The organism is Ruegeria sp. CDSC021, from assembly GCF_059610845.1.
In genome coordinates this window covers 1-113,722 of the sequence record NZ_JBXWOK010000012.1, presented here as the reverse complement: position 1 = coordinate 113,722, position 113,722 = coordinate 1, and the positions used below count along the sequence as shown (strand labels likewise).

The following is a 113,722-nucleotide window of genomic DNA, read 5'->3' as shown; positions in this document are numbered from 1 at the left end:
GGCGCAGCTTCTCGCCCGGTTGGTAACGATGTCGGATGCCGTCCAGCCAGACCACACCGCCGCGATCCTCTGCAAAACCACCCGCCTCGTCTGAGCCAAAAAGCTCAACAATCAGAGTTGCGCCACCGCGATTGATGATATCCTCAGCTTTCAGAACATGCGTGTGCATTGGCGACAGCTGGTCCCGCCTCGAAATCAACAGTTTCTCGGCGTAACACATGCCGCCACCCTTGGCTAAATCACTCTGCAACCCGTTGCGCAGGGTGAATAGGAACAGGCCCATCCTGTCATAATCACCGTCACCGTAATCAGTGATGTCCCAACCGCAACGTGCGTCAATCACATGACGCGCATCACTTTTGCGAGCCTTGAATTCCTCTGGACTCCAATAGGCGAAGGGCGGCAAAGCAAAGCCATGAGAGCAAATGAACTCATCTGCTTGGGCCATGATCTCATTGATGCGCGAACGCTTCATGCTGGCACTTTTTGGTTTTTGAGGATTTCGATCACCATGGCAGCGGTCCAGGTAAAATCTCCACCACCACAGGGCTCGCCGCTGTTTGGGTCATAGTATTCTGCAAAGCCACTTTTCTCGATGAGGCGCAAACTGTCAGCCAGGATACGCTGCGCCATGGCCCCCTGCTCTGACCGACCTAGGCCTTCGGCAATCAAATAATTCACGATTAACCATGTCGGTCCGCGCCAATAGCGCAGGCTGTCAAAAGCGCCATCTATTGGGTCGTGACTGGGCACCAGATAGCCGCATCGCTCAGCCAACAAAGCGATCCGCCGTGCGAGCGCATCAGCTCGCGCATGAGGGACATCGGCAATTGCCGCGAGCAACCCACCAATCGAAGGTGTGTCTTGCAGATGACCAGCAGCGCGGTTGTAACACGTGTATTGCCCAAGCGTCGGGTTCCATAGGCTTTCCAGTGCCGCACGACCCTTCGTGGCCATCGCGCGGGCCTCAGAGGCCATCGAGGGATCGCCTAAGAACTCGGCCAAATCCGCAACATCGTCGCAAGACCGTATCAGGATGCCGTTAAAGCCTGGATCAACGAGGCAAAATGGCGAGGCATCGTGGAGCTTCGCATTATCCCATCCAAGCCCTCGGAAGTACTCGACCAGCCAGATATAGCACTTGTATTGCTCGTCCGACGGGCGGTGATCTGGGTTGGCGTGGGTCGTATCCCGTCGCGTAAATGGCGCGATACCCTCGATCGGCACGGCGTCCAGCCCTTCATCCCAATCCACAGAGTTGTCTCGGCCAGACTCCCACGGGTGAATGATTGCGACCAGTCCCGTGCTTTTGGGATCGCGGTCGCGGTAGAACCATTTGTGCCAAGCATGGACCTTGGGCAGGAGCTTGGCCAGACGCTCGCGCGCGACTGCTTTGTCTTCAGTCCGATCATAAAGCTTGCGCAACGCAAAACCCGCAACCGCTGGCTGGGTGATTCCAGTCGTGGGCACATCTCGCCTTGTTTGCCAGACGTTAGGACCTGGGAAATATCCATCATCTGGTTCGTGGAAAATGATATGTGGCACCATACCATCGTCCCACTGATGGGCCATAAGAGTCTCGACCTCGACCCAAGCCCGATCCATGTCGAAATGCGAAAAGCCAAGCGCGGACAAAGCACTGTCCCAGTTCCATTGGAAAGGATAGAGGCCATGGGTAGGAACGGTGTAGGTGCCCCTATCATTTCCTTCCATGACGCCTCGGGCCTGATCGATCAGAGCTTGGCTCATCCTGTTTCTCCCTTAAGCGACGGCCAGAGTGGTTTCGGAGTCAAACCAACGCCCCCGTCCCTCTTGCGGTGCCAGCGTAAGTACGTCACCAGGTTTCACGCTGAGCTCACTGTCCAGAACTGCGCGGAACTGGTGTCCGTCCACGTCACAAGTCACAAGTAAATGTGCGCCCAAAGGCTCAACAACCTTGGCTCGCGCTCCAAACCCCTGATCTGCAATGCGCAAATCTTCCGGGCGAATGGCCCATTTCAGATCCTTGCCATTTGCAGGACCGTCAAGGTTCTGCCCGGCAACTGTCCAGCGACCAGAGCCCGCAGCTTCAGCGGGGAGGAAATTCATAGGCGGATTGCCGATGAAACTGGCCACAAACTCGGCCGCTGGATCCCGATACACCTCGATGGGCGAGGCTGCCTGCACAATCTTGCCCTGATGCATGACGCTGATCCGGTCAGCCATGGACATGGCTTCGACCTGATCGTGGGTCACATATATGGCAGTGGTCTTGCTTTCTGCCAGAACACCCTTCAGCTCAGCACGCATTTCCATCCGCAACAGCGCGTCGAGGTTCGACAGCGGTTCGTCCATCAGGATCACGTCCGGCTCCATTGCCAAGGCACGGGCAACTGCAACCCTCTGGCGCTGACCGCCCGACAACTCGCCCGAATAGCGCTTTAGGAGTTGCTCGATATGCATCAAACCTGCGGTGCGTTCGACCCGGCGCTTGACCTCATCATCCGGCAGTTTTTGCATCCGCAGCCCAAAGCCAATGTTCTCGAACACAGTTAGGTGCGGAAACACCGCATAGTTTTGGAATACCATCGAGATGCCGCGATCTTTGGGCGACAGGTGATCCACCCGGCGGCCACCGATCCAGACTTCGCCGGTTGTCGCTGTCTCAAGTCCGGCGATGATACGCAAAAGCGTAGATTTACCACAGCCCGAAGCCCCCAGAAGGACCATGAACTCCTGGTCTGCGATGGTAAGGTTGATGTCATGCAGAGCTTGGTAAGACCCAAAGTTCTTGGCGACGTTTTTGATCTGTATTTCAGCCATAACAGTTTCCTTTCAGCCACCGCTCAGCGGTTGGCGATGCCCCACATGGCAAAGAGATATTTGCGCACAGCGAAGATGAAAATCAGCGCAGGCACCACGAGGATGAAGCCGCCTGCAAATTTCAGGTGCAACGGGGCCTCGCCCAGTGTCTGCAACAGGAATGCGGGCAACGTGCGGTTTTCGATGGTCAGCACGGCGGCTGCAAACACTTCGTTCCACGAGATTACAAAGGCGAAAATCGCCGAGGCCGTGATCCCCGGAAGTACCAAGGGCAAGATCACCTTGGTAAAGGCAGTCAGCCGTGTGCAGCCCAATGTCCAAGCCGCCTCTTCCAGCTCAAGCGGTATGCCTGAAAAAAGCGAAAAGGTGATGAGCACCGCGAAGGGGATCGCCAACGTTGTGTGAACCAGCGCCAGACCAAAAGCCGTATCATCCAAGCCCGTACGGATGAAGAGAACTGCCAAGGGCAGTGCCAGAAGCGGCAAGGGAAAGGCCCGTGTCAGCAAGATCAGCAACCGGAACAGCTCTTTCCCACGGAAGTCGAACCGCGATAGGGCGTAGCCCGCGGGGGCTCCGATGGCGATGGACATCACCATCGTCATCAAAGCCACCACAACCGAGTTCCACAGCGCCCTCAGCATCCCCTGGAACCCCATGAAGAATTCCAGGGATCCCATATTGAACTCCGGGATGAAGCTCTTGGGGAAACTGTTCACCGTATCCGGTGAGGACATTGTGTTCACGAACAGCAGGTAGAGCGGTATAATCACCCAGGCACACAGCAAGATCACCCCTGCTCGGTAAAGCCCCCTTCCCGCCTTGCGGGTGTCAGGGGCTACGACGTCTGCTACAGCCATCATATCGTGGCTCCTTTCGGGACGCGCAGAGCGCGCATGATGATCAGAGTGAAGACGATAGAGATAATCAGAACGATGATCGCCAGCGCTGCTGCTGCCCCACTATTTTGCAGGTCAAACTGATAGGCGTAGATCTCGCCCATAAGCACCGGGAAGATCGTGCCCCCAAGAGCTGCAACCACGGCGAAGACCTCGAAGGCCAGGATGACGCGCAGGACCAGGGCCGTTTGCAGCGACGGGCGCAATAGCGGCAGGGTGATACGCGTGAACTGTTTCCAGCGCGAGGCGCCAAACACATCCGCAGCTTCGTAGTATTCCTTGGGGATCAGGCCGATGCCCGCCACAAGGATCACCAGCATGATCGCAGTTGCGCGCCAAATCTCAGCAAGCATAATCGCCAGGAACACTACCCACGGTGTTTGATAACTCAGCAAACTTACAGGTTGGTCAGTGACACCAAGCCCGACCATCATCGAGTTCAGGAAACCCGACTGCTCGAAGATCGCCAGCCAGATGATACCGGCGGCAAGATCAGAAATACCCAGCGGAATGGTCCAAATATACAGAACCAGATCACGGCCCTTTTCCATTTTCGTGACCATCGTGGCCATCAGAAGTGACAGCGCCAGCTGGATCGGTACCACGGCCGCGGCCAGAAGAAAGGTGTTCTTCATCGAGATCGGGAACTTCCAGTAGCTCACGACCTCGCGAAAGTTATCCAGTGAAAAGCCGTTCCCTGTTCCAAAAGCCTGCTGCGCAACCAGCGCAAACGGATAGAGGAAAAACAGGCAAAGAAATAGCGTCACCGGGAGGATCAGAAAATAGGGCAAAAGCCGCGCTTCCATCGGACCACTCCTTTAAATTGGGATTTTGCTGGGGGAGCCGGGCCACAGCTTCGGCGGCCCGGCAGTCAGGGAAGGTCTTATTCGACCGGGCAAGCACCTTCCGATGGTGCATCTGGTGCCCAGCAAGGCGCGCCAGTTTCAGTCATGATCTTTTCCAGCTGTTTCTTTTGATCTTCCAGAACCCGCTCGATGGGCTGACCAGCCAGAACAATGCGCTCGAACGCATCTACGTAAACACGATTGAAATCCCCACCCATGCTACCCAGACCTGCAGGCAGCAGGCCAGGATTAGCATCTGGTGAGCCGCTCATCGTGGCAACCGCTTCGCCGGCAGCTTTGACCGAAGGCGGCAGATCGTCTGGCAGTTCGACTTCAACCACAGGGAAGAAGTTTGTGGCCTTCAGGGTCGCAATCTGTGTTTCGGGCTGCATCAAATAGGTCACCAACGCTTTGGCACCTTCTGCATCTGGCGCGGTGCGTGGGATGGCAACACCTGCCAGAACAGGCATGAAGCCACGGCCGGTCGGACCAGCAGGCGCCGGGAAGGCAACAAAATCGTCAGGACGCTCATTAAACGCCTGTGCAAGGCGCGAGGTGTGGTCGAAGACGATCCAGGCATCGCCGTTCAACAGCTGTTCCTGCATGAACGAGAAGTTGGTCGATGCAGGGTTTGTATGGCTCCACAGCTCTTTGAACTTCTCCCATGCTGTCACAGCCTCGGGCGATGCAAATGTCCGCACGACACCATCAGTGTAGGACGGGTAGAGGTAGCCTTGGAAGAAGCGGTGTTTTAGACCTTTGGGTCCTGCAGGAAAGCCGAATTTCTTCTGGCCAGTTGCTTCTTCTACATTCGCCGCCCATGCGATCAACTGGTCATAGGTCAGCGCATTGATGTCCGCACCTTCAGGCAGGTATTGCAGCGCTTCCTTATTGGCGGCCATGATGTAGCTCGCTTGCATCCAAGGCATGTAGTGCAGGCCGTCAGTTCCCAGCTTGGCCAGATCATTGAAAGTGTCTGAGGCCGACATGACGCCAAGATCACTGAGATCCATTAGGTCATCAGGGTTCATCGCCGAGAAGTTGCCGTGCAAAGAACCCAGCAAGTCAATGCTACCCGAGCCCGCTTGTAGTTCAGCTTGCAAACGCGTCAGCCAAGGGCCGTCTTCGTTCGGCTGGTAATCCACTCCACCATCGAAGCCACCAAGAACCTCGGTCCGCATCGCCTGCGCTTCTTCGGCTGGCCGGGCCTGGGTCGACCAGAACAGAGTTTCAGCTTGCACGGTGACAGCGCCAACAAGCATGGCCACACCGGACACGGCTCCCGCCAGCTTCGAATGAATAGACATGTTTTCCTCCCTATGTCTGAGGTTGTCCAAAACCAGGCAACCTCCCTCCCTCGCCGACAACCTTGGATCAGTCCGAGGGAGAATGCAGTTACTATGATATATCGTTGTATCATGAGTCAAGCCTCTTGCGCCCAAGCGTTCGTCATAAACTGCTTGCCATTTGCAAAACCGCTTGCGACTTTAGGCAAACGTTATACCAAGACTGTGACCCATGACGAAAAAACCCACCTTATCCAGCGTTGCCAAAGAAGCGGGTGTGTCGGTTCCAACCGTCAGCCAGGTTATGCGTGACACTGGTCGAATTTCAGAGAAGACCCGCCAGAAAGTCCTGAGCGCAGCCAAGCGTCTGCGCTACGTCCCAAATCAAGCGGCGGCCGCAATGCGATCGGGCGACAATCGCGAAATCGGTTTCATCATTAACAAATTGGCCAATCCGTTTAACGCAGAGGTTGTCAGCGGCGCTGTCGACTTGCTCGAAACCGAAGGTTTCATGGTGTCGGTCCTCGATGCACAAGGAGACCTTCAGCGTCAGGACCGCCTCCTGGAAGCCTGCATCAGATTTGGTCGCCGTGGTTTGATTTGGGTGCCGGCGCTCGACACGAACGAGGACGCTATGGAGCTTCTGGAAACCCACGGTGTTCCCGCTGTTACTTTCATGCGCAAGGTATCACAGTCCCTTGATCACGTTGGTGTTCTAAACACAGAGGCTCTTGCTCAAGCCACACAGCATTTGATTGATTTGGGACACAGGTACATCGCCTATTTTGGCGGCACCGAGCAAACGTCGGTGCGCGAGGAGCGCATCGCCGGTTACCTTAGCGTTTGTGAAAAACTGGATGGCGTGCGCCCAATAATCTGGCCATGTGAGGAGACCAAGCGCGCCGGATTTGACGCTGTCGCAGCGCTCCGTCACAAACACCCCGAGGTGACAGGCATTGTTTGTAACGGAGATGTTGTAGCGCTTGGTGCCTGCTTCGGCTTGATCCAGTCAGGTTTGAAACCCGGACATGATTTTTCGGTAGTAGGCTTCGATGACATCGAGGATGCTGCCGTCTCGACGCCCGGCCTGACAACCATGGCGATCGACCCGAAAATGTTAGGCAAGCGATTGGCCGAGATCCTTCTGGACCGAATGCGAACACCCGAACTTCCAGTCCGTCATTTCGAGTATTCTGCGGTCCTGAAAGTGCGGGGAACATCCGGAGAAGCCCCAGAAATATAGAGACACGGCCTGAATTCCTACCGAAATCACTAGGCTCCAGACTCATTGATTTACAGCCAGTAGCTGCGATGGCGCTCTTGATGGGCACGATTACCCTGGCTCGTCTGACGGAATCCGAAGAAGAGGCAGACCGAGTGCTGGAAGCAGGGCGCACAGCCATAGGTTTGCTTCAGGATTATTGGCCGAAAGAAAGATCCTAACTGTGGCAGAGTATCCCGAGAATTTGACGGCTATGTTGTGGTTTGCCGTCACCCGCTGTTCGACAATGCTGCAAGGTGCACGAACGGCAGCAATGCGCGGGCTGCGCTGCAGCGTCGAGTGGTGAGGCAAACGGCTGGTTTGGGCCGTACAGGACAGGGTTTATCTTGGCTAGGCGAGTCATTCTGCGCCGCATCCGACGGTAGCAGTGAGTCCAATGTTTCGAATTCCGCGACTGGCATCGACGTCTGTTATGCGCAGTAATGCGGACTTGGCAACATCGAACGAATTACCCAGAGCGTAACTATAGCTAATCCACTGCGGTTGCAGTTCTGTTGCCGAATTGCTGCCCTTCACTTGAAGGAATGTACCAGTCGCTAATGAATGAGTACAATCTCTCATTTATTTACAAGGTCTTATTCTTCTAAGAGCTCGCGGATATTAACGTCCAACTGTGCCGCAAAGCCTTTGTCGTTACCAGGATTGGCGGCGCAATGACCCCATGGCGAGTCGTAAGGACGGAAGATGGCGTTAGGCATGTGGTGGGCCTCAATTTCATTGTCTTCAGGAGGGAAATAGAGGTCCTGAGTGCAGGGCATCAGGATGGCACGCGCCTTGATGGCACCCAGCGCCAGTTTGTAATCCCCATTGTAAAGTGGCCCGGCAGAGATGTCGCCAGCCTGCCAGGTGGCAAGCTTGGCCAGTAGATTGTTGGCATCCCAGCTCTGTACATGGTCCTGTTCCCAATCTTGCATCAGCTCTTCAATGGATTGGAATCCAAGCTGCTCATAAAGCCTCTCACGGTAAAAGGTCTGAGAGAAAGCCCAGCCTGCGTAAACCCGACCGAAGGCTTTGAGCCCGGCCTCGGGCGGGCTGTCATAATTGCCGCCGTTCCAATTCTGGTCCGCGCAAAGGGCGGCCTTGACCCCTTCGAGGAAGACAAAATTATGCGTTGAGGTTTTGGCCGAGGCGCAGAAAGGCAAGATCGCTTGTACCATATCCGGGTATTGCGCCGCCCATTGATAGGATTGACAGCCCGCCATTGACCAGCCGGCGACCAGCGCGATCTTTTCGATGCCGAGGTGATCTTGGATCAACCGATGCTGCGCCGCGATATTATCCCACATCTGCACCAACGGAAATCGCGGGCCGTCTTGAGGGGAGGGCGTATTCGAGGGCGAAGACGAACGGCCATTGCCGAACAAATTTGGACTGACGATGAAGTGGCGGCTTGGGTCAATAGCGCGACCGGGGCCGAAGAACCCTTCGTTCCGAGTATTTGTCCCCGTGTAGAAGGTCGGTAGGACGATGACATTGTCGCGGGTGGCCGACAACGTGCCGTAAGTTTGATAGGCAAGTTTGGCGTCGTGCAAAACCTGACCCGATAGAAGCGGGAAGTCTCCAAGGTCGAATGTCCTAAACTCATCCACGACCATCTTTCAGTACAGCCTCAGATACTCTTGCACTTCCCAATCAGTGACCGATTGGTGGTAGCGCTCCCATTCGTCGTTTTTGTACTCGATATAGGAGTTGCGCATCACGCGCCCCATCACATGTTCGGCCATCTCGTCATGACGCAGAGCCTCAATAGCGTTGAACAAAGTTCGCGGAAGCCTGCGTATACCGAGCTCGGCAAGCTCGGATTCAGTCTTTGAGTACAAATCAAAATCTGTTGGTTTGCCCGGATCGATCTTGTTTTTGATGCCTTTTATTCCGCAGCTCAAGTGCATCGCCATCGCGAGATAGACATTCATTGTCATGTCACAGGCGCGATTTTCGATGCAGTGGCGGCTTTGCGGAAGGCGGAACTGGGCGGATCGGTTGTTGAAGCCATAGGTGATATTTGTCGGGGCCCATGTGACCGTGCCGCCTTCAAAGCCGCCAACACGTGGCACCAGACCGTTATAGGAATTCACCGTCGGACAGGTGATCGCGGTGATTGCTTCTGCATGCTGCATCAGTCCGCCAACTGCCCAGCGGCTTTCGTCACTCCAATCGCCATCCGGCGTTTCGAAAATGTTCTCGCCCGGACGGCTTTCATGCTGCATCGACATGTTGATATGCGCGCCAGACCGCCAATCGCCCACTGTCGGTTTCGGCATGAAAGTGATGAACATCCCGTGCTTTTTTGCGACTTCTTTCAGGGTGATGCGCAGGAATGCCAGCCGATCAGACATTTCCAGCATGTTGGTGTAGTGGAAATCCAGCTCGAACTGCGAATACGCACCCTCGGCCACCACGTCATGCAGGTTCCAACCCAGACCCTCGATGATGTCGATCATGTCTTTCAGAAACGCCATCGAGTCGATCGAGTATTCAACGTCATAGCCAAACGCCTGACGGCGGGGCCGAAGGCCGCTTGCAGGGTCGTCGTCAAACGCCTTCACCGGCTGACCGGCGTCGTCGTATTTCATCACAATGAATTCGGGCTCGACCCCAGCATAACCTGTGTACCCTTCCTGCGCAGCCTCGTGCATGGCACGTTTCAGGGCCTGACGCGGGCAGACATTATAGGGCGCATCTTCCCAGTAGAGGTCCGAGAAGATGATCGCCATCGAAGTATCCCACGGGCAGACATAGACGGCATCGAGATCCGGCACCACGACCTGATCGCTGTCGGCAGGGCTGAGTTCGGGCACGTAAGAAATCGAATGCACCGCAAATTGCGGTCCTTTCCCGAGGCATAGCGGTTCAAAATCACTCATCGGTACGGGTTTGGTTTTTGGAATACCGTGCAGGTCAATCCAGGCGGCCATCACGTATTTGACGCCAGCCTCCTCCAGACGTTGCCGTACCTCTGCGATACGCGGGCGGTTACGCTCGACAGCGTCATGGATAGTCTCGTAGTAGATGCGGGTGCTGGCATTGTCCTTGGGCATTCGGCGTTCTCCCATCGAATGGCAATCAGATTTGGTTCACCGAGGGTGATCCCTCAGTGTTGGTGCTGGTTTCGGTTGTTCTGTCGCTCAGCGGTTAAGATGTTCAGCCGGGGACAAAATCGTCAGGGTCGATGCCCGGAACCTGCGTGATCCCGGCAAGCTGTTTCCAGTTGTGAGGGTAGGCGGCATAGAAGATCACGCATTTGCCGTCCGACTCGTAGGAGATGTGGTTGTCCTTCGGGACAAACAGCACATCACCACGATTGCAAACATAGCTTTTGCCGTCGCAAACCAGTCGGAACGTGCCCTCAAGGCAATAAATGATCTCGTCGCAGGTCAGATCCCACGGCACCTTGATGTTGTTCAGGACGTTGATACCGCCGCACATGGACTTGCTGAATTCGCTGGTCACCATCGGTTTGATGTAAGTGTCGCTGTCGCCCATCGAGTCGTAGCGATTTTGAACCAGATCGAATTTGAAAAGTTGAGGTGTGTCACCCATTTGGTCAGCCTTCCTGTGCCAGGTGTTTCAGTATGGATTCGTTCAATTCGACCTTGTAACCGTCAGGGTCCTCGCAAAAGGCGATGACCCTTGTGCCGTTTTTCATTGGCCCCGGTGGGCGGGTGATGTTTACGCCGGCCGCAGCCAGCTGTTCGCACGCGGCATAAACATCTGGCGTTTCGATGCAGATGTGACCCCAGCCGTCGCCTTTGTCATAAGGCGTGCCCTGATCCCAATTGGCGGTCAGCTCCAGCGTGGGAAACTCGGCCTCGGGCCCATAGCCGATAAAGGTATTGGTGAATTTGCCTTCGGGGTAGTCCGTGCGCCGCTGCACTTCCATACCCAGAATTCCGCAATAGAAATCCAGTGACTTCTCCATGTCGGTGACCCGCATCATCGTATGGGCCAGACGAAACCCTTTGGATATGGACTTGTTCATCGATATTGTTCCTTCTTGCTTAAGTACCGGCCACGTCGCGCTCGATCAGATCCTGAAAGGCGCGGACGCTGTCCTCCCAAGCGGGCGACAACAGGCCCCCATCCTCGGCGACCGGGGATTTGCGGCCCTCAAACATGCGTTCAACCATCTCGTGATCTTCCTTGTGGACATCCCACCAAAGGTTTCTGAGGGCTTGTACTTCCTCGGCGCTCAGTTCCTGGCCTTCTGTCGTGTAAAGTGCTCGGTACTGGCGCATCTTTCCGGGACCAATGGGCACGTTCAGATAGACGCCCAGCTGATCCGGAAAATAGCGGCCCAGAATGAAATTGGGGTACAGGGTCAGATAGCGAGAGCTGACCCCCAGACTGCCGGATGTGCCCAACTCTTCGTTCAGATCCACCGCGCTGCCGATGCAGGTGCCATCGGTGATTGTATAGTGGTTTTCCAATGGTTGATCAGTGGTTGAGGCATGGACAAACTGAACGTGGTAGGGCTCGATAAAGTTCTCCATGATCAGCTTCCAGTTGGTGCTAATCTCACCAAAGTCGAGCAGGCCAATTGGTTCCACTCTGGTGAAATCCATCCCCTCCAGCCGGCTGATCAAAGGCGCGGCATAGTCTTCGAAATCAGGCGCGTTCCCATCCAGATTGACGAAGATCCAGTCATGCCAGACATGGGTGCGTACAGGCTTGAGGCGATGATTTTTGATGTCAAAGCCGTCGAACTCCTGCTTGCCGGTTCCGGCAAAATGAGGTGCAGCCCGCAGGCGGCCATCCAGGTCATAAGCCCAGGCATGATAGGGGCAGCGGATCAGCTTGCCGACATTCTTGGGCTTGTCGACCAATGTCATACACCGGTGCAAGCAAACATTGTGAAACACCTGGATGTCGCCGTCACGACCGCGCACCGCCAGCAGTGGTAAGTCTGCGCAGGTAACCGGATGAGCATCACCGGGGTTAGCCATCTGATGGGCAAACCCGATGAACACCCAGTTCTTGGCCAGGACAGTCTGGCATTCCCGCTGCCAGAACTCTTCGCTGCGATACGCCCCGGCGGTCAGCCCGTGCTGAGGCCCTCCAATGGCCTGAGTTCTATCCTCGGCAATTGTCATTTGTCCTCCCTTCGACACTGCCACCTGTACCCGTCGGTCCAACGACAGGCGCATGGTTTTACCGTTTCTCGCGGTCTTCCTACTTGCGGACTCTGTCCCGCCGCGCCGGGAATTGAAGTTTCGACTGCGAATATCGCATTAGCCGCCTAACATTCTTTCGATTTTCGCGAATATTTTGGGATTTTGGGGCACGAATCAGAAATAATCTGGTCAAAAAACGGCATGGAAGTGCGAATTTCGAATAACCAGGTCGTGTGGATTGCGAGAGCCGCAATTTCAGCGGGATTTTACAGAAAATTTGGCAATAGGCCCGCGTCACGGTCCTTGGAAGCTGCGGTGTCGAGGGCAAAAGATGTCGTTTTCTGCACTTCCTGCCACAGAATTCTTAAGAGAGAATTGCGAATTTCGATGTCCTCACCTAGTCTCAGCTACGAATGCAGCAATCGAGCATCGGGTATATGGCAGTCAAAAAGCAATCAAACGTGCGCGCCTCCGCACAGAGCATTAGGTCCCCAAAGGATGACTTGAACCAGCAGATCATCCGGCTGTTGCAGCAAGATGGTCGGATGGCTTTTTCGGAAATTGCACAGCAGTTGAATGTGTCCGAAGGAACCATCCGCAACAGGGTGAGCGGTCTGCGAGACAACAACATGTTGCGGATCGTTGCGATGTCGGATCCGGTGGCCACAGAATACACAACCGACGCGATGATCGGGTTGAATGTGGCCGCTGGCGTGACCCCACGCCAGGTGGCGAAGCGCCTTGAAAAGAACCCAAGGGTTGTTTTCATCCTGTGGGTCGCGGGACGTTACGACCTGATCATTGAACTGGTCAGTGACGACGGTGACGCATTGAAGGAATTTCTAGAGCATGAAATCCATGCGAGTGACGATATCGCCAATGCCGATGTTATGCCGGGGCTGAAGAATTTCAAGAATCAGTTTCTGCTAAAGCAGGATGTGAAGGAGTGAAGAGGAAGAAGCCGATCGCTGACGTTTCTAATGCGAAAGGGTTTCAACAGGGTTTTTGGGGAGATGTTCAGCGCCGATCTTAATGCCGACCCCGACAGCCATCCGTCTTCCGAACTGCGCGAACGATGTTGTCTAATATTTCGCTTTGAATATCAGATCCTGCAGCGAGTTACCGCTTGGGCTTCGGGCGGACGGTTCAGAAATCATCATGGATGCTTTCTTCCTCGCCGGTTACATAACGAGCCCATTCGTTCATGATTAGTCGACGTTGCTCCAGATAATCCGTCCTGCGATACGCCCTTTCGACCTGACTTCCTGCAACATGGCCAAGGCTGGTTTCTGCGACTTCCCTTGGCGCATTGGTTCGGTCCGCCACCCAATCCCGAAAGCTGGATCTGAACCCATGAGGCCTATATGGCAAACCTGCCTTGCGCATATGTTGCCCCATCGTCATATCCGAAATCACTCCTTTGCGAAGGCCGGGGAAGAGAAAACCATCACGGTAGAAGGGTTTGGTGAGGTCAACCACGCGCTGGGCTTCGCCGGACAAAGGCACGCGAAAATCCGCCGTTTGGCCTAACCGGCCCTTCATCTGATGCGCAGGGATTGTCCAAATGTCATCTTCAATTTGATCGTATCTCTTAAAGCGGAGTGGACCTGAGCGGGCTGCCGTCAGGATCAGCATCTGCAGGGCCAGATTGGTTGTCGTGGGCACTTCTAGGGTTCTGTAGAATTCTGGAACGTCAATCCACGGCATGGCAGCAATGTGTTGTGGCGTATGCCTAGATTTACCAAGAAGCGCTTTGGCTTTTTCGGTGGCTTGCAAATCTACGTCCAACCCTAGCGCCGCAGCGTGCCTTAGAGCGATGCTGAGGCGATTAATGGCTTTCCGGGCAGTTTTCCCCCTTTGGAGTGCCAAATGGGCCTCAGAGCGTCTCTTATGTCGATCTGATCGATATCTGAGCCGGGGATCTACCCAGTTTGGGTAAGACATGTAGTTCTAGAGGAGAAAACCAGCGCCCAGCTTTACCGTCGCCTTTGAGTTCGGCCTTCCGACTTTCGAACGCGTCCAATGCGACATCCGCCAAACAATGTAAATTGCGTTCAGCCTCACGCCGTTGTTTTTCGCGTTCTTTGATTGGATCAAGACCCTTCCGGGCAAAGGCGCGCCACTGTTCCGCGTGTTCTCTTGGTTCTTTGAGCGATACATCTGCAATGGACCCAAGGCCCATTTCACGCCTGCGACCGTGTACCGTGATCCTGAGGAACCATTGCCCGCCGCCATCTTGGCGCTTGTGTAACCACAATCCGGCACCATCGTTGTGCTTACCGGGGCCTGCTGCCTTCACCGCTGCGGCCGAAAGTTTATGGATAGGCCGCGCCATCCGCCCACCCTTCTATCCACCTTATTGTCTGCGGTATCCTGCTATATCCTGACACATAACGGAATAGCTAAAGTCTTAGGGTGTTGGTTTTTATAAGAAAGTGGAATGTCGTGGGGTATGGTGGTGTAAGGTCTAAATGCATCTCCTGGGCACCAAACTCCAAACATCTCCCTACTTTTCAAGCGATTGCGCTCGTGCGCTTTTCCGTTTCTTGCCTGCGCCTAAGCGCTGCAATAGGTTTAAATCGCGCGCTGAATTCCAGCGTCCAGACAAGATCGAACCGGGACCCTAAAGCCAATCCCGCAAAATCGGGATCAACGGCACATCTGCCGCAGGCATCGGGTAACTGCGCAGATCATTCGCACGCACCCATTTCAGCGCCTGTCCTTCCTTCGATTGTGGAATGCCTTCCCATTTGCGGCAGGCAAACAGCGGCATCAGCAGGTGGAAATCATCATAGCTGTGGCTGGCGAAGGTCAGCGGGGCGAGGCATGAGGCCCAGGTGTTGATGCCCAGCTCTTCTTCCAGCTCGCGGATCAGGGCGGCCTCGGGTGTTTCGCCGGGTTCGATCTTGCCGCCGGGAAACTCCCAAAGGCCCGCCATGGATTTACCTTCGGGGCGCTGCGCCAGCAGCACCCGGCCCTCAATGTCTATCAGGGCGACCGCAGAAACCAGAACTGTTTTCACGACCGGTAATCCGCGTTGATCTCGATATAGCCATGGGTCAGGTCGCAGGTCCAAACGGTGGATTTACCCGCGCCCAGCCCTAGATCGACGCCGATTACAAGGTCCTGAGCTTTCATGTATTCGGCGGCGTCTTCCTCGCGGTAATCGGGACTGACCCAACCTTTTTCGGCCACAAGGATGTCTCCGAAAGAAATGCTCAGCAGGTCACGGTCGGCAGCTGCACCCGATTTTCCGATGGCCATGACGACGCGGCCCCAATTCGGGTCTTCGCCCGCAATGGCGGTTTTTATCAGTGGTGAATTGGCAATCGCCAATCCATGCACCTTGGCGTCGGCATCGGTGACGGCCCCGGTCACACGAATTTCTACGAATTTCGTGGCGCCCTCGCCATCGCGTACCACTTGTTGGGCAAGGTCCAGCATCACGGTTTCCAAAGCCTCGGCAAAGGAGGCATTGTCTGTCGCATCCACCCCCGAAGCCCCAGTAGCACACAGCAGCAGGCTGTCCGACGTCGAAGTGTCGCTGTCGACGGTGATGCAGTTGAAAGTGCGGTCGGTTTGCGCACCCAGCATCCGCTGCAGCGCGGATTGCTCGACCTGGGCGTCGGTGAAGATATAAACCAGCATCGTCGCCATATCAGGCGCGATCATGCCAGAACCCTTTGAAATCCCCGCAATAGAGACCGTTTTTCCATCAATCTCGACCTGCGCCGAGGCTCCTTTCGGAAAGGTATCCGTGGTCATGATGGCCCGCGCTGCATCTTCGATTGCGTGGCGACTGAGGCCGGATTTCAGGGCCTCAAGCTGCGCCACGATGCGTTCATGCGGCAAGGGTTCACCGATCACACCAGTTGACGAGGTAAAAACCCGTTCGACCGGTACGCCTGTGGTCTTGGACACTGCTTGCGTCACCTCGGCGACCGAGCTTTGGCCATAATGCCCGGTAAATGCATTGGCATTGCCCGAATTCACAAGGATCGCCGCCGGCCCGTCACTTGGCCCGCCGATCTTGTCCTGACAATCCAGCACGGGTGCCGCGCGTGTGGCCGAGCGGGTAAAGACCCCAGCCACTGATGTGCCCGGATCCAGGACCGCCAGCATCACATCAGTGCGGCCTTGATAGCGTACGCCGGCTTCGACGGTCGCAAAGCGCACACCGTCGATCGCGGGCAATTCGGGAAACCCCGCCGGGGCCAGCGGAGAGACTTTGGTGATCGAGGCCACGGGGTTACTCCTGAATCAGGTCCAACTGACGCACGATGCCCGGGTTCACATCTTCGAGTGCAGGACGTTCGATCTGTGCAGCCTGGGTCAAATCGCCGATACGGGCCTGAATAGCTTCACTTTGCAGATCCTGTGCCAGCTCGTCGCGTACCGCATCAAGTGTGGGCGCTTCGGATTTGCGCTTGTCATTCAGAATGATCACGTGCCAGCCGAACTGTGTCTGCACCGGGTCCGACACCTGATCCTTCTCAAGCGCGACAACGGCGGTTTCAAACTCGGGAACCATCTGCCCCTTGCCGAACCAACCCAGCACCCCGCCATTCGGGCCGGAAGGACCGGTTGATTTTTCTTTGGCCAGCTCGGCAAAGTCGGCGCCATCATCCAACTGAGCCTTAAGGTCTTTTGCCTCATCCTCGGTCTCGACCAGAATATGGCTGGCATTAAACTCATCTTCGCCTTCAAACTCGGCAAAGCGCGCATCATAGGCGGTCTGAATGGTTTCTGCCGTTACAACTTCGTCGATCAGGGCATTTACGGTCTGAACCGCCAGCAACGACCGCGTCTCGTTCTCGATGGCCAAGGCGTTCAGATTGCTCAGCCCTTCTTGCTCCTGGCCCAGCAACTGCTGCTGAATCAGCTGCTCGATGATGACATCATACAGAACATCATCTTCGACCTGCTGGTAGTTGGGGGGCAGTGTCGCAACCGTTGCGATCACATGCGCCAGAGTGATTTCTTCGCCGTTTACGCGGGCGACCACCGTGCTGGCATCGGGCTTGGTTTCGGCGGCCAATGGCAGCGCCATCACCGTTGCAAGGGCCAGCGATGGCAGAAAAGTGAGGCCTTTGGGCATGGAATCATCCTATTTCTTTGCCACGGCAGGGCGCAGCGTTGACACTCTGGAACCTGCCGCTTACATCGCTTTGAAGCCTTGGACAGGGCCGCCTTTCACCCCCCGTATCTATGGGTTGCGCGCAAGGTGGGCAAGCCTGTCAAAACCAAGACAAGAACAGATCCGCTGGAGTGAACATGCTGGGACTCGGAACGCTCGCCAAAAAGGTGTTCGGAACACCGAACGACCGCAAGATCAAGGCGACCCGCCCCCTGATCGAACAGATCAACGCGCTGGAACCCGAGTTCGAGAATCTGTCGGATGACGGCCTGATCGCAAAGACCGCCGAGCTGCGCAAACGTGCGCTGGAAGGCGAAAGCCTGGATGATCTGCTGCCCGAGGCGTTTGCCAACGTACGCGAAGGTGCAAAACGCGCGCTGGGCCTGCGTGCCTTTGATGTGCAGTTGATGGGCGGCGCCTTCCTGCATCAAGGCAATATTTCCGAGATGAAAACGGGTGAAGGCAAGACATTGGTTGCGACCCTCCCCGCCTATCTGAACGCGCTGACCGGTAAGGGCGTGCACGTGGTCACGGTGAACGAATACCTGGCCAAGCGCGACTCGGAATGGATGGGCAAGGTGTTTGCCGCCGTGGGCATGACCACCGGTGTCATCTGGTCAGGGCAGCCCGATGCCGAGAAAAAGGCTGCTTATGCCTGTGACGTGACCTATGCCACCAACAATGAGCTGGGTTTTGATTACCTGCGCGATAATATGAAGGCGGAACTGGATCAAATTTACCAGAAACACCACAATTTCGCGATCGTGGATGAGGTCGACTCGATCCTGATTGACGAGGCGCGGACGCCGCTGGTCATTTCCGGGCCCTCCGAGGACCGGTCGGACCTGTATACCGCGATTGATGCGCTAATCCCGTCATTGGGAGAAGATCACTTCACGCTGGACGAAAAGTCCCGGAACGTGACCTTCACGGATGAGGGTAACGAGTTTCTGGAGCAACAGTTGATTGCCAACGGCCTGATCCCAGAAGGCCATTCGCTGTATGATCCTGAAAGCACCACGGTCGTTCACCACGTGAACCAGGGCTTGCGCGCGCATAAGCTGTTTACACGTGACAAAGATTACATCGTGCGGGACGGCAATGTCGTTCTGATTGATGAGTTCACCGGTCGCATGATGCCAGGTCGTCGCCTGTCGGAAGGTCTTCATCAGGCCATCGAAGCCAAGGAAAACGTGCAGATCCAGCCCGAAAACGTAACATTGGCCAGCGTGACGTTCCAAAACTATTTCCGCCTGTATGACAAGCTGGGCGGCATGACCGGCACCGCGCTGACTGAGGCTGAGGAATTTACCGAAATCTACGGTCTGGGCGTTGTCGAAGTACCAACCAACAAACCGATCGCGCGTCTGGATGAGGACGATCAGGTCTTTCGTACCGCAGCCGAAAAATACGGCGCCATGATCGACGAGACAAAGGAAGCCCAGAAAAACGGACAACCGGTCCTTCTGGGCACCACGTCCATCGAAAAGTCCGAATTGCTCAGCCAGATGCTCACCAAAGAGGGTATCCAGCACAATGTTCTGAATGCCCGCCAACACGAGCAGGAGGCGCAGATCGTTGCCGATGCGGGCCGATATGGCGCAGTAACCATCGCCACCAACATGGCCGGTCGCGGTACTGATATTCAGCTGGGCGGCAATGTGGAAATGAAGGTTCTGCAGGCGCTGGCCGAAAACCCCGAGGCAGATCCGGCCGAGCTGCGTGCCGCGGAAGAAGCCCGCCATGCTGAAGAAAAAGAAAAGGTCCTGGCTGCCGGTGGGCTGTATGTCATGGCGTCCGAACGGCACGAGAGCCGCCGTATCGACAACCAGCTGCGGGGCCGGTCCGGCCGTCAGGGTGATCCGGGCCGCACCGTGTTTTACCTCAGCCTCGAAGACGACCTAATGCGCATCTTCGGCTCGGAACGGTTGGACAAGGTTCTGACCACGCTGGGCATGAAAGAAGGTGAGGCCATCGTCCACCCCTGGGTGAATAAATCGCTGGAGCGGGCGCAATCCAAGGTCGAAGGTCGCAACTTTGACATGCGCAAGAACGTCCTGAAATTCGACGATGTGATGAACGACCAGCGTAAGGTGGTATTCAGCCAACGGCGCGAAATCATGTCCGCCGACGACCTGTCCGAAATCGTATCAGACATGCGCGAACAGGTGATCGACGACCTGATCGACGAATATATGCCGCCGAAATCCTATGCCGATCAGTGGGATACCGAGGGTTTGCACGCTGCGGTCAAGGAAAAATTGACCATTGACGCCCCGGTTCAGGATTGGGCCGCTGAGGAAGGCGTAGATGACGAGCAGGTGCGCGAACGGCTGATCAACGCCGCTGACGAAATGATGGCGCAGAAAGTGGCCGCGTTCGGCCCCGAGAACATGCGCAACATCGAAAAGCAGGTCTTGCTGAACACGATCGACAGCAAATGGCGCGAACATCTGCTGACGCTGGAACATCTGCGCTCGGTCGTGGGCTTCCGCGGCTATGCCCAGCGCGACCCGCTGAATGAATACAAGAACGAAAGTTTCCAGCTGTTCGAATCCATGCTGGATTCGTTGCGCGAAACCGTGACCCAGCAGCTGTCCCGCGTGCGACCGCTGACCGAAGAGGAACAGCGCGAAATGCTGACCCAGATGCAAGCGCAGCAGGCACGCGCGCAGCAGGCGGTAGATCAGGCCGCTGGTCACGCCGAAGCGGTGGCCGAGGCCGAAGCCTCGGGTGATGCGCGGCCTGGATTTGTCGAAGACGACCCGGCAACTTGGGGAAACCCGTCGCGCAACGACAAGTGCCCCTGCGGTTCAGGCAAGAAGTTTAAGCATTGCCATGGCCGGTTGACCTAACGTCACCACAATCGAGACACAATGAGTCCGCCTCACGGCCACATATTAGCCGTGATTCAACTGCAGGGTGCGAATCGCTCCTTCAACTGGGGAGGGTGTCTTGTTTGTAATTAAGAACTACGTAACCACTGGCGGCACCGTTGCTTGTGCATTGGCCATTGGCTACCTCATGCAGAACGGAACCCCCGCGCAACCGCGAGGGGAGCGGGCTTCTGTTGATGTGGCATCAGTTACAGATCAGGCTTCAATCATCCCCGGGTTAAGCGAAGTCGTTCTGACCTCATCTGCACCGGTTCACGGAACAAGCAAAGAGACTAGGTCCGACAACCGTTTTATCGAATCCAGTCGATCAGAACCTGTCAATCCCATTGACTGCACCCTCAGTGCGCGCGCTACTGCCGTTCCCGGTGCTGCCGCCCGGCTGGTCGTCAACGCCCCCTGCCACAGTAATGAATCCGTGGAAATTCACCATAGCGGTATGACAGTCACACAGCGCACCGACGCAGTAGGGCGCATGGACATGACAATCCCGGCCCTGTCAGAATATGCGATCTTTCTGATCTCGTTTGAAGACCAGCATGGAACAGTCGCAACTACCCATATCGCTGACATTGCCAATTACGAACGCATTGCCCTGCAATGGCAGGGTGAAACTGACCTGCAAATTCATGCGCTGGAATTCGGGGCCAGCTATGGCGGCAATGGCCATGTCTCGGCTGAGACACCGACCGAAGGCGCCGGACAGGTAGTGCGTCTGGGCAATACCGGAACCGGGGACATGAAAAACATCGAAATCTATTCGTTCCCTGCCGGTCTTTCCAACCAAAACGGATCGATAGAAATCACAGTCGAAACCGAGGTGACTTCAGAAAATTGCGGGCGCGACCTGAACATCCAGTCGCTTGAATTGCGGGATGATCGGTTGAGATCAAAAGACAGGACGCTGAGTTTTCCTGAATGCTCCCGCACCGGAGAGTTTCTGGTGTTGAATAATCTCTTCCAAGACCTGACAATCGCCGCAAACTAAATCCGCAGGCAGGCTCGGGCATCTTATGACATTCTTTCGTGTGGCAGCGGCTGCACTGGCTTCCGTTACAATCGCGTCGGGCGCACAGGCGCAAGACATCTCGCTTAGATCGCATGACGGCAAGGTCGAAGTCACCGGTGACTTGCTGGGATTTGACGGCGAGTTCTATCGCGTGACGACGCAATTCGGCACGCTGACAGTTGATGGGTCCGGTGTGACCTGTACCGGACCTGCCTGCCCAAGCCTGACCGATTTTGTGGCTGAAATCCGATTTGCCGGATCTTCGGTCATGGCGGAAAAGGTTCTACCAGCGCTGATTGTTGGCTTCGCACAGCAACAAGGGTTGTCGGCGACCCCAAACAGGCTGACCGCCAACACATTTTCTTACGAACTGCACCAACCCGGGCGGGCAGCACCGCTGGGTCGGTTCTTCTTTGACGCAGGGAACACTGAGCGCGGATTTAGGGCGCAGGCAGAAAACCAGGCTGATATTGTTCTGGCGTTGCGCGAAATCCGACCCGAAGAGGAGCAAGCCGCACAAGCGGTAGGCCTTGGCGATCTGACCCGCACCCGCCGGGCCCGCGTCATCGCGCTTGACGCTTTGGTACCAATCGTTGCCAACTCGAACCCGTTACAGCAAATCTCGCTTGCGGAATTAACCCGGGTGTTTTCGGGCGAGATTACGAGTTGGGCCGAGTTGGGCGGACCCGATGCGCCAATTTCACTGCACCTTCCGGAAGCCGGTTCGGGTCTGGCCCAGAATGTCGAAGACAGGCTTCTGGCACCCTCCGGCACAGCCCTTTCCGAGGCGGCCATTCGGCATGACCGCAGTACTGATCTGGTGCGTACCGTTGCTGCGGATCCCTTTTCAATAGGTGTCGCAAGCCAAGCCGAAGCCAGCACCGCGCGTGCCCTGCCTTTGACCGGCGGGTGCGGTCATGCGCTGGCGGCTACTCGGCAGTCAATCAAGACCGAAGATTATCCGCTGACCTCACCTATGTTTCTATACCTGCCGGACCGGCGATTGCCGCGTTTTGCACGTCAATTCCTGGCCTACACTCAAGGAATCGAGGCGCAGATGGCAATACGCGAAGCTGGCTTTGTCGATCAAACCCCCGAGACTATGGGTCTTGGGGTGCAAGGGGATCGACTTGCCAATGCTATCGCGTCGGGCGGATCAGAAGTTGGTTTGGAGGAACTTCAGCGGCTGGTCGAGATTTTCAGACCCATGTCCCGCCTGTCACTGTCCTTCCGGTTCGAGCCCGGTTCCTCGCGCCCGGATGCGCAGTCACGGTCCAATATCCGACATCTTGCCCTTCTTTTGGAATCCGGGACCCTCGATGCCCGAAAGCTTAGGTTTGTCGGCTTCAGCGATGGCGAAGGGGCAGCGTCAACCAATGCGCGGATCGCATTGTTGCGGGCAAAAACCGTTCGCAATGCCGTATTGGCCGAGATTGAAACCGCTATCGGGGACAGCGTCGAAATCACGGTCGACGCCTTTGGCGAGGCCATGCCCATGGCCTGCGACGACACGGAATGGGGCCGCAAGGTCAACCGCCGGGTCGAGGTCTGGGTTCAATAGCAGCTACAGATAACCCTCGGACCTAAAGCTCAGCTCGTTCGACTTTCCAATGATCAGATGGTCATGCAGCGTCAGGCCCAGTGCCAGGCAGGCATCCTGAATTCGGTTGGTCATGTCGATATCCGATTGCGACGGGGTCGGGTCACCTGACGGATGGTTATGCACAAGTATCAACGCCGAGGCATTCAGCTCCAGCGCCCGTTTGGCAACCTCACGCGGATAGACAGGGACATGATCCACCGTGCCCTTGGCCTGTTCCTCATCAGCGATCAGCACGTTTTTGCGATCCAGATAGAACACACGGAATTGTTCGGTCTCACGATGGGCCATGGTGGTGTGGCAATAGTCCAGCAATGCGTCCCATCCGGAAATCACATGTCGCCTCATCACCCGTGCGCGGGCCATGCGATGGGCGCAGGCCTCAAGGATTTTCAGATCGGTGATCACGCTATCCCCGACGCCTTTGATTTGGCGCAGCCGTTCCTCGGGCGCGGTCAGCACCCGATTGAAATCGCCGAACGTTTCCATCAGCGCACGCGCCAGCGGTTTCACATCCTGCCGGGGGATTGAACGGAACAGGACCAGTTCCAACAGCTCATAATCCGGCATGGCGGCGGACCCGCCAGACAGGAACCGTTCGCGCAGCCGCTTGCGATGATCTTTGATGTAGGAGGGTAACCGACCCGTCGGCAGCGGCTGCGCGGGAGCTTCGTCTGTATCGAATAGCATTGGGGCTTCGGAAAAGGCGTCCTGTGTCATGCTCTCAGCCTGACGCAGAATCGGTTTCCAGATGGTTAACGCACCTCACCTGCCATGCGGGCAGTGGCGCGGCGGACAACCATATGCAACACGATGGAAAACACTCCCAAGGTCAGCATCGCGGCGAACATCAGATCGGTCTTTGCACGGCCATTGGCCAACAGCATCAAATATCCCAACCCTTGGGACGAGCCGACCCATTCACCAATCACCGCCCCGATCGGCGCATAGACGGCGGCCAGCCTCATCCCCGACGCCAGCGAGGGCATCGCCGCCGGAATGCGGATATACCACAGCACTGCACGCGGACTGGCCTGCATCGTGCGCGCAAGGTCCAGATAGCCCTGCGGCGTCCGCATCAGCCCATCGAAGAAAGACGATGTGATCGGGAAATAGATGATCAGCACCGCCATCGCGACCTTGGACCACAGACCATAGCCCAGCCAAAGCGTCAGCAACGGGGCCAGCGCAAACACCGGCAGAGCCTGCGTGAACACCAGCATCGGCTGTACCAGAACTCGCGCCGCCCGCGAATTGGCCAGTTGCAGCGCCGTAACCACACCCAGAACCGTCCCGAAGGCCAGTCCAATCACCACTTCAACCGCAGTGATCCAAGTGTGTTCGGCGATCAACCAACGGTTCTGCCACCAGGTCTCGGCCACCACGGCGGGGCTTGGCAGGATGAACTTAGGCAAGCCGGTCGTCCAGACGATCCCCTGCCAGATCGCAATCGCAAACACGGTGGCTGCAAGGGCTGAGAGATATTTCATGCGACCGCCTCGCGCAGCAAGCGCAACAGCGCACCTTGCGTCTCAAGCGTCTCAAGGTCGTCCACATGGCGCGGGGCAGGTGCATGCGGCGGCTCACAGGGGGTCAGGCCCTGCTGTGTCATCACCATGATGGACTGGCCCAGCCGGGCGGCCTCACCCGGGTCATGTGTCACCAGCAAAACGGTCCGGCCCTGCAACGCCTCGACCGCCAAGTCCTGCATATCGGCCCGAGTGCGGGCATCCAGCGCCGAGAACGGCTCATCCAGCAGAACAATCGGGCGATCCTCCATGAGCGTGCGGGCTAAAGCGACGCGTTGGCGTTGGCCGCCCGACAGTTCGGCGGGTTTCTTGGTCATATGATCCTGCAATCGCATGCGCTGAATCAGACGGTTGCGCCGCTCCAGATCGACCGGCTTGCCGCGAAGCCGCGCACCTAACGAGACATTCTGTGCGACCGTTGCCCAGGGCAGCAGCAGATCATCCTGCGCCATATAGGCCACGCGGTCCTGCATCGGAGCACCGTCGCCGGCGGTGATCTGCCCGGTGAACACGGCACCTGTATCAAGCCCGGCAATCAGACGTAGAATTGTGGTTTTACCGACGCCCGATCCGCCCAGCAGGCAAGTCCACTGCCCGGCCCCAAGGGTCAGGGTGAGCGGCGCGAACAGGGTCGCTCCGTCAATCGTGGCCGTGCCTTTGATGCTCAGATCGGGCGCCGGGGTCATGGGGTCAGGCCCATTTGCCAGAAGTTGACTTCTAGCTCGGTTGCCGTGCGGAAGGTCTGGCACAGGCGATCCCAGCGCGGCGAGGCTGCAAAGTCCTCACCAATACGCCGTGTTAGAGCCTGATCGAACAGTTCTCCAACCGCTTTGCATGCGCCCTGGTAGTCGTCGCTGGCATAGGTATTGATCCAATCACGATAGACCTCGGATGTAGCTTCAGAGGCCAACCGCGTGCCGATTTCGCCATAGCCCATCACACAAGGGGTCAGAGCCGCCAGCAGGTCCAGCAAATCACCGCTATACCCGGCCTCAAGCACAAAGCGTGTATAGGCCAGGTTTTCGGCGCGTTCAGGGGTTGCGAACAGCTCCTCATGGGAAATCCCAGCCGCCTCACAGATACCGATATGCAGCTGCATTTCCTCGGCGACCAACGCATTTACCGTGGCCACGGCGGTCAGCATTTCCGAATGAGTCTCGGACTTAACAACCGCCAGTGCCCAAGCACGGGAAAAATGGATCAGGAACACATAGTCCTGTCGCAGGTAATGCAGGAACGCCGTGCGCGGCAGCGTTCCGTCTTTCATCCCTTCCACAAAGGTGTGGCGAGTGTAATCCCGCCACGGCCCCTGCGCGGCATCCCGCATCAATGCGAAAGCTTTGCCGTAATTGCTCATTGCGCGGTCACATCGATGGCAATGTCGCTGACCGGGTTCAGGCTGTCGATCATGCCGCTGTTCTTCAGGAACTCCTCGAACCGCGCATAGCGACCCGCATCAAACGCCGCCGGACGCAGCGCGAACCGGGGAAGCGTGTCGACCCAGGCACGGGCATTCAGCTCATCCTTCAGCTCGGTCGAGGTGGCCGCGAAGATTTCCCAGCTTTTTTCCGGGTTGTTGACGATATACTGGGTCGCTTTCTCGGTCGCGGCCAAGAAACGGGCGATTTTGTCGGCATCCATCGTATCGGGATTGGCGACATAAATCAGCTCGTCATAGGGTGGGATGCCTTCCTCTTCGATATAGAAACAGCGACCCGCGACACCTTCGATATCCATCTGGTTCAGCTCAAAATTCCGGAACGCCCCGATAACTGCATCCACCTGACCGGTCATCAGCGACGGCGACAGCGAGAAGTTGACGTTGACCATCTCAATCTCATCCAGACCGATATCATGCTGCCCCAGCAGGGTTGTCAGGATCGCCTCTTCGACACCGGCGACCGAGAAACCGATTTTCTTGCCCCGCAGATCGGCCAGCGACTTGATCGGGCCATCATCCAGCACCAGCAGGCAGTTCAGCGGGGTGGCAACCAGCGTGCCGACCCGTTTCAGCGGCAAGCCCTCATGGATTTGCAGATGCAGCTGAGGCTGGTAGGACACTGCCAGATCGGCCTGACCAGCGGCCACCAGACGCGGCGGCGCGGAGGGGTCCGCGGGCGGAATGATTTCAACCTCAAGCCCCTGGTCGGCGAAATAGCCGTTTTCCTGTGCGACGATAATTGGACCATGGTCAGGGTTTACAAACCAATCCAACAAGACGGTCATCTTATCCTCGGCCCAGGCCGGCGCGGCAGCCAGCAGGGCGATTGCAGCGATCAGTTTCTTCATGTTTCGCGGTTCCTTCTGTTCACGAAGTTGAGGCTGCGACAAGAACAATCTCGCCCGGCCAATTCGGTTGAATTCGTTCGGCAGCGCGCCAGGCGCGCAATCCGGTAGCACAGCACAATGCCAGTCTTTTGCCCTTATTAGGGTCGATATCGCTCAGATCATCCGGCGATATCCGTTGCGCGTCAGGATGTACCGGGCGCGGGGATTCCTCGGCGCTGCGCAGCTCGATGATATGGTCATCTGTCGTCAGCTGCCCGGCCGAGAGAAACCGGAAACAGCTGTTCGGTTCGGGCGCATTATCAAAGCGGAAGGCCGTGCTGCGGAGTGTCCGACCATCGTACTGAACCATCTGACCCAGCACCGAGGGCGTCAGCCCAAGGATCAGGTTCAGCGCCATCTGTGCCTGCATCGCGCCAATCGTCCCGACGACCGGGCCCAGAACACCAGCGGTGGCGCAGCTTGCCCCGCTGTCCGGCGCGTCGGGAAACAGCGCGCGCAATGACGGCGCGCCGCCGCAGAAACCTCCGACATAGCCCGACAGCCCAAGCACCGAGGCGCTGATCAGCGGCTTGCCCTGCGCCAAGCAAGTGTCCGAGAGGATATAGCTGGCCGCATAGCTGTCTGCGCAATCCAAGATCACATCCGCCTGAGCAACCAAGTTGCCAGCATTTTCGCTTGTTAGAGCCTGTTTTTTGCCGCTGACGTCTATGTCCCCATTGATCGCCTTGCACCGTGCCGCCGCACGCTCGGCCTTGGGGTGTCCGCAATCCGTCTCAGAAAACAAGGTCTGCCGATGCAGGTTGGACAGCTCAACCTGATCCCTATCCAGGATCGTGATCTGCCCGATCCCAGCCCCGGCCAGCAACGGCAGGACCGGGGCGGCCAAACCGCCCGCACCCACCACCAGAACACAGGCCGAGGACAGGCGCGCCTGCCCTTCGGCCCCAACCTCTGGCAACAGCGTCTGACGAGCATATCGGCTCATCTGGTGACCTCGATCCATTGACTCAAACGCGCCTCGGGGTTGGTATTTAGGGTAATATCGGTCACGACCGAGACGATATCCGCCCCAGCCTGCAGGACACCTGGTGCACGCTCGACGCTCATCCCGCCGATGCCAACCAGTGGAGTATCACCAACGCGCGCTTTCCATTCTGTGACGCGGGGCAGACCCTGCTGCTGCCATTTCATCTTTTTCAGGATGGTGGGATAGACCGGGCCAAGCGCCACATAGTCGGGGTCCATGGCCAGCACGCGCTCTAACTCATCATCATCATGGGTGGACACGCCCAGTTTCAAACCCGCCTTGCGGATGGCAGTCAGATCGGCCTCGTCCAGATCCTCTTGCCCCAAATGCACCCAGTCACAGCCGGCGTCGATGGACGCCTGCCAATAGTCATTGACCACCAGAACTGTCCCATTTGCGCGGCACAGGTCACGCGACTTGGCAATCTGGTCACGCACCACATCCATGGGCTGGTCCTTGACCCTCAGCTGTACCAACTTGATGCCCAGCGGCAGCATCCGGCGCAGCCAGTCCGAATGATCGAAGATCGGATAAAACCGGTCGAGTGTCATGACAGAAACGCCTTTCCGATAACCGGGGTCGAAGGTTCCGCCATATCGCGCGCCTCAATCGGGTCGGCCTGATGGGCCAGTTGCCCGGCCTCGATCGCGCGGGCCATTGCGCGGGCCATCAAAACGGGGTCCCCGGCGCGGGCCACAGCAGTGTTCAGCAGTACAGCGTCATAGCCCAGCTCCATCGCGTGGGCCGCGTGGCTGGGCAGACCGATACCAGCGTCAATCACCAAGGGCACATCCGGGAATTCTGCCCGCATCGCCCGCAGGGCATATTCATTGTTCAGCCCCCGCCCTGACCCAATCGGCGCGCCCCATGGCATCAGCACCTCACACCCGGCGGCAAGCAGCCGTTCGCCAACAATCAGATCGTCGGTCGTATAGGGAAAGACCTGAAATCCGTCGCTGGTCAGAATGCGCGCGGCTTCGACCAGCTGGAACACATCCGGCTGCAGGCTGTCGGTATGGCCGATCAGTTCCAGCTTGATCCACTTGGTATCAAAGACCTCACGCGCCATATGGGCGGTGGTCACCGCCTCTTTGACCGTGTGGCATCCGGCGGTGTTGGGCAGCACCAACACGCCCAGATCGCGGATCATCTGCCAGAATGCCTGCCCCGCCCCGGATTCACGGCGAAGCGAGACCGTGGCGACACCCGCCCCGCTTTCGCGAAAGGCCTGTTCCAGAATGGCCGGGCTGCGATATTGCGCCGTGCCCAGCATCAGCGGGTTGGGCAATGTGGTTCCGTAAAAGGATTTCATCCTCAGCCCCCCTGCATCGGCGCGACGATTTCGATCCGATCCCCTTCTGCCAAAGCATGGGCAACACGCAGCCCTGAGGGCACGAATTCTTGGTTCACCGCAGTGGCGACACGGCCCGAATAGCCGCATTCCATCAGCAATTCCGATAGGGTCTCGGCCCGCACCTCGCGCGGCTCGCCATTAAGCACGATCTTCATCGACCATCTCCGAATGTTTGTGTTCAAGCGCCAGATCGGCAACGCCTTGGGCCAGCGCAGGTGCCAGCAGGTACCCGTGGCGGTACAGCCCGTTGGCGTAAATCGTCCCGCCCCGACGCCTGATCCGAGGCAGATTGTCGGGAAAGGCCGGGCGCAGATCGACGCCGATCTCTAGCACCTCGGCCTCGCCAAAAGCGGGGTTCAACGCATAGGCCGCGCTGAGCAGTTCCAGCATCGAGCGCGCGGTGATGCGGGTTTTATCCTCGGATTCAATCATCGTCGCGCCCAGCATGTAGATGCCATCGCCACGCGGCACGATGTAAAGCGGCATCCGGGGATGCAACAGGCGCACGGGCCGGGTCAGCACCACATCAGGGCAGCGGATCACCAGCATCTCACCCTTCACGCCCCGAAGATCAGACAAGGCGTCCCGCGCCTGAAGACCACGGCAGTCAATCGCGTTCTCCAACCCAGCAGGGGCGGGTTCGCGATGAAAGGCAACGCCCCGCGCGATAAGATTGTCGAACACATCCTGCAGCGCCATGCGTGGGTCTATATGGGCTTCGTCCTTGAAATACAGACCTTTGCCGAAACCATGTAGATCAGGCTCTAATGTGGCTAGTTCCTGCTGATTTACCTCATGATACCCCTGCGTTCGACGACCAAACCGACGCAAATCCGGCAAGTCGCGCGCACCGCAAACGACCAAAGTACCGCGCTGATGAACCTTGGTCCGGGTCGCCCACCAGTCAAAAGCACCCTGCCCCAGGCGCAAGACCGGCTCTTCGGCATTTTCGAACTCGCACCACGGGGCCAGCATTCCCCCGGCCCACCAAGAACAGCCATGCGGACCCGGCAGGCCGGCGGGGTCAAAGACCTGCACCCGTGCGCCGCGATGGGCCAATTCGGACGCAACAGCCAAACCGGCCACGCCTGCCCCTATGACAGACCAGATCCTCACGCTGGCCAGACCCGATGGAAATGATGCACCGGACCATGGCCCCGGCCCACGCACAGCCCATCAGCCTGGGCGATAGCGCCTTGCAAATAAGCATGTGCCTCTGCCACGGAATCCCGCAAGCTCAGACCTTTGGCCAGCCCGGCGGATATGGACGAGGACAAGGTGCATCCGGTCCCATGGGTGTTCTTTGTATTCCGGCGCTGCGCCGTGAATTCATCCACCAAACCCGAGCCGTCAACCAACAGATCATGACATATCTCGCCCTTACCGTGCCCGCCTTTCATCAAAACCGACGCGGCACCCTTTGCGCAAAGGGCCAGCCCCTGAGCCACCATTTCATCCGGAGACTGCGCTTCGTTCTGCTCAAGCAGCCGCCCAGCTTCGGGCAAATTGGGTGTCAGGACGGTCGCGCGTGGTATCAGAAGGTCCGTCAGGGTCTGGATCGCGTCACCGGCCAGCAAAGCATCCCCGGATTTCGCGATCATGACAGGGTCCAAGACAATGGGTCCCGCATAGCCTGACAAGGCATCTGCCACGGTCTCGATAATCTCGGGGGTTGCCAGCATGCCGATCTTGATCGCCCCAACATCCAGATCGCTCAGCACCGCGTCGATCTGTGCGCGGATCACATCAAGGGGAATGCCATGAACCGCCGTCACGGCCCGGGTGTTCTGCGCAGTCACTGCCGTAACAACGCTAGCCCCGTAAACGCCCAGCGCCGACATCGCCTTGAGATCGGCCTGAATTCCGGCCCCGCCTCCGCTGTCGGACCCTGCAATGGTCAAGGCAATAGCTGCCATGTCGTTGCTCCATCTTCTAGGGGCAACAACGGAGGATGGAAAACGTCTGTATTCATAAGACCGTTCCCTCCGCCGGAATTGCCCGGATCAGGTTCGATGGGTTGATGCAGCTGCACCTCTCAGCCTTGCGAACAAGGCACCCCAACGGTTGCGCGGACCATCTCAGGAGCGGCGACAATAATCAAGCGGAGATTTGCGAGGCTCTGCCTCGCGCTCCGAGGTATTTTTAGCCCGATGAAGAGCGGATCACCTGCTTCATCTGGCCCTAAATACCTCGGGGGAGTCGCGGGGGCAGCGCCCCCTTTTTTGGGAAAAGACTTCAGCCCTTCATCCCGTCCCAGAAGGATTTGACGGAGGAGAAAAAGCTGTTGGATTCCGGGTGATTGTCTTCACCCAGGTCGTCGAACTCGCGCAGCAGCTCTTTCTGGCGGCTGGTGAGGTTTACCGGAGTTTCCACGGCCAGCTCGATGAACATGTCGCCAACACCGCCGCCGCGCAGGGCTGGCATGCCCTTGCCGCGCAGTCGCATCTGGCGACCCGATTGGCTGCCCGCTGGAATCTGCACACGCCCGCGGCCACCGTCGATGGTCGGAACTTCGATCGAACCACCAAGCGCGGCTTTGGCCATGCTGACCGGCACGCGGCAATAGAGGTTCACGCTGTCACGCTCGAACAGCCTGTGATCTGAGACCTCTACAAAGATGTATAGATCACCCGGAGGGCCACCGCGCATTCCAGCCTCGCCTTCACCGGCCAGACGAATGCGCGTGCCGGTTTCGACACCGGCTGGAATGTTAACTGACAAAGCGCGTTCTTTTTCAACACGGCCCGCACCCTGACAGGATTTGCAGGGGTTCTTGACGATTTGACCCAGGCCCGAACAGGTCGGACAGCTGCGTTCTACTGTGAAAAAGCCTTGTTGCGCACGCACCTTGCCCATACCCGAACAGGTCGGACAGGTGGTGGGCTCAACACCGCCTTCAGCCCCAGATCCGTCGCAGGACGAACAGGCAACCGCTGCCGGGACATTGATGGTTTTCTGCTGACCTGAATACGCCTCTTCCAGCGAGACGCGCAGGTTATAGCGCAGATCCGAACCGCGTGCGGCACGACGTCCACCGCCCCCGCCCCGTTGGCCGCCCATGAAATCGCCGAACAGGTCGTCGAACACATCCGAGAATGCACTGGAAAAGTCGCCCTGACCAAAGCCAGCGCCAGGTCGGCCACCGCCGCCCATGCCATTTTCGAATGCAGCATGACCGAACCTGTCATAAGCCGCCTTGCGTTCAGCATCTTTCAGGACGTCATAGGCCTCGTTCGCTTCTTTGAACTGTGCCTCTGACTCCGGATTGTCCTTGTTGCGGTCGGGATGTAATTCTTTGGCCTTCTTGCGAAAGCCTTTCTTGATCTCGTCCGCTGATGCACCCTTGGATACGCCGAGCACATCGTAATAGTCGCGTTTTGACATCAGTATTTCCTTCTGCCTCAACGTAATCGGGCCGGCCCGGTGACCGGACCGGCCCGAATTGGCCCGGTTACCCGTTAGCTACGCTTGTCGTTGTCCAGATCTTCGAACTCGGCATCGACGATGTCATCCTCGCCCGGTGCAGCATCCGCAGCGGCAGGTTCATCTTCGCCGTCTTCAGCTTGCGCTTTGTAGATGGCTTCGCCCAGCTTCATGGCCGCTTCGGTAACGTTCTGGATGCCCGACTTAATCTTGTCGGCATTCTCGGTTTCCAGCTCGTCTTTCAGCGCGGCAATCGCCAGCTCGATGGCTTCGATGGTTGTTGGATCAACCTTGTCGGCATGTTCTTCCATCGACTTTTCTGTCGAGTGGATCAGGCTTTCCGCCTGATTCTTTGCGTCGACCAGCTCGCGGCGTTCCTTGTCGGCCTCCGCGTTCTCTTCGGCGTCCTTGACCATCTTTTCGATGTCCTCGTCGGACAGGCCGCCCGATGCCTGGATGGTAATCTTCTGCTCTTTGCCAGTGCCTTTGTCCTTGGCCGAAACCGAGACGATGCCGTTGGCGTCAATGTCAAAAGTCACCTCGATCTGCGGCATGCCGCGCGGTGCTGGCGGGATATCTTCGAGGTTGAACTGACCCAGGATCTTGTTGTCCGCAGCCATTTCACGTTCCCCTTGGAAACAGCGAATGGTCACGGCGTTCTGGTTGTCTTCGGCGGTCGAGAAGACCTGAGACTTTTTCGTCGGGATCGTGGTGTTGCGGTCGATCAGTCGGGTGAACACGCCACCCAGCGTTTCGATACCCAGCGACAGCGGTGTCACGTCCAGCAGAACAACGTCTTTAACGTCGCCCTGCAGAACACCGGCCTGAATGGCGGCGCCCATGGCAACCACTTCGTCCGGGTTCACACCCTTGTGCGGCTCTTTACCGAAGAACTTGGTGACCTCTTCGATCACTTTCGGCATCCGGGTCATACCGCCGACCAGAACAACCTCGTCAATGTCGCCAGCCGACAGACCTGCGTCTTTCAGCGCGGCCTGGCAGGGTTTCATTGACTTTTTGATCAGGTCCGAAACCAGCGATTCCAGCTTGGCACGGGTCAGTTTCATGACCATGTGCAGCGGCTGACCGTTCGACCCCATCGAGATGAACGGCTGGTTGATTTCGGTCTGCGAAGTCGAGGACAGTTCGATCTTGGCTTTTTCAGCAGCTTCTTTCAGACGCTGCAGGGCCATCTTGTCGGCAGACAGATCGACACCGTGTTCCTTTTTGAACTCATCCGCCAGGTAGTTGACGATGCGCATGTCAAAGTCTTCACCACCCAGGAAGGTGTCGCCATTGGTCGATTTAACCTCGAACAACCCGTCGTCGATTTCCAGAATGGTTACGTCGAAGGTACCGCCACCAAGGTCATAAACCGCGATGGTTTGGGTTTCTTCCTTGTCCAGACCATAGGCCAGAGCGGCAGCTGTCGGTTCGTTGATGATCCGCAGCACTTCCAGGCCGGCGATTTTACCGGCATCTTTGGTCGCCTGACGCTGTGCGTCGTTGAAATAGGCCGGAACGGTGATAACGGCTTGTGTGACTTCCTCACCCAAGTAGCTTTCAGCGGTTTCCTTCATCTTGCCCAGAGTGAAGGCCGAAATCTGGCTTGGGGAGTACTTTTCACCGCGGGCTTCGACCCACGCGTCGCCATTGCCGCCATCAACGATGGCGTATGGTACCATTTTCTTGTCTTTTTCGACTTCGGCATCATCCACACGACGACCGATCAGGCGTTTGACGCCAAAAACCGTGTTGTCAGGGTTGGTGACCGCCTGGCGTTTCGCAGGCTGACCGACCAGTCGCTCATCTTCGGTGAAGGCGACGATCGAGGGCGTGGTCCGCGCCCCTTCGGCGTTTTCGATGACCTTTGGCTGCGAGCCGTCCATGATGGCAACGCACGAGTTGGTGGTGCCGAGGTCAATCCCGATTACTTTTCCCATATGTTCAATCCCTTTCTCTTCAAGGCGATGTCCCGAGGCCCGACCCGTTATGGCATCTGGCCCCGATCTGATTTGCGCAATGGTCCTACACCATCGCGCGTCCCGGCGTATATAAGGACGGGAACAGGGGCCTGCAAGCATTCACAAATGCAGGTTTTCAGGAATCTGCAGCCTTTTTAGCAAGGTTTTGGCAAGGATTGAGGAATCTGGAATGGCGCGGCTGCTTTTACGCGGTTTTGAAATCAGGAAAGCTTACCTTGACGGAGCTGCCCAGGCACAGCTGATCACGCTGTTGCGTCCGATTCTGAAATCAGCACCTTTGTTCCGCCCGACCACCCCTTCGGGCAAGGAAATGTCTGTTCGCATGACCTCGGCCGGGGCGCTGGGTTGGGTCACTGACAAGAACGGGTACAGGTACCAGCCGCACCATCCAAAGGGTATGGAATGGCCCGCCATTCCAGACTGCATTCTGGATATCTGGCGCGATCTTGCCAGCCTCGAACGTGACCCCGACTGTTGCTTGGTCAACTACTATGGCGAAGGGGCGCGAATGGGCCTGCATCAGGATAAGGACGAGGCCGATTTTTCCTGGCCGGTCCTTTCGATCTCATTAGGTGACGACGCGTTGTTCCGCATTGGCAACACGACCCGAGGGGGCAAAACGGAATCGATCTGGCTTGGCTCGGGCGATGTTGTTGTGATGGGCGGACCCGCGCGCCTAACCTATCACGGGGTAGATCGCATTCGTTTCGGGTCTTCAAAACTGTTGCCAAAGGGCGGGCGGATCAACCTGACCCTGCGCGTGGCGGGTTAACGGCGTGCGCTCCAGCTTTGCGACACATGCTGGCGGGTAAAGAAAATTCCAAGCAAGCCGATCAACAACAGAGCCAACCCGACCCAGACAGGATATTCCCAGTTGGTATTGCGCGGATAGTAATTCCGAAAAACGAAACCCCGACACTGGTCGATAATGTGAAACAACGGATTCCAGGCGAACATGGTCAACATGAACCCGCCCAGCGCATTGCCGACGAACATTTTTCCCGAGAACACCATATTCAGGCGCCGGTAAATTGTGCTCATGATCGTGGCAGTGGTCGGAAACCAGGGCTTGATCGCCATGAACACCACGCCGACCGCACAGCCCGTGAACCAGGCCAGCATCAGCATGGCAAAGGCGCCACCGGGCTCCTGAATTTCCAGCGGAGCAACCGATACGCTGTAGACAAACAGGATGATGACGATTGTCAAAACCTGAGTATACAGCGACCCGAAAGCGGCAGCCATAAGCACGACCATCATGTTCATCGGCGAATGCAGCATCATCGGGTTATTACCCGTGTCCAATCCGGAAACCGAACCGACGGCTTTAATGTGCGTCAGAAACAGGAAAACCCCAGACAGCAGATACAGAATGAACTCACCCCGGATTTTGGCAACGCGCGCGCCAAGAAGGGACATGATCACGTAAAACACACTCACCAGCACCAGAACCTGGAAAATATTGATAAGCACCGAAAGCACAGCATTGCTGTGTTGAGATCGGACATTCCGGACCACGGCGTGAAACACCAGTTCCGCCGTCGTAAACGCACCGCCTATAAGCGACCGGTTTCGCTTGTAATAAAACACCCGAAGCGTCTTTCCTGTATTATTGCCTGCAATCTGGCACGAAATTCTTGCCGTTCCGTAACCAGCACAGCATAAGGCCGTCAGGTTATTCGATCAACAAATCACAGGAACGGAGCTTTTTTGTGACCTATGATGCCCTCATCCCCGTCATCCGACGTCTGGCCCTGGAAGCGGGCGATACGATCATGGACATCTATAACTCGGATGGGTTTGACGTGAAGGTCAAATCCGATGCCAGCCCCGTGACCGAAGCAGATGAGGCCGCCGATGCGCTGATCTCGGCCGGTCTGCGCGCGGCGTTCCCCAATATCCTGCTAGTGACCGAGGAACAGGCCGCCTCGCATTCTGAAAAAGGCGATACGTTCCTGATCGTTGATCCGCTGGATGGCACCAAAGAGTTCATCAACCGGCGTGGCGATTTCACCGTTAATATCGCGCTGGTCGAAAACGGCACCCCAACGCGCGGCGTGGTTTATGCGCCAGCCCGCGGCCGGATGTTCTATACTTTGGCCGACGGGCAATCGGTCGAGGAAACCGGCGCGCTGGACAAGGATCAACCCGGCGCCGTGGCTCCGATTTCGGTCTCTGATCCAGACAATTCCGCGCTTTTGGTCGTGGCCTCGAAGTCACATCGTGACGAGGCGACCGACGATTACATCAACAAATATCAAGTGCAGGACAGCAAAAGCGCGGGCTCGTCGCTGAAGTTCTGCCTGATTGCGACGGGCGAGGCAGATATCTATCCCCGCGTTGGCCGCACGATGGAATGGGATACGGCAGCAGGTCACGCCGTGCTGACAGGTGCGGGCGGCAAAGTTGTCCGGTTCGACAATCATGCGCCGCTGACCTATGGCAAGGACGGCTATGCAAACCCGTTCTTTATCGCCTACGCTCCGGGTGTAGACCTGAAGGAGGCCTGATGTCCGTTCTGATCGCCATTCCCGCCCGCTACGCCTCGACCCGGTATCCGGGCAAACCCCTGGTGCCGCTCACCGGGGCCAGTGGCAATGCAATGACTCTGATCGAGCGGTCATGGCGCGCGGCCAGTTCGGTCTCGGGCGTGGACCGCGTTGTGGTTGCCACCGATGACGACCGCATTCGCGAGGTGGCCGAAGGGTTCGGGGCCGAGGTTGTGATGACCTCGGAAACCTGTGGCAATGGCACCGAACGCTGCGCCGAAGCGCATGATGTGCTGGGCGCAAGCTATGACATCGTGGTGAACCTGCAGGGCGATGCACCGCTGACCCCGCATTGGTTCGTCGAAGATCTGATCACCGGTCTGCGTGCCGCACCCAAGGCTGGGGTGGCCACTCCGGTTCTGCGCTGCGACGGCGATGCGCTCAACAGCCTGCTGAATGACCGCAAACACGGGCGCGTCGGTGGAACAACCGCCGTTTTCGCCGCTGATCACGGCGCGATGTATTTCTCGAAAGAGGTCGTGCCCTTTACTTCACAGGCTTATGCGGGCGGGGAGGAAACGCCGGTGTTTCACCATGTCGGCGTCTATGCCTACCGCCCTGACGCGCTGGCGGCTTATCCGTCTTGGCCTGTCGGTCCATTAGAGCAACTGGAAGGGCTGGAACAGCTGCGTTTCATGGAAAACGGGCGTAAGGTTCTGTGTGTTGAAGTCGAATCCAAAGGCCGCCAGTTCTGGGAACTAAACAATCCGCAGGACGTTCCCAAACTTGAAGAGATGATGGCCGCGATGGGGCTGGACTGAGTGCCGCAGGCTGTCGCACCCTGAAAAACCGGAATAACGGGATCTGATATGACACATATCCTTGTAACCGGCGGTGCCGGATATATCGGATCCCATGCCTGCAAGGCACTGTCTCGTGCCGGGTACACACCTGTCACCTATGACAACCTGATCACCGGTTGGCAGGACGCGGTCAAATTTGGCCCGTTCGCACAGGGTGATCTGCTGGACCGGGCGCGCCTGGATGAGGTTTTCGCCAAGTATCAACCCGCCGCCGTGATGCATTTCGCAGCGCTCAGCCAGGTGGGCGAGGCGATGTCGGAACCCGGAAGATACTGGTCGAACAATGTCACTGGTTCGCTGACCCTGATCGAGGCCGCGGTGGCGGCTGGATGTCTGGATTTCGTGTTCTCATCGACCTGCGCCACCTATGGCGAACATGACAATGTGGTGCTGGACGAGAACACGCCACAGCAGCCGCTGAACGCTTACGGCGCCTCCAAACGCGCGATCGAGGATATCCTGCGTGATTTCCAGGCCGCTCACGGGATGAACCATGTGATTTTTCGCTATTTCAACGTGGCTGGCGCCGATCCGGACGGAGAAGTAGGCGAATTCCACCGCCCCGAGACCCATCTGGTTCCGCTGATGTTGGATGCGATTGACGGCAAGCGCGACGGGCTGACTGTGTTCGGAACCGACTATGACACGCCCGATGGCACCTGTATCCGCGATTACGTGCATGTCTGCGATCTGGTTGACGCGCATGTTCTGGGGCTGCGATGGCTGGAACAGGGAAAGGACAGCCGCGTTTTCAACCTGGGCACGGGCTCTGGCTTTTCGGTGATGGAAGTGATCGACCAGTCGAAATCCGTCACCAATCGCGCGGTGCCCTATACCATCGGCCCGCGCCGCACCGGAGATTGCACCAAGCTGGTTTCGGGCTCGGACAGGGCCGGGCAAGAACTGGGCTGGTCCCCCAAAAGGTCCGTGTTAGAGACGATGATTGCCGATGCCTGGCGCTGGCATCAGAACGGGCATTACGACAGATGAGGGCCGCGTGAGCGATACCCTGCCGCCAATCGGATGGGTGCAACGCTATCGCTTGCGCCTGAAACGCAGGCGGCTGTTGTGGCGATCCTTTCGCAGCCGCCATCAGCTAACCCAACTGGTCGACCAAACCGACCAGATACGCCCGGGTGCGATACTGGTCTTTACCACCCTGCGAAATGAAATCACGCGCCTGCCCTGGTATTTCCATCACTACCGGACGCTGGGCGTTGATCATTTTCTGATCGTGGACAACGGCAGCGATGATGGCTCGGTCGCATATCTGAAAGATCAACCGGATGTATCCTTGTGGCAAACCGATGCCAGCTATCGCGCCTCACGATACGGGCTGGATTGGCTGACCTGGCTACAGATGCGATTTGGTCACGGCCATTGGACTTTGATGGTGGATGCGGATGAGTTGCTTATCTATCCCGAATGGGACAGCCATCCGCTGCAGGATTTGACCCAACAGCTAGAGGTGCAGGGGCGCGACGCTTTCGGAGCCTTGATGTTGGACCTGTACCCCAAAGATCAGCTCGGCACACAGCCCTATGACCCCGGAACCGACCCGACCGAAGTTTTGGGCTGGTTTGATCCAGGCCCGTTGCGCGCCAAACGGCAATCGCCGCTGGGCAATCTCTGGGTTCAGGGCGGTGCACGGGAACGCGTGTTTTTTGCTGACCGGCCCGAGCGGTCACCAACTTTAAACAAAATACCGCTGGTACGCTGGTCGCGGCACTATGCTTACGTGAACTCCTGCCATTCCGCCCTGCCCCGAGATTTGAACGCCACCTATGACGGACCGGGGAGCCACGGCCCGTCGGGCGTGCTACTGCACACAAAGTTCCTGCCCGAGGTGGTCATCAAATCAAGAATCGAGAAAACCCGAGCGCAGCATTTTCACGACCCGGCGGAGTTCGACAGCTATTATGATGGCATAATTAACCGCCCGATCATGTGGGATCCACAATCGGTGGAATATATCGGATGGCGCCAACTGTGTGAGCTTGGCTTGATGGGCAAAACTGACTGGAAAAACAACGTTTCGGACTAACTACTTTTAAATGCGTTGCTTCATTAGATGGTAAAGTGGCATAAAATGGCATTCGCCCGGCTCCACTCTGGCTTGTTCAGGCCCCGGGTATGCTCGCGTATTAACAAAGGTTGGGCAGTCGCGTGAGCCTGTTGGATTCATACCGAATGAGATTGCGGCGCAAGCGCCGCCTGTTGCGTTGCGTTCGCAAACGACGCGAATTAGAAGCGGTTTCCGACAAAACCAACGCCATTCAACCCGGTGACATCCTGTTGATGAGCGTAGTGCGAAACGAAAAAATCCGCCTGCCCTATTTTCTGGAATATTACCGAAAACTTGGCGTTGATCGCTTTTTGTTTGTGGACAACAACAGCGACGACGGCACCCGCGAGTTTCTGAGTAGTCAGCCGGACGTATCGGTCTGGCAGTCCAACGGAAGCTATAAGCGGGCCACATATGGCACTGATTGGTCGAACTATCTGCTGCGCAAATACGCCGATGGGCACTGGGTTCTGACGGTCGATCCGGATGAGTTCTTCATCTATCCGTTCTGCGACACACGGCCCATTCGTGCCCTGACCGACTGGCTTGATGGCTGTGCCGTCCGCAGTTTCGGCACCATGCTGATCGACATGTACCCGCAGGGCCCGGTAGATGCCGAACCCTATCGTGAGGGGCAAGACCCCTTCGAGATTGCCCGTTGGTTCGATGCCGGGAATTATGTGATCAGCAAAAACCCTGAATACGGGAATCTCTGGATACAGGGTGGGCCGCGCGCCCGTGTCTTTTTCCGCCAGGCTCCGGAAAAGGCGCCTGCGTTGAACAAGATACCGCTGGTCAAGTGGGACCGTCGATATGTCTATGTCAGTTCGACCCATTCGCTGCTGCCACGCGGGCTGAACCAAGTCTATGACGATTGGGGCGGCGAAAAAACCAGCGGGGCGTTGCTGCATGCCAAGCTGATCAACACCCTGGGTGACAAGGCACATGAAGAGATGGAGCGGCGTCAGCACTATCGCGGGTCCGGCGAATATCGCGCCTATGCCGAAGGGCTGAACGACCGTCCGGTGTTTTGGTGCGACCGGTCCGAGGCTTATATCAACTGGCGACAGCTTGAGATTCTTGGCCTCATGTCGAAAGGGAACTGGGCATGAGCAGCCTTGGCGTCATCATGCTGGTGCATGCCGCGCTTCCAAGGGCGCAACAGGTCGCGCGCCATTGGGCGGCATCCGGCTGCCCGGTGGTGATCCATGTCGACCGCAAGGTTGCGGACACTGTTTTTGATGACTTTGTAGCCTCCTGTGCGGACGAACCTCTGATCCGGTTCTCGGAGCGCCACACCTGCAACTGGGGCGGTTGGGGCATTGTTGCAGCCTCGCAATCAGCGGCTGAACTGATGCTGGAGGCCTTTCCCGATGTACACCATATCTTTCTGGCCTCGGGCGCCTGCCTGCCGCTACGGCCCGTCGATGAGCTGGTCACATATCTAGCGGAACGGCCCCGTGTCGACTTTATCGAAAGCGCGACAACAGCTGATGTAAGCTGGACGATCGGCGGACTGGATCAGGAACGATTTACGCTGAGATTTCCGTTCTCGTGGCGTAAACAGCGCAAATTGTTCGACGCTTACGTAAAGCTACAGCGGACCATCGGGATCCGACGGTCGATACCCGAAGGTCTGGTGCCGCATATGGGCAGTCAATGGTGGTGCTTGACCCGTCAAACGCTGTCGGCCATTCTGCAAGATCCCAAACGCAAAACATATGACCGCTATTTCCGGCGCGTCTGGATTCCCGACGAAAGCTATTTTCAGACCCTAACCCGGCTTTATTCAACACATATCGAAAGTCGCTCCCTGACGCTGTCCAAATTTGATTATCAAGGTCGCCCGCATATCTTTTATGACGATCATCTACAGCTATTGCGACGGTCGGACTGTTTTGTAGCACGCAAGATCTGGCCCCAGGCCAATCGGCTTTATCAGGCGTTTCTGACCAACCAGGCACATGCGATGAAGCCTACAGAACCCAACCCGGGCAAGATCGACCGGTTATTCTCGAAAGCGGTCGATCGCAGGACCCGAGGCCGGGATGGCCTGTATATGCAAAGCCGCTTTCCCCGCCACGGCAGCGAGAACGGACTGACGTCGTTCCCCTATTCGGTATTCCAGGGGTTTACCGAACTGTTCGCAGATTTCGAGCCCTGGCTATCGGAAGCCACCGGAACAAAGGTCCACGGTCACCTCTTTGGTCCCGAACGTGCGGAATTCGCCGGCGGAGCGCCTTTGGTCAACGGCGCACTAAGCGATTGTGCCAGCCTGCGGGACTATAATCCTACGGCGTTTTTGTCGAACCTGATCTGGAATACTCGGGGCGAGAAGCAGTGCTTTCAATTTGGCCCCACGGATACGCAGGACATCAACTGGTTTCTGGCGCGCGACACAAATGCGCAGATTTCCGTTGTCACAGGCGCCTGGGCCATTCCCCTGTTCCGTTCGAATGGAAATTTCGCGGATATCCGTAACGAAGCCGCCCGCCTGCAACAAATCGAGACCAAACAGCTTGAGGTTTTAACTTCGGTCTGGACCAAGGCCAAAGTGCGCACCTGGTCGCTGGCCGAGTTTGTGGAATCTCCGATGGAGCCTCTGCAATCCATTCTGGAAGAAACCGGATGCCAGAACCCCAGCCACCTGACCCAAGCCCCTACGATGGTCGACCTGTCCGGGTTCGGGAAGTTCCTGCAAAACCTGAAGAACCAGGGTATGCACCCTTATCTTATGGGAGATTTTCCAGCCGATGACATTTTTGGCCGGCAACTTAGGCCTTATCGAAAACCATATCTGGTGCAATAGCGTTTCATGTCATCCAAATTCGACTATTTCGTAATACTTGCCGCCATGCGGACCGGATCGAACCTGCTTGAGGCAAATCTGAACGCATTGGAAGGTGTCTCCAGCCATGGTGAGGCCTTCAATCCTCATTTCATTGGCAGGCTAAAAGGGGACAGCCTGCTGGGCGTCACTCTCGAAGAACGCGACAATGACCCTAAAACCCTGCTGAACGCCATCCGATCAGCTGAGGGTGAAATGAATGGGTTTCGCTTTTTTCAGGGCCACGATCCGCGTGTGTTAGAGCCTGTTTTGGATGACCCGAGTTGCGCCAAGATCATTCTGACGCGCAACCCTCTGGACAGCTATATCTCGTTGAAGATTGCGCGCGAGACCAAGCAATGGCAGCTGAAAAACGTCAAACGGCGGCGCACCGAGCAGATCGCCTTCAACCCTCGTGAGTTCGAAAACTATCTGGACCAGCAACAGGCCTTTCAACTGACTTTGCTGCATCATCTTCAGGCCAGCGGGCAAACCGCCTTTTTCATCGCTTACGACGATCTGAACCGGCTCGACAGCCTGAACGGCCTGGCGGCCTGGCTTGGGGTATCGGGTCGGTTGACCACGATCGACGACACGCTCAAACCCCAAAACCCTGAGCCGGCCTTGTCCAAGGTGACAAACCCTGATGAGACCGAACAGGCCTTGTCGCGCATCGACAGTTTCAGCCTGCACAGAACTCCGAATTTTGAACCCCGGCGTGGCGCGGCCGTTGCGACCTATGTCGCCACGCCGAAAACCCCGTTAATGTATCTGCCCGTGCGGAGCGGCATTGAAGGGGTTGTGAAGCAATGGATGGCTGCGCTTGATTCAATCAGTGCGGATGACCTGATCACTGATCAAAACCGCAGAAAGACCCGCCAGTGGTTACAGGATCATCCGGGGCATCGCAAATTCACCGTGGTGCGGCACCCGCTGGTACGCGCACATTCGGCCTTTTGTTCCTACATCCTCAGCACCGAGCCCGGCGCCTATCTGAAAATCCGCAATATGCTGCGCAACCGGTTCAAGCTTCCGATCCCCGGACAGTTACGCGCTGAAAACTACCCCATCGAACAGCATCATGAAGCATTCTCGGCTTTTCTGACCTTCCTGCGGCAAAACCTGGCGGGACAAACCCCTGTGCGCGTTGACGGCGTTTGGTGCAGTCAGGCGCAGGTGTTGGAGGGCGTAGTCGGTTTTGCCCTGCCGGATCTGATCCTGCGCGAGGAAGAAATTGCAACTGCCCTGCCGGATCTGGCGCGGCGGCTGGGTCATGACAGCCCGCCCGCGCCCGGAAATACCAGACCAGATATCCCGTTTTCACTGAGCGATATCTATGACACCAAACTTGAGGCGCTGGCGGCCGAAACCTACCAGCGCGACTATATGCAATTCGGGTTTGACGTCTGGAAGCCGGTTACGGGCGCAGCGTAATCACTGTGCCGCGATTCACCATCGCATAGATCTCTTCGATCTCTTCATTCTTGACAGCGATGCACCCTGCCGTCCAATCCGATTGCTTCTTGGCACGCTTTTTCTCGGACCGGGTTTTCGGCTCGCCGTGGATGAAAATGTCACCGCCCGGATCAACGCCGGCAGCCTTGGCTTCTGCGATATCCTTCGAATCCGGATAGGAAATCCCCAGCGACAGGTGATAGCGGCTTTTGGGATTGCGCCGGTCGATCAGATAGGTGCCCTCTGGCGTGCGGCCGTCGCCGCGTTTTGTTTTGGTGCCATTGGGGGCAAAGCCAAGATCGACCTTATATTCCTTGAGGACATGTTCATTGTGCAGAAGATAAAGCTTCCGCGCGCTTTTGTTGATGACCATAGAGGTCACCTCGGGGCCATCATAGGCCAAAAATCTGGGGTTGGCCGAGGCGCAGGCCGAAAGACCCAGCGTAGCCACAGCACCCATTCCAAATGCTCGACGATCCATGTTTAATGCCTGCTTCTGCTTTTTTTTGTGATTATGCCAGAAATCCAGAAAACTGAAATCACTTTTTGCTGTTCGACTGCTCAAGCAAGCGGCGTTCGATGGATTCCAGCCTTTCCAGCACCTCATCACGATAGGCATCGGTTTTCACCTCATCCTCGGCGTGATGGGCATCCTGCATTGAATTCACAATCAGACCAACCAACAGGTTCACCACTGCAAATGTCGTAACCATGATGAATGGCACAAAGAATATCCACGCATAGGGATAAACCTCCATCACCGGGCGCACGATGCCCATGGACCAGCTTTCCAGCGTCATGATCTGGAACAACGTATAGGCCGACAGGCCCAAATCGCCAAACCAGTCCGGGAATGTGCCCGAGAACAGCTTGGTCGAGATTACCGCGCCGATGTAAAACAGAATCGCCATCAGCAGGAAAACGCTGGCCATACCCGGCAAAGCTGAGATGAAACCCTCGACCACCCGACGCAGCCGTGGCGCGACTGAAATTACCCGCAACACCCGTAGGATCCGCAGCGCCCGCAGCACCGACAGACCGCCGGCGCTTGGGATCAGAGCGATGCCAACAACGATGAAGTCAAACAGGTTCCAACCATTGGTAAAGAACCGGCGCCCTGTGGCGACCAGTTTCATCGCAATCTCGGCCACGAAAATCGTTAGGCAAAGGCTGTCCAACACCACGATCAAGGGACCCGCGGCCTCCATCAGCGTCGGTGAGGTTTCCATGCCGAGCAGGATGGCGTTGAAGATGATGACACCTGTGATGAACCGACCGAAGGTCGGGTTTTCAGTGATATCATGCAGGCGCTGGGCAAGCCCCATTCTGAAACTCTCCTGTTTGGTCATGATGCGGGGTTCAGTGCAAACCGCGCGGCAAGTTCCGTGTGTGACGACCATCGAAATTGGTCCACCACCTGTACCCATTCAAGGGTATAGCCTGCGTTAATCAGGTTTTTTGCATCCCGCGCAAAGGTCACGGGGTTGCATGAGACATAGGCGATGACCGGGGGCAGCGCTTGCGCCAGCTCGGCCACCTGCGCCTCGGCCCCGGCGCGGGGCGGGTCCAGGACAACCGCGTCAAAGTTCTTCAGCTCATCAGGCATCAATGGGCGGCGGTACAGGTCGCGCGCCTCGGTCGTGACCCGTTTCAGACCTTGCGCGCGACGCCAGCCTTGATCCAGAGCGGTGGTCATCAGGGCCTCACCCTCAACCGCGTGTACTTCGGCGTCCTCGGCCAGTGGCAATGAGAATGTCCCGCAACCCGCAAACAGGTCCACAACCCGCTTGGCGCCCTTGGTTGCCTGCAGAACTGCCTGTAATAGAGCCTGTTCTCCGTCCTTCGTGGCCTGCAGGAATGCCCCTGGAGGCGGCACGACAGCCGCCACGCCAAATCGCTGAATCGGGGCGTGACGCGAAGCGATCACCTCGCCATCCCAGCTGAGCCGCGCAAGCCCATGTGCCTCGGTCGCCTGTGCCAGGGCCAGTTCCAATGGACCGTCCAGCGGTTTGCCGCCTTTGACGGCGACATCCAAACCGCCATCAGAAAGGGTCAGCGTGACCGCCAGCGCCCCTTTGCGGCTACCACCCAAAACGGCAAGCGCCTCGGCCACGGGGACGGCTGCAATCAGGGCCGGATCAAGCAGATGACAATTAGAGATTTCGGTAATCGTGTCTGAGGCACGGCCATGAAACCCGGCCATAGTGCCTTTTTTGGTCCGTCGAACCGCAATCGTAGCCCGTCGCCGTGATCGTTCCGGCGAGGTATGGATCGGCCGCATCGGGGCATCGAGCCCCTGCGCGGCCAGCGCGTTGCGCACGACCTCAACCTTCCAATCAGCAACGAAATTATCCGCGGCATGCTGTAGCTGACATCCGCCGCAGGCTTTGTAGTGCCGGCACGGTGCTTTGACCCGCTGGTCCGAGGGGGTCTCGACCCGAATGTCGCTCAGCACTTGACCAACCAATATCCCGCTGACCACCTCCCCCGGCAAGGTGCGGGGGGCGTAGATCGGTCCAGCGGCGATGCCGTCGCCCTGATGACCAAGGCGTAAAATGCTGTAATGCTGCGTCATGAGGGCCTGATAGCTGGGCTTTACCCACAACAAAACCCTTATTCGGCGGCGGCGGCCTGAATAAACCCGCCCGATTGGCGATCCCAGAACCGGGCATAAAGCCCGCCCTGCTCCAGCAAGTCGTCATGGCTTCCCATTTCAACGATCTGCCCTTGATCCAGAACGACAACCCGGTCCATCTCGCTTAGCGTCGACAGCCGATGTGCAATCGCCAATACCGTTTTGCCCTGCATCACCCGATGCAACGCGGTCTGGATCGAGGCTTCGACCTCGGAATCCAAGGCCGAGGTCGCCTCATCCAGCACCAGAATCGGCGCGTTTTTCAGGATGGCGCGTGCAAGCGCAATCCGCTGCCGCTGACCGCCGCTCAGTTTGACGCCGCGCTCGCCCAGATGCGCATCATAGCCCTTGCGACCATGGGCATCCCGCAGGCCAAGGATAAATTCATGCGCCTCGGCCTTTTGCGCCGCGGCGATCATATCGTCTTCCAAGGCATCAGGGCGGCCATATAGGATATTCTCGCGCGCCGAGCGGTTGAACATCGCAGTTTCCTGCGTGACCATTCCGATTTGACTGCGCAGACTGTCCTGCGTCACCTGTGACACATCCTGCCCATCAATCCGAATTGCGCCGTTTTCCCCTTCATAGAGCCTGAGTAGAAGCGAAACGAGCGTAGATTTCCCCGCACCCGATGCCCCGACGATACCCAGCTTTTCGCCAGGATGTACGGTCATGTGCACGTCGGTCACGCCGCCGATGTCACCGCCATAAGCAAAGCTGACATGGTTAAACTCGATCTGACCTTCTGGCACGCTCAGCCTAGCTGCCCCTGCCGCATCCTCGACCCGGTCACGCTTGGCTAGCGTCTTCATGCCATTCTCGATCTCGCCGACATTGGCATAAAGCCCCATCAGCGTGAAACTGACCCAGCCTGTCATCTGCGAAATTCGCACGGACATCGCGCCCGCCGCAACGATATCACCAGCGCTGGCCATCCCGGACCGCCACAGCAGCAAGGTCACCCCCAGCAGCAGCACGGGCAACACCCCGGCCAGAACCATCAGTATGAACCTAAAACTGGCGGAGAGCTTGCCAAAGGCCAGCATCTTGTGGCGCAGATCGACCATCGAGTTTCGGGCCGCCTGATCCTCGAACTCGGAATGGGCGAACAGCTTGACGGTTTTGATATTGGTGATCGTGTCGACCACCTGCCCCGACACCATCGCCCGCGCCCCGGCCCGCGCCGCTGAGCGTGCCCGGATGCGTGGCAAATACCAGCGGATCAGCAGGAAATACACCGCCAACCAGGCGGCGAAGGGCAGCATGACCAGCAGATGAATAGATCCTAACAAAAGCAAAGTCCCTGCCAGAGACGCCAGCGCAAAAACCATTGCGCTTATCGTCTCGGACACGACCGAGGCCATCGCGTTCGAAGTTTGCATCTGTTTCTGAGCGATCCGCCCGGCAAAATCGTCGTCGAAATAGGTCACAGACTGACCCAAAGTCCACCGGTTCAGCTTGGCCAGAACCAGGGGCGGGATATTGGGCATGACAATATAGTTGTTGGAAAAGGCCGAAAGACCAAACAGCGCCGGTCGCAGCAGCATGAAAAATGCGGCGACCCCTCCAATTATCCAAAGATTGCCCGCCGTCAGAACCCCATCCGGCCCGCTTTCGTTTGCCATGTCGATCACCAGACCCAGCATCCAGGCGGTTCCGGCCTCCATCGCCCCGGCAGAGGCCGAAAACACGGAGGCGACAAGGATCATCGGCCAAGCTCCGGACAGGCACCAGCGAATGAACGCCCCCAGCCTTTGCGGCGGGGGCGTTTCGGTGGGTTTGAACGGATCTATGAGATCGGCAAGTTTCACTCAGCTGCCTCCGTGTTCAGGAAGCCTCCAGATTGCCGTGCCCAGAACTGGGCGTAAAGCCCGCCGTGTGACAGCAATTCGGAATGGGTGCCCTGCTCGACGATCCGGCCGCCATCCATCACCAGGATGCGATCCATTTGGGCAATGGTGCTGAGGCGGTGGGCAATCGCGATCACGGATTTGCCCTGCATCATGCCATAGAGCGTTTCCTGAATCGATGCTTCGACCTCGGAATCCAGCGCCGAGGTCGCCTCATCCAGCAACAGGATCGGCGCGTCCTTCAGGATCACCCGCGCCAGCGTCACCCGCTGCCGCTGACCACCTGACAACTTCACGCCCCGCTCGCCCACATGCGCATCATAGCCGGTACGCCCCTTCGGGTCCTGCAGGTCAAGGATGAACTCATGCGCCTCGGCCTGTTTGGCCGCGGCAATCATCTGCTCTTCGGAAGCCTCGGGGCGGCCATAGAGGATATTGTCGCGCACCGAGCGGTGCAGCAACGCGCTGTCCTGTTGCACCATACCGATATGGATGCGCAAGCTGTCCTGAGTGACCCGGGCAATGTCCTGATCGTCGATCAAAATGGCCCCCTGCTCCACATCGTAGAACCGAAGTAGGAGCTTAACTAGGGTCGACTTACCAGCTCCCGACCGTCCGATCAGACCGATCTTTTCGCCCGGCTCGATGGTCAGGTTGATATGGTCCAGCCCGCCGGTCTTGCGACCGTAATGATGCGACAGATCACGAACCTCGATCTTGCCGTTGGACAGATGCAGGAGTTTGGCCTGCGGCGCATCCAGCAGGTCGATCGGCTGAGCGATCGTCTCCATACCTTCGGCAACGACACCAAGCTGGCGGAAAAAACTGGTCAGCGCCCACATGATCCATCCGGTCATCGCGTTCAGGCGCAGGGTCAGGGCTGTGGCCGCCGCGACCACACCGACCGTAGCACTACCCTGCATCCACAGCGCAATTGCCCAGCCCACCACACCAACGATCAGCAACCCGTTCAATGCAACCAGAACCGCATCCATAATGGTGAAAATCCGCATCTCAGCCTGAAAGGTACGGCGGGTTTCCTCGATCGCTTCGCGCGCATAATCCAGTTCCTGTGCTCCATGGGCAAACATCTTTACGGAATGGATATTGGTATAGCTGTCCACAACCCGGCCCGTTACGGCCGAGCGCGCGTCTGAGGCCGCCTTCGAAGCCGGTCCCACCCGCTGCACCGTCCAATGCACCAGAAACCCATACAGCACGAGCCAGATCAACAACGGCAACAGCAGCCGGGCATCAGCCGTCATCAACAAAATGGCTGCGCCGATCAGGTATGCCAGCGAGAAGGAAATCGCATCAAACACCTGAAACACGGCCTCACCCGCAGCGGGCGGCGTCTGCATGATCCGGTTGGCAATGCGGCCTGCAAAATCATTCTCGAACCAGCCCACCGATTGCCGCAACACGTGCTTATGCGCGCGCCAACGGATCAGAGTGCCAAAATTCGGCAGGATCGTGTTGTTCAGCAACAGCACGTCAACGACATGCAGCATGGGTCGCAGCAGCAGCACAAATAGCGCCACCAGGATCAGTTCCGTACTATGGGTCTGCCAAACTTCGTCCGGCGGGGCGGACAGCAAGTCAACAACGCGACCCATATAATAGATCAGACCGACCTCAACCGCGGCCACCACGACCGAAATCAATCCGGCCCAGAAGAACACCCGCATAAAAGGGCGGGAATAGTTCAACATAAAGGGCCACAGCCGTGTCGGCGGCGTGTCGGTTTCTTCGTAGTCGACAAAAGGGTCGACGAGATTTTCGAAATAGCGAAACATAGAGAGTGCTCCGATTGAGCAGATAACAAGTCATGCGAAAAAAGATGGCGCCAGAACACCACCCCTACGGGTCAAGTGTTATGGCTTTAGCCGAACCAGATCCCGTAATACATTCGCATCCCTCCATTCATGTTACAGGCGCAAGAAAACACAAACGATCCGGCTTGTCATCCCCTTTTGAGACTTCAATTTACTCGACCAGCAACTCGGAGCGCGTCAGGGTGAAACCCGAGGCGATCCAGCGCGCCTCGAGCTCGGCCAGTTTCTTGCCCAGCGCCGGGCCGGTAAAGTCAGGGATCAGGTCAGCGGCCCGCACGGGAAAATCCGCTGCTGCCCCGTCCCGGAGCGCTTGCCGCTTATCCTCGGACCAGGGCTGTTCCAACAAAGCACAACGCAGCAGAACTTCGTGCAGGCCGTCCTCTTCGCCATAACGGAACCCAAGCTCGGCAGTGCCCGCGGTTCCCGCGGCCTCATCCCGCATCCGTGTCAGGCGTTGCATCTGGGCCTTGCTCAGACGCAGGGTCTGGGCAATCTCAGGCGTGGCGATGGAGGAAAGTCGCCGGACCGGCTCGGGCTTTGCCCCAGCCTGCTGTTCCAAGGCGATCAGCGGGGCAAGTGATCGATCCTCAACCCCCGGCAATATCTGTGCCAGAACGCCCGTGCTGCGCATGGCAGCGACCGAAGGCGCAGGGTCAGGCGCGGTCAGCAATTTCATAAACTCGGCCCCAACCCGTTCGCGCGACAGGCCTGCCAATCCGTCCAGATTGGTTGAAATGGCCGACAGCGCTTCGGGATCAAACCCGGCTTCGGCATCCCCATACCAGGCGTGAAACCGAAAATAGCGCAGAGACCGCAGATAGTCTTCGCGGATGCGATGCTGGGCGTTGCCTATGAACCGAACCTTTCGGGCCTTTAGATCGGACAATCCATTCAGCGGGTCCAAAAGCGTCCCATCCGGGCCGGCATACAGCGCGTTCATGGTGAAATCGCGCCGCCTGGCATCTTCATCAACATTGTCCGAGAACGCCACAACAGCTCGGCGGCCATCGGTTTCGACATCTCGCCGGAAGGTCGTGATCTCATGCGGGATGCTTTGGCTGACAACGGTTATCGTGCCATGCTCGATCCCAGTTGGGATGGCCTTCAACCCCGCCGCCCGCGTCAAATCCAGCACCTGCTGGGGCGGAGCGTCCGTGGCAATATCCAGATCCGAGACCGGCGCCCCCAAAAGCGCGTTGCGGACGCAACCGCCGACGAAAAGCGCCTGAAAACCGGCATCGATCAAAACGGCGCAGACTGTCTGGGTTGCCGGATTTGTAACCCAGCTTTCTGATAGCTTCATCATTCACTCACCCGCGCAGCCAAGCCCCGCAACATCCGGGCCGTAGCCCCCCAGATGTAATAAGGGCCATAGGGCACGGTGAAATAATACCGCCGCTGGCCCCGCCAGCGACGCGACTCAACGATATAATTCGCAGGGTTTAGAACATGCGCAAGTGGGACTGAAAAAACTTCGTCAACTTCACCCGGCTCAGGAATTGGGTCGAACCCGTCTCGTAGGATCGCGACAACCGGGGTTACGACAAAAGACGTCACGGTTTCATGGGTAGGCAAATGCCCGAGAATTTCAGGCATATCCGAGGAAAGGCCAATCTCTTCCTGTGCTTCCCGCAGGGCGGTTGCGGTTACATCCGGATCAGTCTCATCCTGTTTTCCGCCGGGAAAGGCGATCTGGCCGGGATGGTGTTTCAGCGCCGATGAGCGCTTGGTCAAAAGCAGGCGCGGGGCCTCATTCGTCACAAGAATCGGAACCAGAACCCCGGCTGGACGCAGCTTGCGCCCCGCTGGCAAAACCGCATCAGGGTTCAGATCGAAATCACTGGACCCGTTGCCGGGGCGGCTCAGGGCCGCCCGCAGCTGTTCTGTTGGATCAGGCTTCACCGGCATCGAAGCCAACGGTGACGGGGTCCAATACATAATGGGCACCACAGAACTGACAATCGGCGGTGACCTGGCCTTCGGGAGTTGTCATCTTTTCGATGTCGCGCGCCGAATAGATCGACAGGCTTTGGCGCACGCGCTCTTCCGAGCAGGTGCAGCCGAACTGAACCGATTGCGCATCATAAACCCGTGGCTGTTCCTCATGAAACAGCCGGATCAACAGGTCGGTTGGCGCAATCGAAGGGCCGATCAGTTCAAGGTCATCAACAGTATCCAGAAGGATGTTGACGCGCCCCCAATTTTCACCTTCCTCACCGTCAACCAGATCATCCGCCGACAGAATCTGACCGTCACCCTCTGCATTGGCTACAAATGGTGACGCTTTGGGCATGTGCTGCAGCATGATGCCGCCTGCGCGCCAGTGCTCACCGACGCCAGGTTCAGTTGATTTGCCGAAACTCAGTGAAAACCGCGTCGGCAACTGTTCGGACTGTGCGAAATACGCCTCTGCGCATGCGCTGAGAGAGCCGCCAGCCAGCGGTGTGATCCCCTGGTAAGGCTGCGTGCCCTCGCCCTGATCAATCATGATGGCGAAATAGCCTTCACCCACCTGATCAAACGGTGTGGAATCGGTCAGGCGGTCCGGGTCAAAACTGGCATAGGCGCGGATGCGAGCCGGTTCGCCCTCGGCCTGCGGAGCGTAGTAATCGGTTGCGATCATCCGAACGGCGCCTTTGGACTGAACCTGAAGCGACAGCTTCCAGCGCAGCGAGACGGTCTGGCCGATCAGAGCAGTCAGCAAGGCCATCTCGGCCACCAAAGCCTCGACCTTTTCGGGATAGTCGTGCTGTTTCAGAATGCCATCCAACACTCCGTCCAGCCGCGCCACACGTCCGCGCATATCCGGTATATCAAGTTGAAAGGGCAGGACGGTGTCGTCCCACGCGATTTTTGTTCCAAGAGACATGGGGTTTCCTTAAACGCCACAGATTGGCATACCGCCAGCATATAGGTCGAAGATTTCGGGTTGTAAGGGGCCATACATGATCAGACGGTTCGGTGAAACCCCACAAGCGGGGCGCAAATACACACGACGTGTGGGTGTATACGCATTGTTGCCTCGAGGACGACATCTGTTGCTGACCTGCCAGACAGAGCCCGGCCCTGATCTACAGTTGCCGGGTGGCGGTATTGACCCGGGCGAATCGCCCATCACCGCCCTGCATCGCGAAGTCTTTGAAGAAACCGGCTGGTTGATTGCCAGCCCGCGGCGGGTCGGCGCCTTTCGCCGTTTCACATACATGCCCGAATATGACCTGTGGGCCGAAAAGGTCTGTTTGATATATCGAGCCCGCCCTGTGCGCCGCATAGGTCCACCTTCAGAGCCATTCCACGAAGCCCTTTGGCTGGACAGTGCGGATGCCGCGCAGATGCTGGGCAACAGCGGCGACCGACATTTCGCTTCGGGACACCTGATGGGGCTTTAAGACCCGCTGTATTCAAAGAAAACCGCAGATACGTCATCATCCATACCCTGGTCCGGATCCATGGCCTGTGTCAGCCGCCAGAACATATCGTCCAGAAATTCGGGCCCGCTGAGATCGGTGGCACAATCCGTCACCATTCTGCACAGCCCCTCTTCTTCCAGCAGGGATCCATCCGCCATCCGGCATTCCGTGAACCCGTCTGAATATAGCAACAGCTTGTCACCGGGCTTCATGTAGGTATCGGTTCGCTGAAACGTGACATCCGGCAACAGTCCGATGGGCAAACCACCTTGCCCCAGATACTCGGTCCCACCATCCTGTCGCAACAACAGCGGATGCGGATGCCCTGCTTGCACCATCTTGAGATGTCCGTTTCGCAGGTCGATAATGGCATAGACCATGGTAAAATACTCTTCGACGCCAGCATCGGCCATAAGGCGGGAATTGAGCATCTCTGCCACCTGATCAGGTGGTAGCAATGCGTAAAATTTATCGAACCGCTTTTCCATCGCCACGTTCTGATCGAAATGTTTGCTGGACAGATACCCGCCCAGCCGTGCTGTCATCATCGCCGAGGTGATGCCGTGGCCGGACACATCGATGCTGTAAAACCCCACACGGTTGACCCCCGGTGAAAACATTCCCACCAGATCGCCACCGATATGCCCACAAGGTTTCAGCAACATGCTGATACGCGACCTACCGAAATCACGCGTGAGTTCGGGGACCAGAGATTCCTGTATCTTACGCGCCTGAATCAGGTCTTTGTCGATCGCATCATGGACTACTTTCAGTTCTTCGAGCGCGGTCTCGATCATACGGTTCTTATCAGACAGCTCACGCTGCATATCCAATATCCGCGCGCCCGCAGATATGCGCGCCCGCAATTCATCGGCCTCAAGAGGTTTGATCAGAAAATCATCCGCCCCGGCATCCAGTCCGCGCGCAACCTCCTGCTTTTCGCTTTTTGAAGTCAGAAGGATGAAATAGCTGTATTCGTCATTCTCCAGCGCCCGAAATGCCTGACAGAATTCCAGCCCGCTCATCCCCGGCATGACCCAGTCGCTCAGGACCAGATCGGGGGACATGGCAGCACAGATTTCGATGGCGGCCTCTCCGCTATCGGCCTCGAGCACCTCAAAGCCCCATTTCTTCAGCGAGGCCACAAGGATGCGACGTTGCAGACGACTGTCATCAACGACCAGCACCTTGCGAATCGCACCAAAATCCAGCTCTGCCTTTGTTTCTGCCTGACTGACCTCTGCCACCTGACCCTCAGCTCTGCCACACAATGCGGAACGGGACGACCCTAGCGCACGGCTGTTTAACATCCTGTGAAGGTCGTAAATGCATCCATCTTAACCACGGATTTACCAACGGCCTGTAGTGATAATCGGGTCGTTATCTTTAGGGAAAGGATGGCCATGATCGACTGGTCCTGGGTCAGACAGCTGCGGGACGAGGTCGGCGCCGACGAGTTTGACGAGGTAGTGGAAATCTTTCTCGATGAGGTGCAACAAGGCCTGGAGCATTTGCTGGTCGATGATGATCGGTCTGACTTCGAACAGCATCTACACTCCTTGAAGGGCAGCGCGCTTAGTCTGGGATTCAGGACATTGGCCAGGCTCTGCCAGGATGGTGAGCGCCATTCGGCACAGGGTCAGGCCGCAACCGTCGATATCGCCGAAATAGTCGGCACATTCCGGACCTCAGCAACGGAGTTTCAGGCAGGATTGAACGAGCTCTGAGCGGCGCCGTACAGGCAGCAAACAGGTACACTAGCGATGGGTGACAACCCGGCCCCGTATATTGTCTGTTTCAAACGCAGCTGATCCATCGCCGCGACAGACAACATTGCAGTATGGTCATTTGCTCAGATCACAAACTGGGCGAGGGTCTCGTCCTCGGTGATATCCGTAAAAGTGAACCCGGCTTCATCCAGATGCGCGAACAGACGGGCAAAGTTTTCGGGCTTGCGGGTTTCGATACCAATCAGAACCGAGCCGAAGTTACGTGCCGATTTCTTCATGTATTCAAACCGCGCAATGTCATCCTCGGGGCCAAGGATGTTCAGGAACTCTTTCAATGCGCCAGGGCGCTGTGGCAAGCGCAGGATGAAGTATTTCTTCACCCCCAGATAGCGCTGCGCGCGTTCCTTGACCTCGGGCAGACGTTCGAAATCGAAGTTGCCGCCAGAGGTTACGCAGACAACGGTTTTCCCTCGGATAAAACTCTGAATATCGCTCAGCGCCTCAATCGCGAGGGCCCCGGCGGGTTCCAGAACGATGCCCTCGACATTCAGCATCTCGATCATGGTTGTGCAGATGCGGTCTTCGGACAGGACCAGAGCATCCGACAGATGACGGGATTTCAGCAATTCGAACGGTTTTTCACCGATCCGACCAACTGCAGCACCGTCAACGAAATTGTCCACCTGATCCAATGCCACCGGATGTCCTGCTGCCATTGCCGCGTGCAGACAGGCACCGCCTTTGGGTTCCACAAACAGGCAATGGGTCCGATCGCCAAACCACGTAGCCACGCCCGCAGACATGCCGCCACCGCCTACTGGCAAAAGGATGTGGTCCGGCAACCCACCCAACTGCGCTTCGATCTCAACCGCAAGCGAGGCTTGCCCCTCGATCACATCAACATCGTCAAAGGGCGACAGAAAATGGCCGCCCTGTTCGGTGCACCACGCCTGCGCGGCGGCCAACGTGTCATCGAAATAGTCGCCGGTCAGATGAATCTCGATATTGTCGCCGCCGAATATACGAGTTTTCTGGATTTTCTGCTGCGGCGTCGTCACGGGCATGAAGATCACACCCTTCACATCCATGTGCTTGCACATAAAGGCCACGCCCTGCGCATGATTTCCCGCGCTGGCGCAGACAAACAGGTTCTGTCCCTGCTGTTTGCGCATGGCGTTGAACGCACCGCGGATCTTGTAGGACCGCACCGGGCTGAGGTCCTCACGTTTCAGCCAGATATCGGCCCCGAAACGATCAGACAGATGGGCATTGCGCTGCAGAGGCGTCACCGGAAACACAGAGCGCATCGCCTGTTCGGCAGCGCGGGCGCGGGTCATGAAATCACTCATGCCGGTTTCCCTGCCCCATCATCGCTGAAAGAGCAAGGGATACATATGTGTACGAGTTCAGGTCAGCTGGCGCTTTTCAACGAACACGCCGTACATGGTGGTCAAGATACTGACATTGATCAGCGGCAAAACCAGAACCCCAAAGAACAGTGAGAGCAAAACACCCAGAACCGGGATGAAAGCGAGCGCTGTAAAGACCAACTGGACCACGACCTGGAACACAAAGCTTACAAGCAAAAGAACGATGATCGCGCCACCCGCACCGGCGGTGTTGTTCCAAGCTTGCCCAAGTGTCAACGGTTGCCCAATCGCTGCTGCGGGCAGGATTATGGACAAACGGTAGAAGCCGATGATGAGGAAGACGACAAGGACAATGACAAACACAACTGACAATGCTCCACCGCCCAGCGCTGAAAGTACCGCGCCTGCCGGCAGGAACGCGATGGCCATCAGGATACCCAACAGAAGAACCCGCCCGAAATAGGCCAGAATTCTATCGAACCGGAAGGTTGGGAATATACCTCTTGGATATTCCTCAAGCAGGACAAAGCGGTGCCACGACACCACAATCCAGAACATCGTCACAAATATCACGACCATAAAGCCCACCAGGAAGCCAATCGCCGATCCGCTCGAAACGCCTGCAGGCAACTCTCCGGTGGTTGTATTGAGTTGATCCAGCGGAACGTCCAATACAAAAAACAGGGCGACAATCACCGCTGTCGCAACCAAAGATGGCCCGAACGTAATCTGCAAAACCTGTTTGAGATTCCCAATAACCATCCGCACCGAATGTGCAAAAATCTGCCAACCCAACATCTGAAATCTATCCCTTCAACCAATCCTTGTTTTCTTTCCTTCTGTTTCACCCCAAATCCCGACCTGCGTCAACGCAGATAACTTGCCCCCGCGTTCAAAACCCGCTAGGGGCCAGTCGTTCTACGCATAAAGGGAAGTCAGATGTCCGCGCCCAAGAAAGTTGTTCTGGCCTATTCCGGTGGCCTTGATACCTCGATCATCCTGAAATGGTTGCAGACCGAGTATGGTTGTGAGGTCGTAACCTTCACCGCCGATCTGGGTCAGGGCGAGGAGTTGGAGCCCGCCCGCAAGAAGGCCGAGCTGCTGGGGATCAAGCCCGAAAACATCTATATTGAGGACATCCGCGAGGAATTCGTCCGCGATTTCGTCTTTCCGATGTTCCGCGCGAATGCGCAATATGAGGGCCTGTACCTGCTGGGCACCTCGATTGCGCGCCCGTTGATCTCGAAACGTCTGGTCGAGATTGCCGAGGCGACCGGAGCGGATGCCGTATCTCATGGCGCGACCGGCAAGGGCAACGATCAGGTGCGGTTCGAACTCGCGGCTTACGCGCTGAACCCCGACATCAAGGTCATCGCCCCCTGGCGCGAATGGGACTTGTCCAGCCGGACCAAGCTGCTGGAATTTGCCGAGGCGAACCAGATTCCGATCGCCAAGGACAAGCGGGGCGAGGCGCCGTTCTCGGTTGATGCCAACCTGCTGCACACCTCATCCGAGGGCAAGGTTCTGGAAGACCCCGCCGATATGGCGCCCGATTACGTCTATCAGCGCACGGTCCACCCCGAGGACGCGCCGAATAAACCTGAATTCATCGAGATCGGGTTCGAAAAAGGTGACGCGGTCAGCATCAACGGCGAGGCGATGAGCCCCGCGACCATCTTGACCAAGCTGAACGAATATGGCGGCAAGCACGGCATTGGGCGTCTCGATCTGGTCGAAGGTCGCTTTGTTGGCATGAAATCGCGCGGCATCTATGAAACACCGGGCGGCACTATCCTGTTGGAAGCACACCGTGGCATCGAGTCCATCACCATGGATCGGGGCGCGATGCATCTGAAAGACCAGCTGATGCCTCAATATGCAGAGCTGATCTATAACGGCTTCTGGTACTCGCCCGAGCGCGAGATGCTGCAGGCCGCGATCGACAAATCTCAGGATCATGTCACCGGCACCGTGCGCGTGAAGCTGTACAAAGGTCTGGCATCGACCGTGGGCCGCTGGTCGGAACACTCGCTGTATTCCGAGGCGCACGTGACCTTCGAAGAGGATGCTGGTGCCTACGATCAGAAAGACGCTGCGGGATTCATCCAACTGAACGCCCTACGCCTGAAACTGCTGGCAGCACGCGACAAACGGCTGTCAAAGTAAGACAGCTGAGATTTTGACCTGAAGACCCGGCAGCCCCTCAGGATGCCGGGTTTTTTATGCGCCCATTTTTGCCACCTCCCGTCAGGTCACTCTTGCTCCACCGCAGGATATGTCTTTACCCAAGTCACAACACTGAAAGGAGGGGGCATGTTGCAGGATATCGCAGAAGGTATTCAGAGCGGTCTGAATGGCAAAAACTTCGATGGGTCGTTGAAATTCGATTGCGGTGATGCCGGTGTGATTGTTCTGGCCGACAATCAGGCGACGACGCAGGATCGGGACACTGATTGCACCATTCGTATCTCACAAGAGAACCTAACCAAGCTGCTGACCGGCAAGCTGAACCCGATGACCGGTATTGCCATGGGCAAGCTCAAGATCTCGGGCAATATGGGTGTGGCGATGAAACTGGGGCAGTTGCTGGGCTAAGGCGATAAACTCGTCTCACCAGCGCGTGAGAACAGATGTCAGCGCGTTGCGCCCGGGGGTTTCCCAAGGCAGTCTGATCATGGAAGGAGACCCACCATGATCCGAACCACATACATTGACGCTGTCAAACCTTGGCTTCTGTTTGCGCTGATCCTCATCGTCGCAATGCTGCGCGCCGCGCCTGCACCGGCTGCCGGAACCGAGACGCTGACCGTGGCCGGGGGGTGTTTCTGGTGCGTTGAATCCGATTTCGAATCCGTGCCGGGCGTGGTTCAGGCGGTCTCGGGCTATACCGGGGGCGCAACGGCGGACCCGACCTATGGCGAGGTAACCAAAGGCGGCACCGGCCATTATGAGGCTGTTCAGATCACCTTTGATCCGGACCGTGTTTCCCGTGAAACCTTGCTGAGCCTGTTTTTCCGCTCGGTCGATCCCACGGATGCGGGCGGCCAGTTCTGCGACCGGGGCGAGAGTTACCGGACCGCGGTATTTGTCTCTAACACAGGCGAAAAGGCGTTAGCCGAGGCTGCAAAATCCAAAGCACAGAACGTCCTGCGTCAAACGATTGTCACCCCGATCCTGCAACAGGATCGGTTTTACCCGGCCGAAGCCTATCATCAGGATTACTATAAGGGCGAAAAACTGGTCTTTACGCGGTTCGGTCCCAAACGCCAGCGCAACGCCTATAAGGCCTATCGCAAAGCATGCGGTCGCGACGCCCGCGTCAAACAGCTGTGGGGCAGTGACGCGCCCTTTGCCGGGTCTTAATCAAAGCGCGCTTCGCGCACTTCTTTCAGATCAGGAATGACATCCGCCGTACCGTGCCGTGTCACCATCAACGCGGCAGCCCGGTTTGCCTGCAATATTGCCTGCTCCATCGGCATGCCACGATCCATTCCTGCCAGAACGTAACCAGTGAACGTATCGCCCGCACCAGTTGTGTCCACCGCCTGAACCTTGTGAGCCAAAAAATCCGAGGTCGTCCCCTTATGATGATATCGCGCGCCCTTTGATCCGAGGGTCACAATGACATGCTCTATCCCCAACTCGGACAGGCCCTGCCCGGTTGCCTGCCGCAACTGCTCGGCCTCGACCTCATTTAGGATCAGGAAATCCAGATACGGAAGAACCGCCCGCACTGCATCGGCTTGAAAAGGGGCCGCCGCGTAACAGACAGTCAGCCCCATTTCGCGGCCCATTTTTGCGGCTTCGACCTGCAAGTTGGTTTCGTTTTGCGTCACAATCAGATCACCCTGATCCGCCGATGACAGCGCCTGGCCCAGTTGATCTGACGTAATTGCATGATTTGCGCCTTGAAACAGGATGATGTTGTTTTCACCCTCGGCGTCTACGGCGATAATGGCGTGCCCGGTAGGATCTGAAACCTCGGCAATCCACCGGGTATCGACGCCATATTCGGTCAGCCTGTCACGCGCCCAGCGCCCGTCGGGCCCTATGGCCCCAATATGCGCCACCCGCGCGCCGGCCCGCGCGCCGGCGACGGACATATTCGCGCCCTTGCCGCCCAGAAACCGATCTAAACGGTTGGCCGAAAGCGTCTCACCCGCGCCCGGCAGGTGTGGCACATCATAAATCATGTCTGCATTGATCGAGCCTAGATTCCAGATTGTCATGGCTTAACCAATATCGCAGGAGGCCAGAATGGCCATGTTCAGAATGTCATTGGCCGTCGATATGGTCGAACAGATCTGAATCGGCTTGTCGATGCCCGACAAGATCGGGCCAATCACCGTGGCCCCACCCATTTCCTGCATCAACTTGGTCGAGATCGAGGCCGAATGCCGTGCTGGGACAATCAGGATATTCGCCGGTCCGGTCAGGCGCTGGAACGGATAGTTTGCCTGCTGGTCGACATTCAGCGCCACGTCCACCGTCATTTCACCTTCGTATTCGAAATCTACGCCACGCTGATCCAGAACGGCAGGAGCGCGGTGCATCTTTTCGGCCCGCTCCGACACCGGGTAGCCAAACGTCGAAAAGCTGACAAAGGCAACGCGCGGCTCCAGCCCCATATGGCGGGCAACGGCTGCTGAGCGCTCGGCGATATTGGCCAGATCGTTTTCGTCCGGCCATTCATGGACTAGAGTGTCGCCGATCAGCACGATCCGCCCCTTGTGCAACAGCGCCGTCACACCGGCCGCGCCACGGGCCGCATCTGCATCGAACACATGGTTGATCCGATCCAGCACATGCGCCGATTTACGCGTCGCGCCCGAGACCAAACCGTCGCCATGCCCATGTGCCAGCATCAGCGATGAAAACACATGCCGGTCGCGCGCGGCAAGTCGATGAATATCCTTTCGATCAAAGCCTTTACGCTGCAGGCGATCGTACAAAAAATCAGAATAGGTATCGAGATGCGCAGTGTTGGCGGCATTCACGACCTCCAGCTCACGCACAGCATCGCCCAGCCCGGCCTCTTCCAGCTTTTGCTTGACGTCATCCGGGCGGCCTACGACCAGCGCCTTACCAAAGCCCGAGCGTTGATACATCACCGCAGCCCGCAGCACACGCGGATCGTCGCCCTCGGCAAAGATCATTCGGCTTTGCGCCTGACGGGCCCGCGCGTTCAGGCCGCGCAGAATGCTGGCGGTCGGATCCATGCGGGATTTCAAGCTCAGCTCATACGCGTCCATGTCGATAATCGGGCGCCGCGCCGCGCCGGTATCCATCCCGGCCCGCGCAACGGCGGGCGGAATGCGGTGAATCAGGCGCGGATCGAAAGGTGTCGGGATAATATAATCGCGCCCAAAGGTCAGCGACTTACCATAGGCCATCGCGACCTCATCAGGGACATCTTCGCGCGCGAGGTTGGCCAGGGCGTGGGCACAGGCAATTTTCATCTCGTCATTGATGGCGCGGGCGTGGATATCCAGCGCACCGCGGAACAGGTAGGGAAAGCCCAACACGTTGTTGACCTGGTTCGGATAATCGCTGCGCCCTGTGGCGACGATGGCATCAACGCGCACTTCGTGGGCCTCTTCCGGCGTAATTTCCGGATCGGGGTTTGCCATCGCAAAAATCACCGGGTTATCGGCCATGCTGGCGACCATATCCTGCGTCACAGCCCCTTTGACCGACACGCCCAGAAAGACGTCTGCGCCTTTCATGGCGTCTTCCAGCGTACGCAGATCTGTGGTGATCGCATGGGCCGATTTCCACTGGTTCATGCCCTCGGTCCGGCCCTGATAGATCACGCCTTTGGTGTCACACACGATGCAGTTCTCATGCCGCGCGCCCATCGACTTGAGCAGTTCGATACACGCTATCCCAGCAGCCCCGGCACCGTTCAGAACAATCTTCACATCTTCGATCTTCTTGCCCGAGATACGCAGCGCATTCAGCAGGCCCGCCGCACAGATCACCGCCGTGCCATGCTGATCATCGTGGAAGACGGGGATATCCATTTCTTCCTTCAGGCGCTGTTCGATGATGAAACACTCGGGCGCCTTGATGTCTTCCAGATTGATGCCGCCAAAGGTTGGCCCCATCAGTCGCACGGCGCGGCAGAACTCATCCGGGTCTTCGGTGTCCAGCTCGATATCGATCGAGTTTACGTCAGCGAAACGCTTGAACAGGACTGACTTGCCCTCCATCACCGGTTTTGAGCCCAGCGCGCCCAGATTACCAAGACCCAAAACCGCCGTCCCATTCGAAATCACGGCGACCAGATTTCCCTTGTTGGTATAGTCATAGGCCGTTTCTGGATTTTCCGCGATTGCTTCACATGGAACAGCCACGCCGGGGCTGTAGGCCAGCGACAGGTCGCGCTGCGTCGTCATGGGAACGGTGGCTTGTACCTCCCACTTGCCAGGAGTTGGGTCCAGGTGAAAGGCCAGCGCCTCTTCGTTGGTGATCTTCGCTTTGGGCATTTGATACGTCGTTTCTCTGCAACTTCGGGGCTTCTGCCTCATAGCGCAGGCACGCGCGCGCCTCAACGAGAATACTTTTGCCTTTCGCACCAGATGGCGGATTTGTAAGGTCGCGACCGAACGCCGTCAAAAGGGATCAACCTTGTCCACAGTCACGCCGATGATGGCGCAATATCTCGAAATCAAAGAGGCCCATGCCGACGCCCTTCTGTTTTACCGGATGGGCGATTTCTACGAGATGTTTTTCGAGGATGCCGTCAACGCCGCCGAGGCGCTGGACATCGCCCTGACCAAACGCGGCAAGCACAACGACGCCGACATTCCGATGTGCGGTGTGCCGGTCCATGCCGCCGAAGGGTACCTGCTGACGCTGATCCGAAAAGGCTTTCGCGTGGCCGTTTGCGAACAGATGGAAAGCCCGGTTGAGGCAAAGAAGAGAGGCTCTAAATCAGTTGTAAAGCGCGGTGTTGTCCGACTGGTGACACCCGGAACACTGACCGAGGACGCGCTGCTAGAGGCGCGCCGCCACAACTTTCTGGCCTGTTATGCCGAGGTGAGGGATGAAGCGGCGCTTGCCTGGGCCGATATCTCAACCGGGGCGTTTCACGTGATGCCTTTGACCTCTGTGCGCCTAAGCCCTGAACTGGCCCGACTGGCCCCGTCGGAGCTGATCGTGGCGGACGGGGCCGAACAGGTCCTGCACGAACCTGCCCGCGATCTGGGCATCTCGCTGACGCCCATTGGCCGCGCCAGTTTCGACAGCACGGCGGCTGAAAAGCGCATCTGCGCTTTGTTTCACGTGGGCGCGCTGGACGCGTTTGGAAATTTTGGCCGGGCCGAAGTGTCCGCTATGGGCGCATTGATTGACTATTTGGAGATCACGCAAAAAGGCAAATTGCCCCTGCTGCAAACGCCGCTGAAAGAATCCGAGGACCGCGTGGTGCAGATCGACGCCGCAACGCGCCGCAATCTGGAGCTGACCCGGTCGCTGTCTGGCGGGCGCGCCGGATCGCTTTTGTCGGTGGTTGACCGTACAGTCACGCCGGGCGGCGCGCGGTTGTTGGAACAGCGCCTGTCCAGCCCCTCGCGCAATCTGGATGTGATCCACGGGCGGTTGGATGCGGTAAGTTTTGCAGCCGATGACAGCCTGATCGCCCAAGATCTGCGCGATGCCCTGCGCAAAACCCCCGATTTGGACCGCGCCTTGTCGCGCCTGTCGCTGGAACGCGGCGGTCCTCGCGATCTGGCCGCCATCCGCAACGGGCTGGCGCAGGCTGCAACCATAGCCGAACTGTGCAATGCCGGAGATCTGCCGGTATTGCTGGCCACTGCGGTGCAAAACCTGACAGGGTTTGATGATCTGCTGACCCTGCTGGATGAGGCGCTTGTGGCCGAGCCGCCTCTGATGGCGCGCGACGGCGGCTTCATTGCCCCCGGCTATGACGCGGAACTGGATGAGGCGCGCACCCTGCGGGACGAAGGCCGCTCGGTCATCGCCGGGTTTCAGCAGAAATATTCCCAGCACACCGGCATCACCTCGCTGAAGATCAAGCATAACAACGTGCTGGGCTATTTCATCGAAACCACGGCCACACATGCCGAAAAGATGTTGAACCCGCCGTTCTCCGAAACCTATATCCACCGGCAAACCACGGCCAATCAGGTGCGGTTCACGACAGTAGAACTGTCCGAGATCGAAACCCGTATCCTGAACGCCGGAAATCATGCTTTGGAGATCGAAAAGCGGCTCTATCAAAGGCTTTCTGATGAGATTCTTACCCGTGCTGCGCAACTGAACCAAGCCGCGCGCGGGCTGGCAGAACTGGACCTAACCACTGCGCTGGCCGATCTGGCACGGGGCGAGAACTGGTGTCGCCCGCAGGTCGATGCCTCTCGTGCCTTTGATATTCAGGGCGGGCGGCATCCGGTTGTTGAACATGCGCTGCGCCAACAAAGCGGTGACGCGTTTATCGCCAATGATTGTGATCTCAGCGCCGAAGATGGTGCTGCAATCTGGTTGCTGACCGGCCCCAACATGGCGGGTAAATCAACCTTCCTGCGGCAGAATGCGCTGATCGCCCTGCTTGCACAGATGGGCAGCTATGTTCCAGCCGAACAAGCCTATATCGGTGTAGTCAGCCAGCTGTTCAGCCGTGTCGGGGCATCTGACGATCTGGCCAGGGGTCGGTCGACCTTTATGGTTGAAATGGTCGAAACCGCCGCCATCCTCAATCAAGCCGACGATCATGCGCTGGTCATTCTGGATGAAATCGGACGCGGGACGGCCACCTATGACGGGCTTTCCATCGCCTGGGCCACGCTCGAACATCTGCACGCCGCCAATAAATGTCGCGCGCTGTTTGCAACGCATTATCACGAGCTGACCGCGCTGGCCGGAAATCTAGAAGGTGTCGACAACGCCACCGTTGCGGTCAAGGAATGGGAGGGCGAAGTGATCTTTTTGCACGAGGTTCACAAAGGCGCCGCAGACCGGTCCTATGGTGTCCAGGTGGCGCAACTGGCTGGCCTGCCGGCATCCGTTGTCGAACGTGCCCGCGTTGTGCTGGACCAGCTGGAGAAAACCGAACGCGAAGGCGGCAAGCAAAAGGCTTTGATCGACGATCTGCCGCTGTTCTCGGCTGCCCCGCCGCCACCGCCTCCCCCAAAAGCTTCACCCGTTGCGGATATGTTGGGTGAGATCTTGCCGGATGAGCTAAGCCCGCGCGAGGCATTGGACCTGATCTATAAATTGAAAGAGGCGGCCAGATCCTGACCGCCTCAATAATTGAATGATATCTTAAGCGCTTAGCTTGCCGGCGTGGACGACACACCCACCTGCGCGGGGCGCAAGAGCCGGTCGTACAGCATAAAGCCTTCTGCAGATACCTGGATGATGTCACCGGCGCGTGTTCCGGGCACGGGGGCCTCGAACATCGCCTCATGCACATTGGGGTCAAACCGATCGCCAACTTCTGGCGTGATCACCTGAATCCCGTGTTTCTGAAACACGTCCTTCAGCGCGCGCATGGTCAGTTCAACACCTTCCAGCAAAGCGCCTGCGACCTCTTTCTGCTCGTCGGTTGCGGCCTCAAGCGCGCGTTTCATATTGTCATAGACCGGCAGCATGTCACGGGCCAGTTTCGAGCCGCCATACTGTTCGGCATCGCGCCGTGCCTTGTCGCCGCGCTTGCGCGCGTTTTCCGCATCGGCCAATGCACGCATGAATTTGTCTTTGTAGTCGTCGCGCTCGGCGCGCAGCTCATCCAGCTCCAGCGCTTCTTCGCTGATCTCAGCAAATTCATCTGCCAGCTCTTCGGCCTCGGCCGTTGCGATATCGTCCAGAAAATCTTCGTTCTTGGGCTCTGCCATCTCTTACCCTCTAGCTCCGGTCGGATATCAGTTTGCCGACCAGTTGCGCCGTATAATCCACGATCGGCACGATCCGTCCATAATTCAGACGTGTGGGCCCGATGACCCCAACCGCACCGATTATCTTACGATCAGCGTTCATATATGGAGACACCACCAAAGAGGAACCCGAAAGTGAGAAAAGTTTGTTCTCAGACCCGATAAAAATGCGCACACCTTCGCCTTCTTCGGTCAATTCCAGAAATTCGGCGATGTCGCGCTTGCGTTCGAGGTCGTCAAACAGGGTGCGAATGCGCTCCAACTCATCTGCTTCGCCACGTTCACCCAGCAGATTCGCCCGCCCTCGGACGATCAAACGAGCCGAGTCGCCATCATCCCCGTCCCATGCGGCCATGCCGCTGTCGACCATTTCACGGGCCAGCACGTCAATTTCCTGTTTCCGCGCATCGATCTGGGTCAGCATCTGACGGCGAACCTCGCTGATTGTGCGGCCCTCGATCAGGGCGTTCAGAAAATTCGCCGCTTCCCGCATCGAGCTGGGCGTTTGCCCGGGTGGCGGCTTGAACAGCCGGTTTTCCACCTGACCGTCGGAAAAGACCAAAACCACCAGGGCCCTGTCATGCCCAAGCGACACAAATTCGATATGTTTGATTTCCGCTTCGTGTTTCGGCGTCAAAACCAGTGAGGCCCCTTGTGTCACGTGTGACAAGGCCGCACCGACACGGTCAAGCATCCCGCCGACATCCCCCGAGTTAGCGCCCAGTGTGTCGTCCAGCTTCTGCCGGTCATCCGCGCCCAGATCACCGACCTCCAGCAATCCGTCCACGAACATCCGTAACCCGTGTTGCGTCGGAATCCGCCCCGCACTGACATGAGGGCTGTCGAGCAGGCCCAGAAACTCAAGATCCTGCATCACATTGCGAACCGTCGCCGCACTGACTTTTTCCGACAAAGTGCGCGTCAGGGTACGGCTGCCGACAGGCTCACCGCTATCCAGATAGCTTTCGACAATCAGCCGAAACACCTCGCGCGACCGGTCATTCATCTCGTTCAGAATTTTGCTTGCGTCACTCATCGGCAATCCTCTGCTGGATGGCCATTAAATAGCAGGTAGGCGAAAGGTCAATCAGGGTTGCATCCTGACGCTGCGGGGCGGTATCCCCAAACCAGCAAACAAAGGAATTCCCATGCGACCCTCAGGACGTGATCTAAACGAAATGCGCGCCGTTTCAATCGAAACGGGATTTACCAAACATGCCGAAGGTTCCTGCCTGATTAAGATGGGCGATACCCATGTGTTGTGCACTGCCACGATCGAAGATCGCGTGCCACCGTTCATCAAAGGTTCGGGCCTGGGCTGGGTTACCGCTGAATACGGCATGCTGCCCCGTGCGACCAATACACGGATGCGGCGCGAGGCTGCCAGCGGTAAGCAGGGTGGTCGTACCGTGGAAATCCAGCGTTTGATCGGCCGTGCCCTGCGTGCAGGTGTCGATCGAGTTGCCTTGGGTGAACGCCAGATCACCGTCGACTGCGATGTGATCCAGGCCGATGGTGGCACCCGATGTGCCTCGATCACAGGCGGTTGGGTTGCGCTGCGTCTTGCGGTCAACAAGCTAATGAAAACGGGTGACGTGATCTCGGACCCGCTGGTTGACCCGGTTGCAGCTGTGTCCTGCGGTATTTACGCCGGTCAACCGGTGCTGGACCTGGATTACCCCGAAGACAGCGAAGCCGGCGTGGACGGCAACTTTATCATGACCGGGTCCGGCAAATTGATCGAAGTTCAAATGAGCGCGGAGGGCTCGGTCTTTAGCCGCGTTCAGATGGATCAACTAATGGATCTGGCTGAACAGGGCGTTAGTGAACTGGCTGCTGCGCAAAAGGCCGCCACCGCATGACCCGCAAGTTCGACGGCGATAGGTTGCTGGTGGCCACGCATAACAAAGGCAAGCTTGAGGAGATGGCACATCTGCTTGAACCCTTTGGCGTCACTGTTATCGGCGCCGCTGACATGGACCTGCCTGAACCGGAAGAGACCGAGGATACATTCGTCGGCAATGCCCGGATCAAGGCCCATGCCGCCGCCAAAGCCACCGGCCTTCCTGCCCTGTCGGACGATTCCGGGATCACCGTCGACGCGCTGGATGGCGCGCCGGGCGTATATACCGCCGATTGGGCAGAAACCGGCAATGGCCGCGATTTCCTGATGGCGATGACACGCGCACATGAGGAGCTTGAGGCGAAGAACGCCGCCCATCCCCGCACCGCACAATTTCGCTGCACGTTGGTTTTGGCCTGGCCCGACGGGCATGATGAGGTGTTCGAAGGCATCGCCCCCGGTCACTTGGTCTGGCCCATTTGCGGTGCGGACGGCTTTGGTTATGATCCAATGTTTGTGCCCGAGGGTCATGACATTACCTTTGCCGAGATGGATCGCTGGGAAAAGAACAAGATCAGCCATCGCGGTCGCGCGGTTGAGATGTTCGTGAAAGGCTGTTTTGGCGGATGATTGGCGCAATGGGGGCTTTGGCCTGTATGTGCATTGGCCCTTTTGCGAGGCCAAATGCCCCTATTGCGATTTCAACAGCCATGTTTCAAAAAATATAGATCAAAAACAATGGCTTGATGCATATCTGGTCGAGCTGCGCCGTAGCGCTTCCGAAACCCCCAACCGTGTCCTGAACACCATCTTCTTTGGCGGCGGCACCCCGTCTCTGATGGATCCCGAAACCGTCGCCGCAGTGATTGATACCGCCCGCGCCCTTTGGCACCCCGCCAATGACATGGAAATCACACTTGAAGCCAATCCCAGCTCGGTCGAGGCGGGACGGTTCGCAGCCTACCGGGAAGCAGGCGTCAACCGTATCTCAATGGGGGTTCAGGCGCTGAATGATGACGATCTGCGCCGGTTGGGCCGCATTCACAGCGTGGCCGAAGCGCGGGCTGCTTATGACATAGCCCGTCATTGTTTTGAACGGGTCAGCTTTGACCTGATCTATGCGCGGCAACATCAAACCCTTGATGCCTGGCGCGCAGAGTTGACCGAAGCCCTGTCGATGGCGGTCGATCACCTGTCGCTGTACCAACTGACCATAGAAGACGGAACCGCCTTTGGTGATCGCTATGCCGTGGGCAAGCTACGCGGCCTGCCCTTGGATGATAGCGCCGCCGATATGTATCTGGCCACGCAAAAGATCTGCGAGGCTCATGGTCTGCCCGCCTATGAGGTATCGAACCACGCCCGCCCCGGCGCGGAATCACAGCACAATCTGATCTATTGGCGCTATGGTGACTATGTCGGCATTGGCCCCGGCGCCCATGGACGGATCACCCAGAATGGCCAGAAATACGCGACTGAAACCTATCTGAATCCGCAGCGGTGGTTGGACGCGGCTTCCTGTGGTAGCGGAGAGAAAGAACGCGCCGCATTGTCGCGTGAAGATCAGGCAAGTGAATACCTTATGATGGGCCTTAGGGTTACCGGCGGGCTAGATATAGATAGATATATGGGAATATCAGGCCACCCCTTACCACAAGACCCATTGGGCCATCTTCAGGATATCGGCATGGTTCAAATGCTGGATGGTAGACTGATGGCCACAACCGACGGGCGTGCCGTCTTGAACGCGGTGATCCGCGAACTTTTGGGGTAGACCATGCAATATCTGTGGGCAGGGCTTGGATTGTTATGTGTCGGGCTGGCCGCTGTTGGGGTGGTACTTCCCCTACTACCAACGGTTCCATTTCTGCTACTCGCCGCCTTCTTCTTTGCCCGCTCGTCTTCACGGCTGCATAGCTGGCTGATAACGCACCGACTGTTTGGCCCAATGATCGTCGATTGGCAGAGTTCAGGCGCGATTCGTCCGGCCGCAAAAAAGGCGGCCACCCTGTCGGTCACCGCTGTATTTGGATTATCGGTCATGATGTCTGCGCCGTCTCATGTCCTGATCATCCAGGCGATTGTACTAGGCGGCGTGATGTTCTTTATCTGGACCCGCCCTAGCGGCTGAGCTTGGAACAAAGATCATCCAGTTGATCCAGGTTCTCATAGGTCAGAACCACCTGCCCCGTTTCCGAGCCCGCTTTGTGATTGATCGCCACTTTCATCGCCAGAATCGCGGAAAGATCCTTTTCCAGCGCCCGGGTATCCGCATCTTTACCCGCATTCAGATCCCGAGACCTTGGTGCCGGTCGGGCCGCATCCCCCTGCTGTTGCTTCTTCACCAGCGCTTCCGTTGCCCGCACCGACAGCCCATCTTTGACAATTTGCTTTGCAAGGTCAGAGGCATTCTCGGCCGTGATCAGCGTTCGCGCATGGCCAGCCGATAATTTTCCTTCTATTACAAGGGTTTGTACATCCATTGGCAGGGACAACAGGCGCAGCAAATTGGCAATATGACTGCGGCTTTTGCCCAATGCTTCAGCCAGCTTTTCTTGCGTATGACCAAAGCGGTCCATCAGCTGCTTATAGCCGGCCGCCTCTTCCACCGCATTCAAATCCGCGCGCTGAATGTTTTCGATAATGGCGACTTCCAGAACCTCAGTGTCATCAAAATCGCGAACGATAACGGGGATATCATGCAACTGCGCCATTTGCGCCGCGCGCCAGCGGCGTTCACCCGCGACGATTTCATAATCGCCTTCGGCAATTTCTCGGACGATCAGCGGCTGAATGATCCCCTTCTCTTTGACCGAAGCGGCAAGCTCATCCAGATGTTCCCGGGCAAAGGTGCGGCGCGGCTGATTTGGGTTTGCGTGAAGCTTTTCAATTGGAATCGTCAGGTCCGGCCGCCGTGAATCAGTTGGCACGCGTCCCTGGGGCTCTTGTGTGACATCTGCCATCAACGCCGAAAGCCCGCGACCCAACCCTCTTGGTTTTGATTTTCTGGCTGTCACAGGGTCCTCCTAGTACCGCTCAGACTGCGGTCTTATTGTTCTTATGCATGACTTCCCGGGCCAAATGCCGATAGGCCATCGCGCCCAGAGACCCCGAGTCATATTGCAAAACCGGCAACGCGTATGACGGAGCCTCACTGACCCGCACATTTCTGGGTATTTTGGTTTTAAATACCATCTCACCCAGATTGTCACGTGCGTCTTTTTCGACCTGACGGGACAAGTTGTTGCGGTTGTCATACATAGTCAGCACAACACCTTCGATTCTGAGGTCTGGATTCGCAGTCTGTCGCACCTCGCGAATGGTCAGCATGAGCTGAGACAAACCCTCTAATGCGAAGAACTCGCTTTGCAATGGCACCAGTACGGAATGCGCTGCGACCATCGCGTTTACCGTCAGAAGATTCAGCGATGGTGGACAGTCAATCAGGACGAAATCCAGATCGTACTTATCAATAGCAGTCTGGCGTAATGCGTCATGCAGTAGATAGCTGCGTTTTTCGTTCGAAATCAGTTCGATATCAGCGGAACTGAGGTCTACCGTAGCGGGGACAACGAGAATACCTTCAATCTCCGAGTCCTGAACGACCGCGTCCAAAGGCGCATCATCCAGAATCAGGTCATAAGTTGTCCAATCTCGATCCTCGACACCTAAACCGGTTGAAGCATTCCCCTGTGGATCCAGATCAACCACTAAAACCCTGCATCCGGCCTCGGCCAAGCCTGCTGCCAAGTTTATGGCTGTTGTCGTCTTCCCAACCCCGCCCTTCTGGTTGGCTACCGCTATGATCCGGGGGCCTGAGGGACGAGATAGATCAACCACGTGATACTCCTTTGACCTTGAGGATGACGGCTTGGGGCTCTGTTAAACTTGTAATCGGATCACAGGTGAAATTCCATTCTTCCTGCGCATCCTGCACCTCTTTTTTCCAGCTTACACCTTTCGGCAACAAAGCGACGCCAGAATCGCCTAAATGTCTGTCACAAAAAGATAATAATACCCCGAGATCTGCCAAGGCGCGGGCAGACAAAACATCTGCATTCAGGGGGTCCACCGCTTCAATGCGTTTCGCCACCACTTTACAGTTTGCGCAACATTCCCGGGATACATTGCGTAAAAACGCAGATTTTCGCTGATCGCTTTCAACAAAGGTAAATTTTGCGTCTGGCGCTTCTTCAATCGCCATGATTGCACAGACCATACCAGGAAACCCGCCACCACTTCCAATATCAACCCAATGCGAAAAGTTCTCGGCACATCGAAAAACCTGAACGGAATCCAAAATGTGCCGTGTCCAGATTTCGGACAAGCTTTTGCGCGAAACGAGGTTGATTTTCGGGTTCCAGCGCTCGACAAGGGCAACATATGTTGCCAGTCGATCAAATGTTTCACGTGAAACATTCAGACCGTCAAACAGCTCTTCCTTCATGCTTTGCGCACCCTCTGATCTCGGCGAAGCTTGGCCAACACCAAAGTCAGCGCTGCCGGCGTCACACCCTCTATCCGGCTTGCCTGCGCTACATTCTCGGGACGGGCGTTGGACAACTTCTGCTTCATCTCTGACGACAGCCCATCCAATGCGAAGAAGTCAAAATCACGCGGAATCTCATAGGCTTCATCGCGTTTCATCGCTTCGACATCACGTCTTTGCCGCTCGATATAATTCGCATACAGCGCATCGCGTTCCACTTGCTGCCGAATGCCTGATTCAACGTCCTGCAACTCAGGAATCAAGGGAACAAGGTCCTCAAAGCTCACATCAGGAAAGGCCAAAATCGCCATACCATCGCGGCGATTGCCATCCTGATTGACCTCGATACCAGCTTCTCGCACTTCTTTCGGAGTATAGGTATGATCTGTGAGCTTCTTTTTTGCAGCCTCCAACTTCTCCATCTTTTCAGAGAAGTGCTTGCGGCGCGTCTCGCTTACGCAACCTAGGCGTATGCCAATAGGTGTCAGTCGTTGGTCGGCATTATCGGCGCGCAAAGACAATCTAAACTCTGCCCGTGAGGTAAACATCCGATAAGGTTCCGCCACTCCGCGAGTAGTCAGGTCATCGACCATGACGCCAATATAACTGTCGGAACGCGTGAAATGGATTGGATCCCGACCCAAGACCTGAAGGGCAGCATTGAGGCCAGCCACCATTCCCTGAGCTGCAGCTTCCTCATATCCTGTGGTGCCGTTAATCTGACCCGCAAGATATAGTCCTGGCGCCTCAGGCAACGACAGTGATGATGTCAGAACGCGAGGATCTACGTAGTCATATTCGATGGCGTAGCCAGGTTGGAGGATCTCCGCCTTTTCCAACCCCTTAATGGATCTGACATAATCGACCTGAACATCCTGTGGCAGTGAGGTAGAAATTCCATTCGGATAGATTGTGTGATCATTCACACCTTCTGGCTCGAGGAAAATCTGATGAGATTCCTTATCCGCAAACCGCACAATCTTATCTTCGATCGAAGGGCAATATCTGGGGCCTATACCGTCAATATGTCCCCCATACATCGCCGATCTGGAAAGATTCTTTTCAATGATCTCATGTGTTCTGGCATTGGTATGCGTAATCCCGCAAGAAATCTGCGGTGCCACCACCCCCATCGAAAGGAATGAGAACAGCGTAGGTTCATCATCGCCGTCCTGACGTTCGAGACCTGACCAATCAATCGTCCGACCATCCAGGCGGGGCGGTGTCCCGGTTTTCAAGCGTCCTAGCGGCAGGTTAAGGCTATCCAGACGCTCGGCCAGCTTTACAGAAGGACGGTCCCCCATACGCCCGCCAGGGCGCGATACGTCACCAATGTGAATAACGCCTCTCAAAAATGTCCCAGACGTCAGGATCACAGCGCCGGCCCGTATTTCAGACTCATCCGCCAATCGAATTCCGGTAACAGCAGGTCCATTCACCAGGAAATCTGTCACCTCGCCGACTACGACGCTGAGGTTCGGCTGTGCCGTGGTTTCTCGCTGCATCGCAGCTCGGTACAAAGCCCGGTCTGCCTGCGTTCTGGGCCCCTGAACTGCGGGGCCTTTACGGCGATTCAGCAAACGAAACTGAATTCCCGCCTGGTCTGCGACGCGCCCCATCACCCCGTCCAACGCGTCAATTTCGCGAACAAGATGCCCTTTGCCGAGGCCCCCAATAGCGGGGTTACAGGACATTACGCCGATATCAGTGGCCGACAGAGTCACAAGGGCGGTAGTCGCACCCATCCGGGCGGCCGCATGGGCCGCTTCTGTTCCGGCGTGGCCCGCTCCGATAACGACGACGTCAAAATCCGAATGTTTCACGTGAAACACTCCTTACTTTCCCAGGCAGAAGCTTGAGAATATTTCATCCAACAAGTCTTCTACACCAATTCTGCCAACCAGAGCTTCCAAAGCGCGGATCGCGGTTCTCAGTTCCTCGGCTGCGATATCATACAGGTCGGGACCTGATTCCAGAACAGCGATTGCAGCACTAAGTGCATCGCGCGCTGTGATCAGCGCTATACGATGCCTTTCACGCGTAGCGATACCATGGGTAGTAGTACGATCACCTAAAACACGCGATATGTTGGAAATCAACCGATCCACACCCTGCCCGGTTTTCCCTGAGATTCCTTCATCAGAACTGTTTCTCAGATCGGATTTCGGAAGAACCTGAATATCTCCCTCCAACAGCTGAACGCCCAGCTCTTTTGGATCATCAGTCAGAAATACGCGCAGATCGGCGGCCTCGGCGCGCTTTTTGGCCCGCTCAATTCCCAGGCTTTCGACGTGATCGTCGGTTTCCCGCAAGCCCGCTGTATCCAACAAAGTAACGGGAAGTCCCTCAAGGTCCATTCGAACTTCAATCACATCGCGCGTAGTGCCGGCATATTCCGACGTGATCGCTGCTTCGCGACCGGCCAGAGCATTCAGCAATGTCGACTTTCCAGCATTTGGCAAGCCAACAATCGCAACCTCGAACCCGGTTCGAATGCGTTCCGCAATACGAACCCCTTCAGCTTCACGTTGTAGATCTGCAATGACATCTGTGATCAACTGGCGCACTTCAGGGGTAACATCGGTTGGCACCTCTTCATCGGCAAAATCAATCACTGCCTCAAGCAGCGATGCGGCGCGAATCAAATCGCGCCGCCAGCGTTCAGCCAAATTCCCAAGCTCTCCGGCCAGAATGATCTGTGCTTGCTTGCGTTGAGCTTCTGTCTCAGCGTCGATCAGATCGGCAAGGCCCTCGACCTGTGTCAAATCCATTTTGCCGTTTTCCAAGGCACGGCGGGTGAATTCCCCGGGATCGGCCAGGCGCAAACCGTCCATGTCCGCAAGGCAGCGCATGACGGCGTTGACCGCCGCTGTACTGCCGTGAATCTGTAGCTCTGCCACGTCTTCGCCAGTAAAGCTGGCCGGGGCCTGGAAGGTCAGAACTACCCCATCATCCAGGCGCGATCCGTCTTTGCCATACAGGCTGCGCACCCGCATCCCGCGGGAGGGCAAAGCAGCACCGGAAAGAGCAGCCGCGGCAGGATGCGCCAAGGGGCCCGAGAGACGGATGACCGCCACCCCTGCCTTGCCTTGCGCGCTGGCCAAGGCGAATATCGTATCCATTCGACCGCCTCGCTTGCGTCCAGGACCTGTGTCAGGTGTTCATCGAATCGAAGAACTCGCCATTTGTCTTGGTCTGTTTCAACTTGGACAACAGGAACTCGATCGCATCGGTAGTGCCCATCGGGTTCAGGATACGGCGCAGAACAAAGGTCTTGGCCAGATCACCCTTATCGACCAGCAAATCCTCTTTCCGCGTACCGGATTTGAGGATGTCGATAGCCGGGAACACGCGCTTATCTGCGATCTTACGATCCAGAACAATTTCCGAGTTACCGGTGCCTTTGAATTCTTCGAAGATGACTTCGTCCATCCGGCTGCCGGTATCAATCAGCGCAGTGGCGATGATGGTCAGCGAGCCGCCTTCTTCGATATTCCGTGCCGCACCAAAGAATCGCTTAGGTCGTTGCAGAGCGTTTGCATCCACACCGCCGGTCAGAACCTTACCCGAGGATGGAACCACGGTGTTAAATGCCCTACCAAGTCTTGTGATCGAGTCGAGAAGAATAACAACATCTCGTTTATGCTCGACCAAACGCTTGGCTTTTTCGATAACCATCTCAGATACGGCAACGTGGCGGGTGGCGGGTTCGTCAAAGGTCGACGACACGACCTCGCCCTTCACCGAACGCTGCATGTCGGTCACCTCTTCCGGCCGCTCGTCGATCAGTAGGACGATCAGATAGCACTCAGGGTGGTTCTTTTCGATCGAGTTCGCAATATTCTGCAGGATCACCGTCTTACCGGTCCGTGGCGGTGCCACAATCAACGACCGCTGACCTTTACCGATCGGCGAAACCAGATCGATGACACGGGCGGACTTGTCCTTGATGGTTGGGTCTTCGACCTCCATCTTCAGGCGCTCATCCGGATAAAGCGGTGTCAGGTTGTCGAAAGCAACTTTATGCCTGGCTTTCTCGGGATCTTCGAAATTGATTTTGGTGACCTTGATCAGTGCGAAATACCGTTCGTTCTCGTCCGGCGCCTTGATATCACCTTCGACCGTATCACCGGTGCGCAACGAATGCTGGCGGATCATTTCTGGCGAGACATAGATATCATCAGGACCGGGCAAATAGTTCGCCTCGGGCGAACGCAGGAACCCGAACCCATCTTGCAGAACTTCAAGTACGCCATCGCCGCCCACGGTCCAGCCTTCATCTGCGCGTTCGCGCAGAATCTGGAACATCATCTCGCCTTTTCGCATGGTCGAGGCGTTTTCGATCTCAAGCTCTTCGGCCATCGCCAAAAGGTCTTTGGGGCTTTTGGCTTTCAGATCGGCCAGATTGAGGGATTCATTAGACATGATGATGAGAACCTTGGCCGCATGGATGCGGCTCGGACTGGAATTTCAATACGGAAGATACGCCGCCCGGACGGGCGTGTTACGCGATAAATAAGCGCTTACCTACAAAGAGTCAAATAGCTGCTCAGAACTTCAGAACGACCGCCAGAACGATGATAACCATCAAAATGGTAGGCACCTCGTTCATCATGCGATACTGCCGCCCAGTGAGCGTATTTCGGCCCTCTAAGAAGTCCTTTCGACGTACCATCAGCCAGTAGTGGAACCAAGTCATCGCAATCACTGCTGCGCCTTTGACCCAGGGCCAGGCAAAATCCCAGCCGACTATGCCTGGAGTGAATACCATGATCAGGCCGCAGGTCCAGGCCATGTACATCGCCGGGCGCATGATCACCCGCAGCAGCTTTTCTTCCATTTCAAAGAAGATCTCCTGCGCCCCGTCAACGCCTTGGGCTTTTTCTACGTGATAGACGTACAATCTAGGCAGATAGAACAAACCGGCCATCCAAGAGATCACGGCCATGATGTGCAGGGACTTCACCCAAGGGTAGATGGTGAAAAGAAGATCAGTCATTCCAGCTCCGGGCGTGGTTTGGATCTCTCCCTATAAAAAAAATAGGAAAAGAGAAAGGATGATGGTTTTGTAGGGAGATCAAATTCCGTGGATTACTTATTTACCCATCTGTTTTCCCCAGGTGGATAGTTTCACCCGAGAACTGGGTAATACTGTTGATTTCATAAAAAACAACAATAAAACAATATGTTATGATTATATAGGACGTAGAATTCAGGGGATAACTTGATGAATAAGCTGGGATATCCCGCTTGTCCCGATGTTCAAAGTTATCCTTGTCCAGACTGGACAGGGTTCGGGCGACTCATAGAAGTTTTCCGCGAAAACACCGGGCTTGCGTGTCAACAGGAAAACCATACAAACCATCCTTGAACGATCAACCATTTGCTCAGGGGGTTTTCCACATTTCTGTCCCCATCATATTGGCCTCGGGGTCATCCATTCGCGCGCAGTTGCTAGAGAATGCGGGCGTGCGGTTTACCGTTCAAACTGCACGCGTGGACGAAGAGACCGCCAAACGGGCTTTGCTGGCCGAAGAGGCATCTCCACGTGATATTGCCGATACTCTGGCAGAGATGAAAGCCCGCAAGGTCAGCGACAAGGTGCCGGGGCCGATGGTTCTGGGATGTGATCAGGTGCTGGATTTCGAAGGTCAGCTTTTGTCCAAACCGCAATCGCCCGAGGATGCGCTGGCGCAGCTCAAAGCGATGCGGGGCAAGCGGCATATGCTGTTATCCGCAGCCGTCATCTATCAGAATGGCGAGCCGATCTGGCGACATGTAGGCCAGGTGCGCCTGCGGATGAGGATGAGTTCGGACGCCTATCTACGCGACTATGTTGCGCGCAACTGGGACAGCATCCGCCACGCAGTCGGGGCCTATAAGCTTGAGGAAGAAGGCGTGCGGCTGTTCGCAACCATTGACGGTGACTATTTTAACGTTTTGGGTATGCCCCTATTGGAGCTGTTGAATTTTCTGGCGGTCAAAGGGGTGATTGATCAATGAGTGGCAAGCAGATCCCGCTGGCGGGTGTGATCGGGCATCCGATTTCCCATTCGAAATCCCCAATACTGCATGGCCATTGGCTGAAAACTTATGGCCTGGCCGGTCACTATATCCCCATGGATGTCGCACCGGATGATCTTGAGGCTGTTCTACGAACCTTGCCCAAAGCCGGATTTGTCGGGGCCAACATCACAGTGCCCCATAAAGAGGTGGCCTTGGATCTGGCGGATACGGCTTCGGACCGGGCCAGGCAGATCGGGGCTGCTAATACGCTTGTGTTTCAGCCCGACGGTTCGATCCATGCGGATAACACCGATGGGTACGGGTTCATGCAGAACCTGCGCAGCGGCGCCCCAGATTGGATTCCAGCGGATGGCCCCGCGGTTGTCTTTGGTGCCGGGGGCGCAGCGCGTGCGGTTCTTCAAGCGTTGGTCGATGCCGGTGTGCCCGAGATTTTGTTGACCAATCGGACGCGCTCACGTGCAGATCGCCTGAAGGAAGAGTTTGGCACGACCATAACGGTGGTGGATTGGTTGAAAGCGGGCAACGTGGTTGAAGATGCGGAACTTGTGGTCAACACAAGTTCGCTTGGGATGCACGGCCAGCCCGAGCTGCGGGTGCCTCTGGACGGGTTACAGCCCGGTGCCATAGTCACCGATCTGGTCTATGCGCCACTTAAGACACGTTTGCTGCAAACAGCAGAACAGGCGGGATGCACACCCGTAGATGGCCTTGGCATGTTGTTGCATCAGGCCGTACCTGGATTTGAAAGCTGGTTTGGGGTGCGCCCTGAAGTCACTTCTGATTTGCGTGCTGCGGTGCTGGGATGAGCTTTGCACTTGGCCTGACCGGTTCTATCGGCATGGGAAAAAGCACAACTGCCAGCATGTTCGTCGACGAAGGCTGTGCGTTGTGGGACGCAGATGCCGCCGTGCATCGGCTATACGCGCGTGGCGGGACAGCGTTCAAGCCGATGCAAAGGGCGTTTCCTGAGGCCATTATCGACGGCGCGGTTAGCCGGGAAGTACTGAAACGGTTCATTTCAGCAGACCCAGCGGCGCTGAAAGCGATTGAGGCCATTGTTCACCCGCTGGTGGCGGCGGATCGAGCGGTGTTCCGGGAACAAGCCACCGCAGATATTCTGGTTTTCGATATTCCCCTGCTATTTGAAACCGATGGAGATGCGGCGATGGACGCGGTCGCCTGTGTCTCGGTCCCGGCTGACGAGCAGAAACGCCGCGTGATGGCGCGCGGTACCATGACCGAGGCGCAGTTCGAGCAGATCAAAGCCAAGCAGATGCCGAATGACGAAAAATGCGCGCGGTCTGATTTTGTGATCGTCACGGACAGTCTGGACCACGCCCGCGCGCAAGTGCAGGATGTGGTCAGACAGATACGGGCAGGGCTGACAGATGCGTGAGATTGTACTCGATACAGAAACCACAGGCTTTGATCCTGAAAGCGGCGACCGGATTGTGGAAATCGGTGCGGTTGAGCTTTGGAATCATGTGGCCACGGGCGAGACCTATCACGTCTATATCAACCCCCAACGGTTCATGCCCGAAGAGGCGTTTGGCGTGCATGGCATTGGCCCGGACCTGCTGGAACCGCCCCGGCCGGTGGAAAAAGGTCAGGTCACGCTGAAGGACAAGCCGGTTTTTGCCAAGGTTGGTCAGGGGTTTCGGGATTTTGTCGCTGACTCGAAACTGGTGATCCACAACGCGTCATTCGACATGAAATTCCTGAATGCCGAGCTGGGCTGGATGGGTCTGGCGCCGATCCCGATGGATCAGGCGCTGGATACGCTGGCGATTGCGCGCAAACGGTTTCCGGGCTCGCCCGCCTCGCTGGATGCGCTGTGCCGGCGGTTCAACATAGACAACTCGAACCGGGTCTTGCACGGGGCGTTGCTTGACTCTGAAATTCTGGCTGAGGTCTATCTTGAGCTGATCGGCGGACGTCAGCCAGATTTCGGGCTGTCGACCTCTGCGTCTTCTTCGGTTGGCGGAGCAGAAGAGTGGCGGCCATCGCCGCGCAAAGATGCCTTGCCGTCCCGGATCACCCAAGACGAACGCGCGGCGCATGAGAAGTTTATTGATAAACTGGGCGAAAACGCCCTTTGGTCCCGCGCCTGAGGTCACTCCGGCGCGGGGAAGGCTGATTAGGCCTGAGTCTTTTGCGTCTCGGCCTGACGACGCATCAATTCATTCCGGTACAGGCTGACAAAATCAATATTGTCCAGGTTAACCGGCGGGTATCCTCCATCGCGCGTGATGTCGCTGACGATGCGGCGCAGGAACGGGAACAGCATGCGCGGGCATTCGATCATCAGGAACGGATGCAGCTGGTCTTCGGCGACACCTTCCACATGGAAAAGGCCGCAATAATCCAGCTCGCACAGGAACAGGATGTCTTCCATGCCCTTGGCTTTGGATTTGAGGTTCAGCTTGATCGACACCTCGTATTGATGCTCAGCCGGGCGCTTTTTGGCGTCCAGATTGACCTGAACCGCGATCTCGGGCTGGACATCGCCAGACACGCCTTTTTGCGCCATCACGTTTTCAAAGGACATATCGCGAATGAATTGTCCCAGAACGCGCATCTGGATCTGGGGTGCGGTCTGGGCCGCGGTGTTTTCTTGGGCGCCGTCTTCGGCCATGGGTCTACTCCGAAACTGAAATTCGCCACTGCTTAGCAAGTTGGGCGAGGCACCTCAATGCTGGTGCGGCCCTTCGACCCATTTCGATGGCTTTGACGGGTTCTGACGGGGGCGAACCTCGGTGTATTCACCGTCGATCACATCGCCCTGGGTCGATGCTTGGGGCTCGGTCCTGAACTGCGTCCCGCCGCCCATCTGAAACTGCGTGATTGTGACCTTCGAGCGGAGATAACGGAATACAGAGACCCGGACGCCAGGGATTAACAGCGCAAATCCAACGGCATCGGTGAAAAACCCCGGTGTCAGCAGCAAGACACCAGACAGCAAGATCATCGCGCCATGGGCCAAAGGTTCGGTCGGGTCGTCAAGCTCTGCAAAGGATCGTTGCAGGTTTTCCAGCGCCATGCGACCTTGTGTCCGCACCAAAGCGGTACCCAGAACGGCCGTTAGAACCACGATCGCAAGGGTTGGCCACAGTCCGATTAGCCCACCAACCTGAATGAACAGGCCGATTTCGATGATCGGAACAAGTAAAAAAGCCAGGAACAGGTACATTTGCATTATCCTTTACTGCAGGTCGGGCGGTAGACTTGTCCCGAACTGTCACCTACATAGTGGCAAGAGGCCGTGTATACAAAGTCGCGGTCTGACCAAGAGGATGAAATGAACGAACCAATGATCCAGTTGCTGGTCCTGGCCGGAATTGCCGTTTTCCTGATCCTGCGCCTGAAAAGCGTACTGGGTACACGTGAGGGTTTTGAGAAACCCCCGCATCAACAACAGTCCGAAGCCAATAAGTCGCGCCGTGATTTTGAGGTGATTGAGGGTGGGCCAGATCACGACATTACCGATCACGTGCCCGAGGACAGCGAACAGGCGCAGACCCTATCCGCTATGAAACGGATCGAGCCGGGCTTTTCGGTGGGTGAATTTGTTCAGGGCTCTCGCGGCGCTTATGAGATGATCGTCATGGGGTTCGAAAAGGGCAATCTGGATGAAATCCAGCCCTTCCTGTCGGAAGAGGTATTTGAAACCTTTGTTTCGGTCGTTGCCGCGCGCGAGGATCAGGGGCTGACCATCGAGGCCGAATTTATCGGTGTGCGCGAAACCACACTGGCAGATGTGAGCTTTGACAAGGATACCAACCAGGCCGAAATCACCATGAAATTTGTTGGTGAGCTGACTTCGGCCGTGCGGGATCGTGGTGGCGATATCATCGAGGGCAACCCAAACACGGTTAAACGTCAAAAGGACAGCTGGACCTTTGCCCGCGTTATGGGCTCGGACGATCCGAACTGGCTGCTTGTTGCCACGGACGCATGATTGCAGCGTTTCGGTCGCTTTTCCTGGTGGCTGTCATGACCACCTCTGCCAGCGCCGAGGTGACACGATCCATACTGTCCTACGATGACCTGAATGGCTGGGCCGCCGATGATCACGGGGCGGCCCTTTCGGTTTTTCTGAACACGTGCGGTGATCTGGATGATCCGGACTGGCAGGCATTGTGCGGCGTGGCGCGCACCTATAAGCCCGATGCGGCCCGGTCATTTTTTGAGCTGTTCTTCCGTCCCGTTCTGGTCGAAGACGGGAAGGATGGCCTGTTCACAGGCTATTTTGAACCCGAACTGGACGGGTCCAAAACCAGATCGGAGCGGTATAAATACCCGATCTATAAAATGCCTCCTGAGGCGCGCGGAGCCGAAAAATGGTTATCCCGTCGCGATCTGCTGACCGGTGATGTCATGCAGGGCCGCGGTCTTGAAATCGCCTGGGTGGACGACCCAGTCGAGCTGTTCTTTCTGCAGATTCAGGGCTCAGGCCGTATCCGGTTGCCCGATGGGAGGGCGCTGCGGGTCGGTTATGGGGGCGCCAATGGGCATCCTTATCGTTCGATCGGGTCCGAACTGATCCGGCGCGGTGCCCTGGGTGCGCATCAGGTCAGTGCGCAGATGATCAAATCCTGGGTCCGCAAGAATCCCGAGGCGGGTACCGAATTGCTGTTTCATAACCCGTCTTATGTGTTCTTCCGCGAGGTGAATCGTGTTGCACCGGAATTTGGCCCTCTGGGTGCGATGAACCGTTCGGTCACTACCATGCGCAGCATTGCCGCCGATCCGGCATACACACCGCTGGGTGCTCCAGTCTGGGTCGAAAAGGACGGCAAGGATCCTTTGCGCAGGCTGATGATCGCTCAGGATACCGGGTCGGCCATCAAGGGCGCGCAACGGGCTGATATTTTCTTTGGAACCGGCGATGCCGCAGGGGCTGCAGCGGGGCGCCTGAAAGATCCGGGTCGCATGGTGGTACTGCTGCCGATTCAGCGCGCATATGCTCTTTTGCCGGACGAGTTCTGATGTCGCGCCGCAAATTGACCCCTGACGAAATGGATCTGTGGCGCAAGGTGACCAAACAGGCAGATCGCCTGCATCCCGAACTGCCGCAGTCGGTGCACCCCACCTCATTGCCCAAGCCGAAACCGACAAAGACCTTTAAGCCCCGGATCGAGGCGTTTGAAGTCGGGCAGAACGCGGCTGGCAGGGGTGTGCGGCATGTGTTGAAACCATCCGTTACCGAAGGGTTACGCGCCAACCCGGTGCAAATGGACAGCAAGGCTTTTGCCCGGATGAAACGTGGCAAGCTCCGGCCCGAGGGCAAGTTGGACTTGCATGGCTTGCGGATGGACACGGCCTATCCGGCGCTGGTGCGCTTTGTGCTAACCGCGCAGGCTTCGGGCAAGCGCCTGGTTCTGGTGGTGACCGGAAAGGGCAAAGATCGGGATGAGCCCGGCCCCATCCCCACTCCGCGCGGCGTCTTGCGCAATCAGGTGCCGCAATGGCTGTCCCTACCGCCCTTGGCACAGGCTGTGATGCAGGTGACGCCCGCGCATATCAGCCATGGTGGCGACGGGGCCTATTACGTCTATCTGCGCCGCAGTCGCTAAAGCGTGCGTGCGGCGCGGCTGATGCCAAGCCAGGTCAGCAGACAAACCAGCAGGAAGAATACGGCGATCCACAGGAACTGCGTGTCCAGCGGAACCCCCTGATCAATCAAAACGCCGGTCAGTCCGGGGCCAATCGCCGACCCAAGGACCATGACCGCCGTGGCCATGGCCTTGATCGCGCCAATATGACGGGTTCCATAGAATTCTGCCCAGAACGCGCTGGGCAAGGTGCTGTTTGCGCCGACGGTCAGCCCCAGAAAGACCAATGCAGCAACCGCACCCCCAATCGAGGTGCTTGCAGCCGCCAACATGAAGCCGATAGCTATTGGCACCTGATAAAAGGGCATCATTCGGGCGGTTCCCCATTTATCCAGCGCCCATCCCGCGACAAACATCGAGATCAGGGAAACACCTGTGTAGACGGGAAACAGCGCCACCAACTCGATATGTTGCCAGCCTTTGACCTCGGCCAGATGGACCTGATGAAAGAAGAAGGCGGTTATAAAGGCAGAAGGACCCAGCAAGGCGGGGGCCATGAACCAGAACAACGGGTTCAGCAAAGCGTCGGTGCGTGTCCAGTGCCGCCCCTGCATACCTGCCGCCGAGTACTCGCTGGCCAGACTTTGCGGTGTGCGCTCTTGCCGAAGCAAGCGCAGCAGAATCGGAATGCCGGTCACACAAATACCTGCCGAGATGATCCAGAGCAGGCGCCAATCCAAAAACACCATCGCAGCGACAAAGATTACGGGCAAAAGCGCTTCACCAACCGCAAATCCGACCGAGGCGATCGACAAGGCCTTGCCGCGCGTTGTGGTAAACCAACGCGCCATCGCGACCAAGGCAAGATGGGTGCTCATCCCCTGCCCGAACAGGCGCAACAGGAAGATCACCAGCGGTAGCAGGATCAGCCAGCGGTTCAACGCCATCGCTAGCGCCGCCACGGCTAGCCCAGCCAGGACAGCGGGGCCGAGCACACGCACCCGGAAGATATCCGTAAGCCCGCCCGCCCAGATCATGATGATGGCGGATGCGGTTGTACCCAGCGAATAGATCCCACCCCAGGCCCCATGGCTCAGCCCGAACGCCGCACGAATTTCGCCGGAAAAGATCGAGATGAAGAACGTTTGCCCAAAACAGGACAGAAAAGTCAGCAGAACTCCGGCGCCAAGCCATGAGGCATTTGCTTTCAGATAATGCCCCAGGTGAAAGGACATTACGGAGAGCTGACCTTGGCCTGCCCGGTCTCGGTCAGCTCAATCTCGGTCGCCCCGGTCGGGTTGCGGACCTCGGCGGGGGCGATCACGTCAATCCCGCGTTGCCTGCCAAAGGTACTGCTGACCCGGCGGGCGGAATTGATAATCGCCAAAAGCGCCGGAGAGGTTGCAGCCACGAAATGAGACGACCCGGCATCGCTGTTGAAGGCGGTCGTATCCAGAATACTGATCTTATATTCGGACAGCGCATCGGCCGAGCTGATATTTCCCAGACGTTCGCTTTTGGCGGTACCGCGCAGGCGTGCGGATATACTCAGCAGCCTGTCTTTGCGTGAGATCATCACAATGAACGGGTCAGGCAGCGTTTTGATGCTGTCCATCTGCGACCGGAACAGATCGACATCCAGATCCGGTGCGATCAGAACAACCCCTTCGATATTCCGATGCGACCAGCCCGGTTCGCGCAGCTCGGCCTGCCGCATCATCTCCATCGTCAGGGCGGTGCCCATGGAATGCGCCACAAGGATAACCCGATCGACCCCCATTGATTTCAGCTGGCGAACAGTTTGTTCCAGACCATCACGGGCGAACAGCATGCTGTCGATGTCATAGGCATAGCCATAACCCGTTGCCTGGCTTGGCCAGGAATAGACCATGGTTTCACCCGGTATTTCCAGATCATGTTCCAACTGCGCGGCGCGGAACACTGTTTCCGACTGGGTCGTGTTATAGCCGTGGATAAAGATCGAAACCTCGTCCACACCTCTTAGTCGCGAGGCAAGGCCCTGGGGTCCGGCAAGCTCGTCTTCATCAGCCATCACGAACTGATTTTCCGGGTCCGGGTCGGCATAGGAAAAATCCAATGTCCCGGGTGTGTGATTGGGTGGAATCGAGACCGTCATCTCGAGAAATTGCAGCTGATCGCTGCGGCGGTACCCATAGGATCCGTCCGCTTCGCGCGCGCGGGTGGTTGCTGCGTAAATGGTTTTGGGCGTGCCAATGTCCAGTGCCGAGGGCACGGTTTGAGATACGGTCCGGTCGACACATGCGGCAAGCGTTGCCGCAGTCAGGACAAAAATAATATAGCGCAGCACCTGTCGCCCCCTAAGGAATTTGCGCACACGCTACTCTATTCTGATCCCAGGTCCAGCGGGGTCAATGACGCGGACCGGCAAAAACCGGCTGGAGATATTACAGAACGTAACGGCTGAGGTCCGTAGACTTTGTCAGCTCACCAAGATTGTCGTCAACGAACTGTGCATTCACGGTGATTTCCAAACCGGCCTGATCGGGGGCTGTGAAAGACAATTCCTCGAATACGCGCTCCATCACGGTGTAAAGTCGACGTGCGCCGATATTCTCGACACTTTGGTTCACATCCGCTGCGATTTTCGCCAGGGCTGCGATGCCGTCCTCAGTAAAGCTGACCGTGACATCCTCGGTGCCCATCAAGGCAGTGTACTGGCGGGTCAGCGCGTTGTCTGTCTCGGTCAGGATGCGGACGAAATCCTCTTCGGTCAGTGCGCGCAGCTCGACACGGATCGGCAGGCGCCCCTGCAGTTCCGGCAACAGGTCGGACGGTTTGGCAATATGAAACGCGCCTGAGGCAATGAAAAGAATGTGGTCGGTTTTGACCGGCCCATGCTTGGTGGAGACGGTTGTGCCTTCGATCAGAGGCAACAGGTCACGCTGCACCCCCTCTCGGCTGACATCACCGCCGCGTGCGTCCGAACGGGCGCAAACCTTGTCGATCTCGTCCAGAAACACGATGCCGTTCTGTTCAACCGATTCCAGCGCCGCGCGGTTTACGGTTTCGTCATCCAACAGTTTGTCGGCCTCTTCTCCGATCAGCATGTCATAGCTTTCGGCGACGGTCAGGCGTTTCTTGACGGTGCGCCCGCCAAACGCCTTGCCGAAAATATCGCCCAGATTCATCATCCCCATCTGACTGCCGGGTTGGCCAGGGATATCGAACATCGGCATCTGGCTTGAGGTATCCGTCAGTTCCAGCTCGATCACTGTGTCGTCCAGCTCTCCGGATTTGAGCTTTTTGCGGAACATCTCGCGGGTGCCCTCACGCGCGTCTTCCCCGGCAATGGCAGTAATCACCCGGTCTTCGGCGGCCTGATGGGCCTTGGCTTTGACGTCCTCACGCATGAATTCACGGGTCTGCAGGATCGCGGCATCGGCCAGATCACGCACGATCTGTTCCACATCGCGGCCAACATATCCAACCTCGGTGAATTTGGTGGCCTCGACCTTGATGAAGGGTGCGCGGGCCAACTTGGCCAGACGCCGGCTGATCTCAGTCTTGCCAACGCCGGTGGGGCCGATCATCAGGATATTCTTGGGATAAACCTCATCCCGGATGTCATCAGCCAGTTGCTTGCGCCGCCAGCGATTACGCAGCGCCACGGCGACCGCGCGCTTGGCATCCTTCTGCCCGATGATAAAGCGATCCAGTTCCGAGACAATCTCGCGCGGGGTCAGGTCGGTCACGGGGGCAGTCCTTTCGGTCGGCATAAGTTGGCTGCGGTCTAGGTAATCACCGCAACGGCGAAAACAACAGCGGCAGCGTTGGTTAGCAATGCCCCACCCGGTTTGCAAATGCTTTCCATAGGTAAAGCGCCCGGCCTCTGGTACAGTGATTTCAAAGCGTTGAGGGCCCGGAGCGCGGAAATGACCAAGATTGCCAAGATCACCCTGCTGTTTGTCGTGTTTGTCGACCTGATCGGGCAAGGGTTGGTCTTTCCGATCATCAACTCACTGATCATGGAGACGAAATCGGGGTTCCTGCCTGAAAACACGGCCATGGGCACCCGGCATTTCTACTACGGCTTGGTGATTGGCTGTTTCTTTCTGTCCTGGTTTCTGGGCGTGGTCTATGTCTCTAAGGTTTCAGATTCCATTGGTCGCAAGAACGCGCTGCTAGTGTGTCTGGGAGGGGCATTGATAGGTTATGCGCTGACCATCGCCGCGCTGTATCTCAACAGCCTGCTGCTGTTGATTGTCGGCCGGTCGATCACCGGGTTTACAGCTGGCAACCAGCCGATCGCGCAGGCGGCAATGATTGACGGCAGCACCGATGCCGCCGACCGCGACCGCAACATGGGCTATATCGTGACAGGTGTCAGCTTTGGCCTGGTTGGCGGTCCCATTATTGGCGCGGTCCTGTCGGACTCGGCCCTGCTGGGCAGCGCGGCGACGCTGAAAACGCCATTCTACGGCGCCTTTGTTCTGGTGTTGATCGCCATTTTCCTTGTCGCCGCGTATTTCAAGGATACCCGGACCGAGCGTGAGCCCTTTGTCTTTCGCCCCCGCGATATCACCGACAGCCTGATAGCGGTGCGCGAACATCCGATGGTTCTGAAAATCATGCCGGTCTATGGCCTGTTCATGATCGCCAATGTGACCTTCTATGTGTTTGTCGACAACTTCTTGACTAGCGCATTTGGATACGGGGTCATCGGCGGCAGCATGGCCATGGTCGTCATTGGGGTTGCGCTGGCCTTTTCCAGCACCTTCCTGGTCAAACCTGCGCAGGAACGGTTCAGCAAACACCAGATCATCTATGTCTCACTGGTTGTGATGGTGATCAGCGGCCTAGGTTTCGCCTTCAGCCCCAGCGGTGTGCTGAGCTATGTCCCGGTCTTTTTCTTCTATTTCTTCTTTGGCGTCTCATACCCGACACTGCTGGGCCTGTTTTCCTCCAGTGTCAGCGACACCGATCAAGGCTGGGTCATGGGGGTGACCACGGCTGTCTTCTGTCTGGCCGGGGGCGTCATGTCCCTGATCGGCGGCGGGTTGATGAGTATCGACATCCGACTGCCCTACTACATCGTGATCCTGACCGCCCTGTTGGGGCTGGTCGGGATGCATATGCGGTGGAAGGGCAAAGAGATCCGAGAGCTGTTGGCCTGAGACAGTTCTGCGTCTTAGATCGTCTCAACCGTGAGATTGCCATTGGTATAGACGCAGATATCGGCGGCGATGGCCATGGCTTCGCGGGCGACTTGTTCCGCCGGTTTGTCGCCATCCATCATCGCGCGCGCCGCTGCCAGGGCAAAATTGCCACCCGATCCGATGGCAGCCACGTTGTGTTCCGGCTCCAGCACATCCCCTGCCCCGGTGATCACCAGCAGATCCTTGCCATCAGTGACGATCAGCATCGCCTCAAGCTTTTGCAGGTATTTGTCGGTGCGCCAGTCCTTGGCCAGCTCGACCGAGGCGCGGGCCAGTTGGCCGGGCGTGGCCTCAAGCTTGGTTTCCAGACGTTCCAGCAGGGTAAAGGCATCGGCGGTTGATCCGGCGAAGCCTGCGACAACCTCGAACCCGCCGGGTGACAGGCGGCGTACCTTGCGCGCGGTCCCTTTGATCACGGTCTGGCCCAAGCTGACTTGCCCGTCTCCGGCAATGACCACCTGCCCGCCTTTTTTGACGCCAATAATGGTTGTGCCGTGCCAACCGGGAAAGTCGCTGTCTGCCATGGGGGCCTCCGTTTTCGCCTGCTGTTCTATATGGGCCGGTCTCATCCGCAGCGCAACAGTTCACAACTTGCTTATAAGATATGCAAAAAACGCAAATCGGGGCTGTAAAACCAGCAATTGTGGGACTCAGTTGAAAATCCTACATGAGGCTCACAACCGACAACGGGTCGGCTGTTTCTGTTTATAAGGAATGCGCAAATGGCAACTACCGCAAATATCCATGCGCCGCTCGGAGCAGCTACCATCCTGCATGTAGTGGACGCGTTTTTTGGCGCTTTTGAAAAAGCCGCCGATTGGAATGAATCCCGCAAAACCCGCAATGCCCTGTCGGCTCTCAGTGATGAACAGCTGGACGATATCGGCCTGTGCCGCGCGGATATCACCACCCTCTGATCCACGAGAATTCGTGAATTCAAGATAAGCCGCCCGGGTCTGGGCGGCTTTTTCTTTTTCTGCGCAGCTTTTTCCAGTCAGACAATTCAGCCGGAAGCGCTTTGCCCCAGATACGAAAAAAGGCGCCCCGAATAAGGCGCCTTCAAACGTTGTTTCCCGAACCGGATCAGAGCGCTTCTTCGATCCAGCTTTGCAGCGCGGCTTTCGGTGCGGCGCCTGCGCGGTTCGAAACGACCCGACCATCCTTGAAGATGAACAGCGCCGGGATGCCACGTACGCCCATGGCGGCGGCAGAGTTCGGGTTGCTGTCTACATCGACTTTGGCGATCTTGACCTTGTCGCCATATTCAGCCGCCAACTCTTCCAGAGCGGGTCCGATCTGTTTACAGGGGCCACACCATTCGGCCCAGAAATCGACAACTACGGGGATGTCGGAATTCTTGACTTCGGCGTCAAAAGTATCGTCGGTAACAGCTACGGTCGACATATTCTGTCTCCTGAATGGGGAATGCTTGGTCACTGAAACTAGGTGTCGGGTATGCCAAGGTCAAGACGTCAGCGCACGGGTTAGCGCAGCTTTCACCAGATCGTGTGGCAGCCACATAAGCTGGGCTGTTCGGGTCCACAGAATTGCAGTTCTGACTTCGCGGTCCGGATAGATCTGCGACAATGAATCAGCATAGGCACCCATCTGCCGCAGCAGTCCTTCGGGGCAGGTTTCTGCATTGTCTGGAACTGTCATATTAGATTTAAAATCAATTATTTGGACGTCCGTTTCAGTGACGATCAGCCGATCAATGACACCATGGATACGCCGCCCGCCCAGATCGGCCGTTACCGGGACTTCGGCCAAGGTATCGGGGGCGAACACGGTCTTCAGGTGATCCGCCGTCAACACATTTTGCGCCTCGGCCAGCAATCCTTGCCGCTCGGCCTCACGCATATCGGGAAGAACCCGTGCGCAAAGCTGCGGCCAGTTCTCAGGAAGGACCCGCGGCAAATGCTCCAGCAGCAGGTGCAGGCGGGTGCCGCGCAGCTTGGCGGCCTCTTCATCCTGGCCCATGTCCCCGGGCAAGGCCTTGGCCCCGCCCAGATCAGACGGGCTGAGGGTTTCCGGCGCCGCATCAATGGCGGGGGCGGAATTCAGGAAGGTCGGCGGCAATTCGCTGTGGGAATGAACGGCGCCTGTGTGTTCGATAAATTCCGGATCATGCCAATCTCCGTGCGACAAGCGCAGGATCTCACTGTTGGGCAGAGCTGTTGCCCCTGCCCGCGCCATAGCCGCCTGCACCAGTTGATACCAACTGGTTCCGTCCTTGCCGACATCCCCTGCCGCACCAACGATTAGCCACTTCTCTGCACGGGTCAGCGCCACGTATAACAGGCGCAACCGTTCATTCTCTTCCCGTTCGCGCGCTTCGGCTCGCGCCTGCGCGATCAGCGCCGGGGACGCGTCTGCCGGTACTTTCCATAGTGGCTTAGCATCCGTCACCATGATCTCGGCATCGCGCGGGGCTTGCCGTCTGCCGGTATCCGGCAGGATCACGATGGGGGCTTCCAACCCTTTCGATCCGTGCACGGTCATCACGCGGATCATGTTGCCGACACCGCTCATCTGCCGTTTGATCTCCAGATCGTCCGTCTGCATCCAGACTAAAAAACCTGTCAGGCTTGGAATGTCGGTGCGTTCATAGGCCAGCGCCTGTGACAACAGCGCGTTGATGCCGTCTTCGGCCTCGGGGCCCAGCCGACCCAGCAGCAGGCGCCTCCCGTGATGACGGGTCAGAATCCGCTCGATCAGGTCAAATGGGCGCAGAAAGTCGATTTGGCTGCGTAGGTCATTCAGAATGGCTAGCGTCTCGGGAAACTCCTCGGCCCGATTTCGCAGCGCTGCCCAAAGGAATTGCTCTTGTCGCCGATGTGCCAGATCAAAAAGCCGCTGTTCGGACCAGCCAAACAGAGGCGATTTCAGTACCGTGGCCAGCGACAAGCTGTCCTCGGGCGTGGCCAAAAAGCTCAGCAGAGCCGCCAGGTCCTTGACCGCAAGCTCGGCTCCGACCTTCAACCGGTCAGCCCCTGCAATCGGCAGTTCGGCAGCCTTGCAGGCGCGGATGATCTCAGCAAACAGGTCCGAGCGGCGCTGGACGAGGATCAGAAAATCCCCCGGCTGCACCTTTCGCCGGACGAAACTGCCCGGTGCCTCGCCATCTTCGGGGATGGTTTCCCCCAGTTCGATCATATCCCTGATCGACTGTGCAACCTGCTCGGCCAGAACAACGGTATGGTGGCGCGCTCCAGGGCGGTCAACCGGGTCGGTCCATTCGGTATCTTCCTCGTCTTTGACTTTTTCGACCACCGGCCACAGGTCGACGCGCCCTGGCAGATCGGACTTGAAGGCGCGGTGCTGGCTTTCTTTGTGAAACCCGGCCTCGGCACGGTTTTCGAACAGAATATCCACCAGCGACAGAATGGCGCTGGAGGAGCGGAACGAGTACTCCAGCGTAGAATCCCACAGTTTAGAGCCTGATTCTTCCAGTTTCCGCCCAAATTCGGCCTGCATCCGATCAAAGGCTTGAGGGTCGGCCCCCTGGAAGGAATAGATCGATTGTTTCTTGTCACCCACCACGAAAATAGTGCGCTCAATCCCGGACCGGGCCCCCTCCCCGCTGGTGAATTCCTGCGCCAACTTTTCGACGACATCCCATTGGTCCGGGCTGGTATCCTGGGCCTCATCCACAAGAATGTGGTCAATCCCGCCGTCCAGTCGGTACAATACCCAAGACGCTACCGCCGGGTCGTTCAGTACGTTTCGGGCGCGCAGGATAAGGTCGTCAAAGTCCAGCCAGCCGCGCAGTTGCTTGCGCCGTTCATATTCCGGCAGAAAGGCCATTGCGAACCGGTGAAGTGCCAGCGTTTTGCGGGCTGCAACCAGTGCAAGCCGCTGTTCACGCGCGGCTTCGATGCGCAGCATCAACGCCTCTAGCTGTGGCATCTGACCCGCCAGAACACCTTCGCGCAGGGGTTTGGTCGGGAAAGCGTTAATCTTGGCGATAAATGGGTCCTTGGCCGCCTTTCCGGTCAGAAATACATCTTCAAGCACCGGCAGCGCACCGATTTCGGCGCGGGTGAAGGCCGCAAGCCTGGTGGCTGCCTTGGCGTTGTTCCCGCCGCTTTCGGTCAGTGCGGGCAGGACGCTGCGAATAAGATCGACCTCACCCCCCAAAAACACCTGACCCAGCAAGAGCTGTTCGTCAAAGCCGGCGGGCAGATTGAATTGCTGCAAAACCTGCGACCAATCGGCCGTCTGCGCAAACAGGTTGCGCTTTTGCGTGATGGCGGCGGTCAGTTTGTCGAACCCTGTGTCAGTCACAAAACGGGCGACATCGCCGATCAGATTGGCCATCGGCCCTTGGGCAAAATCCTCAACGATTTCTTCGCGCAACAAGGCGGCGGCCCGATCTTCCATCTCGGTGAATTGCGGGCTGACCCCGGCCTCAAGTGGGAAACGGCGCAGCAGCGAGGCGCAGAAAGAGTGGATGGTCTGAATCTTCAGTCCGCCGGGCGTTTCGATCGCGCGGGCAAACAATGTGCGGGCCTGTGCCAGACGGTCCGGGTCAATCGCACCCTGAACACCCAAATCGGTCAGCTGGGCCAAAAGTGGAGCATCCCCCAGCATGGCCCACTCACCGAGGCGTTTGAACAACCGGTTTTGCATCTCGCTGGCGGCGGCCTTGGTGTAGGTCAGGCACAGGATGTGTTGCGGCTGCACCCCGTCCAGCAATAGCCGTGCCACCCGGTCGGTCAGAACCCGCGTTTTGCCAGATCCTGCATTGGCCGCCAGCCAAGTCGAGGCATCGGGTCGTGCGGCCTGCACCTGTCGTTCGGTTGCGTCGTTGCGGGCGCTCATTTCAGGTCCTCGGGGGCGCTGTTGCTGGTTCGGTCCCACTCTCCGAAACGTGCCAGATGATCATAGTCCCCGATATCGGTATCCTTGTGCAGCATGCGGCGCGAGGTGAAGCCTTGATCAGGCTCTAAATAAGAGGAAAGCAGCTGTTTCAGCTCAGCCAGGACCTTGTCGACCGGCTCTTTGGTCAGAGGCGCGGGCACCTCTTTATAGGTGCCGCCCATGCCGATAAAAATTGCTTCGGCCACAGGCAGCGGGTCAAACCCTTCGATCCCGCCCTGCTCGGCTATTGCGGCTTCGATCAGCAACTGTTTGTCAAACTTGGCCTGCTGACTTTCGGTCGGAGGCGCACCGGTTTTATAATCGACCAGCCGCAGCGCTCCGCGGCTGTTCAGGTCAATCCGGTCGGCGCGCCCGACTATGGTGAAATCCAGCGGACTGAGCGCCAGCTTCATCGCGGCCTCAAAAGCCACAGGCCCACCATCGCTGCGCCTGGTGGTCTCGGCCCGCAGGAAATCATCCGCAATCCGTTCCAGCCGCGCGAGCCATAATTTGCGCGCTGTGGGCCATGGGACATGCTGGACCAGCAGGCTTTCGGCGCGTTTCAAAAAGCTTTCGCGCGTCAGCAAGGCCGTGTCCAGCACGCTGTCCTTGACGAATTGCTCCAAAATCTCGTGGATCACGATCCCGCGCAGCAGCGCATCCGGGGCCTGAACCAAAGGGTCCAGTGGTTTCAACCGCAGCACATGTTTGGCGTAGATCGCATAAGGATCACGGATCAGGCGCTTGATCTCTGTGACGCTCAGGCGGCGCGGGCGCGACCCGACCGGAGGGCGCGGAGATGGGCGCGGTGCCGCCTTGATTTCTGGAGCGTATTCAAGTTGTTCGGACCACCCCAGATATTGCCGCCCTCGGCCGCGCATTTCTGCAAGGGCGGTTTGGCCACCCTGTTCTGCGAGGCCACTCAACAGGTTGGTTAACCGATTCAACCAGCGGGAAGGAACGGTTTCGGCATCGTCGGACCGGGTCGACCGGGTCAGCCAGACCTCGGGCGCGCCGATAGCCTGCTGGAAGTCATGTGCCGACAGGCCAATGCGCCGCTCTGGCAGCAACAGCCCGGCCTTATCGCGCATCTGCCGGTTCAACCAGGGATCGGGCGCGGGCGCCTCGGGCCAACTGCCCTCGTTCAAACCGCCAAGGATTAGCAAATCGGCGCCCTGCACCCGGGCCTCGAGCGTGCCCCAGATCATGATCCGGGGGTGTGGCGCGTCGCGGTCGCGGACCTCTTCTCCGGCCAGCAAAGCACCCAGCAGATCGGCAAAGTCATGGGCAGTCATGGTGCCGCCATGCTGAGCCTCATTTCGCAGCTCGGTCACAACCGCCAGCGCCTTTTGACCGGCGTTCTTGTCCCATAGGGTGCCGGAATCGCCGGTGTTGCCCGCGGAAATGGCCTGAGCCAACCCGCAGAGGCGATCAACCCAATCCGCCAGTGGCAACTCATCAGCAATTTGCTGGTCGCAGAAATGCTGCACCAACCAATGGACCCAGCCTTCGGGCACCTCTTTGCGGATGGCAAATGCCGTCAGGCTGGCGGCATCCGGGAATGGCGGCCCGTGGCGGCGCAGGTCCAGTTCCAGATCGCGGGTGTGCAACAGATGAGAGCCACGCTCGCCCCCGTCATGGCAGAGCGGATGTTTCAGCAGGGTCAACAGCGCTTCGCCGTCCAATCGACGCGCGAACAGGGCCGCGACATGGCGCAGGAACCGTCCGGGCGGGGACAGTTGCAGCGGCAGGCCAGCACTGTCATCGGGCAGGATGTCCCACCGGTCCAGCGCAGCGCTGACCTGACGGGTCAGCATGCGGTCGGGGGTGATCAGAGCGGCGGTCTGGCCGGTTTCAGCCGCCTCTCGCAAGCGGAGCGCTATGGCCAGGGCCTCGGCCCGAGGGGACTGCGCCTCGACCAGGGTCAGGTCTTTTGTTGCGCCATGCAGATCGGTCAGTTGTGGACCTTCGGACATCCACGCATCCGTGATCGGGGCAGGGCGTAACGCAAGCGATATCAGCCTGTTACGGGCGGGTGAGGGTGGATTGTCCTGGGTCCAGGCTGTGATTTGATCCGGGCTCTGCCCAAGCTGGTTCATCAGTTTCCGGAACCGGTATTGCGGGTGATCCTCAGAGGTTAACGCCGCATCCAGCTGAGCCCAGACCTGATCGGGCTGGTCAAAGTCAAAACCCGGCAGGATCAATGCGCCCTGCGGCAGGCAGGCAACGGCTTGCATCAGCATCAGTGTCGTTCCCCGTGACCCCGTCGAGCCGGCAAGAATGACCGGGTGCTGAGGTGGATCCACTCGCCAATGTTTGACTAGGTTCTCGACCACGCGGCGCTGCCGGGCCTGCGTGTCCAGGATGTCGTCTTCTGTGTCGATGAACTGATCCGCAATCCCGATAAACGCCTGCGCGCGGGCCCAATGCCCGGACATGTCGGTGACATCCAGCCGCCGGATCGCTTCGGGTGAAACGCCTTCGCCCTGCATCTCATCTATCAATGCGGCCAGACTGTCTGACAGGTCAAACAAAGACGAGCGCGCCGCCAGATCCGGTTGTTGATCCAGCAGCTTCGAGACCAGCTGCGTCAATTCCAGCCGCCGTCGCAGGGGCGGTATTGCGGGTGGTATCTGCGCCAGATTCACGCTTTCACCCAGATCAGTCACCAGTGAAAGGCGCGGCAACAAACAGGCAGGGCCCTGGTCGAATAGCTCACGCACCCTGCGAGCCATACGCCGCGTGTTAACAACCAGCTCCACTCGGGCCAAAGCCTCGGGCGGAAGAGCGGCACAGCGATTTCTCAACCCCCGGACCAGCGTCTTTGGAAAATCCACACCCGGAGGTACGGCAAAGACGCGGGGCAGGGGTGAGGGGTCAAACATCCGCCAACAGACCTTCAGCAAGGGCGATCCCTTCCGGATGGCCAACATCGCACCAGCGGCCGGGATAGGTTAGGGCAAACAGCCGGTCTTTCTTTTGCATCCGATCCCAAAGCAGGTTCAGCGAAAACACCTTGTCTGGAATTTCGACCAGCCCTTCCGTCTTCATGATCTGCGCGCCTCCGTAGATCAATCCGGGGCCGCGGGTAATCCGGCCCGTTTCATCAGCAGTAAAGTCTCCGGCGCCGGCATGACCAATCGCCTGCGCGGTCGGGATGCACATTAGCAATGCGTCCATCAAATCAGGATTCCAGGCGGCCCGCAGCATTGTCAGCGGGTTCGGGCCGGACCATATGGCATCTGAATTCAACGTGAACACTGAATCAGACCCTAATAAGGGCAAAGCTGCCCGTAATCCGCCCCCAGTATCCAGAATGTCGGGCTGTTCGTGTGAAACAAATACGCCTTTCGGTGCCAAATGCGCCTCAAGCTGATCCGGCAGATAGTGCAGGTTGGCCACTTTGCGAACCGACCCAAGCGCGTCAACCAGATCCAGCGTATGGTCGATCAGCGGGCGCCCGGCTACCTCGATCAGCGGCTTGGGGCGGTTCAGGGTCAGGGTGCCCATGCGGGTGCCGAACCCGGCTGCGAACAGCATGACGGCATTGGGGGGCTGGGTCATCTCTGTATGAGTCTGTTCAGGTTTTCGGGTGTCGGCGCGGGCAGAGCCACGCGCAGCAGGTCGGCAACATTCACCAGCGCCGGGTGATCCAGATCCCGCATCAGATGGCCCCACGCAGCGGGGATCAAATCGACATAATGGGGTTTGCCATACTCGGTCGCAAGCCGTGTAAACACACCAAGAATCCGCAGATTTCGCTGGGCCCCCAGCACAGCATAGGCACTGCGGAAATCATGATCGTTGACACCCGTAGCCGAGATATAGTGGCTGACCATCCGCATTTCCGTACCCGGCGTCACTTTGCGGCGCACATCCTGAAGCAAAGACACAAGATCATAGGCAGGATGGCCCAGCATGGCGGTCTGAAAATCCAGCAATCCAACGCGCTCAACCCCTTGGCGGTCAGGGAGCCAGATCAGGTTTTCCGCGTGGTAATCCCTTTGGACAACAACTTTGGTGCCGGATGTTTCTTGATGCAGGATATCAGCAAATCGGTGTTCGAACCGATCCTGTGCATCCCGGTCATATTCGCCAAGAACCCCTTGGGCGTATTTGGTGAAGGATAGGGCCGCCAGTTCGGTCATCAGTGCCGGGCCGTAAGATTGCAGCGACAGGGTAGGGGCCTCGTGCAACTTGATCAGGACATCTGTTGCCGCCTCGTATAATTCCCGCTCCATATCGGGATGTTTGACCAGAACCCGCGCGAATAGGTCATCGCCAAGGTCTTCCAGAAGAAGAAACCCATATTGCGTGTCTTCGGCGTAGATCTGTGGGGCGCTTAGCCCGATAGATTGTAAATGCCGGGCCATCCGTACGAAGGCTTCGACCGGTTCCGCCTGCCCCGGGGGCGAATCCATCAGAACAGCGGACTTGCCCGTGACCGGGTCGGTCAGGCGCTCGTACCGGCGGTTCGAGGCATCCCCCGCCAAAGGCTCTCGGCGGGCCTTGGACCACGGCGTGTGTGAAATCAGAGCTTCGGCAAGGACGGCGCGGTTTGTCATTCGCTGACCTCCAGTTTTTGAGCCCATTTTTCGTCGGTCCATGTGAGGGTGATGTGGCGCATATCCAGCATGTCCGGGTCTGTTTCAAATGTCATCGTCAGGGCAGAACCGGGTGTCAGCGGGCCCAGTTTCTCGGGCCACTCAATCAGGCAGATCGCTTGCTCCATCGCTTCGGCCAGCCCAAGCTCTTCGACTTCCTCCACCGCGCTCAGCCGGTATAGATCGCAGTGCCAGATCTCACCTTTACGGGTGTCATAGACCTGAACCAGCGTGAATGTGGGCGAGGGCACATCCTCGGGCCGGGTCATCAGCGATTGGATCAGACTGCGCGCGAAATGGGTCTTACCGGTTCCGATCTCACCCTGCAGCAGCAGGATGTCGCCCGGATGCAGAATCGCGCCCAGCAGACTGGCAAAATTTGTCGTATCTTCGGGCGAATTCAGGGTGATCCTGAGGGGTGGTAACGTCATGGCGCCACAATGGCCCCACGCAGGATTGGCTGCAACCCGGTTCAGGCGCTGATTTGCTGTATCTCGCGCTGCGGAATTGCTTCGTTGGTGGCAAAGCGAATGATGGTGGCCCCGTTTTGCAATGGGCAGATGGTGCAGTTCAGATCGGTTCCGTTACGCATTTGGATTCTGGCTGACCACTCAGCCCGGCTGTCCCGCATTTCCACGAAATCCCGGATTTCACCCAAAATTGGAGTGGCCGTGCAATGTTTTTGCCAGTTGCGGGTCACGTCCAGAACCGTGTCGGGTTCAAATCCGGCACCATCGGCTTCACCCCATAATTTCTGATAGGCATAATTGGTGAAGGCCAAGGTACCGTCATCACCGAAAACGGCAACCGCGTCGGCCAGCTTATCCAGGATGGATTGCATCAAATCCATTTCCGCCCGAAAGCGGCGGGTCAACGTGATCTCGGCCGTGATATCTTCGAACAGAAAGGCCACCGCACCATCCGGGTGCGGGCGGCCGCTGACGGAATAGACCGAGCCGGATGGCAGCGACCATGTTTCCTGGTAATTTCCGTCTTCTGCTGCCTCCAGCAGATCGTTCATCTGATTACGCCAGCTGCGATAGTTCTTGGGTTCCGGCATCATGTGCTGATCGCGCAGGCGGTCAAAGAAACTGGACAGGTTGGGGCGGCAGCTCAGGAAATCCGGGGGCAGGGTGGTCAGGTCAATCAAGGCGGGGTTGAACAGGGCAAGCTGGCGATTTCTGTCAAAAATGGCCAAGCCGATGGACAGCTGTGCAAAGGTTTTGGTCATCGTCTGTACGAATTTTCGCTGCGCTGTCTCGGCGGCGACGATGGCGTTGATGTCCACAGCGTAGCATAGGCTGCCTTCCGGGTGGTCCACCATCGTCAGGTCAAACCAAAGCTTGTTTGCACTGTCTTCGGACGAAATGAATACACGGGTCTTGGCGCTGATACGCGCGCCATTTTCGGGCCCGGGAAAAAGAGGTGCAGTCAGGTCGGTATCGCCACCGCGCACTTTGCGGACAAGCGAGACATAGGCGGCGTTGCACCAGCGGATCTTGTTTTGATAATCCAGATGCCAGACCGGGTAGGGCGCCAGTTCCATCGCCAGGCGGATCGGATCGCTATTCTCGCGCAATACGGTTCTGGGGTAATCAGAGCTTTCCCGCAGCTGTACGCGTACGACCCCGTCGATCCATTCGCACAAAACGTCCCGCTCGACCGAACAATCAATGGCGGGGATGATAAGATTCCCTTCGTGCCTGACGCGTTCAGGGGTTTCAGGAAAGCCCGGAAAATCTCGCTGCAGCAGCCGACGCAGATCTGACCAGTCGCGCACAGCCTCAAACCCTTCCAGAGCGATGTCTGTGTGGCTGATCAGGCGGTCACCGTCGAACAGAAACACGACATTGAACAACGAGGCCGGCTCGGACAGGCCGAAATTGTCACTTGTCTGCTGACGACGGGGCAAAAGCCATTGAACCGCCAGACTGGCAGACACCACACTGATGACGGCCAATATGATCCAGTCGACCATGTGCTCTCCCGCGGTGAATTCACGGGCATAGCTATGGGTGGAAATGGTTAACGGGGTCTTAACTCAGACTTGGATATGCTGATTTACACCTGAAGGAACGGGGGTGTCGCCGGTCTGTGCATCCACAAGTTTTCGCGGCCAAGATACCCGGACGATGGCCCCTATACGTTCGGGATTGTCCGACAAGGTCTGATATGGATCAGAGCCATTGGCGAAATCCAAATGCGCACCGCTGCGTTCCAGCAGGGTTTTTGCGATGAACAGGCCCAGGCCCATACCTTCATATTCCGGCCGGGCCCGCTTTTCCGATTCTGCCCGCCGTCGGCGCATGAACGGATCCCCGATCCGGCCAATCATTTGCGAAGGATACCCGCGGCCGTCATCCATGATGTTGATCGTAATCCTTTCGGCTGTCCATTCCGCTTCGACCCAGACGTTGCTGCGCGCGAAATCCACAGCATTCTGGATGAGGTTGCGCATTCCGTGGATGATCTCAGGTTTACGCAGGATCGAAGGCTGTTGAACATCGCCATCCCCGACCGGACCTTCGGCAAAGTGTACCTGCTTGCCGCGGTTGATATGTGGCTCGGCGGCCTCATGGATGACAGTGGACAGGGGGGCCTGTCTCAGGTGGAGGTCGTCTTTGCCAGCCCGCCCCATGTCGCGCAGAATGTCGCGGCAACGATTGGCCTGTTCGCGGATCAAGGCGGCGTCTTCTTTCAGGTCAGGGCGGTCGTCCAGCTCTTCGATCAGTTCGGCACTGGTCAGTTTGATTGTTGCCAGAGGTGTTCCAAGTTCGTGCGCGGCGGCGGCGACAACTCCACCAAGATCGGTCAGTTTCTGTTCACGTGCGAGGGCCATATGCGTGGCCGACAGCGCTTGAGACATCGACTGCACCTCAGAGCTTACGCGGTGGGAATAGGCCCCCAGGAAAACGATCGCGATAACGATGGCAGCCCAGTTTCCGAACAGAAGGATACCGGGGATCTCAAGATCCACACCGCCATCCGTGTGCAGGGGAAGGTGAAATTCGGCTAGCAGCGTGGTCAGAATGATGGCCACCGTACCGATGATCAGCGTAGACCGGGTGCTCATGACATTGGCCGAGATCGTCACAGGACCCACCAACAGCAAGGCGAACGGATTATTGAGACCTCCGGTAAGATACAGCAGGATGGTCAGCTGCAACAAATCGAACAACACCATCAGAAAGTTTTCGAACTCGGACAGGCGTTTGTTGCGTGGAAAGACAAGAATCGCCGTCAAGTTGCCCATGACCGAAATACCGATGGCCAGATAGCACAGCGTCACATCCAACTGCACATCATAGGTCTGTTGCGCCACGGTGATTGCGGTGATCTGGCCAAAGATGGCCACCCAGCGCAGCAGGATCAGCGTCCGCAGGCGAATCCAGCTGCGTTCCTGACCAGGCCAAAAAGTGATGTTGGAATCTGCCATTGGTCCATTATGTCCTGTTGCATCGGCTGTTCATCTTGATAGGTGTCCCGGCCGGAACGATCAACAACTCCTCTATCGTCAGGTAAGATGCCATGGTCCGTCTATACGCTATCCTTGCAACAGTTGTTTTGGCCGTAGGTCTGGGGGCCATGTGGCTGCTGACGCGCGGCGCAGGCTCGGACGACAAATTCGCGCAGTGCCGGTCCAGCCAGATCGCAGGGGGTACGGCCACGATTGGCGGGCCCTTCGAACTGATCAACGGCAAGGGCGAGACTGTGACCGACAAACAGGTGATAACCGAACCTACGCTGGTCTACTTCGGCTATACCTTCTGTCCGGATGTTTGCCCCTTTGACATGTCCCGCAATGCCGAAGCGGTGGATATTCTGGCCGAGCGCGGGCAATCGGTGACGCCTCTGTTCATCTCGATCGACCCGGATCGCGACACACCCGAAGTTATGGCCGATTACGTCTTTAACCTTGGTGGTAAGACCATCGCCCTGACCGGCACGCCCGAGCAGGTCAAGGCCGCCAGCAAGGCCTATAAGACCTATTATAAGGCCCATGACAAAAGTGATGAGTACTATCTGGTTGATCACTCGACCTTTACTTATCTGGTCACACCCCAGGACGGGTTTATCGAATTTTTCGATCGCAATGACACAGCCGAGCAGATGGCTGACAAGGTGGGCTGCTTTCTGGACAAGATCTAGAACGCAACGGTCTGTTTGACCTTTGCAATGGCGCTGCTATTACTCATGTTTAAGCCAACGGCGTGAATTAGCGGAAAGAATAGAATATGGCGGACAGCTCTGACCTCGACATCGGCCCGGATAAATCGCTGTTATTGGTGGATGATGACGAACCGTTTCTGAGACGTCTGGCCAAGGCCATGGAAAAACGCGGGTTCGAGGTTGAAACCGCGGGCTCTGTCGCCGCTGGCCGCGCCATTTCCACAGCCCGCCCGCCTGCATATGCGGTTGTTGACCTGCGGTTGGAGGATGGCAACGGCCTGGATGTGGTCGAAGTGCTGCGCGAAAAGCGCCCCGACAGCCGGGTTGTGGTTCTGACCGGGTACGGCGCTATTGCCACCGCTGTGGCCGCAGTCAAGATTGGTGCCACCGACTATTTGTCGAAGCCCGCTGACGCCACCGACATCACCAACGCATTGCTGGCCAAGGGCGACGAACTGCCCCCGCCGCCGGAAAACCCAATGAGCGCGGATCGCGTGCGCTGGGAGCATATCCAGCGGGTCTATGAGCTGTGTGATCGCAACGTCAGTGAAACCGCGCGACGCCTGAACATGCACCGCCGGACATTGCAACGGATCTTGGCGAAGCGTAGCCCGCGATGAGGTCGTGGGTTTAGCTTGCGCATAACAGACCAGAACTCATCAAGCCGGAAAACCGAATTGAGTCTCGACAGGCGGCCACCAAACATATGCTTTGTCGCGGCTGATGGCCCGCAACCCATGAAGACTTTAATTTAGTGTCTGTTAACCAATTTGTGTTGTCGTTAAGTTCAATATTTATATTGTTCCGAACAAATAGTTGAGATGTATCGAAGTGTCGCCGCTCCCTAATACGCCATACGAAAGCCTCCGTATTTCCAACCCTGCCCTTAAAGTCATTGTCTCTGTTGTCACCTGGGCAGCAGAGAGATTTGGGTTTTGGGCGCGACCACGAAAGGGCGCTGCGGGTGAGCTCTCCGAAATGAACATTTTGGACAACCTGTACTGGGTCTATAAAAGTAAGAACCCCATTCAGCAGCCTGAAGCGGAGCTGGATCAGTCCGGGTTTATGACTAAAACGGCCGTACGACTTTCAACCGCTGGCATCAGTGACACATCAAATTCGGTCACTCTGAGCTTTGCCGGGGACATTCTAAGAACCCACAGGGCCAGTGTCGCAAAAGATCAAGTATATGCTGAGATTGAAGATCTATTGTTTCAGGACGATATTTTGGTCGCCAACTACGAGTCACCTGTAACGACACAGCCCTTGATTGACGAAGTGATCGGGGACGCTGGCCCGCCGATCGAATGTGCGTCGGAAGAACAGTTCGATGCTTTGACCAGCCATAACGAGAGGTTCATTGATGTTTTGAACCTTGCAAACAACCATATTCTTGACATGGGTGTTGAGGGGCTTGAAACGACTCTGAACGTCTTAAGTGACAGAAATATCATGCAAATCGGCGTGAATGAGAGTTTGGCAGAAGCCACAGCCGTCAAAACGATCGAACGAAAAGGGATAAAGTTCGGATTTGCGTCCTGCGCTTTTGGTACCAACGGCCACGCGCTTCCTGAAGGTCAAAAGCAGAGCATCAATATCGCCAAGCTGACTTCAAAACATCAAGCGCCGGACACCACCCTTCTAAAGACACAGATTTCGAACGCAAAAGCGGCTGGCTGTGATCTGGTTATTGCGATTATTCATTGGGGTCATGAGTTCGAGCTGTTCCCGCGCCGAGCGCAGCAAGAGGCCGCACAGGACTTGGCCGAATTCGGAGCTGATCTTATCGTCTGCCACCACCCCCATGTCCCTCAGCCCATTCAGCTGTATCGCACACAGACCGGAGATCGGACGGTGCCAATCGCCTATTCCCTAGGAAGTCTGCTGTGGGGTTTCGCCGATAGAGACATTGCCAGCAGTACGATTATGCAGATTGAAGTACAAAAGACTGAGGGCAAGGCCGAAATAACAAATCTGAAGGCGACGCCAGTGCGTTGGCATGCCCATGAGATTGACGGTAACGTCTTTCAGAAGGTGGCGCGATCAGAAGGCTGATAGTGGTCAGGGCCCAATCTCGGCCATCAATGCCGAATGTCTATGCGTATAGGCACATCTTACTTCAACGGGTGGCCGCAATTTGATCTGCAGCCCTTCCATAATAGCCCTGTCCGGGCGGCCGAAGAATTTTGTCGCCTCGGTCTCGGAAAAGCCCGCGATCTGGGTGGCTTCCATCCAGGCGCTGATCTTGTCAGCCTTTTTGATTTGCCGTTTTACCGTTTTAGGCACCGCAGCGGGTAGGCCGAACCGGATGTGGATTGCCGCAGTCAGCCGGTCATCCAGTGCGCCATAGTCGGGACCGACAGCGGATTTGACCGGAGAGATCATATCTCCGATCACGTATTCCGGCGCATCGTGCAACAGGGCCGCCAGCCGCCATTTGACCGGTGCCTTGGGGGCAATACGACCAAAAAGCTCTTCGACCAGCAGCGAATGCTCGGCCACCGAATAGGCGAAATCGCCATGTGTCTGCCCGTTCCAGCGGGCCACAAAGGCCAGCCCATGCGCGATATCCTCAATCTCGATATCCACCGGTGTTGGGTCCAGCAGGTCCAGCCTGCGCCCGGACAGCATTCTTTGCCATGCGCGGGGTTGTGTTGCCATTCTGCCATGCCTTGTGAAGTGGGACACATTAAATTCGCATTTTTGTGGTAAGCTGTACCTGTCAAGATCACCAGCTGCCAACTTTTTCTTGAGCAATCGTGCTTTGAACAAGCGCGCGGTGATACCGACATTTGTACCGAGGGGGGCGCATGCTCCTCCCGGTGTGCCCCTCTCGGACGTAACTCGTATCGAAAGGAGCTTGCTATGTTCAAGCGTTTGTTAGGAATTGCTCTGGCCTTTGGTATGGCCGCCACTGCACCGCCTGCCTTTGCCCAGCAAAGCTGTGCGTTGCGTGATCAACTGATTTCAACGCTACAGGACAATTATTCCGAGGAACTGGCCTTTGGTGGATTGCAAAAATCCCGTGGCTCGCAATCGGTGATGGAGGTCTGGACCTCTCAGGAAACGGGTAGCTATACCGTTTTGGTGACACGTCCGAACGGCATCAGTTGCATTGTCGCCGTTGGGACCGACTTTTTCCAAGCGATCCCCAAAATCAAGGTAGAGGGCATACCAAGTTGATTTTGGCGGCTTAAAACCCCGTTTCCGGCCATCTGCGTTGCCACGTCCCAAAAGGGATGCTAGGGCAACCCGGATTGAATTATACCGGAATGGAGCACCTGATGGCCGGGGACTATATCGTCAAAGACATTTCGCTGGCCGGGTTTGGCCGCAAAGAACTGGATATTGCAGAGACCGAGATGCCGGGCCTGATGGCCCTGCGCGCGGAATACGGTAACGCAAAGCCCCTGAAGGGCGCGCGTATTGTTGGGTCGCTGCACATGACCATCCAGACAGCCGTTCTGATCGAAACACTTGTGGCGCTGGGCGCGGATGTGCGTTGGGCGTCGTGCAACATCTTCTCAACCCAGGACCACGCGGCGGCGGCGATTGCCCAAGCCGGTATCCCGGTGTTCGCCATCAAGGGCCAGACTCTGGAAGAGCATTGGGATTATCTGGACAAATCCTTCCTGTTCACCGACGGCCCCAACATGATCCTGGACGATGGCGGCGATGCGACGCTGTATATCCTGCTGGGAGCTCGCGCCGAAGCGGGCGAAGACATTATCCCCGTACCGGGCTCGGAAGAGGAAGAGGTGATCAAAAAGCAGATCGCCAAGCGGATGGCCGCGTCCCCGGGTTGGTTCACCAAGATGCGCGACCAGATCCAGGGCGTGTCCGAAGAAACCACGACCGGTGTGAACCGCCTGTATCAGCTGGTGAAAGACGGCCAACTGCCGTTCCCAGCGATCAACGTCAACGACAGTGTCACCAAGTCGAAGTTCGACAACAAATATGGCTGTAAGGAATCGCTGGTCGACGGTATCCGCCGCGCCACCGACACTATGATGGCTGGTAAAGTTGCCGTGGTCTGTGGCTATGGTGACGTGGGCAAAGGCTCGGCCGCGTCGCTGCGCGGTGCCGGTGCCCGTGTGAAAGTGACCGAAGTTGATCCGATCTGCGCCCTGCAGGCCGCGATGGACGGGTTCGAGGTTACGCTGCTGGAAGACGAAGTTGACAGCGCGGATATCTTCATCACCACGACCGGCAACAAGGACGTGATCCGCATCGAGCATATGCGCGCGATGAAGGACATGGCCATCGTCGGCAACATTGGTCACTTTGACAACGAAATTCAGGTGGCTAGCCTGAAGAACCACAAGTGGACCAACATCAAGGAACAGGTGGACATGATCGAGATGCCCTCGGGCAATCGTCTGATCCTGCTGTCCGAAGGCCGCCTGCTGAACCTGGGCAACGCCACCGGTCATCCGTCTTTTGTGATGTCGGCTTCGTTCACCAATCAGGTGTTGGCCCAGATTGAGCTGTTCACCAAAGGCGATCAGTACGAAAACAAGGTCTACATCCTGCCTAAACATCTGGACGAGAAGGTTGCACGCCTGCATCTGGACCGTATCGGCGTGAAGCTGACGCAGATGGACAGCGAACAGGCATCGTATATCGGTGTGAATCCGGAAGGCCCCTATAAGCCTGAACATTACCGCTATTGATTGCGGGTCAGGCATGACCAAACCTTCTGGACGCCGTCGGGTATTGCATCTGGCGGCGTCTTTCGTTTTCTCAGCACTCGCCTTGGTGGTTTTGATGGGCGGGGGTGGCTACTGGCTTTTGTCCCACCCGCAATCACCGGTTCCGGACCACTGGAACCCCTTGCGAGATCTGACCATTACGGCTCGGGTCACGCCGGTCACACCTGTGCAAATGCGACGAGCTTTGGCCGATGAAACGCAGTGCAGGGCCGCGTTGGTCGGGGCGGGGGTAAGCTTTTCCCTGGTCGAGGATCTGATTGTCGACCAGAAATGCGGAATAGCCGGGCGCGGGGTTCTCTCGGGCTTAACCACGGCCAGCGTCAATGGCGTCGAGACCCGTTGTGCCACGGCTCTGCGATTGGCCATGTGGGAACACCATGTGGTCCAACCCGCCGCGCGCGAGATGTTGGGCAGCAGGGTGCGCAGCTTGCGCCACCTGGGCAGCTATAGCTGCCGGCGAATGCGCACCGCGCAGGGAAAGGACAGCGGTTGGAGCAGTCATGCCACCGCTGATGCCATCGATATTGTCGGGGTCGAGTTGGCAGATGGGCGAAGCCTGAGCCTGCTGTCGGACTGGACAACACCCGGACCCGAAGCAGATTTTCTACACCGGATTGGCCGGGGTGCATGCGAATGGTTTCGGGTGGTACTTGGGCCAAACTACAACCGGCTGCATGCGGACCACTTCCATCTTCAGGGACCGGGTTGGGGATATTGCAGATAACCACCGGTCGGTTAGTAGGTGCCATGTCGGCACGCTGCACTGGTTTCAACATTTTCCCGCTGCGCCCTGAATCCAAACCACCTGACCCTTACAGAAGGCCAGAATCAGGCATTGTGGTACGCGGAGTCTATCTGTGCTGCCTTAATTTCGCTTACGGGGAATGACCTGAAATTTTCCCTTTGTGTAAACAGAACAACTGACTAACCTTCCGACACCTGTTCATAGGCGCATTGAAAATCGCAGCCAAAGCTGCTCAACGGGAGAAATATTCATGGGAAAACGCGACGAACTGATCGCCAAATACGCAGATGATCTGAAAAACAAATGCGGGATGGACCCCGACATGGACCTCTTGACCAAGGTCACAATCGGATGTGGTCCGGCGATTTATGACGCCGACGCGTCGACCGTGGCAGCAACTCAGTCAGGTGAAATTGAGACCGTCAAGAATAACTTCCTGATCAAGAAGCTGGGGCTTTCCGACGGCCCCGAGCTGATGGAAGCGATCAACAAAGCGCTGGAAACCTATGGCATGTCCGAGCGCAACAAGTATCGTGCTGTCGTTTACTATATGCTGACCAAGCATTTCGGCAAAGAGTCGGTCTATAGCTAAATCCGGGTTTCGACCAATCAGCGCCCGCCCGATCTGTGGCGGGCGTTTCCAATTTTAGGTACTTGTTGTTTGTGCCAAACCGGCCAAATGGGCTAGTGTCAGTTTGTGACCAGGACGGTCAGAACCGAAATTCTATACGCGTGTGGTGAGTCGGGAGCACGCGGGGTAGGGAAGGTTCTGCATCTGTCAGGACCTTCCCTTTAATCAATCCGATTTCGTCTGCCCCAGATCGCAGATCACCTGCCACTCGGCATCTCTGACCGGTTGTACGGACAGGCGGGAATTCTTGACCAGAACCATCTCATCCAGACGTTCATCCACTTTGATCTGATCCAGCGTGACCGGGATGGTGAACGGGCGCACGGCTTTGATATCCACACATTCCCAACGCTCATCCTCGGTGGTGCTGTCTGGATGGGCTTCGGCGCAAACCTCAACAATGCCGACAATCGCCTTGTCTTTTTGCGAATGATAGAAAAAACCACGGTCGCTCACGGCCATCTGCCGCATGAAATTGCGTGCCTGATAGTTGCGCACCCCATCCCATTCTTCGCCCTCTGCGCCCTTGGCGACTTGCTGGTCCCAACTCCAGGTCGAGGGTTCGGATTTGAACAGCCAATAAGCCATCAGCCGACCACCTTTTTCCAGACGATCAGATCAACTGACTGGAACAGTCCTGCATTGGCATAGGGATCATTGTCGGCCCAGTTTTGCGCCGCCGTCATATCCTCGACCTCGAGGATGATCAGTGATCCGATCATCGCATCGCCTTCCAGAAGGGGTCCGGCCTGGGCAACAACACCGGTTTCTTCGATATAGGCCAGATGGGCGGAACGGTTATCCAGCCGGGTTTGCAGCGCGTCGGGTTTATCCTTGGCGATAAGGGCGATCAGCATGTTATTCCTCCTTCAGGGGTCGGTTCAGCAGCCAGCGCATGGCTTCACCAACGCTGCATTTTCCGGTGCTTATTTCTGAAACGATTGTGCTTATGGGCATGTCCAGGTCTTCGGCCTTGGCAATTTTGGCCAAAGCCTTGGCCGTGGCAACACCTTCGACGGTTGTGTTTGTGTCAAAAGCATCCTGGCGCCCAAGCGACAGGCCAAATCGATAGTTCCGGGACAGTTCGGAACAGCAGGTCAGTACCAGATCACCCATACCCGACAGGCCCATCAATGTTTCAGGGCGGGCCCCGCGCATCAGCGCAAAGCGCTGCATCTCGGCAAAGCCCCGCGTCATAAGGGCGGCACGGGCGCTTTCGCCCATGCCTTCGCCAATGCAGGCCCCGCACCCGATGGCCATGACGTTTTTCAAGGCCCCACCAAGTTCGGCGCCGATAGTATCCGCGGTGCGATAGAGGCGCAGATTTGTGGTGCTCAATTCATGCTGCAGGTCACGGCCAATCGCATCATCCGCACAAGCGAGGGTCAATGCGGTGGGAAGGCCGCGCGCGATGTCGTTCGCAAAGCTTGGCCCGGTCAACAGCGCAGCGCGCGCCTCTGGGACGGTTTCACGGATAACGGAAACCGGCCCAAGGCCCGAGGTCAGCTCTATCCCTTTGCAGCAGGCGACCAGCGTTTTATCTCTGAGGGTAGCGGAATGCGCACACAACGCGCTCCGCAATTTCTGCATCGGCACGGACAGGAGGATGATTTCGCTTTCTGCCGCCAGATCAGCGTCCGAAGTAACCGTAATCGCCTTGGGCAAAGGTGCATTCGGCAGGCGCGCGCTGTTTACGCGATGGTTCTGCATCATCTGGGCCTGTTCCGGATCCCGAGCCCATAGCGTGACGGGGCCTTTCCCGGCCAGCGAAATCGCCAGAGCTGTTCCAAACGCTCCGGACCCCAGAACCGACACGCTCATGCTTTGGCTCCTTTTTTGCCGCTGCCCAACATGGCCGGGCTGGTTTCATCCAGAGGCCAACGCGGACGCGCGGTCAGGGTCAGATCATCGCGGGCACCAGTGCGGAAACGTTCAATTCCGGCATAGGCGATCATGGCGGCATTGTCGGTGCACAGGGCTAACGGAGGGGCGGTAAATCGGGCACCTTTTTCGACGCAGATAGACTCTAACACGGTACGAATGGCCGTATTTGCCGCAACGCCGCCCGCAACAGACACAACCGCCTCCGCAGGGCCTTCCAATAGGTAAAGGTCGATTGCGCGGCGGGTTTTCTCGGCCAAAGTGTCCACGATGGCCTGTTGGAACCCGGCGCAAAGATCGGCGCGGTCCTGTCGCGTCAGGCCACCTTTTTCAGCCACGATCTGGTCGCGCATTCGCATCAGCGCGGTCTTGAGCCCGGAAAAGGACAAATCGCAGCCCGGACGGTCCAGCAGTGGCCGCGGAAACCGGAACCGCTTGGGATCGCCCGTGCGGGCTTCGACCTCGACCGAGGGGCCACCGGGTTGCGGTAGGCCCAGCAGGCGGGCTGTCTTGTCAAAGGCCTCTCCCGGGGCATCGTCGATGGTGCCGCCGAGACGGGTGAACTGCTCGGGCCCATGGGCAATCAGATATTGGCAGTGCCCGCCCGAGACCAGCAGCATCAGGTAGGGAAACGCGATCCCGTCCGTCAGGCGTGGCGTCAGCGCGTGACCGGCCAGATGGTTGACTCCGATCAATGGCAGGCCCGTGGCGGCACTGATCCCTTTGGCGCACATGACGCCCGACATAACCCCCCCAATCAGGCCGGGACCGGCGGTTACGGCAATAGCGTCCATGTCGGCAAGGCCCAGACCCGCGGCCTCTAACGCCTGAATCACACAGATATCCAGCTTTTCCGCATGCGCGCGGGCGGCAATTTCAGGGACCACGCCACCAAATGCGCTGTGCAATTCGGTCTGGCCATAGACAACCGAGGACAGCACCTCGGCGGCTGTATCATCGGATTGGCGCACGACTGCGGCGGCCGTGTCATCACAGCTGCTTTCCAACCCGAGGACAGTAAGTGTTTGCACCATTGGCCTGATCCGTTACACCTTGGTTGCCAAGCGGGGTATCACCCTGCGCGGATGCAAACAATCCCAAGGCCGAAGGCGCCAACTGTTGTATTTGTTGATGACCCGCCCGCGCGCTGCGTCTGAAAGGTTCGTCGCGCAGTTGCCAACCCGCATCAGAAGCCGGGTAGAGGTTATCCATTCGCCGATTCTGGAAATCAAACCTTTGGCGGTGCAAGTGCATGCGGATGAAGCAAAGGGGCTGATCTTTACTTCGGCCAACGCCGTTAATGCGGCGACGTCTTTAGATGTATCTCGAAAGATGCCGGCCTTTTGTGTGGGTCCTGTTACCACCGGAACGGCCAAAGGCGCTGGCTGGGATGCCCGGATGGTGGGTGCTACCGCCGAAGAGCTGATTGCAAACCTGCTAAAGCACCGGCCCCAAAGCCCGCTGCTTCATCTTCGGGGGGAGCACAGCCGGGGTAACATTGCTGAACGGTTGACCGAATCCGGTCTGGCTGTGCGTGAACAGCCTGTCTATAAACAGCACCTGTTACCGCTCACAGATCGGGCAGGCGCCGTTGCTGAGGGCAATGAACCGGTGATTGTCCCCATATTTTCACCCAGAACAGCGCGACAATTTGCCGACATCTGGGTGGGTTCGGCACCACTTTGGCTGGCTGCAATCAGCGAGGCCACGGCTGAACCCCTTTATTCCTTGGATTATGTCCGCCTGAAGATTGCCAAAGAGCCGACACCGAAGAAAATGCGGAAAGCCGTTAAAAAGCTTGTGAAACATGCGATGCGGGTTGAGGGCGGCGAGGCCACAGATTAACTTAGTCTGGTTAGTTGTTCAGGTTGTTTTGGATTCGAAAAGGGGAACATTGCGGTGGCTGGTAAGAAGAAAACCGATCAAAAGCCGGAAGATGACCCCAAGGCTGACGCAGTCGAGGACATTGTCCAGACCCCGGATGAGGCACCTGTTGACGATGCTGACCCCGTAGACGAAACGCCTTTCGAAGCCGAAGCCGAAGCCGAAGCCGAAGCCGAAGCCGAAGCCGAAGCCGAAGCCGAAGCCGAAGCCGAAGCCGAAGCCGAAG

General features: G+C 57.3%; 111 protein-coding genes, 1 pseudogene and 1 riboswitch (1 of these 113 cut by a window edge). Of the genes and pseudogenes, 41 read left to right on the top strand and 71 right to left on the bottom strand.

Annotated features, from left to right (window positions below; all coding sequences use genetic code 11):
- From AC2FGB_RS16910 to AC2FGB_RS16885, 6 genes are all read right to left on the bottom strand, one after another.
- Window positions 1–475 carry the 5' portion of a D-lyxose/D-mannose family sugar isomerase gene (locus AC2FGB_RS16910; RefSeq protein ID WP_496694342.1) on the bottom strand. The gene continues 212 nt to the left of window position 1, outside the view, so the window shows 475 of its 687 coding nt (coding positions 1–475); it begins with the start codon at window positions 473–475; its stop codon lies beyond the left edge, outside the window.
- Complete coding sequence (locus AC2FGB_RS16905; RefSeq protein WP_142640341.1) at window positions 472–1,749, bottom strand: MGH1-like glycoside hydrolase domain-containing protein; 1,278 nt, start codon at window positions 1,747–1,749, stop codon at window positions 472–474. Before AC2FGB_RS16905 ends, AC2FGB_RS16910 begins: the two co-directional genes overlap by 4 nt.
- A 12-nt stretch (window positions 1,750–1,761) precedes the next feature.
- Entirely contained in the window at window positions 1,762–2,802 is a 1,041-nt protein-coding gene (locus tag AC2FGB_RS16900) for an ABC transporter ATP-binding protein (protein WP_142640342.1), read from the bottom strand.
- A gap of 23 nt (window positions 2,803–2,825) precedes the next feature.
- A complete protein-coding gene (locus AC2FGB_RS16895) occupies window positions 2,826–3,662 on the bottom strand; it encodes a carbohydrate ABC transporter permease (RefSeq protein ID WP_221929508.1) in 837 nt (278 codons plus the stop codon).
- Window positions 3,659–4,504: a carbohydrate ABC transporter permease gene (locus AC2FGB_RS16890; RefSeq protein WP_142640343.1), complete on the bottom strand. Its 846-nt coding sequence runs from the start codon at window positions 4,502–4,504 to the stop codon at window positions 3,659–3,661. Before AC2FGB_RS16890 ends, AC2FGB_RS16895 begins: the two co-directional genes overlap by 4 nt.
- A 77-nt stretch (window positions 4,505–4,581) precedes the next feature.
- Window positions 4,582–5,850, bottom strand: a complete 1,269-nt coding sequence (locus AC2FGB_RS16885) for an ABC transporter substrate-binding protein (protein ID WP_496690237.1) — start codon at window positions 5,848–5,850, stop codon at window positions 4,582–4,584.
- 211 nt (window positions 5,851–6,061) lie between these two features.
- Between AC2FGB_RS16885 and AC2FGB_RS16880 the strand changes: the two genes are divergently transcribed.
- Window positions 6,062–7,072, top strand: coding sequence for a LacI family DNA-binding transcriptional regulator (locus AC2FGB_RS16880; RefSeq protein WP_142640345.1), 1,011 nt, complete (start codon window positions 6,062–6,064; stop codon window positions 7,070–7,072).
- Between the two features lie 614 nt (window positions 7,073–7,686).
- Here AC2FGB_RS16880 and AC2FGB_RS16875 read toward each other — a convergent pair.
- From AC2FGB_RS16875 to AC2FGB_RS16855, 5 genes are all read right to left on the bottom strand, one after another.
- The gene (locus AC2FGB_RS16875; RefSeq protein WP_496690236.1) at window positions 7,687–8,700 is read right to left on the bottom strand and encodes an alpha/beta fold hydrolase; all 1,014 of its coding nucleotides are present in this window, start codon (window positions 8,698–8,700) and stop codon (window positions 7,687–7,689) included.
- A gap of 9 nt (window positions 8,701–8,709) precedes the next feature.
- Entirely contained in the window at window positions 8,710–10,149 is a 1,440-nt protein-coding gene (locus AC2FGB_RS16870; RefSeq protein WP_496690235.1) for a glutamine synthetase family protein, read from the bottom strand.
- A gap of 103 nt (window positions 10,150–10,252) precedes the next feature.
- Window positions 10,253–10,651, bottom strand: coding sequence for a cupin domain-containing protein (locus AC2FGB_RS16865; RefSeq protein ID WP_108859955.1), 399 nt, complete (start codon window positions 10,649–10,651; stop codon window positions 10,253–10,255).
- Window positions 10,652–10,655: 4 nt separating this feature from the next.
- Window positions 10,656–11,090, bottom strand: a complete 435-nt coding sequence (gene gloA, locus AC2FGB_RS16860; protein ID WP_085823161.1) for a lactoylglutathione lyase — start codon at window positions 11,088–11,090, stop codon at window positions 10,656–10,658.
- Window positions 11,091–11,109: 19 nt separating this feature from the next.
- On the bottom strand, window positions 11,110–12,201 hold the full coding sequence (locus tag AC2FGB_RS16855; protein ID WP_142637313.1) for an aromatic ring-hydroxylating oxygenase subunit alpha: 1,092 nt from the start codon (window positions 12,199–12,201) through the stop codon (window positions 11,110–11,112).
- Window positions 12,202–12,635: 434 nt separating this feature from the next.
- Here AC2FGB_RS16855 and AC2FGB_RS16850 point away from each other — a divergent pair, with 434 nt between their 5' ends.
- Window positions 12,636–13,172: an Lrp/AsnC family transcriptional regulator gene (locus AC2FGB_RS16850; RefSeq protein ID WP_282027507.1), complete on the top strand. Its 537-nt coding sequence runs from the start codon at window positions 12,636–12,638 to the stop codon at window positions 13,170–13,172.
- Between the two features lie 196 nt (window positions 13,173–13,368).
- On the opposite strand, the gene AC2FGB_RS16845 is transcribed toward AC2FGB_RS16850, so the two are convergent.
- The 5 genes from AC2FGB_RS16845 to AC2FGB_RS16825 all read right to left on the bottom strand — a co-directional run bounded on the left by AC2FGB_RS16845 (window position 13,369) and on the right by AC2FGB_RS16825 (window position 17,320).
- Entirely contained in the window at window positions 13,369–13,929 is a 561-nt protein-coding gene (locus tag AC2FGB_RS16845) for a tyrosine-type recombinase/integrase (RefSeq protein WP_496694343.1), read from the bottom strand.
- 181 nt (window positions 13,930–14,110) lie between these two features.
- Window positions 14,111–14,557, bottom strand: a complete 447-nt coding sequence (locus tag AC2FGB_RS16840; protein WP_496694344.1) for an Arm DNA-binding domain-containing protein — start codon at window positions 14,555–14,557, stop codon at window positions 14,111–14,113.
- A gap of 288 nt (window positions 14,558–14,845) precedes the next feature.
- Window positions 14,846–15,244 carry an 8-oxo-dGTP diphosphatase MutT gene (gene mutT / locus AC2FGB_RS16835; RefSeq protein WP_496692631.1) on the bottom strand — a complete coding sequence of 133 codons (399 nt, stop codon included), beginning with the start codon at window positions 15,242–15,244 and terminating at the stop codon, window positions 14,846–14,848.
- Window positions 15,241–16,467, bottom strand: a complete 1,227-nt coding sequence (argJ, locus tag AC2FGB_RS16830) for a bifunctional glutamate N-acetyltransferase/amino-acid acetyltransferase ArgJ (protein ID WP_496694345.1) — start codon at window positions 16,465–16,467, stop codon at window positions 15,241–15,243. Before argJ ends, mutT begins: the two co-directional genes overlap by 4 nt.
- Window positions 16,468–16,471: 4 nt before the next feature.
- Entirely contained in the window at window positions 16,472–17,320 is an 849-nt protein-coding gene (locus tag AC2FGB_RS16825; RefSeq protein WP_496791791.1) for a peptidylprolyl isomerase, read from the bottom strand.
- A 176-nt stretch (window positions 17,321–17,496) separates the two neighbouring features.
- Here AC2FGB_RS16825 and secA point away from each other — a divergent pair, with 176 nt between their 5' ends.
- From secA to AC2FGB_RS16810, 3 genes are all read left to right on the top strand, one after another.
- The gene (gene secA, locus AC2FGB_RS16820) at window positions 17,497–20,214 is read left to right on the top strand and encodes a preprotein translocase subunit SecA (protein WP_496694348.1); all 2,718 of its coding nucleotides are present in this window, start codon (window positions 17,497–17,499) and stop codon (window positions 20,212–20,214) included.
- 100 nt (window positions 20,215–20,314) lie between these two features.
- Entirely contained in the window at window positions 20,315–21,241 is a 927-nt protein-coding gene (locus AC2FGB_RS16815; protein WP_282027505.1) for a hypothetical protein, read from the top strand.
- 25 nt (window positions 21,242–21,266) lie between these two features.
- The gene (locus tag AC2FGB_RS16810) at window positions 21,267–22,823 is read left to right on the top strand and encodes a phosphate ABC transporter substrate-binding/OmpA family protein (protein WP_496694350.1); all 1,557 of its coding nucleotides are present in this window, start codon (window positions 21,267–21,269) and stop codon (window positions 22,821–22,823) included.
- 3 nt (window positions 22,824–22,826) lie between these two features.
- Here AC2FGB_RS16810 and radC read toward each other — a convergent pair whose 3' ends face one another.
- From radC to dnaK, 13 genes are all read right to left on the bottom strand, one after another.
- Window positions 22,827–23,582: a RadC family protein gene (gene radC, locus AC2FGB_RS16805; RefSeq protein ID WP_271950544.1), complete on the bottom strand. Its 756-nt coding sequence runs from the start codon at window positions 23,580–23,582 to the stop codon at window positions 22,827–22,829.
- Between the two features lie 35 nt (window positions 23,583–23,617).
- Window positions 23,618–24,352 (bottom strand): ABC transporter permease, encoded by a 735-nt coding sequence (locus AC2FGB_RS16800; RefSeq protein WP_271950546.1) that lies wholly within the window; start codon window positions 24,350–24,352, stop codon window positions 23,618–23,620.
- Window positions 24,349–25,077, bottom strand: a complete 729-nt coding sequence (locus AC2FGB_RS16795) for an ABC transporter ATP-binding protein (protein ID WP_496694351.1) — start codon at window positions 25,075–25,077, stop codon at window positions 24,349–24,351. Before AC2FGB_RS16795 ends, AC2FGB_RS16800 begins: the two co-directional genes overlap by 4 nt.
- The gene (tenA, locus tag AC2FGB_RS16790; protein WP_281995835.1) at window positions 25,074–25,748 is read right to left on the bottom strand and encodes a thiaminase II; all 675 of its coding nucleotides are present in this window, start codon (window positions 25,746–25,748) and stop codon (window positions 25,074–25,076) included. Before tenA ends, AC2FGB_RS16795 begins: the two co-directional genes overlap by 4 nt.
- Window positions 25,745–26,680: an ABC transporter substrate-binding protein gene (locus AC2FGB_RS16785; RefSeq protein ID WP_142637333.1), complete on the bottom strand. Its 936-nt coding sequence runs from the start codon at window positions 26,678–26,680 to the stop codon at window positions 25,745–25,747. Before AC2FGB_RS16785 ends, tenA begins: the two co-directional genes overlap by 4 nt.
- A 19-nt stretch (window positions 26,681–26,699) precedes the next feature.
- Entirely contained in the window at window positions 26,700–27,665 is a 966-nt protein-coding gene (locus AC2FGB_RS16780) for a ThiF family adenylyltransferase (protein ID WP_496694352.1), read from the bottom strand.
- Window positions 27,662–28,258, bottom strand: a complete 597-nt coding sequence (locus AC2FGB_RS16775) for a thiamine phosphate synthase (protein WP_496694353.1) — start codon at window positions 28,256–28,258, stop codon at window positions 27,662–27,664. The genes AC2FGB_RS16780 and AC2FGB_RS16775 overlap by 4 nt, the downstream gene beginning before the upstream one ends.
- On the bottom strand, window positions 28,255–29,019 hold the full coding sequence (locus AC2FGB_RS16770) for a thiazole synthase (RefSeq protein ID WP_496694354.1): 765 nt from the start codon (window positions 29,017–29,019) through the stop codon (window positions 28,255–28,257). Before AC2FGB_RS16770 ends, AC2FGB_RS16775 begins: the two co-directional genes overlap by 4 nt.
- A 2-nt stretch (window positions 29,020–29,021) precedes the next feature.
- Window positions 29,022–29,216: a sulfur carrier protein ThiS gene (gene thiS / locus AC2FGB_RS16765; protein ID WP_496694355.1), complete on the bottom strand. Its 195-nt coding sequence runs from the start codon at window positions 29,214–29,216 to the stop codon at window positions 29,022–29,024.
- Window positions 29,200–30,177: an FAD-dependent oxidoreductase gene (locus tag AC2FGB_RS16760; RefSeq protein ID WP_496694356.1), complete on the bottom strand. Its 978-nt coding sequence runs from the start codon at window positions 30,175–30,177 to the stop codon at window positions 29,200–29,202. Before AC2FGB_RS16760 ends, thiS begins: the two co-directional genes overlap by 17 nt.
- Window positions 30,174–30,977 (bottom strand): bifunctional hydroxymethylpyrimidine kinase/phosphomethylpyrimidine kinase, encoded by an 804-nt coding sequence (gene thiD / locus AC2FGB_RS16755; protein ID WP_281995829.1) that lies wholly within the window; start codon window positions 30,975–30,977, stop codon window positions 30,174–30,176. Before thiD ends, AC2FGB_RS16760 begins: the two co-directional genes overlap by 4 nt.
- Before the next feature lie 47 nt (window positions 30,978–31,024).
- A riboswitch (TPP riboswitch) is annotated at window positions 31,025–31,131 on the bottom strand.
- Window positions 31,132–31,296: 165 nt separating this feature from the next.
- A complete protein-coding gene (gene dnaJ, locus AC2FGB_RS16750) occupies window positions 31,297–32,445 on the bottom strand; it encodes a molecular chaperone DnaJ (RefSeq protein WP_142637347.1) in 1,149 nt (382 codons plus the stop codon).
- 74 nt (window positions 32,446–32,519) lie between these two features.
- Complete coding sequence (dnaK, locus tag AC2FGB_RS16745; protein WP_142637349.1) at window positions 32,520–34,427, bottom strand: molecular chaperone DnaK; 1,908 nt, start codon at window positions 34,425–34,427, stop codon at window positions 32,520–32,522.
- 211 nt (window positions 34,428–34,638) lie between these two features.
- Here dnaK and AC2FGB_RS16740 point away from each other — a divergent pair, with 211 nt between their 5' ends.
- Window positions 34,639–35,241, top strand: a complete 603-nt coding sequence (locus tag AC2FGB_RS16740; RefSeq protein ID WP_496694357.1) for an alpha-ketoglutarate-dependent dioxygenase AlkB family protein — start codon at window positions 34,639–34,641, stop codon at window positions 35,239–35,241.
- Here the strand turns inward: AC2FGB_RS16740 and AC2FGB_RS16735 are convergent.
- The gene (locus AC2FGB_RS16735) at window positions 35,238–36,059 is read right to left on the bottom strand and encodes an ABC transporter permease (protein WP_142637353.1); all 822 of its coding nucleotides are present in this window, start codon (window positions 36,057–36,059) and stop codon (window positions 35,238–35,240) included. The two genes, AC2FGB_RS16740 and AC2FGB_RS16735, sit on opposite strands and share 4 nt — an antisense overlap.
- Before the next feature lie 122 nt (window positions 36,060–36,181).
- On the opposite strand from AC2FGB_RS16735, the gene cysQ reads away from it, so the two are divergent.
- The 7 genes from cysQ to AC2FGB_RS16700 all read left to right on the top strand — a co-directional run bounded on the left by cysQ (window position 36,182) and on the right by AC2FGB_RS16700 (window position 44,147).
- Window positions 36,182–36,979 (top strand): 3'(2'),5'-bisphosphate nucleotidase CysQ, encoded by a 798-nt coding sequence (gene cysQ, locus AC2FGB_RS16730; protein WP_496694358.1) that lies wholly within the window; start codon window positions 36,182–36,184, stop codon window positions 36,977–36,979.
- Entirely contained in the window at window positions 36,979–37,779 is an 801-nt protein-coding gene (locus AC2FGB_RS16725) for a 3-deoxy-manno-octulosonate cytidylyltransferase family protein (RefSeq protein WP_281973403.1), read from the top strand. The genes cysQ and AC2FGB_RS16725 overlap by 1 nt, the downstream gene beginning before the upstream one ends.
- Window positions 37,780–37,827: 48 nt before the next feature.
- On the top strand, window positions 37,828–38,811 hold the full coding sequence (gene galE / locus AC2FGB_RS16720; protein WP_496690223.1) for a UDP-glucose 4-epimerase GalE: 984 nt from the start codon (window positions 37,828–37,830) through the stop codon (window positions 38,809–38,811).
- A complete protein-coding gene (locus AC2FGB_RS16715; protein ID WP_496694359.1) occupies window positions 38,771–39,865 on the top strand; it encodes a glycosyltransferase family 2 protein in 1,095 nt (364 codons plus the stop codon). The genes galE and AC2FGB_RS16715 overlap by 41 nt, the downstream gene beginning before the upstream one ends.
- Window positions 39,866–40,011: 146 nt before the next feature.
- Entirely contained in the window at window positions 40,012–40,998 is a 987-nt protein-coding gene (locus AC2FGB_RS16710; protein WP_142637363.1) for a glycosyltransferase family 2 protein, read from the top strand.
- Window positions 40,995–42,695: a DUF5927 domain-containing protein gene (locus tag AC2FGB_RS16705; RefSeq protein WP_496694360.1), complete on the top strand. Its 1,701-nt coding sequence runs from the start codon at window positions 40,995–40,997 to the stop codon at window positions 42,693–42,695. Before AC2FGB_RS16710 ends, AC2FGB_RS16705 begins: the two co-directional genes overlap by 4 nt.
- Before the next feature lie 6 nt (window positions 42,696–42,701).
- Complete coding sequence (locus AC2FGB_RS16700) at window positions 42,702–44,147, top strand: nodulation protein NodH (RefSeq protein ID WP_496694361.1); 1,446 nt, start codon at window positions 42,702–42,704, stop codon at window positions 44,145–44,147.
- Here AC2FGB_RS16700 and AC2FGB_RS16695 read toward each other — a convergent pair.
- From AC2FGB_RS16695 to hslO, 8 genes are all read right to left on the bottom strand, one after another.
- The gene (locus AC2FGB_RS16695) at window positions 44,131–44,649 is read right to left on the bottom strand and encodes a L,D-transpeptidase family protein (protein ID WP_142637369.1); all 519 of its coding nucleotides are present in this window, start codon (window positions 44,647–44,649) and stop codon (window positions 44,131–44,133) included. The genes AC2FGB_RS16700 and AC2FGB_RS16695 overlap by 17 nt on opposite strands.
- Window positions 44,650–44,707: 58 nt before the next feature.
- The gene (locus AC2FGB_RS16690) at window positions 44,708–45,493 is read right to left on the bottom strand and encodes an ion transporter (protein WP_271950705.1); all 786 of its coding nucleotides are present in this window, start codon (window positions 45,491–45,493) and stop codon (window positions 44,708–44,710) included.
- Window positions 45,494–45,513: 20 nt separating this feature from the next.
- Window positions 45,514–46,743 (bottom strand): class I SAM-dependent RNA methyltransferase, encoded by a 1,230-nt coding sequence (locus tag AC2FGB_RS16685; RefSeq protein WP_496694362.1) that lies wholly within the window; start codon window positions 46,741–46,743, stop codon window positions 45,514–45,516.
- A 38-nt stretch (window positions 46,744–46,781) separates the two neighbouring features.
- Window positions 46,782–48,614, bottom strand: a complete 1,833-nt coding sequence (locus AC2FGB_RS16680; protein WP_496694363.1) for an ABC transporter ATP-binding protein — start codon at window positions 48,612–48,614, stop codon at window positions 46,782–46,784.
- Window positions 48,611–50,449 carry an ABC transporter ATP-binding protein gene (locus AC2FGB_RS16675; protein WP_281973395.1) on the bottom strand — a complete coding sequence of 613 codons (1,839 nt, stop codon included), beginning with the start codon at window positions 50,447–50,449 and terminating at the stop codon, window positions 48,611–48,613. Before AC2FGB_RS16675 ends, AC2FGB_RS16680 begins: the two co-directional genes overlap by 4 nt.
- Window positions 50,450–50,639: 190 nt before the next feature.
- A complete protein-coding gene (locus tag AC2FGB_RS16670; protein ID WP_496690244.1) occupies window positions 50,640–51,791 on the bottom strand; it encodes a CCA tRNA nucleotidyltransferase in 1,152 nt (383 codons plus the stop codon).
- Window positions 51,791–52,396 carry a CoA pyrophosphatase gene (locus AC2FGB_RS16665; RefSeq protein WP_496690243.1) on the bottom strand — a complete coding sequence of 202 codons (606 nt, stop codon included), beginning with the start codon at window positions 52,394–52,396 and terminating at the stop codon, window positions 51,791–51,793. Before AC2FGB_RS16665 ends, AC2FGB_RS16670 begins: the two co-directional genes overlap by 1 nt.
- Window positions 52,380–53,357: an Hsp33 family molecular chaperone HslO gene (gene hslO / locus AC2FGB_RS16660; protein WP_271950591.1), complete on the bottom strand. Its 978-nt coding sequence runs from the start codon at window positions 53,355–53,357 to the stop codon at window positions 52,380–52,382. The genes AC2FGB_RS16665 and hslO overlap by 17 nt, the downstream gene beginning before the upstream one ends.
- A 76-nt stretch (window positions 53,358–53,433) precedes the next feature.
- Between hslO and AC2FGB_RS16655 the strand changes: the two genes are divergently transcribed.
- Entirely contained in the window at window positions 53,434–53,877 is a 444-nt protein-coding gene (locus AC2FGB_RS16655) for an NUDIX hydrolase (RefSeq protein WP_271950593.1), read from the top strand.
- Here the strand turns inward: AC2FGB_RS16655 and AC2FGB_RS16650 are convergent.
- The gene (locus AC2FGB_RS16650; RefSeq protein WP_496694364.1) at window positions 53,874–55,145 is read right to left on the bottom strand and encodes a PP2C family protein-serine/threonine phosphatase; all 1,272 of its coding nucleotides are present in this window, start codon (window positions 55,143–55,145) and stop codon (window positions 53,874–53,876) included. The genes AC2FGB_RS16655 and AC2FGB_RS16650 overlap by 4 nt on opposite strands.
- Before the next feature lie 156 nt (window positions 55,146–55,301).
- On the opposite strand from AC2FGB_RS16650, the gene AC2FGB_RS16645 reads away from it, so the two are divergent.
- Window positions 55,302–55,625, top strand: coding sequence for an Hpt domain-containing protein (locus AC2FGB_RS16645; RefSeq protein ID WP_496694365.1), 324 nt, complete (start codon window positions 55,302–55,304; stop codon window positions 55,623–55,625).
- Between the two features lie 125 nt (window positions 55,626–55,750).
- Here AC2FGB_RS16645 and ilvA read toward each other — a convergent pair whose 3' ends face one another.
- Together ilvA and AC2FGB_RS16635 are read right to left on the bottom strand one after the other, a co-directional pair.
- The gene (gene ilvA / locus AC2FGB_RS16640) at window positions 55,751–56,977 is read right to left on the bottom strand and encodes a threonine ammonia-lyase IlvA (protein ID WP_142637386.1); all 1,227 of its coding nucleotides are present in this window, start codon (window positions 56,975–56,977) and stop codon (window positions 55,751–55,753) included.
- 57 nt (window positions 56,978–57,034) lie between these two features.
- Entirely contained in the window at window positions 57,035–57,760 is a 726-nt protein-coding gene (locus AC2FGB_RS16635; protein WP_281973390.1) for a hypothetical protein, read from the bottom strand.
- Between the two features lie 177 nt (window positions 57,761–57,937).
- Here AC2FGB_RS16635 and AC2FGB_RS16630 point away from each other — a divergent pair, with 177 nt between their 5' ends.
- The 3 genes from AC2FGB_RS16630 (at window position 57,938) to msrA (ending at window position 60,361) form a co-directional block, all read left to right on the top strand.
- Entirely contained in the window at window positions 57,938–59,164 is a 1,227-nt protein-coding gene (locus AC2FGB_RS16630; RefSeq protein ID WP_142637390.1) for an argininosuccinate synthase, read from the top strand.
- A 147-nt stretch (window positions 59,165–59,311) separates the two neighbouring features.
- Window positions 59,312–59,593: an SCP2 sterol-binding domain-containing protein gene (locus AC2FGB_RS16625; protein ID WP_142637392.1), complete on the top strand. Its 282-nt coding sequence runs from the start codon at window positions 59,312–59,314 to the stop codon at window positions 59,591–59,593.
- Window positions 59,594–59,689: 96 nt separating this feature from the next.
- The gene (gene msrA / locus AC2FGB_RS16620; RefSeq protein ID WP_496678658.1) at window positions 59,690–60,361 is read left to right on the top strand and encodes a peptide-methionine (S)-S-oxide reductase MsrA; all 672 of its coding nucleotides are present in this window, start codon (window positions 59,690–59,692) and stop codon (window positions 60,359–60,361) included.
- On the opposite strand, the gene AC2FGB_RS16615 is transcribed toward msrA, so the two are convergent.
- Both AC2FGB_RS16615 and AC2FGB_RS16610 read right to left on the bottom strand, forming a co-directional pair.
- Window positions 60,358–61,227: a ribokinase gene (locus AC2FGB_RS16615; RefSeq protein ID WP_496690211.1), complete on the bottom strand. Its 870-nt coding sequence runs from the start codon at window positions 61,225–61,227 to the stop codon at window positions 60,358–60,360. The two genes, msrA and AC2FGB_RS16615, sit on opposite strands and share 4 nt — an antisense overlap.
- Window positions 61,228–61,230: 3 nt before the next feature.
- Window positions 61,231–63,486, bottom strand: a complete 2,256-nt coding sequence (locus AC2FGB_RS16610; RefSeq protein ID WP_142637398.1) for an NADP-dependent malic enzyme — start codon at window positions 63,484–63,486, stop codon at window positions 61,231–61,233.
- A gap of 160 nt (window positions 63,487–63,646) precedes the next feature.
- Here AC2FGB_RS16610 and mutS point away from each other — a divergent pair, with 160 nt between their 5' ends.
- Entirely contained in the window at window positions 63,647–66,259 is a 2,613-nt protein-coding gene (mutS, locus tag AC2FGB_RS16605) for a DNA mismatch repair protein MutS (protein ID WP_496694384.1), read from the top strand.
- Between the two features lie 32 nt (window positions 66,260–66,291).
- Here the strand turns inward: mutS and AC2FGB_RS16600 are convergent, their stop codons facing one another.
- Window positions 66,292–66,855 (bottom strand): nucleotide exchange factor GrpE, encoded by a 564-nt coding sequence (locus AC2FGB_RS16600; RefSeq protein WP_142637400.1) that lies wholly within the window; start codon window positions 66,853–66,855, stop codon window positions 66,292–66,294.
- Window positions 66,856–66,865: 10 nt separating this feature from the next.
- Complete coding sequence (gene hrcA, locus AC2FGB_RS16595; RefSeq protein WP_281995819.1) at window positions 66,866–67,930, bottom strand: heat-inducible transcriptional repressor HrcA; 1,065 nt, start codon at window positions 67,928–67,930, stop codon at window positions 66,866–66,868.
- A gap of 112 nt (window positions 67,931–68,042) precedes the next feature.
- Here hrcA and rph point away from each other — a divergent pair, with 112 nt between their 5' ends.
- From rph to AC2FGB_RS16575, 4 genes are read left to right on the top strand one after another with little or no spacing between them, the layout of a single operon-like run.
- Window positions 68,043–68,756, top strand: coding sequence for a ribonuclease PH (gene rph / locus AC2FGB_RS16590; protein ID WP_496692602.1), 714 nt, complete (start codon window positions 68,043–68,045; stop codon window positions 68,754–68,756).
- Complete coding sequence (rdgB, locus tag AC2FGB_RS16585) at window positions 68,753–69,367, top strand: RdgB/HAM1 family non-canonical purine NTP pyrophosphatase (RefSeq protein ID WP_496694366.1); 615 nt, start codon at window positions 68,753–68,755, stop codon at window positions 69,365–69,367. Before rph ends, rdgB begins: the two co-directional genes overlap by 4 nt.
- A complete protein-coding gene (hemW, locus tag AC2FGB_RS16580) occupies window positions 69,357–70,511 on the top strand; it encodes a radical SAM family heme chaperone HemW (protein WP_496690204.1) in 1,155 nt (384 codons plus the stop codon). The genes rdgB and hemW overlap by 11 nt, the downstream gene beginning before the upstream one ends.
- A 3-nt stretch (window positions 70,512–70,514) precedes the next feature.
- A complete protein-coding gene (locus AC2FGB_RS16575; protein ID WP_142637410.1) occupies window positions 70,515–70,868 on the top strand; it encodes a YbaN family protein in 354 nt (117 codons plus the stop codon).
- Here AC2FGB_RS16575 and AC2FGB_RS16570 read toward each other — a convergent pair.
- The 7 genes from AC2FGB_RS16570 to AC2FGB_RS16540 form a co-directional block, all read right to left on the bottom strand.
- Window positions 70,858–71,754 (bottom strand): ParB/RepB/Spo0J family partition protein, encoded by an 897-nt coding sequence (locus AC2FGB_RS16570; RefSeq protein ID WP_142637412.1) that lies wholly within the window; start codon window positions 71,752–71,754, stop codon window positions 70,858–70,860. The genes AC2FGB_RS16575 and AC2FGB_RS16570 overlap by 11 nt on opposite strands.
- A 19-nt stretch (window positions 71,755–71,773) precedes the next feature.
- Entirely contained in the window at window positions 71,774–72,577 is an 804-nt protein-coding gene (locus tag AC2FGB_RS16565) for a ParA family protein (RefSeq protein WP_142637414.1), read from the bottom strand.
- Window positions 72,570–73,184, bottom strand: a complete 615-nt coding sequence (gene rsmG, locus AC2FGB_RS16560) for a 16S rRNA (guanine(527)-N(7))-methyltransferase RsmG (protein ID WP_496694367.1) — start codon at window positions 73,182–73,184, stop codon at window positions 72,570–72,572. The genes AC2FGB_RS16565 and rsmG overlap by 8 nt, the downstream gene beginning before the upstream one ends.
- Window positions 73,181–75,049 (bottom strand): tRNA uridine-5-carboxymethylaminomethyl(34) synthesis enzyme MnmG, encoded by a 1,869-nt coding sequence (mnmG, locus tag AC2FGB_RS16555; protein ID WP_496694368.1) that lies wholly within the window; start codon window positions 75,047–75,049, stop codon window positions 73,181–73,183. Before mnmG ends, rsmG begins: the two co-directional genes overlap by 4 nt.
- Window positions 75,050–75,061: 12 nt before the next feature.
- The gene (mnmE, locus tag AC2FGB_RS16550) at window positions 75,062–76,348 is read right to left on the bottom strand and encodes a tRNA uridine-5-carboxymethylaminomethyl(34) synthesis GTPase MnmE (RefSeq protein WP_496690202.1); all 1,287 of its coding nucleotides are present in this window, start codon (window positions 76,346–76,348) and stop codon (window positions 75,062–75,064) included.
- A gap of 31 nt (window positions 76,349–76,379) precedes the next feature.
- Window positions 76,380–77,651 carry a transcription termination factor Rho gene (gene rho / locus AC2FGB_RS16545; RefSeq protein WP_142637421.1) on the bottom strand — a complete coding sequence of 424 codons (1,272 nt, stop codon included), beginning with the start codon at window positions 77,649–77,651 and terminating at the stop codon, window positions 76,380–76,382.
- 124 nt (window positions 77,652–77,775) lie between these two features.
- Complete coding sequence (locus AC2FGB_RS16540) at window positions 77,776–78,225, bottom strand: CopD family protein (RefSeq protein ID WP_496690201.1); 450 nt, start codon at window positions 78,223–78,225, stop codon at window positions 77,776–77,778.
- A 404-nt stretch (window positions 78,226–78,629) separates the two neighbouring features.
- On the opposite strand from AC2FGB_RS16540, the gene AC2FGB_RS16535 reads away from it, so the two are divergent.
- The 4 genes from AC2FGB_RS16535 to dnaQ are packed head-to-tail and all read left to right on the top strand — an operon-like array spanning window position 78,630 to window position 81,364.
- On the top strand, window positions 78,630–79,229 hold the full coding sequence (locus tag AC2FGB_RS16535) for a Maf family protein (RefSeq protein ID WP_142637605.1): 600 nt from the start codon (window positions 78,630–78,632) through the stop codon (window positions 79,227–79,229).
- A complete protein-coding gene (locus tag AC2FGB_RS16530) occupies window positions 79,226–80,059 on the top strand; it encodes a shikimate dehydrogenase (RefSeq protein WP_271950622.1) in 834 nt (277 codons plus the stop codon). The genes AC2FGB_RS16535 and AC2FGB_RS16530 overlap by 4 nt, the downstream gene beginning before the upstream one ends.
- The gene (gene coaE / locus AC2FGB_RS16525; RefSeq protein ID WP_496694369.1) at window positions 80,056–80,649 is read left to right on the top strand and encodes a dephospho-CoA kinase; all 594 of its coding nucleotides are present in this window, start codon (window positions 80,056–80,058) and stop codon (window positions 80,647–80,649) included. The genes AC2FGB_RS16530 and coaE overlap by 4 nt, the downstream gene beginning before the upstream one ends.
- Window positions 80,642–81,364: a DNA polymerase III subunit epsilon gene (dnaQ, locus tag AC2FGB_RS16520; RefSeq protein ID WP_496678647.1), complete on the top strand. Its 723-nt coding sequence runs from the start codon at window positions 80,642–80,644 to the stop codon at window positions 81,362–81,364. Before coaE ends, dnaQ begins: the two co-directional genes overlap by 8 nt.
- Before the next feature lie 26 nt (window positions 81,365–81,390).
- Here the strand turns inward: dnaQ and secB are convergent, their stop codons facing one another.
- Together secB and AC2FGB_RS16510 are read right to left on the bottom strand one after the other, a co-directional pair.
- Entirely contained in the window at window positions 81,391–81,888 is a 498-nt protein-coding gene (gene secB / locus AC2FGB_RS16515; RefSeq protein WP_142637430.1) for a protein-export chaperone SecB, read from the bottom strand.
- Between the two features lie 54 nt (window positions 81,889–81,942).
- Entirely contained in the window at window positions 81,943–82,443 is a 501-nt protein-coding gene (locus AC2FGB_RS16510) for an FxsA family protein (protein ID WP_496690198.1), read from the bottom strand.
- A 108-nt stretch (window positions 82,444–82,551) separates the two neighbouring features.
- Between AC2FGB_RS16510 and AC2FGB_RS16505 the strand changes: the two genes are divergently transcribed.
- Genes AC2FGB_RS16505 through AC2FGB_RS16495 form a run of 3 tightly spaced genes read left to right on the top strand, consistent with a single transcriptional unit; the run spans window position 82,552 to window position 84,829 of the window.
- Window positions 82,552–83,211, top strand: coding sequence for a Tim44/TimA family putative adaptor protein (locus tag AC2FGB_RS16505; RefSeq protein ID WP_496791789.1), 660 nt, complete (start codon window positions 82,552–82,554; stop codon window positions 83,209–83,211).
- Window positions 83,208–84,242, top strand: coding sequence for a murein transglycosylase A (mltA, locus tag AC2FGB_RS16500; protein ID WP_496694370.1), 1,035 nt, complete (start codon window positions 83,208–83,210; stop codon window positions 84,240–84,242). Before AC2FGB_RS16505 ends, mltA begins: the two co-directional genes overlap by 4 nt.
- A complete protein-coding gene (locus AC2FGB_RS16495; RefSeq protein ID WP_271950630.1) occupies window positions 84,242–84,829 on the top strand; it encodes a Smr/MutS family protein in 588 nt (195 codons plus the stop codon). The genes mltA and AC2FGB_RS16495 overlap by 1 nt, the downstream gene beginning before the upstream one ends.
- On the opposite strand, the gene AC2FGB_RS16490 is transcribed toward AC2FGB_RS16495, so the two are convergent.
- The 3 genes from AC2FGB_RS16490 to hslU form a co-directional block, all read right to left on the bottom strand.
- Window positions 84,826–86,043, bottom strand: a complete 1,218-nt coding sequence (locus AC2FGB_RS16490; protein ID WP_496694371.1) for an MFS transporter — start codon at window positions 86,041–86,043, stop codon at window positions 84,826–84,828. The two genes, AC2FGB_RS16495 and AC2FGB_RS16490, sit on opposite strands and share 4 nt — an antisense overlap.
- Window positions 86,043–87,137 (bottom strand): alpha/beta hydrolase, encoded by a 1,095-nt coding sequence (locus tag AC2FGB_RS16485; RefSeq protein ID WP_142637442.1) that lies wholly within the window; start codon window positions 87,135–87,137, stop codon window positions 86,043–86,045. The genes AC2FGB_RS16490 and AC2FGB_RS16485 overlap by 1 nt, the downstream gene beginning before the upstream one ends.
- A 97-nt stretch (window positions 87,138–87,234) precedes the next feature.
- Window positions 87,235–88,542 (bottom strand): ATP-dependent protease ATPase subunit HslU, encoded by a 1,308-nt coding sequence (hslU, locus tag AC2FGB_RS16480; RefSeq protein WP_142637444.1) that lies wholly within the window; start codon window positions 88,540–88,542, stop codon window positions 87,235–87,237.
- 180 nt (window positions 88,543–88,722) lie between these two features.
- Between hslU and AC2FGB_RS16475 the strand changes: the two genes are divergently transcribed.
- Window positions 88,723–89,964, top strand: coding sequence for an MFS transporter (locus AC2FGB_RS16475; RefSeq protein WP_281973381.1), 1,242 nt, complete (start codon window positions 88,723–88,725; stop codon window positions 89,962–89,964).
- A 14-nt stretch (window positions 89,965–89,978) separates the two neighbouring features.
- Here AC2FGB_RS16475 and hslV read toward each other — a convergent pair whose 3' ends face one another.
- The gene (hslV, locus tag AC2FGB_RS16470) at window positions 89,979–90,530 is read right to left on the bottom strand and encodes an ATP-dependent protease subunit HslV (RefSeq protein ID WP_142637447.1); all 552 of its coding nucleotides are present in this window, start codon (window positions 90,528–90,530) and stop codon (window positions 89,979–89,981) included.
- 198 nt (window positions 90,531–90,728) lie between these two features.
- On the opposite strand from hslV, the gene AC2FGB_RS16465 reads away from it, so the two are divergent.
- Complete coding sequence (locus AC2FGB_RS16465; RefSeq protein WP_142637449.1) at window positions 90,729–90,923, top strand: DUF1127 domain-containing protein; 195 nt, start codon at window positions 90,729–90,731, stop codon at window positions 90,921–90,923.
- 166 nt (window positions 90,924–91,089) lie between these two features.
- Here AC2FGB_RS16465 and trxA read toward each other — a convergent pair whose 3' ends face one another.
- The 8 genes from trxA to regB form a co-directional block, all read right to left on the bottom strand.
- Complete coding sequence (gene trxA, locus AC2FGB_RS16460; RefSeq protein ID WP_496694372.1) at window positions 91,090–91,410, bottom strand: thioredoxin; 321 nt, start codon at window positions 91,408–91,410, stop codon at window positions 91,090–91,092.
- A gap of 60 nt (window positions 91,411–91,470) precedes the next feature.
- Complete coding sequence (addA, locus tag AC2FGB_RS16455; RefSeq protein ID WP_496694373.1) at window positions 91,471–94,830, bottom strand: double-strand break repair helicase AddA; 3,360 nt, start codon at window positions 94,828–94,830, stop codon at window positions 91,471–91,473.
- Window positions 94,827–97,754 (bottom strand): double-strand break repair protein AddB, encoded by a 2,928-nt coding sequence (addB, locus tag AC2FGB_RS16450; RefSeq protein ID WP_496694386.1) that lies wholly within the window; start codon window positions 97,752–97,754, stop codon window positions 94,827–94,829. Before addB ends, addA begins: the two co-directional genes overlap by 4 nt.
- The gene (locus tag AC2FGB_RS16445; RefSeq protein ID WP_496694374.1) at window positions 97,747–98,433 is read right to left on the bottom strand and encodes a nucleotidyltransferase family protein; all 687 of its coding nucleotides are present in this window, start codon (window positions 98,431–98,433) and stop codon (window positions 97,747–97,749) included. The genes addB and AC2FGB_RS16445 overlap by 8 nt, the downstream gene beginning before the upstream one ends.
- The gene (locus AC2FGB_RS16440) at window positions 98,430–99,434 is read right to left on the bottom strand and encodes an aminoglycoside phosphotransferase family protein (protein ID WP_496694375.1); all 1,005 of its coding nucleotides are present in this window, start codon (window positions 99,432–99,434) and stop codon (window positions 98,430–98,432) included. Before AC2FGB_RS16440 ends, AC2FGB_RS16445 begins: the two co-directional genes overlap by 4 nt.
- Window positions 99,431–99,904: a tRNA (adenosine(37)-N6)-threonylcarbamoyltransferase complex ATPase subunit type 1 TsaE gene (gene tsaE / locus AC2FGB_RS16435; RefSeq protein WP_496694376.1), complete on the bottom strand. Its 474-nt coding sequence runs from the start codon at window positions 99,902–99,904 to the stop codon at window positions 99,431–99,433. Before tsaE ends, AC2FGB_RS16440 begins: the two co-directional genes overlap by 4 nt.
- A gap of 41 nt (window positions 99,905–99,945) precedes the next feature.
- Window positions 99,946–101,451, bottom strand: coding sequence for a PAS-domain containing protein (locus tag AC2FGB_RS16430; RefSeq protein WP_496690189.1), 1,506 nt, complete (start codon window positions 101,449–101,451; stop codon window positions 99,946–99,948).
- 63 nt (window positions 101,452–101,514) lie between these two features.
- A complete protein-coding gene (gene regB, locus AC2FGB_RS16425; RefSeq protein ID WP_496690188.1) occupies window positions 101,515–102,909 on the bottom strand; it encodes a sensor histidine kinase RegB in 1,395 nt (464 codons plus the stop codon).
- Window positions 102,910–103,001: 92 nt separating this feature from the next.
- Between regB and AC2FGB_RS16420 the strand changes: the two genes are divergently transcribed.
- The 3 genes from AC2FGB_RS16420 to AC2FGB_RS16410 all read left to right on the top strand — a co-directional run bounded on the left by AC2FGB_RS16420 (window position 103,002) and on the right by AC2FGB_RS16410 (window position 105,698).
- On the top strand, window positions 103,002–103,622 hold the full coding sequence (locus AC2FGB_RS16420) for an SCO family protein (RefSeq protein WP_496694377.1): 621 nt from the start codon (window positions 103,002–103,004) through the stop codon (window positions 103,620–103,622).
- Between the two features lie 86 nt (window positions 103,623–103,708).
- Window positions 103,709–104,263, top strand: coding sequence for an ActR/PrrA/RegA family redox response regulator transcription factor (locus AC2FGB_RS16415; protein ID WP_142637470.1), 555 nt, complete (start codon window positions 103,709–103,711; stop codon window positions 104,261–104,263).
- 358 nt (window positions 104,264–104,621) lie between these two features.
- Window positions 104,622–105,698 carry a CapA family protein gene (locus tag AC2FGB_RS16410; RefSeq protein WP_496694378.1) on the top strand — a complete coding sequence of 359 codons (1,077 nt, stop codon included), beginning with the start codon at window positions 104,622–104,624 and terminating at the stop codon, window positions 105,696–105,698.
- Between the two features lie 6 nt (window positions 105,699–105,704).
- On the opposite strand, the gene AC2FGB_RS16405 is transcribed toward AC2FGB_RS16410, so the two are convergent.
- On the bottom strand, window positions 105,705–106,304 hold the full coding sequence (locus AC2FGB_RS16405; RefSeq protein ID WP_496694379.1) for an HD domain-containing protein: 600 nt from the start codon (window positions 106,302–106,304) through the stop codon (window positions 105,705–105,707).
- A gap of 204 nt (window positions 106,305–106,508) precedes the next feature.
- On the opposite strand from AC2FGB_RS16405, the gene AC2FGB_RS16400 reads away from it, so the two are divergent.
- The 4 genes from AC2FGB_RS16400 (at window position 106,509) to AC2FGB_RS16385 (ending at window position 109,692) form a co-directional block, all read left to right on the top strand.
- On the top strand, window positions 106,509–106,826 hold the full coding sequence (locus AC2FGB_RS16400) for a hypothetical protein (protein ID WP_142637476.1): 318 nt from the start codon (window positions 106,509–106,511) through the stop codon (window positions 106,824–106,826).
- Window positions 106,827–106,927: 101 nt separating this feature from the next.
- Complete coding sequence (gene ahcY, locus AC2FGB_RS16395) at window positions 106,928–108,316, top strand: adenosylhomocysteinase (RefSeq protein WP_281995843.1); 1,389 nt, start codon at window positions 106,928–106,930, stop codon at window positions 108,314–108,316.
- A 13-nt stretch (window positions 108,317–108,329) separates the two neighbouring features.
- The gene (locus tag AC2FGB_RS16390) at window positions 108,330–109,079 is read left to right on the top strand and encodes an extensin-like domain-containing protein (RefSeq protein WP_496694380.1); all 750 of its coding nucleotides are present in this window, start codon (window positions 108,330–108,332) and stop codon (window positions 109,077–109,079) included.
- A gap of 271 nt (window positions 109,080–109,350) precedes the next feature.
- Window positions 109,351–109,692, top strand: coding sequence for a DUF2853 family protein (locus tag AC2FGB_RS16385; protein ID WP_496694381.1), 342 nt, complete (start codon window positions 109,351–109,353; stop codon window positions 109,690–109,692).
- A 204-nt stretch (window positions 109,693–109,896) separates the two neighbouring features.
- On the opposite strand, the gene AC2FGB_RS16380 is transcribed toward AC2FGB_RS16385, so the two are convergent.
- From AC2FGB_RS16380 to tsaD, 4 genes are read right to left on the bottom strand one after another with little or no spacing between them, the layout of a single operon-like run.
- The gene (locus tag AC2FGB_RS16380) at window positions 109,897–110,319 is read right to left on the bottom strand and encodes an EVE domain-containing protein (protein WP_496694382.1); all 423 of its coding nucleotides are present in this window, start codon (window positions 110,317–110,319) and stop codon (window positions 109,897–109,899) included.
- On the bottom strand, window positions 110,319–110,588 hold the full coding sequence (locus AC2FGB_RS16375; RefSeq protein WP_142637484.1) for a YciI family protein: 270 nt from the start codon (window positions 110,586–110,588) through the stop codon (window positions 110,319–110,321). Before AC2FGB_RS16375 ends, AC2FGB_RS16380 begins: the two co-directional genes overlap by 1 nt.
- A 1-nt stretch (window position 110,589) precedes the next feature.
- Window positions 110,590–111,552, bottom strand: coding sequence for an NAD(P)H-dependent glycerol-3-phosphate dehydrogenase (locus tag AC2FGB_RS16370; RefSeq protein ID WP_142637486.1), 963 nt, complete (start codon window positions 111,550–111,552; stop codon window positions 110,590–110,592).
- Window positions 111,549–112,646: a tRNA (adenosine(37)-N6)-threonylcarbamoyltransferase complex transferase subunit TsaD gene (gene tsaD, locus AC2FGB_RS16365; protein ID WP_271950666.1), complete on the bottom strand. Its 1,098-nt coding sequence runs from the start codon at window positions 112,644–112,646 to the stop codon at window positions 111,549–111,551. Before tsaD ends, AC2FGB_RS16370 begins: the two co-directional genes overlap by 4 nt.
- 97 nt (window positions 112,647–112,743) lie before the next feature.
- Here tsaD and AC2FGB_RS16360 point away from each other — a divergent pair, with 97 nt between their 5' ends.
- Window positions 112,744–113,457 (top strand): uroporphyrinogen-III synthase, encoded by a 714-nt coding sequence (locus AC2FGB_RS16360; protein ID WP_496694383.1) that lies wholly within the window; start codon window positions 112,744–112,746, stop codon window positions 113,455–113,457.
- 54 nt (window positions 113,458–113,511) lie between these two features.
- Window positions 113,512–113,722, top strand: a pseudogene (locus AC2FGB_RS16355) (hypothetical protein); the annotation flags it as partial.

Coding starts and splice junctions, on each gene's coding strand:
- AC2FGB_RS16420 (WP_496694377.1), top strand. CDS start 103,002: ATGGTCCGTCTATACGCTATCCTTGCAACAGTTGTTTTGGCCGTAGGT.
- AC2FGB_RS16465 (WP_142637449.1), top strand. CDS start 90,729: ATGGCAACTACCGCAAATATCCATGCGCCGCTCGGAGCAGCTACCATC.
- AC2FGB_RS16540 (WP_496690201.1), bottom strand. CDS start 78,225: ATGACTGATCTTCTTTTCACCATCTACCCTTGGGTGAAGTCCCTGCAC.
- addA (WP_496694373.1), bottom strand. CDS start 94,830: ATGAGCGCCCGCAACGACGCAACCGAACGACAGGTGCAGGCCGCACGA.
- addB (WP_496694386.1), bottom strand. CDS start 97,754: ATGTTTGACCCCTCACCCCTGCCCCGCGTCTTTGCCGTACCTCCGGGT.
- AC2FGB_RS16645 (WP_496694365.1), top strand. CDS start 55,302: ATGATCGACTGGTCCTGGGTCAGACAGCTGCGGGACGAGGTCGGCGCC.
- AC2FGB_RS16685 (WP_496694362.1), bottom strand. CDS start 46,743: ATGACGCAGCATTACAGCATTTTACGCCTTGGTCATCAGGGCGACGGC.
- trxA (WP_496694372.1), bottom strand. CDS start 91,410: ATGTCGACCGTAGCTGTTACCGACGATACTTTTGACGCCGAAGTCAAG.
- AC2FGB_RS16840 (WP_496694344.1), bottom strand. CDS start 14,557: ATGGCGCGGCCTATCCATAAACTTTCGGCCGCAGCGGTGAAGGCAGCA.
- secA (WP_496694348.1), top strand. CDS start 17,497: ATGCTGGGACTCGGAACGCTCGCCAAAAAGGTGTTCGGAACACCGAAC.
- hrcA (WP_281995819.1), bottom strand. CDS start 67,930: ATGAGTGACGCAAGCAAAATTCTGAACGAGATGAATGACCGGTCGCGC.
- AC2FGB_RS16710 (WP_142637363.1), top strand. CDS start 40,012: ATGAGATTGCGGCGCAAGCGCCGCCTGTTGCGTTGCGTTCGCAAACGA.
- AC2FGB_RS16865 (WP_108859955.1), bottom strand. CDS start 10,651: ATGGGTGACACACCTCAACTTTTCAAATTCGATCTGGTTCAAAATCGC.
- AC2FGB_RS16675 (WP_281973395.1), bottom strand. CDS start 50,449: ATGTTTCGCTATTTCGAAAATCTCGTCGACCCTTTTGTCGACTACGAA.
- AC2FGB_RS16610 (WP_142637398.1), bottom strand. CDS start 63,486: ATGCCCAAAGCGAAGATCACCAACGAAGAGGCGCTGGCCTTTCACCTG.
- tsaD (WP_271950666.1), bottom strand. CDS start 112,646: ATGGTGCAAACACTTACTGTCCTCGGGTTGGAAAGCAGCTGTGATGAC.
- AC2FGB_RS16885 (WP_496690237.1), bottom strand. CDS start 5,850: ATGTCTATTCATTCGAAGCTGGCGGGAGCCGTGTCCGGTGTGGCCATG.
- AC2FGB_RS16400 (WP_142637476.1), top strand. CDS start 106,509: ATGTTCAAGCGTTTGTTAGGAATTGCTCTGGCCTTTGGTATGGCCGCC.
- AC2FGB_RS16690 (WP_271950705.1), bottom strand. CDS start 45,493: ATGGGGCTTGCCCAGCGCCTGCATGATATCACTGAAAACCCGACCTTC.
- AC2FGB_RS16785 (WP_142637333.1), bottom strand. CDS start 26,680: ATGAAGAAACTGATCGCTGCAATCGCCCTGCTGGCTGCCGCGCCGGCC.
- coaE (WP_496694369.1), top strand. CDS start 80,056: ATGAGCTTTGCACTTGGCCTGACCGGTTCTATCGGCATGGGAAAAAGC.
- AC2FGB_RS16880 (WP_142640345.1), top strand. CDS start 6,062: ATGACGAAAAAACCCACCTTATCCAGCGTTGCCAAAGAAGCGGGTGTG.
- tenA (WP_281995835.1), bottom strand. CDS start 25,748: ATGAGCAATTACGGCAAAGCTTTCGCATTGATGCGGGATGCCGCGCAG.
- rph (WP_496692602.1), top strand. CDS start 68,043: ATGCGACCCTCAGGACGTGATCTAAACGAAATGCGCGCCGTTTCAATC.
- radC (WP_271950544.1), bottom strand. CDS start 23,582: ATGACACAGGACGCCTTTTCCGAAGCCCCAATGCTATTCGATACAGAC.
- AC2FGB_RS16410 (WP_496694378.1), top strand. CDS start 104,622: ATGAACATTTTGGACAACCTGTACTGGGTCTATAAAAGTAAGAACCCC.
- AC2FGB_RS16900 (WP_142640342.1), bottom strand. CDS start 2,802: ATGGCTGAAATACAGATCAAAAACGTCGCCAAGAACTTTGGGTCTTAC.
- AC2FGB_RS16725 (WP_281973403.1), top strand. CDS start 36,979: ATGTCCGTTCTGATCGCCATTCCCGCCCGCTACGCCTCGACCCGGTAT.
- dnaK (WP_142637349.1), bottom strand. CDS start 34,427: ATGGGAAAAGTAATCGGGATTGACCTCGGCACCACCAACTCGTGCGTT.
- regB (WP_496690188.1), bottom strand. CDS start 102,909: ATGGCAGATTCCAACATCACTTTTTGGCCTGGTCAGGAACGCAGCTGG.
- AC2FGB_RS16615 (WP_496690211.1), bottom strand. CDS start 61,227: ATGACAATCTGGAATCTAGGCTCGATCAATGCAGACATGATTTATGAT.
- rsmG (WP_496694367.1), bottom strand. CDS start 73,184: ATGAAGGAAGAGCTGTTTGACGGTCTGAATGTTTCACGTGAAACATTT.
- AC2FGB_RS16415 (WP_142637470.1), top strand. CDS start 103,709: ATGGCGGACAGCTCTGACCTCGACATCGGCCCGGATAAATCGCTGTTA.
- AC2FGB_RS16810 (WP_496694350.1), top strand. CDS start 21,267: ATGACATTCTTTCGTGTGGCAGCGGCTGCACTGGCTTCCGTTACAATC.
- AC2FGB_RS16430 (WP_496690189.1), bottom strand. CDS start 101,451: ATGGTCGACTGGATCATATTGGCCGTCATCAGTGTGGTGTCTGCCAGT.
- AC2FGB_RS16505 (WP_496791789.1), top strand. CDS start 82,552: ATGAACGAACCAATGATCCAGTTGCTGGTCCTGGCCGGAATTGCCGTT.
- AC2FGB_RS16445 (WP_496694374.1), bottom strand. CDS start 98,433: ATGACCCAGCCCCCCAATGCCGTCATGCTGTTCGCAGCCGGGTTCGGC.
- mltA (WP_496694370.1), top strand. CDS start 83,208: ATGATTGCAGCGTTTCGGTCGCTTTTCCTGGTGGCTGTCATGACCACC.
- AC2FGB_RS16495 (WP_271950630.1), top strand. CDS start 84,242: ATGTCGCGCCGCAAATTGACCCCTGACGAAATGGATCTGTGGCGCAAG.
- hslO (WP_271950591.1), bottom strand. CDS start 53,357: ATGTCTCTTGGAACAAAAATCGCGTGGGACGACACCGTCCTGCCCTTT.
- AC2FGB_RS16380 (WP_496694382.1), bottom strand. CDS start 110,319: ATGGCTTATTGGCTGTTCAAATCCGAACCCTCGACCTGGAGTTGGGAC.
- AC2FGB_RS16770 (WP_496694354.1), bottom strand. CDS start 29,019: ATGAAATCCTTTTACGGAACCACATTGCCCAACCCGCTGATGCTGGGC.
- AC2FGB_RS16375 (WP_142637484.1), bottom strand. CDS start 110,588: ATGCTGATCGCCCTTATCGCCAAGGATAAACCCGACGCGCTGCAAACC.
- AC2FGB_RS16510 (WP_496690198.1), bottom strand. CDS start 82,443: ATGTACCTGTTCCTGGCTTTTTTACTTGTTCCGATCATCGAAATCGGC.
- AC2FGB_RS16635 (WP_281973390.1), bottom strand. CDS start 57,760: ATGGTTATTGGGAATCTCAAACAGGTTTTGCAGATTACGTTCGGGCCA.
- AC2FGB_RS16700 (WP_496694361.1), top strand. CDS start 42,702: ATGTCATCCAAATTCGACTATTTCGTAATACTTGCCGCCATGCGGACC.
- AC2FGB_RS16705 (WP_496694360.1), top strand. CDS start 40,995: ATGAGCAGCCTTGGCGTCATCATGCTGGTGCATGCCGCGCTTCCAAGG.
- AC2FGB_RS16775 (WP_496694353.1), bottom strand. CDS start 28,258: ATGACACTCGACCGGTTTTATCCGATCTTCGATCATTCGGACTGGCTG.
- AC2FGB_RS16890 (WP_142640343.1), bottom strand. CDS start 4,504: ATGGAAGCGCGGCTTTTGCCCTATTTTCTGATCCTCCCGGTGACGCTA.
- AC2FGB_RS16390 (WP_496694380.1), top strand. CDS start 108,330: ATGACCAAACCTTCTGGACGCCGTCGGGTATTGCATCTGGCGGCGTCT.
- AC2FGB_RS16795 (WP_496694351.1), bottom strand. CDS start 25,077: ATGACCCCGGCGCCCGATCTGAGCATCAAAGGCACGGCCACGATTGAC.
- AC2FGB_RS16740 (WP_496694357.1), top strand. CDS start 34,639: ATGGCGCGGCTGCTTTTACGCGGTTTTGAAATCAGGAAAGCTTACCTT.
- tsaE (WP_496694376.1), bottom strand. CDS start 99,904: ATGACGTTACCACCCCTCAGGATCACCCTGAATTCGCCCGAAGATACG.
- rdgB (WP_496694366.1), top strand. CDS start 68,753: ATGACCCGCAAGTTCGACGGCGATAGGTTGCTGGTGGCCACGCATAAC.
- AC2FGB_RS16475 (WP_281973381.1), top strand. CDS start 88,723: ATGACCAAGATTGCCAAGATCACCCTGCTGTTTGTCGTGTTTGTCGAC.
- AC2FGB_RS16530 (WP_271950622.1), top strand. CDS start 79,226: ATGAGTGGCAAGCAGATCCCGCTGGCGGGTGTGATCGGGCATCCGATT.
- AC2FGB_RS16665 (WP_496690243.1), bottom strand. CDS start 52,396: ATGCCGGTGAAGCCTGATCCAACAGAACAGCTGCGGGCGGCCCTGAGC.
- AC2FGB_RS16695 (WP_142637369.1), bottom strand. CDS start 44,649: ATGGATCGTCGAGCATTTGGAATGGGTGCTGTGGCTACGCTGGGTCTT.
- thiS (WP_496694355.1), bottom strand. CDS start 29,216: ATGAAGATCGTGCTTAATGGCGAGCCGCGCGAGGTGCGGGCCGAGACC.
- dnaJ (WP_142637347.1), bottom strand. CDS start 32,445: ATGTCAAAACGCGACTATTACGATGTGCTCGGCGTATCCAAGGGTGCA.
- AC2FGB_RS16845 (WP_496694343.1), bottom strand. CDS start 13,929: ATGCCGTGGATTGACGTTCCAGAATTCTACAGAACCCTAGAAGTGCCC.
- AC2FGB_RS16780 (WP_496694352.1), bottom strand. CDS start 27,665: ATGAGCCGATATGCTCGTCAGACGCTGTTGCCAGAGGTTGGGGCCGAA.
- AC2FGB_RS16800 (WP_271950546.1), bottom strand. CDS start 24,352: ATGAAATATCTCTCAGCCCTTGCAGCCACCGTGTTTGCGATTGCGATC.
- AC2FGB_RS16670 (WP_496690244.1), bottom strand. CDS start 51,791: ATGAAGCTATCAGAAAGCTGGGTTACAAATCCGGCAACCCAGACAGTC.
- AC2FGB_RS16440 (WP_496694375.1), bottom strand. CDS start 99,434: ATGACAAACCGCGCCGTCCTTGCCGAAGCTCTGATTTCACACACGCCG.
- hslV (WP_142637447.1), bottom strand. CDS start 90,530: ATGGCAGACAGCGACTTTCCCGGTTGGCACGGCACAACCATTATTGGC.
- AC2FGB_RS16655 (WP_271950593.1), top strand. CDS start 53,434: ATGATCAGACGGTTCGGTGAAACCCCACAAGCGGGGCGCAAATACACA.
- thiD (WP_281995829.1), bottom strand. CDS start 30,977: ATGGCAGCTATTGCCTTGACCATTGCAGGGTCCGACAGCGGAGGCGGG.
- ahcY (WP_281995843.1), top strand. CDS start 106,928: ATGGCCGGGGACTATATCGTCAAAGACATTTCGCTGGCCGGGTTTGGC.
- AC2FGB_RS16630 (WP_142637390.1), top strand. CDS start 57,938: ATGTCCGCGCCCAAGAAAGTTGTTCTGGCCTATTCCGGTGGCCTTGAT.
- AC2FGB_RS16870 (WP_496690235.1), bottom strand. CDS start 10,149: ATGCCCAAGGACAATGCCAGCACCCGCATCTACTACGAGACTATCCAT.
- AC2FGB_RS16625 (WP_142637392.1), top strand. CDS start 59,312: ATGTTGCAGGATATCGCAGAAGGTATTCAGAGCGGTCTGAATGGCAAA.
- AC2FGB_RS16855 (WP_142637313.1), bottom strand. CDS start 12,201: ATGACAATTGCCGAGGATAGAACTCAGGCCATTGGAGGGCCTCAGCAC.
- AC2FGB_RS16715 (WP_496694359.1), top strand. CDS start 38,771: ATGCCTGGCGCTGGCATCAGAACGGGCATTACGACAGATGAGGGCCGC.
- AC2FGB_RS16360 (WP_496694383.1), top strand. CDS start 112,744: ATGACCCGCCCGCGCGCTGCGTCTGAAAGGTTCGTCGCGCAGTTGCCA.
- AC2FGB_RS16575 (WP_142637410.1), top strand. CDS start 70,515: ATGCAATATCTGTGGGCAGGGCTTGGATTGTTATGTGTCGGGCTGGCC.
- AC2FGB_RS16385 (WP_496694381.1), top strand. CDS start 109,351: ATGGGAAAACGCGACGAACTGATCGCCAAATACGCAGATGATCTGAAA.
- AC2FGB_RS16850 (WP_282027507.1), top strand. CDS start 12,636: ATGCAGCAATCGAGCATCGGGTATATGGCAGTCAAAAAGCAATCAAAC.
- AC2FGB_RS16405 (WP_496694379.1), bottom strand. CDS start 106,304: ATGGCAACACAACCCCGCGCATGGCAAAGAATGCTGTCCGGGCGCAGG.
- AC2FGB_RS16370 (WP_142637486.1), bottom strand. CDS start 111,552: ATGAGCGTGTCGGTTCTGGGGTCCGGAGCGTTTGGAACAGCTCTGGCG.
- msrA (WP_496678658.1), top strand. CDS start 59,690: ATGATCCGAACCACATACATTGACGCTGTCAAACCTTGGCTTCTGTTT.
- dnaQ (WP_496678647.1), top strand. CDS start 80,642: ATGCGTGAGATTGTACTCGATACAGAAACCACAGGCTTTGATCCTGAA.
- AC2FGB_RS16895 (WP_221929508.1), bottom strand. CDS start 3,662: ATGATGGCTGTAGCAGACGTCGTAGCCCCTGACACCCGCAAGGCGGGA.
- galE (WP_496690223.1), top strand. CDS start 37,828: ATGACACATATCCTTGTAACCGGCGGTGCCGGATATATCGGATCCCAT.
- rho (WP_142637421.1), bottom strand. CDS start 77,651: ATGTCTAATGAATCCCTCAATCTGGCCGATCTGAAAGCCAAAAGCCCC.
- mnmE (WP_496690202.1), bottom strand. CDS start 76,348: ATGGATACGATATTCGCCTTGGCCAGCGCGCAAGGCAAGGCAGGGGTG.
- gloA (WP_085823161.1), bottom strand. CDS start 11,090: ATGAACAAGTCCATATCCAAAGGGTTTCGTCTGGCCCATACGATGATG.
- AC2FGB_RS16600 (WP_142637400.1), bottom strand. CDS start 66,855: ATGGCAGAGCCCAAGAACGAAGATTTTCTGGACGATATCGCAACGGCC.
- AC2FGB_RS16905 (WP_142640341.1), bottom strand. CDS start 1,749: ATGAGCCAAGCTCTGATCGATCAGGCCCGAGGCGTCATGGAAGGAAAT.
- secB (WP_142637430.1), bottom strand. CDS start 81,888: ATGGCCGAAGACGGCGCCCAAGAAAACACCGCGGCCCAGACCGCACCC.
- mutS (WP_496694384.1), top strand. CDS start 63,647: ATGATGGCGCAATATCTCGAAATCAAAGAGGCCCATGCCGACGCCCTT.
- ilvA (WP_142637386.1), bottom strand. CDS start 56,977: ATGAGTGATTTCATGACCCGCGCCCGCGCTGCCGAACAGGCGATGCGC.
- AC2FGB_RS16825 (WP_496791791.1), bottom strand. CDS start 17,320: ATGCCCAAAGGCCTCACTTTTCTGCCATCGCTGGCCCTTGCAACGGTG.
- AC2FGB_RS16490 (WP_496694371.1), bottom strand. CDS start 86,043: ATGTCCTTTCACCTGGGGCATTATCTGAAAGCAAATGCCTCATGGCTT.